Source organism: Pseudaestuariivita atlantica (assembly GCF_001205715.1).
Classification (GTDB): domain Bacteria; phylum Pseudomonadota; class Alphaproteobacteria; order Rhodobacterales; family Rhodobacteraceae; genus Pseudaestuariivita; species Pseudaestuariivita atlantica.
On the sequence record NZ_AQQZ01000003.1, the window covers coordinates 111,880 to 223,839 of the forward strand.

The following is a 111,960-nucleotide window of genomic DNA, read 5'->3' on the forward strand; positions in this document are numbered from 1 at the left end:
GCCGACGCGGTGGAGGCGCGGGAGGACCGGGTCGACACGATCCGCGCCAATGCCGCGCGGTACGGCGTGGCGCGGCACATGGCGGTGCATCATGCGATACTGGCCCCGCCCTACCCCTTGCCCGACCGTGCACCTGACGCGGTGTTCATCGGCGGCGGGGCGAGCGCGGCCTTGATCGACGAAGTGTGGGACGTGATGCCCAGGGGCACGCGGCTGGTCATCAACGCGGTCACGCTGGAGACGGAGACGCTGGTGATGGCGCAGCATGCGGCGCGCGGCGGCACGCTGACGCGGATCGAGATCGCGCAGACCGCGCCGCTTGGCGGGTTCCGGGGCTGGACGCCCGCCCGGCCCGTGGTGCAATGGAGCGTGGCGCGATGATCGTGGCGGGGTTCGGCATGCGGGCGCAAGCGCCGTGGACGAGCTTTGCCGAGCTGGCCGACGGTGTCGCGGCGACGCACCTGGCGGTTCTGGCCGAGAAGGCCGCTCTGCCGGGCTTTGTTGAGTTCGCGGCGCGGACGGGCCTGCCGGTTGTGGAGGTCGGCGCGGTGGCGGGGATCGACACGCCGACGCGGGCCGCGCGGATCGAAGAGCGGTTCGGCACCGGGTCGGTCTGCGAGGCGGTGGCCCTTGCGGCCAGCGGCGGCGGGCGGTTGATCGCGGCGCGGCGCGTGTCGCAGGACGGAATGGTGACCATGGCGGTTGCCGAAGGGAAGGCTGGAACATGACGGTGCATTTCATCGGTGCGGGACCGGGGGCTGCGGACCTCATCACGCTGCGCGGGCGCGACCTTATCGCCGCCTGCCCCGTCTGCCTTTATGCCGGGTCGCTGGTGCCCGAGGCGCTGCTGTCGCATTGCCCAGACGGCGCGCGAATCGTGAACACCGCGCCCCTGTCGCTGGACGAGATCATGGACGAGATCGGCGCGGCCCATACGGCAGGCCATGACGTGGCGCGGCTGCATTCGGGTGACCTGTCGGTCTGGTCGGCGATGGGTGAACAACTGCGCCGGTTGCGCGCCATGGGCATCCCGTTCGACGTGACGCCGGGGGTGCCGGCCTTTGCCGCCGCTTCGGCCCTTCTGGCGCAGGAACTGACGCTGCCGGGCGTGGCGCAATCGGTGGTGCTGACGCGGACCTCGGGCCGCGCGACGCAGATGCCCGAGGGAGAGACGCTCGACAATTTCGGGGCGACGGGGGCGACGCTCGCCATTCACCTGTCGATCCACGTCGCAGACAAGGTACGGGACGAGTTGGTGCCGCATTACGGGGCGGAGTGCCCGGTTGCCATCGTCTGGCGCGCGTCGTGGCCCGACGAACAGGTGGTGCGCACCACGCTTGGCGCATTGCCCGAAGCGGCGGCCGAGGGGCCGGGGCGTACGGCGCTGATCCTTGTGGGGCCTGCCATCGGTGCGGAAGGGTTCGACGAAAGCCGGCTCTACGCGGGCGATTACGACCGGCGCTATCGCCCGGTCGGCACGCATCCGCGCTTCCCGGAGGGGACGGAATGATCCCGCCGGGGCTTGTCATATCGGCCCCCGCCTCGGGCACCGGCAAGACGACGGTGACGCTGGGCCTGTTGCGCGCGCTGGCGCGGGCGGGCGTGGCGGTGCAGCCCTACAAATGCGGGCCGGATTACATCGACCCGGCCTTCCACACCGCCGCAAGCGGGCGGGCGTCGGTCAACCTCGATGCCTGGGCGATGGACGCGGCGACGCTGATGTCCCGCGCGGGCCGGGAGGCCGAAATCGTGCTGGCCGAAGGGGCGATGGGCCTCTTTGACGGGGTCGCCAAGCCCGGCGAGGCGGGCACGGGTGCCAGCGCCGACATCGCGGCGCTGATGGGCTGGCCCGTGGTGCTGGTGGTCGACGTCTCCGGCGCGGCGCAGACGGCGGCGATGGTCGCGCGCGGCGTGCAGGGGTTCCGCGAGGGCGTGACGCTGGCGGGCGTGATCCTGAACCGCGTCGCCTCTCCCCGGCACGAGGCGCTGGTGCGCGATGGGATGGACCGCGCGGTCGTGAGTGTGCTCGGTGCCTTGCCCCGCCGGTCGGAGATCGCGATGCCGGAACGGCATCTGGGGCTGGTGCAGGCGGGCGAACAGGCGGGGCTTCCGGCGTTGCTGGATGATCTGGCAGACCTGGTTGAAGAGCACGTGGACATTGCCGCCTTGCGCGCTGCCGCCGCAAGTAGCGCGCGAGCGGTCGAAGGCACTGCCGCCGTGGCTCCACCACCCGGCCAGCGGATCGCGCTGGCGCGGGATGCGGCGTTTTCCTTTGTGTATCCGCACCTGATCGATGGCTGGCGGGATGCGGGGGCAGAGGTGCTGCCGTTCTCTCCCCTCGCCGACGAAGCCCCGGACGGCCAAGCCGATTGTGTCTGGATGCCGGGGGGTTACCCCGAATTGCACGGCGCGACGCTGGCGGCGGCAGAGACGTGGCGCGCGGGTATGCAGGCCTTTGACGGGCCGATCCATGGCGAATGCGGAGGCTACATGGCGTTGGGCGAGGCGCTGGTCGACCGTGACGGCACCGCGCACCGAATGGCGGGACGGCTGGGGCTGGTGACCTCTTACGCCAAGCGCAAGATGCATCTGGGCTATCGGTCTGCCGCGCTCACCGCGACGTTGCCGGGATTTGCGCAAGGTGCGCGGCTGCGCGGGCACGAATTCCACTATTCCACCATCGTCGAACAGCCCGACGCGCCGCTGGCCGAGGTGACCGACGCCACCGGCGCGACCGTGCCCGAGACGGGCAGCGTGCGGGGCCGGGTCAGCGGCACGTTCTTCCACCTGATCGGGGAGGCGCGGGCGTGAGCGGGTTCGTCAGTTTCGTGTCGTCCGGGCCGGGGGATCCCGAGCTGTTGACGCTGAAGGCGGTGGACCGGCTGGGCCGCGCCGATGCCGTTCTGTACGACGATCTGTCGGCGGGGCCGATCCTTGACCACGCGCGCGAGGGCGCGGACCTCGTGGGCGTGGGCAAGCGCGCCGGGCGTCCCTCCCCCCGGCAGGACCACGTGAGCCGCCTGCTGGTCGATTATGCCAGGTCCGGCCAGCGGATCGTGCGGCTGAAATCGGGGGATGCGGGCGTCTTCGGGCGGCTGGAGGAAGAGATCGTGGCGCTGGTCGAGGCGGGCATCCCGTTCGAGGTGATCCCCGGCGTGACCTCGGCCAGCGCGGCGGCGGCGGCGGTGGGCATCCCGCTGACCCGGCGACTGACCGCGCGGCGGTTGCAATTCGTCACCGGGCACGACGTGGCGGGCAAGCTGCCGGAAGATCTGAACATGGCGGCACTTGCCGATCCGCTGGCAACCACGGTCGTCTACATGGGCAAACGCACCTTCCCGGCCTTCGCGCGCATGTTGCAGGAGGCGGGGCTGCCGCCCGACACGCCCGCGATGCTGGCAGAAAGCGTCTCGCACCCCGATGAAAGCTATACGCCTACGACGCTCACCGCGCTGGCCGAGGCGCTGGAGGATGGCGTGAGCAGCGCGCCCGCGCTGATCTTCTACGGCGCGCTGATGGACCCGCCCGAGGTGCCCGAACCGTGATCCGGCTGTCGCTGATCGGCATCGGGACGGGCAATCCCGAACACCTGACGCTGCAGGCGATCCGGGTGCTGCAAGAGGCCGACCGGGTGCTGATCCCCGAAAAGGGGCGCGGCAAAGAGGACCTTGCCGACCTGCGCCGCGCGATCTGTGCCGATCATGCGCCCGACGTGCCGCTGGCCGTGTTCGAGATGCCCCGCCGCGATCCGGCGATCACCGATTACGCCGAACGGGTGGAGGCGTGGCACGACGCAATCGCCCGGTTGTGGCAGGAGGCGCTGGCCCCGCTTGGACAGGAGGGGCACGCGGCGCTTCTGGTCTGGGGCGATCCGTCGCTTTACGATTCCACGCTGCGCATCGCCGGGCGCGTGGCGCGCGATCTGCCCATGTGGGTGGAAGTGGTGCCGGGCATCACCGCGATCCAGGCGATGACGGCGGCGCATGCGATCCCGCTCAACACGCTGGGCGGAACGGTCGCGATCCTGCCCGCCCGCCGCTTGCGCGATCACGGCTGGCCCGAGGGGGCGGAAACAATCGTCGTGATGCTGGACGAGGGCACGAGTTTCGAGACGCTGCCCGACGATACGCAGGTCTGGTGGACGGCCTATGCCGGGATGGCGGAAGAGATCAGCATCGCGGGCCGCTTGAAGGACGCCCTGCCCCGCATCCGTGCCGCACGGGTGGAGGCGCGCGCGGCGCATGGCTGGATCATGGACACGACGCTGTTGCGGCGTGGCGATGCTGGGGCGTGATGGCGGTGGTGCTGTCCGTCCTCGTCTGGATCGGGCTCGGCCTTCCTCCGGCCTGCGCGGCGCTGGCAGTCAGCCACGCGCGTGAGGGCGCAAGGGTCGCGGGACGGCGGCGCATGTGGCTGTGGCTGTGCCTTGCGGTTCTGTTCCTCAGCGCGCTGGTGATCGGGCTGGATGCCGCCGCGCGGGCCTTTGCCGCGACCGGTTGCTCCGCCGGTCCCGTCGTCAGCGGCTGTGCCGGGGATGTGGCGGCACGGGGCGAGACGCTCTTGCGGATCGAGTTGCGCATCCTGCGCTACCTGCCGCCCGTGGCGCTGTTCACCCTGCTGATCGGGGCGCTGGCGCTGGTGCGGGCGTGGCTGGCACGGCGGGACGCGGCCTAAAATCAGGTTTCACGTTCGCGGCGAAACCCGGTAAGAGGCGGCCAAAGGAGCGCGCGCCGATGCTGAAGACCCGGATCATTCCCTGCCTCGACGTGGCCGAGGGCCGCGTGGTCAAGGGCGTCAACTTCGTCGACCTGGTCGATGCCGGCGACCCGGTGGATGCCGCGCGCGCCTATGACGCGGCGGGCGCGGACGAGATCTGCTTCCTCGACATCACCGCAACGCATGAAAACCGCGGCACCATGTTCGACGTGGTCCGCCGCACGGCAGAGGAATGTTACATCCCGCTGACCGTGGGTGGCGGTGTGCGCGAGGCCGAAGACGTGCGCGCGCTTTTGCTGTCGGGGGCAGACAAGGTGTCGATCAACTCCGCCGCCGTGCGCGACCCCGACGTGGTCGCCCGCGCCGCGGACCAGTTCGGATCGCAATGCATCGTCGTCGCCATCGACGCCAAGACGGTGGAGCCGGGCCGGTGGGAGATCTTCACCCATGGCGGCCGCAAACCCACGGGCATCGACGCGGTCGAATTCGCGCGCACGGTGGCCGAAAAGGGGGCGGGAGAGATCCTGCTCACCTCGATGGACCGGGACGGGACACGGGACGGGTTCAACATCCCCCTGACCCGCGCCGTGGCCGACGCGGTGGACGTGCCGGTGATCGCATCCGGCGGCGTCGGCACGCTCGACCACCTTGTCGAAGGGGTGCGGGATGGTGGCGCGTCGGCGGTGCTGGCCGCGTCGATCTTTCACTTCGGGACCTACACGATCGGCGAGGCCAAGGCGCACATGGCGGCGGCGGGCCTGCCGGTGAGGTTGGCGGCATGAGCGGGATCAGGGACCTCGACGCGACCATCGCGGCCCGCGCGGGCGCGGACCCGGACGGCAGCTGGACGGCCAAGCTGCTGGCCAAGGGCCCCGAGAAATGCGCCGAGAAGTTCGGCGAAGAGGCGATAGAGGCCATCATCGAAGCGGTGAAAGGCGACCGGGAGCGGCTGACGTCAGAGGCGGCGGATGTCCTCTATCACCTGCTGGTCATGCTGCATGCGCGCGGCGTGACGCTGGCCGATGTCGAGGCGGAGCTTGACCGCCGCGCGGGCGTCTCGGGCCTGGCAGAGAAGGCGTCGCGCAGCGAGTAGCCCTCAGAGCGGCGGCAGCTTGGACGAGATGATGCCGGTGTTGAAGCCACCCATGCGCAACTCTCCGAACAGGCGCTGGTATTCGATCTTGGGGCAGCGGTCCTGGATCACGTCGATGCCGCGCGCCTCGGCCTTGGCGGCGGCCTCGGGGTGGGTGACGCCGATCTGCATCCAGATGGTGCGCAGGTTGGGGCAGACCTCCAGCGCCTCGTCGACGATCGCGGGCACGTGTTCGGGGCGGCGGAAGATATCGACCATGTCGACCTTGTCCCCCACCTCCACCAGCGAGGCGGCAACGGTTTCCCCGAAGAACGGCGTGCCCGCATGGCCGGGATTGATCGGCAGCACGCGGAAGCGTTTCAGCGACAGGTAGCGCGCCACGTAGTACGACGGGCGCACCGGGTTCATCGAGGCCCCGACAACGGCCACCACGCGGGTGCGCGTCAGCACGTCGCGCAGGAAGGAATCGGCATAGTCCATCCGCGCAGCTACGCACAAAAAAGCGCCCGAGGCGAGGCTCGGGCGCGGAGGTACGGAACGAGGGACAGTAAGTCAGGAGCGAGCGTTCCGATGCTCGCGTGACATCAGTGATGTAAGTACGTTTCGGTGAAAAACAGGGGGGGTTCACACAGGTGTGACAGGCATGTTTTTTGACATGTTCGCGCGGGTCCGCGTTCCTTGCCCGGACAGGTCGAAACGCGCTTTTTCCATTGAGGTCAGGGACTTGCGGTCGAGGTCCCGGCGATCAGAAGAACGAGATGTCGTCGACGATCTGCATCGGGTCGGTGATGCCGCGCAGGTCGATCTCCCACGGGCCGAGGTCGATCACCAGCCCGGTCGCCGTCAGCGTGGCGTGGTCGGCCAGAAGTTCGGCGGCGGTCGTCACCCCCGGCGGCAATTCGATGGACGCGATGCGCAGCCGGTCGAGGCCCGGTTCGAAATCGAGGACCACGTCGTTGCCGGGCGAGGCGTTGAACAGGAAGAGGTCGGCATCCGCGCCGCCCGACAGGGTATCGTTGCCGAACCCGCCATCGACCACGTCGCGGCCCGAGCCGCCGTAAAGCCGGTCGTTGCCCGCGGATCCGATCACCGTGTCGTCGCCCGCCTGACCCAGCACGATGTCGTCATGCCCGCCGCCGTTCATCAGGTCGTTGCCGTCGCCGCCGCGCAGCCGGTCATTGCCCGCGCCGCCCTGCATCGTGTCGTCGCCGTCATGGCCGAACAGGCTGTCATCGCCGTCGGCGCCGTTCAGGTCGTCATTGCCCTCGGCCCCCCAGACGATGTCGTTGCCTTCGTTGCCGAACATGAAATCGTCGCCGCGCCCGCCATGCATCCGGTCGTTGCCGTCGCCGCCGAACATGCTGTCGTCGCCGCCCGCGCCGCGCAGGCTGTCATCGCCGTCGCCCGAACTGACGAAGTCGTCGCCGGCGCGGGAAAACACGGTATCGGCGCCGCCGCCCGACGTGACGGTATCCGCGCCGTCGCCTGTGAGGATCGTGTCCGACCCGATGCCGCTCAGCACCGCGAACCGTTCGATGCCGGTAAAGACCAGCCCGAACCCCGCCGACCCCGGTGCCGCACCCACCGCCGCCGCCGTGAAGGACAGCGGGGCGGACGTCACGGTGAGGTCGAGCACGTCGTCGCCGCCCCCGCCCACGATCCGTTCAAGATCGAGCGTCGCGCCGCCCATGTCGGTCAGGAGAAACAGGTCGCTGCCGCCGAACCCGCGCAGCGTGTCGTTGCCCGCGCTGCCTTCGAACGTGTCGTTGCCAATGCTGCCGAGGGCGAGGTCATTGCCGGCGCCGGGGCGGAACAGATCACCGCCTCCGACCCCGTCCAGCGTGTCGTTGCCGGCGGTGCCGATCAGCGTTTCGGGATCCGTCGTGCCGGTAATGAGCATGGCACCATCCTTTCGAAATCACGCCATTCTAGCGCATTTCGCGGATCATGTCACAGGTTCGCGGTGGTGATGGCGGGACCGGCGACGCGGCAAGGCCACGTCTCCATGGCCTATTTCGCGATGCGGCGGCGCGGCAGGACCGGGCGCAGGAGCGACAGGAGCGTCGCCCCGCTGGCCAGAGGCGGCGCGGTTTCGTGCAGCCTTTCGGACGGGTCCGACCGGACCGCACGGGGGCGGCGGATCAGGAAAATCCGGCCAATGCCGCGCCACGTGCCGGTCGAGGGTGCCTCGGGGTCGGTGGGAAAGCGCAGGCGCCAGCCGGACGGCAGGTCGAGGCCCGCGGCCTCGGCCTCTTCCAGCAACCATGTCAGCGGGATGTTCGACAGGCCGCGCGCCGGGGCGAAGCCACCCAGTTGCCCGCCGATATCGCCGTGAGTGCCGCGGAACCAGACCTGTTCGACGCGGTCGGGATCCTCGTCCGGCGCGGTCGTCCACATGACAGGGGTATAAACCGCGCGGGTTTCGTCCAGCGCCAGCGCGTGGCGACCGCGCTTGACGCAATGGCCCAGTTGGGTGGAGTGAAAGGCGTGCCGGTTCTCGGTCAGCCGCCAGATCAGCGGCAGGCGGATGCCCAGCGCCTTTACCGTGTCCCAGGCCCCGACGAATTCGATGTCCACGTGCCGGTGGCAATAGGCCTCGGCAAACAACTGGCCGCGTTCGCCCTGCGGGTCACATTCGTAGAAGTTGTAAAGCGCGCGCACGTTGTCGACGGTGGCGCGCGAGGGGCGCAGCAGGCCCATCCGGTCGATCACGCCCGCCAGCGAGCGGACGGCAAAGCCGCCGCGCGAATAGCCCAAGAGGTAGATGCGGTCGCCGGGGTGATAGTTGCGCGCCAGCCAGCGATAGGCGCGGCGGATCTGGCGATTGAGCCCGCGCCCGATGGCCACGTCACGCAGCGAACGCCAGTTCTGCCACTGGATGCCCGGTTCGTAGAACAGGGAAACGTCGTCGCCGGCTTCCTGCATCAGGCGGTAGGCCAGCCCCGCATTGGTTTCGCAACCGGGGCTGAGGGACGACATCGTCCCGTCAAGGATGATGACAAGCGCGCGAGACTTGCGGGTGGGTGCGGGAACTGGATCGTCGCGGCGACGGCGCCACCGCGAGATGTTCAGAAGTCTATTCAGCCGCGATCCCTTGAGCATCCTGCAACATTTCCCATACCCTGAGGGGCGTGAACGGCATGTCTGCCTTGGCTACACCCCGCGCCCACAGCGCATCATGAACGGCATTCGCCGTCGCCGCCATGGACCCGACCGTTCCGGCCTCTCCACACCCCTTCATCCCCATGATGTTGGCGGTGGATGGCACGGGTTCGGTCGTAAACCCGATCATGGGCATAAGATCGGCCCTTGGCATGGCGTAATCCATGAAACTTGCCGTGAGCAGCTGTCCCTCTTCGTCGTAAATTACGTGTTCGGTAAGCGCCTGCCCGACACCCTGAACGACGCCGCCATGCACCTGACCCTCAACGAGCATCGGGTTGATCAGGTTCCCGAAATCGTCGACGACCGTGTATTTACAAAGAGTTACCACGCCGGTCGCCGGGTCGACCTCGACCTCGGCGACGTGGGCGCCGTTGGGGAAGGAGCGCGCGTCGAGCTTGGTGCGGGCCTCGTGCTGCAAGAGGTCGTCGCGGCCCGCCTCGCGTGCCTTTTCGGCCACATCGAGCATGGTCAGAACCACGTTTGACCCCTCTGCGCGGAAGGTTTCGTGATCGAATGAAACATTTTCCGCGTCCACCCCGGCCAATTCCGCCACAAAGGGGGTGAAGGCCGCCACAATCGTGTCGACCGCGGCCAGCGTGGCGGTGTTCTGCACGGTCACGGACCGCGACCCGCCGGTGCCGCCGCCCTGCTTGATCCGGTCGCTATCCCCCTGCACCACGCGGATTTTCTCGGGCGGGATGCCGGTCTGGTCATGCAGGAACATGGTGTAGACGGTTTCGTGCCCCTGCCCGTTCGACTGGGTGCCGACGAACAGGTCGACCATGCCGTCTTCGGCGAATTCGACCCGCGCGCTTTCCGACGGATCGCCGAGGATCGATTCGATGTAGTAACACAAACCCAGCCCGCGCAGGCGCCCGCGCGCCTCGCTCGCGGCGCGGCGCGCGGCGAAACCGGGGCGGTCGGCCTGCGCTTCGGCGGCGGCGAGGACGCGGTGGAAATCACCCACGTCATAGGTCTCCCCTACCAGCGTGTCATAGGGGAACTGGTCGGCGCGGATGAAATTCTTGCGGCGCAACTCCCAGGGATCGACGCCCAGTTCGCGCGCTGCCTGGTCCATCAGGCGCTCCATCAGATAGATCGCCTCGGGCCGGCCCGCGCCGCGATAGGCGTCGACCTGCGTGGTGTTGGTATAAACGCCTTCGACATGCAGCCAGGTGGCAGGGATGTCGTAGACGCTTGTCAGCACGCGGGAGAACAGCTGCGTCTGGATCGGTTGCGCGAATTGCGAGTTGTAGGCGCCGAGGTTGCAGATCGTGTGCACACGGTAGGCGGTGATGCGATTGTCGGCGTCGAAGGCCATCTCGGCGGTGTGGACCAGGTCGCGCCCGGCATTGTCCGACAGCATTCCTTCCGACCGGTCCGACATCCAGCGCACCGGATGGTCCAGTTGCATCGCGGCAAAGGCGATACACACGTTCTCGGGATGCTCCATCGCCTTCATGCCGAACCCGCCGCCTACGTCCGGGTTGGTGACGCGCACGTTGTCCGCCGCGAGGTCGAACTTGGCCGCCAGCTTGGACTTGGTGCCCCAGACACCCTGCCCGTTCACGCACAGGTGCAGGCGCGTGCCGTCCCATTCGGCCCAGACGCCGCGCCCTTCCATCGCGTTCACGATGACGCGGTTGTCGCCCACGTCCATCGACACGGTGCGCGCGGCCTTGGCAAAGGCGGCGTCAGTCGCGTCGGCATCGCCCATGCCCCAGTCGAAGGCGCGGTTGTCCGGGGCCTCGGGGTGGATGGTCGGCCCGTTGAAATCAAGCGACAGGCTGACCGGCAGCTCGTCGTACTCGAACACGATCAGTTCGGCGGCATCGCGCGCCTGCGCCAGCGTGTCGGCCACCACCACCGCCACCGGTTCGCCGACGAACCGCACACGGTCCCTGGCGAGTTCCGCCCGCAGGGGCGACGCACCGGTCGAGCCGTCGATGTTCTTGACCGTCGTGCCATCCATGCCCAGCGTGAGGCCCGCCGCCTCCATGTCGTCGGCGGAGAAGACCATGTGCACGCCCTCGGCCTCGCGCGCGTCGGACAGGTCCAGTTCGGTGATGGTGGCATGGGCCACGGGGCTGCGGAACACGAAGGCGTGGAAGGCGTGTGCGGGTGCGATGTCGTCCACGTAACGGCCATGTCCGGTGAGAAAGCGGACATCCTCGATCCGGGTGATGGGCTGCGATCTGCCAAACTTTTCCATGACGGCACCTGTGCGATGTTCGGGGGTTGCGGGGACGATAGCGGGCGGCGCGGCGGTGTCCAGCGCTGGTTTGTTTGCGGCGCGGACGTGTCGCGGACAAGCGCGCGCCCCCGTGCAGCCTGTCGGAGGCTGGAGGCGACGGGAAAATGCCGGGAGGAGAAGATGGCACTTGACCTCACCGCCGGGAAGCTGGGCGCGGCGCAGCAGGAGGCCTATTGGCGGGACGGATACCTGCACCCGATCCGCGTGATGGACGGGGCCGAGGCCGCGGGTTTCCGCACCCGGTTCGAGACGCTGGAACATGACTGGCTCGACAACGGGTTGCCCAAGGCGCTGAACGTCTACAAGCGCACCAACAGCCATGTCGTGATGCCCGACGCCGCCGCCCTGGCCCGCGACAGTCGCGTGCTGGACGTGGTCGAAGGCGTGCTGGGCCCCGACATCGCGATCTTCTCGGCCGAGTTCTTCGTGAAGGAGCCGCGCACCGATCACATCGTGTCGATGCACCAGGACCTGACCTATTGGGGTCTTGGCGCGATCGACGGGCTGGTGACGGCGTGGATCGCGATATCCCCCGCCACGCGCGCCTCGGGCTGCATGGATTTCGTGCAGGGCAGCCACAAGAACGCGATCCTCGAACATGAAGACACCTATGCCGCGAACAACCTGCTCAGCCGCGGGCAGGAGGTGAAGGTCGATATCGCGCCCGAAGACCGCGTCGCGATCGAGTTGCAGCCGGGCGAGATGTCGCTGCATCACGGGCTGACGATCCACGGGTCGGGGCCGAACACGTCCGCTGACCGGCGGATCGGCTTCGTCATCCGCTACATCCGGCCCGACATGGTCCCGCAGGGCGGGATCGACTATGCCATGGCCGCGCGCGGGCGACAGAACCCCGACAATTTCCGGAGCGTGCCTGTTCCGCAGGCCGATTTCGCCCCCGAAGCGGTGGCGCTGCACGAGGAAATCCGCCAGCATCAGGCGTCGGTGATGATGGCGGGCGCCAAGGGCGCGTCGGCCGAGGGCATGTACGAGTAGGACGACAGGAGGGGCGCGATGGCACAGGTCAAGTTCACGCAGATGAAGGACGGCGACAAGGCGGATTACGACCTGCTGCACCCGCTGGAGGTCGAATACGCGGCGGGCACCGTCGACCGGCTGTTGAAGGCGCTGGTATCGCTGGATGAATCGCTGTCGGGCTACCAGGTCACGCGGCTGGAACATTCGCTGCAATCGGCGACGCGGGCGGAACGGGACGGGGCCGATACCGACTGGATCGTGTCGGCGCTTCTGCACGATATCGGCGACATCTTCGCGCCCTACAACCACGACGAATACGCCGCCACCATCCTCAAACCCTTCGTGCGCGAGCAATGCACCTGGGTCGTGGAAAAGCACGGCGATTTCCAGATGATCTATTACGGCCATCACGTGGGCGGGAACCCCAACAAGCGCGACGCCTATGCCGGCCACGCCTATTTCGACGATTGCGCGGCGTTTTGCGAGCGGTGGGACCAGGCCTCGTTCGATCCCGATTACGACATGCTCCCGATCGCGCATTTCGAGGCGCGGGTGCACGAGGTCTTCGCGCGCACGCCCTATGACCCTGCCGTGATCCGCCCCGGCGCGCGGGAGCCGCTGTTCACGGCCTGACGCCGGTGACCCGGCCCCCGAGGTGACCGGGCCGCGCGGTGCCTGTTACTCCACCTTCCTCGGCGTGTCGTAGTACGAGGTGCAGGGATCGCCATGCGTGGCACCGGGATTGACGCAGGACGCGCCAAGGATGCCCCAGATGAAATCCATCTGCGTCGCGGTGATCGACGGGCCGCCGAAATTGTAGAACCACTGTCCATCCGGCGCGCCCATGGCCACCTGGCCATAGCCCAGGAGGTTCGGCCGCCACGTGGCGCCGACGCCCTGCACGCCGGAGAAGCCCTGCGAATCGACCGAGGACTGGCTGTGGCAGGTCGCGCAGGAGGCGGAGTTCACGAACCCGCCCTCGGTCAGCGTGGCCCCCGTGCCGGTGGGGATGCCCGCCGCCGTGGTGAAGGACGATTGCGTGCCCTTCAGGCGATAGTTCTTCCACTGCGGGTCGCCGGGGGTGATGACCTGCCAGTCACGGTCGACCTCGTCGACGCCGACCCCCATGCCTTCGAACAGCGCCGACAGCTGGTCGGACGGACGCTCACCCGTCATCTCGGGGTGATAGACCTCGCCGGTGACGAAGAGCGGATCGTTGTGCTTGGTCTTGTCGTCGTTCAGCACGATCATCGGCGGGATGTAGTGATCGCCGAAATCGGCGCCTTCCTGCATCTTGCCGTTCACCTTGTAGCCGAAGCTGTCGTTGCACCCGATGTAATCGCAGCGACCGGGGTTCATGACGTGCTCCATCGCGTACCAGTGCCAGACGGGGATGTCCTTGGACGCGTTGGTCATCGCCATCATGTAATAGACGCCGGGCACCTGCCCCTCGTCATAGTTCTCGATAAAGACGGTGAGGAAGGGATATTCGGGGTGGTTCGGCGGGCCGCCATCGCCGAGGTCCTGCACGAGGCCAAGGCTTTGCATGATTTCAAGGTGGATGAAATCGGCCTTCACCATCACCGCGTCGACGGGCAGGCGCACCGTCATGCGTTGCGCCGCGCCGATGTCGCCGTCCGACAGCGCCTTGTTCTGCGCGCGGTTGTGGGAGGCGAGGCCTTCGCGCGAATACATGTCGTTGCGGTAGATGTAGTCGAACATCGCGCGATTGCGGAAAACCAGCTCAAGCTCCAGGTCGCGCAAGAGCCGACCGGGATCGAGCCTGTCGGCGATGTTCAGCTGCGCCCCGTGGTCGTTCAGCACCTGTTCGGACGGCGTCCCGTTCGGCTCTGCCGGCAGGGTCGGGATTGGCGAGTAATCCGCCCGGAAGGTGGGGCAGTTGGGGTTCGGGTCCGACGGGTCAATCGGCGCGTTCGGATCGCAGCAATCCTTGGTCTCGCCGGCGGTGCACAGGCCCCAAGGCTCACCCACCCAGATCGTCTGGTCCATCGACCAGTTCCAGAACTCCTCGCGGATGGCGGTGGTGAATTGCGTCCATGCAAAGGCGTCCGGGCAGGTCGCCGCCGCCGCTCCGGCAACGCTTTCGTCGAACACGGGCACCCCGCCTTCGACCGTGACGCGGCAGGCGTCGCTGTCCTGCACCGCGCTGCGGAACAGCATCATCTGTTGCAGGGTGTTCGGATCCGCGGCGGCCGGGGCGGCGAGGCCCATCGAGGCAGCAGCGGCAAAAGACAATAAGACACGCATAAATCTACACTCCTCCAAATTGATTCGCCCTTAAGTAATAATTCCTTGCCCTCCGGTTTACCTAGGGGAAAGCGCCCGACCTGCGCACTTTTCCTTCCCCCCCGCCTTTGCTATCCCGCGCGTGACCAAAGCGCAGGACAGATCGATGCCGATAGCCAAGACCTTCGACGCCGCCACGGCGGAGCCGCGTATCACCGATGCGTGGGAACGCGCCGGTGCGTTCAAGGCCGGCAAGCACGTCCCGAACGCCGAGACGGCGATGTTCAGCGTGATGATCCCGCCGCCCAACGTGACCGGCGCGCTGCATATCGGGCACGCCTTCAACAACACGCTGCAGGACATCCTCGTGCGGTGGCACCGGATGCGCGGGTTCGACACGCTGTGGCAGCCGGGCACCGACCACGCGGGCATCGCCACGCAGATGGTGACCGAACGCGAGATGGCGGCGAACGGCGAACCCACCCGCGCCGAGATGGGGCGCGAGGCGTTCCTCGCCCGCGTCTGGCAGCAGAAGGTCAAGTCACGCGGCACGATCAAGGCGCAGCTCGACCGGCTGGGCGCGTCCTGCGACTGGTCGCGCGAAGCCTTCACCATGTCCGGCGGCCCCGGCGCGCCCGAGGGCGAAGACGGCAATTTCCACGACGCCGTCATCAAGGTCTTCGTGGACATGTACGGCAAGGGCCTGATCTACCGCGGCAAGCGGCTGGTGAACTGGGACCCGCATTTCGAAACCGCCATCTCGGATCTCGAGGTCGAGAATGTCGAGACACCGGGCCACATGTGGCACTTCAAGTACCCGCTCGCGGGCGGAGCGACCTATGAATATGTCGAGAAGGACGAGGACGGGAACGTCACGCTGCGGGAGACGCGGGATTACATCTCGATCGCGACGACGCGGCCCGAAACCATGCTGGGCGACGGCGCGGTTGCCGTGCATCCGGGCGACACGCGCTATGCGCCCATCGTCGGGCAATTGTGCGAGATCCCGGTGGGCCCGAAAGAGCACCGCCGCCTGATCCCGATCATCACCGACGACTACCCCGATCCCGATTTCGGCTCGGGCGCGGTGAAGATCACCGGCGCGCATGATTTCAACGACTACGCCGTCGCCAAGCGCGGGAACATCCCCTGCTACCGGCTGATGGACACCAAGGGCGCGATGCGCGCCGATGGAGCGCCCTATGCCGAGGCAGCCGGGGTCGCCATGGCCGTCGCCAAGGGCGAACGTACGCTGACCGAGGCAGAGACCGACACGATCAACCTCGTCCCCGACGACCTGCGCGGGCTTGACCGGTTCGAGGCGCGGGACCGCGTGGTCGAACAGATCACCTCCGAAGGGCTGGCGGTGATGACCACCGCCGACGATCCGCGTCTGGGGTCGGGCACCAAAAAACCCGCCCCGGCCCCCGAGCCGGGGCCTCTTGCCGAAGGTAATCAAGAGGTCCCGGGTCAAGCCCGGGACGCGGAGGACATGGTGCCGCTGGTCGAGGCGAAACCGATCATGCAGCCCTTCGGCGACCGCTCGAAGGTGGTGATCGAACCGATGCTGACGGACCAGTGGTTCGTGGACACCGACAAGATCGTCGGCCCCGCATTGGACGCGGTCAAGGACGGCACCGTGAGGATTTTGCCCGAATCCGGCGAACGGACCTATTACCACTGGCTGGAGAATATCGAGCCGTGGTGCATCTCCCGCCAGCTGTGGTGGGGGCACCAGATCCCGGTTTGGTACGGGTTGAACCTTGTCCGTGGCGGGTTCCGCGATGACGAAGGCGACGGGGCGCTGGACCTGGCCGAGATGGGCCGCTGGCTCCTCGCGCAGGAGGCCCCGACCGAGGCCGAGCCGCACCATTGCGCCAGCGATTTCGACGGCGTGGCCATGCGGTTCGCGGGCGACATCGCCGATCTGCCGACGCCGCTGAACCACGCGCGCATCGTCGAATGTGCCGACCGGTCCGAGGCGATGACGCGCCTCGCGGAGAGCCTTGCGGAGTACGAGATGACGCAGGATCCGACCCGGCTGGTCTACCCGGTCTGGCGCGATCCCGACGTGCTCGACACGTGGTTCTCGTCGGGCCTCTGGCCCATCGGCACGCTGGGCTGGCCGGACGACACGCCGGAACTGAAACGGTATTTCCCCACCTCGGTCCTCGTGACCGGGCAGGACATCCTGTTCTTCTGGGTCGCGCGGATGATGATGATGCAGCTGGCGGTCGTGGATCAGGTCCCGTTCCACGACGTCTACCTGCACGGCCTTGTCCGCGACGCCAAGGGCAAGAAGATGTCGAAATCGGTGGGCAACGTCGTCGACCCGCTGGAGGTGATCGACCAGTACGGCGCGGATGCGCTGCGCTTTTCCTCCGCCGCGATGGCGGCGTTGGGCGGCGTGCTGAAGCTCGACATGAAGCGGATCGAGGGCTACCGCAACTTCGGGACCAAGATCTGGAACACCGCCAAGCTGGCCGAGATGAACGGCGTGTTCGACGCCGCGCCCCATGCGCAGCCCGCGCCCACCCGCGCCGTGAACAAGTGGATCATCGGCGAATTGGGCCGCACGCGGGAGGCGGTCGATGCCGCCCTTGCGGCCTACCGGTTCAACGACGCCGCCAACGCGCTTTACGCCTTCTTCTGGGGCATGGTCTGCGACCGCTACAACGAGTTCGCCAAGCCGCTTTTCAACGACCCCGAGGCACGGGCCGAGACGCAGGCGACGATGGGCTGGGTGCTGGACCAGTCGCTGATCCTGATGCACCCGATCATGCCCTTCCTGACCGAGGAGCTATGGGGCGAGACCGCGACCCGCGACCGCATGTGCGCCCACGCCGAGTGGCCCACCTATGGCGCGGAACTGGTCGATGCGGCGGCCGATGCCGAGATCTCGTGGGTGATCGCCGCGATCGACGGCATCCGCTCGGTCCGGGCGCAGATGAACGTGCCGGCGGGCGCGGTGCTGGACGTGATGTCGGCCGATATCGGCGACGCCGCGCGCGGCTACTGGGAGCGCAACGCCGCCCTGATCGAACGCCTGGCGCGGGTCAATGCCCTGTCGTCGGTCGATGCCCTGCCCAAGGGCGCGGTCACGGTCGCGCTGCCGCAGGCAACGCTGGGCCTGCCCCTTGCCGACGTGATCGACGTGGCCGCCGAACGCGCGCGGCTGGAGAAGTCGCGCGGCAAGCTCGACAAGGAAATCAACGGTCTGGCCGGTCGGTTGAAGAACCCCAAATTCGCCGAAAGCGCGCCCGAGGAGGTCGTGGCGGAGACGCAGGCAAACCTCGACGCGCGGCAGGAAGAAGCCACCCGGATCGACGAGGCCCTGGCACGATTGGCCGAGATGGGGTGAGGACTGCGGTCGCAGACGGGCCGCGGCGGCCTGCAGTCTAGGTTCCGCGTCGGATCATCAATTTTCGCTACGGTCGAAGACGGGCCGCGGTGCGTCGATCCGACTGTGCAGCTGGGCGATTTATGTCGGCCAAGTCCGTACACCGCCCAAGTGAGGCGCCAAGACCAGCCAAATCGACGTGCCGGGGGGCGGCCCGTCCCCTCTCGTCTGTTTTTCTAGGAAAAACAGACTGACGGGCAGCGGATGCGCGGCGGGCTGAAGCCCTTGATTCCGCGCAGGGTTCTTAGCCTTTGCGAGTGTCAAAGACGGGCCGCGGCGCGTCGATCCTACCGTTCCGCTGCGCGATTTATGTCGGCCAAGTCCGCACACCGCACCAGCGATGCGCCAATCCCCACCAAATCGACGTGCCGTGGGGGCGGCCCGTCGATGCGCGGCGGGCTGAAGCCCTTGATTCCGCGCTTGATGTGAAGCGGCAACGATGGACACGGGCAGCGGATGCGCGGCGGCCTGCGGCCTTGATTCCGCGCAGGGTTCTCAGCGCGTGCGATGGTGAAGCGCCCTAGACCCCCTGCCGCCGCATCAGGCGGAACGGGAAGGCGATGACGGAAAACAGAAGCCACAGCGCGAAGAGGCCGCCGAAGAACCCGACACCCGCGAACACCGCGCCTTCGAAGGTGAAGGGAACGGCGGGCTTGTAATCCGCCCATGCGCGCGCGGCGATGTCGGTGTCGGTGAACCGGGTGGCCTGCGAGGCTCGGGTGAACGGACCGGCGGTTTTCAATGCTTCGAGATCGGCGCTCAACCGGGCGTGGCGGGTGATCGTCGCGGCCATGGTTTCCGCGCGCTCGGCCCCGATCGCGCCGCCTTGCGCCAATTGCACCAGCGCCTCCTCGCGGCTCGCGCCCACCGCGCTTGCATCCGCGTCGAACTCGGCCACCACGCGGCCAAGCTCGTCCACCGCACCCGCAAGGCGCTGCGCGTATTGCTGCGAAAACTCGGGGAATTGCGACAGGCCAGCAGCGCCTGCCAGCCCCCCGGCCAGGGTAAGCGTCCGGACGATCATGCCGCGAACCTGCGCCACGCGATCCCACGGGTCAACGGCGAATTCACCCCGCCCAGCCAACCGTGGCATGCGCGATTCAGTCGGCGGAAAAGAGCGCGCCCCGCATCGCGGCATCCAGCGCGCCCATCGCGTCCCAGTCGACGCAGGCGTCGTAGGCCGCGAACAGGCTGTATTCCGTGCCCCAGTTCACCGTGAAACTGCCGCCCGATCCGCCGCCGAACAGGAAACACAACAGCCCGAAATGCCAGCGATTGTGGCCCCCGCCTCGCGCAGGGCGTCCGATCATGCCAAGGCCATAGAACAGCGGATCGCCCATGCTGGCGCGCGGCGCGGTCTCGGCCGGGCGATCGGCGAAATAGGCGCGGTGAAAGCGCGCATAATCCCGCGCCGACATCTGCCACCCGCCCCACGGCCCGAAGGCGCCGGTCACCGGCGACAGGCGCGCGGTGGTCACGCCCACCGGCGCAAGCACGCGGTCAAGGCAGGTGGCGTCATAGGGCGCGTCCGTCAGTGCCTCGATCACCGAACCGAGGATGGCGTAGTTCTCGTTGTTATAGGCAAACGAGCCGCGCCCACCGCCATGGCCCGCGTCCAGCGCGCGGGCGGTCACCTCGTCCCAGCGGGGCGTCGGATCGTTGCGCCAGCGCGGCATTCGGCGCTGGGTGCGGTCGCGGGCGAGGCCGCTGGTATGCGTCGTCAGTTCGGCCAGCGTCAGGTCGGAACCGGTGTCGAGGATCACGGACAGGGGCGTGTCCCACTCCGCCTCTCCCTCGCCCACCAGCGACGCGACGCACAGCGCGGTGATCGCCTTGGAGGTGGATTGCAAGTCCACCGGCATATCGGGATCGATCCCCCGGTCCAGCGCCAGCAACTCGCGGTCCCTGTGCATCAGGACCAGCACCGCGTCGGGCTTGCCCACGCTCGCGCGCCAGTCGTCGAAGGCCGCCGCGACACGTGCGGCGGGATCGGCGGCCAGCGCCGAGGCCCAGAAGGCAAGAACAAGACACAGGATACGCATGACGGGCCTCTGCACGGGACCCGGCCAGTGTTCAATAGCCAAGCGTCCGGGGCAAGCCCGGAGCGGATCAGGCGCCGTAGATCTCGCGGATGCGGGCGATGGCGGCCTCGGGCGACATCTCCTCGCTCTCGCCGGTGCGGCGGGAGGTGACTTCGACCACGCCGTTCTTCAGCCCCCGCGGGCCGACGGTGATGCGCCACGGCAGGCCGATCAGGTCCATCGTGGCGAACTTGCCGCCCGCCCGTTCCTCGCGGTCGTCATAAAGCGGTTCGAGCCCGGCGGCGGTGAGTTGCGCATAAAGGTTCTCGCAGGCCGCGTCGGCATCGCCGTCACCCTGTTTCAGGTTCACGATCCCGCAATGGAAGGGCGTCACGCCTTCGGGCCAGATGATGCCCTTGTCGTCGTGGCTGGCTTCGATGATCGCGCCCATCAGGCGGCTGACGCCGATGCCGTGCGATCCCATGTGCACCGGTACGGGCTTGCCGTCGGGCCCCTGCACCGTCGCGCCCATCGGTTCGGAATACTTGGTTCCGAAGTAGAAGATCTGCCCCACCTCGATCCCGCGCGCGACGCGGCGGCGCTCTTCGGGGATCGCGTTGAACAGCGCCTCGTCGTGGGTTTCGTCCGTGCGGGCGTACTTGGTAGTAAACTCTTCCATGATCGCGGCGCATTGGTCGACGCTGTCATAGTCGATGTCGCGGTCGCCGAAGGTCAGGTCGGTGACGGCGCTGTCATAGAAGACCTCTGACTCGCCCGTCTCTGCCAGTACGAGGAATTCATGCGTGTCGTCGCCACCGATGGGGCCCGAGTCCGCGCGCATCGGGATCGCCTGCAGGCCCATCCGTTCATAGGTCCGCAGGTAGCTGACGAGGTGGCGGTTATAGGCGTGCAGCGCGTCTTCCTTGGTCAGGTCGAAATTGTAGCCGTCCTTCATCAGGAACTCGCGGCCCCGCATCACGCCGAAACGCGGGCGGATCTCGTCCCGGAATTTCCACTGGATGTGATACAGCGTCAGCGGCAGCGCCTTGTAGCTGGACACGTAGCTGCGGAAGATGTCGGTGATCATCTCCTCGTTGGTGGGGCCATAAAGCAGGTCGCGCCCGCCCCGGTCGGTGATGCGCAGCATCTCTTCGCCGTAATCGTCGTACCGCCCGCTTTCGCGCCACAGGTCCGCGCCCTGCAGGGTCGGCATCAAGAGCGGGATATGGCCCGCCCGGATCTGTTCTTCATGCACGATCTGCTCGATCCGCTTCAGAACCTTGTAGCCCAGCGGCAGCCACGAATAGATGCCGGCCGATGCCTGTTTGATCATCCCCGCCCGCAGCATGTAGCGGTGCGACACGATCTGCGCCTCGGCGGGCGTTTCTTTCAGGACGGGCAGGAAGTAGCGTGTCAGGCGCATGGGACGGAATCTCGGGTAGCTGTTCGCGTGGCCCTCTGGTTACGCAAACCCTTGTGCCTCTGCAATGACGACCTGTGCGGGGTGCGGGCCGGACAGCGGGATGAGTGCGACCGCCCCGGCCCTAGATGGCGTCAGGCAATTCGTAGCCGCGTGTGTAGACTTCACGAATTGAAGCCAGTGCCGCGTCCCTGTCCATGTCGGTTCCGAACCGGTCCGCATGGATCGCGTCAAGGCCTTTGGGGGGCTCGCCGGTCGTCATCCACCGCGCAAGGATTTCGGCTGAACCGCCGCCGGTTCCGATGCCCACGTTGAACCCCGTGGCAAGCCACAGCCCGGCCATGTCCGGGACCGGCCCGATCAGGGGCAGGCCATCCGGCGTCAAACACATCGGGCCGTTGTTGGCGACCTTGATGCCCGCGCTGGCAAACAGCGGCATGCGTTCCATCAACCGTTCGAGATGCGGCATCAGGGGGTCGAGGTTGGGCGGCAGCAAGTCTTCCTTGAAGTCGGGCGGGATCCCGTCCAGCGCCCAGAATTCGGGCTGTTTTTCGTAGATCCCGATCAGCAATCCATCCCGTTCCTGTCGCACGTTGCACGACACCCAGCTGTCACGCATGGCCGGCAATTCGGTGTCCCGCGCGGCGATGTCGGGCAGGCTTTCGGTGATGATCTCGTGATGCTGGGTCGGGTAGAGCGGCAGGTTCAGGCCAAGCGGGGCCAGCATCTCGCGCGCCCAGAACGATGTCGCGACCACGACGTGCCGCGCGGTGACCGTGCCTTTCGGCGTGGCCAGCGCCCAGCCGCCCGGAGCGCGCGTGACGGTTTCGACCGGGCAATACCTCTCGACCGACGCGCCGCGCTTGCGGGCGGTCTGGGCCAGCGCGTTCGTGGCCCCCGTCGGGTCCACGTGCCCGTCGGTGGGCGTATGCGCCGCGCCATGGATTGCGCGCGTGTCGATGAACGGGTGCAGTTCGGCGACCTCTTGCGGGCTGCGGATATGGAACGGGATGCCAAGGCTGGCATAGCGCGGCGCGTAGACGTGGAACAGGTCCAGTTCGCGCGGTGTCGCGGCAAGCCTCAGGCTGCCTGTCTGGTGAAAGCCGACCGATACCCCGCTGTCCTGTTCCGCCTGCAAATAGGTGCGGATGGACCCGGCAAACAGCGCCGTCATCTTCGGGTAGGGCCCGAAATACGTGGTGTTGCCCGCGGCATGCCATGTCGAACCCGACGTCAGTTCGCGGCGCTCCAGCAGCACGGCGTCGGTCCAGCCGAGCCGTGCAAGCCAATAAAGGACCGACGCGCCGACGATCCCTCCCCCGATCACGGCAACCTGCACATCCGATTTCATCTTGTCCCGCCCTTTCGACCACTCCAGACGTAGCCCCATTCCACAGGTTGGAAAAGCCGGATCGGAAGCAGCGAACCGACGCGCACCCACGGCGCGGCGCCCGCAACGGCGTGGTCGTTCAGGTCACGTCGACGTAATTGGCACCGGTATCGGCGGGAAGCTGGATGTTCAGCCGGTGGGTGATGCGGAAAGGCTCGGCCTCGCCCTCGACAAAGACGCGCGCCTCCACGTCGAACCGGCCCCAGGCCCAGAAGGTGATCGAGAAATCGTTGCGCCGGTTCTCGGACCGCCGCTCGCGGTTCGGGAAGGAGGGATGCAGCGTGTATTCGACGTGCGAGACCCGGTCCATCAGTTCGGGATCGTCGGATTCGATCCAGACGCCGATATGGTAATGGTCCGCGCCATCGGCCGACAGGCGCTTGAACTTCACCCGTCCCTTCGGGTCGCGGATGACCGAGTTCTGCATTCTGAAAGGTGGGGGCGTCATCCTTTTCTCAGCCTCTTCTCAGCGGTTCGAGATCCGCTTGTCCCTGTGCTTCGACGGCGACGGGTGCCGGACCCGGCGGACCGACCCAGTCGCGTTGAAGGTATGGTTTCCGCGCCGCGTGCTCGCGCGCCTTGTCGTGGAAGCTGTCCCGGTCATAGGCGTCCCTGCGCATCTGGTGATCGACCTTGGCCTCGAATATCGACACGGCCTCTTCATCGGCCGGTGTCAGTGTCTTGCAGGACAAGGCGTACAGCAATTCCCGCGCTTCGGTGTGAAATTCCAGCAGCCTGTGCTGCGCCTCGGTGTTGGCGACGATCTTGGTATCCAGCGACAACCCCTGCGAGATGACCGACAAAAGACCGGTGGCAAAGGCAAGCCCGGCGATGACGATTTCGCGGTTGGCCTTGATGAGGTCAGTGACTGGCAGGATCACGTCCAGCCCCGCGCCCCCCGCCAGCAGGCCCGAGATCGACACCGCCCATTTCAGCATGCTGGCCTGGCTTTTCTGGCGCTCGATCCGTTTTTCAAGGGCCAGCAGGCAGCTTTCGACATCCACCCACGTGCTCGCGATGCGGGCGCGGTATTCGGCAAATATCTCTTCGCTCATGTCGAAAGGTCGCGTCGGAAAAGGTCTGCGCCCACCATACCAGATTTCGCGCAGTCGTCACAGCCGCGCCTTTGCGGGGATGTTCTGGCCCGCGTGGCCGCCCCTAAACCGGAACCCACGCGGGCCTTTCGCGATGCGCGGATCAGGCGCCAAGAGGCGGGCCGGTGAAGGACAGGTGATGGCGCGCGGCGCTTTCGGTGATCGCCTCCATGTCCTCGGGGATGCGGAACTGGCCGCGGGCCATGTCCTCGAAAAAGCCTTCGAACCCGCCGGGGGTCAGCATGACGAGGTGGCGGCTGGGGCCGTCTGCGGTCACCCGGAACGTGTGATCGGTTCCGCGCGGGATGAACACGGCCTCACCCGCCTCGGCCCGGCCGGAACGGTCGCCGCAGACCCAGTCCATCGCCCCGGTCAGGACGAAGAACGTCTCGTCCGCGTCGTGGTGCATGTGCAGCGGCGGGCCGGACAGGGGCGGCGAGACGCTGTCGACAATCGACATCGCGCCATTCGTCGCGGATGCGGGCAGGACCACGCGGTACAGCGTGCCTGCCCATTCAAGCGTAGCGGGTCCAGGGACCAGGTCTTTCATGTCGGTATCCTTCCTGGAGCGGCCCGCGCCGGACATGGTGAAGCCAGCGCAGGCCATTGTTTTGTAATGATTTGTGCCGTCCCGATTGGAAATGGCGGATCAATGCTGGAAGACTAGCGCAAGCCGTGTCATACAGGAAATAGATTGATCGTATAGAAAGTATTTGTGCGGTGAATTTCTCGGCTTTCGACCTCAACCTGCTCCGCGTGTTCGACGCACTGTTGCGCGAACGCTCCACCACCCGTGCCGGGCAGCGCATCGGCCTGTCGCAACCCGCCGTGTCGGCGGCGCTGGGACGGTTGCGTACTGCGCTGGGTGACGAGGTCTTCGTTCGTCGGGGACAGGGGCTGGAACCCACCGCCTACGCGCTGGACGTGGCGGCGGACCTGCATTCGCTGATGGAACAGCTGGAGGCGCTGCTGCACGCGCCCGGTTTCGACGCGGCCAACGCCACTGACACGTTCCGCATGGCCGGGATCGATTTCTTCGCCGAGATGCTGATGCCCCGGCTGGCGCAACTGACCGCCGACCGCGCGCCCGGCGTCACCTTCCAACTGGTCGACCTCGTGCCGGGGAAATACGCCGGGATGATGGACAGCCACGCCATCGACCTCGTGCTGGTGCCCGACATGGAGATGCCCGACTGGGTCGACAGCGCGCCGCTCTTTCACAGCCCCTTCGTGGTGATCGCCCGCGCCGGGCACCCGCGGTTCACGGCCGAAGGTATCGGGCCGGACGATCCCATCCCGCTGGAATTGTTCTGCGAACTGGGGCACGTGCTGTGCTCTCCCGATGGCAAGCTGAAGGCACAGACCGACCGGGTGCTGGCCGAACGCGGCCTGTCGCGCCGCGTGGTGATGTCGATGCCCTACTTTTCGGGCGTGACGCGGGTGGTGGCCGACAGCGACCACCTTGCGATGGTGCCCGCGCAACTGGCCGACATCCTTGCCGACCGCCTGCGCCTGACCCGGCACCCAAGCCCCGTGCCAATGCCCGTCCCGCTGATCAGGATGTTCTGGCCAAGGCGCATGTCGGCCTCCCCGGCCCATGCGTGGCTTCGCGACACGGTGTCCGAAGTCCTCACCCCCCTCGACCCCGGATTGATCTGACGGGATCAACTCACGCCCTGTCCTGAAAGGCTAGAGGGTGCCGTCCTTTCGCGGATCGATCGGAACCGATCGCGCAACGTCGAACTGCTCCTCGATCCATTTTGCGGCGGCCAGAAGCGCGGCTTCGCCGCGCGGTTTTCCGACCAGCTGCAGGCCGACGGGCAATCCCGCCTTCGTGAAACCGCAAGGAATGCTCAGGATTGGACATGCCGTCAGGGTCAGGGCGAATGTGATCGCGAACCAGTCGATATAGGTCTGGCACGTCACGCCATCGATTTCGGTGACATAGGTTTGCTCGGCCGGGAACGGCTCGATGGACGCGCTAGGGCATATCAGAAGGTCATGGTGTTCGAAGAACTCCGCCATTTTCTGCGCAAGCTGCCATCGAACACGCTCGGCATCGAAGAGCTGTTCTATCGTAACCGAAAACCCTCTTTCGATATTGCCGATGATGTCGGGATTGATCTCTGCGCGGTGGATTTCAAGCAGCTCGCCCATCATGGTTCCCAGAAGTACCGCGCGCAGTGTCTGGAAGGCGTCAAGGGCGCCGGAAAAATCCGGGATGCCGGTCGTCACGTCGACGCCTTCCGTGCCAAGGCGATGGACCGCGCCGGTGGCGACATCCGCGATCTCGCGCGCCATCGGAACGATGCCGAGGTCACTGCTGAACCCGACTCTCGCCGGAGCCGAGGCGCTTTCGACGGCCGAAACAAATGGAGCCACGGGATCGAATGACAATGGGTCGATGTTGTCCTGACCGGCCGCCGCATCGAGCATCAGCGCGACATCGGACACGTTCCTCGCCATCGGGCCTTCCACCCAAAGCGTGTCAAAGGCCTGGAGCCTGCGCCCACGGGGGACCAGTCCGGGGCTGGGGCGCAGACCGACGATGCCGTTGAAGCCCGCCGGAGTGCGAAGCGATCCGCCCAGGTCATTGCCCGTCGCCAGCCACACCTGGCCGCTGGCAAGGGCTGCCGCCGAACCGCCGGATGACCCGCCGGCACTTCTTCCAAGGTTCCACGGATTGCGGGTCAACCCGTGGACCGGGTTGAACGTATGGCCGCCGGCCCATTCCGGCACGTTGGATTTCGCAACCGGGATCGCGCCGTTGCGTTCCAATCGGGCGATGGTTGCATCGGAGTCCGCCGGGACGTTGTCCGAGAAGATCGGTGACCCGTAAGTGGTGCGCACGCCACCAAGGTCGTTGTAGTCTTTCACCGCGATCGGCAGACCGGCAAGCGAAGGCGTTTGCTGTTCGCTTCCATCGGCTTCCAACTGATCTGCTTGTTCCAGGGCGCGTTCAAAACAGCGGATCGGAAGCGCATTCACCGCGCCGTCAACCTCTTCGATCCTTGCAATGGAAGCCTCGACCAGTTCCCTTGGCCGAACCTCGCGTTTGCGCAGTGCGGCAACTGCCTCCGTCGCGGTCATTCCAATCAATGCGTTGTCGGGCATGCGCCGTTCCCCTGCAGTTTTCTTCAACCCGGCCTGATTGTGGAGCGCGTGCCAGCCCATCCTTGCGGAGTTTTGTTCACAGGATTCCTATCGTCGAGGTGTCAATGCCGCAACCGTGGTGGCTTCGTCCGCGACCGGGACATGCGTGCTGCAAGATCGCTGCAGGTCCGGTTCGAACCTGCCGCAATTGAGTGGAGCCGTCTGCCTGAACGGCTGTTCCGCGCCGCTACTGACCCACGCGGTTTTGCCCGGATCGGCGCCAATGCTGGTGCTTTCCCCGAACGCCTGCGCGCATTTCGCCGCGCCTCGCGGGCCGATCTTGGCGCCCCGCATCACGGATGCGTGAGGCGCATCATCCAACTGGAGGAGGGCCGCGTAACCCAAGGCACACACGCCCGAAGGTGTGCTGGATACGTGCCTTGGGTGTGGGTTCGTTAAAACCAGATGGGAGATTAATCATCATGACTATCAATCTCAAGACCGCGGCGCTTGCGGCCGCCGTTGCAATGACCGCCACCGCGGGCGCGGCCAAGTCGATCGTGGACATCGCCGCGGGCGACGAGCGGTTCTCGACCCTCGTGGCCGCTGTCAGCGCGGCGGGCCTCGTCGACACGTTGTCGGGTCCCGGTCCCTTCACGGTCTACGCTCCCGTCAACGATGCCTTCGCCGCCCTGCCCGAGGGCACGGTCGAAGAGCTTCTGAAGCCCGAGAACCGCGACCAGCTGGTGGCCGTTCTGACCTATCACGTCGATGACCGTGAACTGGCGGCGTCGGACTTCGCCGAGGGCGCGAACTACTACAAACCCGTGAACACGGCCGAGCGTCTGTGCATCGACGCCTCCAGCGCGGGCGTGTCGATCACCGACTCCACGGGTGAGGCCGCCAACGTCATCATCGCCAATATCGAGGCCGACAACGGCATCATCCACGTGATCGACAAGGTGCTTCTGCCCGGCGCGCGCCCGGCCTGCCACTGATCCCCCTGTCGCGGCCATTTCGCCGCGACACCACTCACTCCACACTCGGCCCGTCCGCATCATGCAGGCGGGCCGAGATGTTTATGTCGCCCCACTCCGCCAGCGGCACGCGCGTGCCGTCCGCATCTTCCAGCCACCAGTCACCACCTTCGCACCACAACCGTGTCACCGCGATGCGGCGGGGTGAGGCGCTGCGGGCGCGCAAGGTGACCCACGTGCCGCGACGCACGGCCCCCGCGATGGCCGCGACGCGCGGGTCGGGCGCGTCGACGTCCGCAGGTTCGGGATCGGTGAACCGCGCGCGGGCCGAGGCGATGGTGGCGCGGACCCGGTCGGGGAAGCTTTCCACCAGCTTGGCGCGCGCCCGCTCTCCCGCCGCCGCCAATCCAAGCGGCGCAAGCTCCGGCGCAGCGCGGTAAAGCATCACCGCCAGCGCCTCCGCCTCGTCGGCGGCCATGCCAGTGAGGCGAGTGCGATAGTTGAAGCCCAACTCGATCCCGCCGCCGTGGCCGGGGAAGACGAGGATCGGCAAACCCGCCTCTGTCATGGCGTCCACGTCGCGCAGGATGGTGCGCGGGCTGACCTCCAGTTCCGCGGCCAGCGCCGGCGCGGTTTGCCGCCCCCGGTTCTGAAGGATCAGCAGGATATGCAACAATCGCGCAGCACGCATTCCGGAAACCTGACAGTAGATGTCATGTTCACCACTTTACGCCTCATGTCACCTGACACAACAAGGGGGAGCGCCCGCCATGCGCGCCTTTGCCACCAGCATCGACATCTCCGCGCCGCCGGACCGCGTCTGGCAGGTTCTGACCGACGCGCCGACACTTGCGGGCGGCGGGTTCGGCATCCTGCGGATCGACGGCAGCATTGCACAGGGGCAGACCTTTCGCCTCTGGTCCGAGGTCGCGCCGAAACGTGCCTTTGCCCTGACGGTGGTGACGATGGAGGCACCGCGCCTGATGGTCTGGACCAGCGGCATGCCGTTCGGCCTTTTTCGCGGCACGCGGCGGTTCAACCTGTCGGCGCATGGATCGCAGACGCGGTTCGACATGCGCGAAACCTTCACGGGGCCGCTCGCCCCCCTGTTCGGGCGGGCGATCCCGGACTTGCAGCCGTCGTTCGACACGTTCGCCGCCGCCCTGAAACGCCACGCCGAAGGAGCCCACGCATGAGCATGATCACCTATGGAAACGGAACCGCGGACGATCCGTGGATCCTGAAGACGCCGCCACTGTCGAGCAGTTTCCAGGCGTGGAAGGACGAGGCCCGCGACCCGCCCGCCGTGGTGGTGCAGGTCGGTACGACGCAATTGAGCTACCAGCTTCGCGCCCTCGACGACGCGGCAGAGATGTTGCGCACCCATGGCGACTGGATGCCGCTGGGCAACGCGGACGAGGGCAAGCCCGTCAAGGACGGCACGTTCGAGGCCTGGGCGCGCGATCCGGGCAACCCGGTGGGCGGCTATTACGGGCTGCGCAAGGGCTATCGCGGGCGGTTCGCCAATTACGTCGGCCCGATCCTTGAACATCTGGGCCTTGCCGAGCTGGAACACAACGCCCGCAACAACCGCATCCGCGCGCGGCAGGGTTGAGGCCGGTCAGACCGGCAGCGCCGGATCATCCTTGATCGCCTCCATCACGAAACTCGCGGACACGTCGGCCAGCGGGACCCGCGCGATCAGGGCCTTGTAGACCCGGTCGTAATCGCCCATGTCGCGCACCCGCAGGTGCAGCACGTAATCAAGGTCCCCGGCCATGCGGTGCGCGGTCTGGATCTCGGGGATGGCGCGGACCGCGCGCTGGAACCGGTCAAGCCAGTCGGGCGCATGCTGCCCCGCGCGCACCAGCACCATCGCCTGCAATCCGAATCCCACCGCCGCTGGATCGACCCGCGTGACGCGGTCGCGGATGATGCCGCGCGCCTCCATCTGCTTGACCCGGCGCCAGCAGGCGTTGCGCGACAGGCCCGCGGCCTCGGCCAGCGCATCCATGCTCAGCGTCGCGTCCCGTTGCAGGTGGCGCAGGATGCGCCTGTCAAACTCGTCGATGTCTTCGGTCATGTTTGGGATGATGTCCCAAATTTTCTACCAAATACAGTCAAAATTGGGATCAGACCTGGATCAGTTCGGATAGACACCGCAATACCACTTTGTCGGAGGACACCCATGCTTCGCGCGTTCACAAGCCATCCCGCCTCGGTCGGGGAAACCTATTTCGAACATATGCGCGTGGCCTTCGGCTTCGCGGGCGCGCTGGCGCTTGCCGCCGGAGCGGCGGCGATCCATGCGGTGATCCCGGCGCTTTGCGAAAAGACCGCCAGCCGCAGGATCGCGGCCCTGCATGCGCGGCTCAGCCGGCGCACCAGCTGATACCGGCGGTCCATCGCCCGGCAAGGCCGGTTCGGCGCTTGCAACCATTCCCGCCCACACGCGATAAGGAGGCAAGCCTACGGGGAGCGTGAAGATGGGTTTGCCGGTTACCGACCAACTGAAATACTGGGGCATCGCGGCGATCGTCTTCTGCGTGATCCTGTGGTTTCTCGGCGACGTGCTTCTGCCCTTCGTCTTGGGCGGCGCGATTGCCTATTGCCTCGACCCGGTCGCGGATCGGCTGGAGACGTGGGGCCTGTCGCGCGCCGCCGCCACTGCGATCATCACGCTGGGCGGCGTGCTGGTGTTCGTGGTGCTGTTCCTGCTGGTGGTGCCGTTGCTGGTCGAACAGGCGGTCCAGCTTTTCAACACCGCGCCGCAACTGTTCAACGACCTGCGCGATTTCCTGACGATGCGGTTCCCGGACCTGATGGTCGAGGGCAGCACCATCCGGCAGACCCTCGCCACCGTCGGCGAGACGATCAAGAGCCGGGGCGGCGAGTTGCTGAACTCTGTTCTGTCCTCGGCGGCGGGGCTTCTGAACATCGTGATGCTGTTCGTGATCGTGCCGGTCGTCGCCGTGTACCTGCTGCTGGACTGGGACCGCATGATCGCCAAGTTCGAGGACATGCTGCCGCGCGACCACGCGCCCGTCATCATCGACCTCGCCCACCAGATCGACGACACGCTTGCCTCGTTCATCCGGGGCATGGGGTCGGTCTGCGTGATTCTCGGGACCTATTACGCCGTGGCGCTGATGCTGGTCGGGCTGCAATTCGGGTTGGTCGTGGGCTTCGTCGCGGGACTTGTGACCTTCATCCCCTATGTCGGCGCGATCTTCGGCGGGGCGCTGGCCGTGGGGCTGGCGCTGTTCCAGTTCTGGGGTGACTGGGTGTCGATCGGGATCGTCGCGGCGATCTTCGTCATCGGCCAGATGGTCGAGGGCAACATCCTGACGCCCAAGCTGGTCGGCTCGTCCGTGGGGCTGCACCCGGTGTGGCTGCTGCTGGCGCTGTCGGTCTTCGGCACGCTGTTCGGGTTCGTGGGCCTGCTGGTCGCGGTCCCGCTGGCCGCCGCGCTGGGCGTGATCGCGCGCTTCGCCCTCGATCAATACAAGAGCAGTCGCCTCTATCGCGGCGTGACGCTCAACGACGAGGACTGAGCGCTGGACCGTCAACTGCATTTCGACCTGCCCCGGCGGGAGGCGCTTGGCCGCGCCGATTTCGTCGTGGCCGAGGCGAACGCGCTGGCGCTGGCGCTGATCGACCGTCCCGGCGACTGGCCGCAGGGGCGGCTGGTGCTGACCGGCCCGGAAGGCGCCGGCAAGAGCCACCTTGTACGGGTCTGGGCGGCCTCGGGCGGGGCGACGATCCTGCCCGCGACCGACCTGCCAGATGCCGACATCCCGCGCCTCGCCGCCGGTGACACGGCGGTGGAGGACCTCGACCGATCCGCCGGGCAGCGCGCAGTCGAAGAGGCGATGTTCCACCTTCTGAACCTCGCCGCGGCAGAGGGCGGGCGCGTGCTGGTGACCGCGCGCACGCCGCCGCGCGACTGGGGTCTCACCCTTCCCGACCTTCTCAGCCGGATCAGCGCGGCGCAGGTCGCCCGGATCGAGGCGCCCGACGACACGTTGTTGAGCGCCGTCCTGATGAAGCATTTCGCCGACCGCCAGCTTGCCCCGACGCCCGACGCGATGGCGTGGCTGCTGACCCGGCTCGCCCGGCGGTTCGACGCGGTGGCGGAGGCGGCGGAGCGGCTCGACCGGATGGCGCTGGCCTCGGGGCGGTCGATCAACCGCGCGTTGGTGCGCGACCTTGCCGCCACGGCGCCGCACCTGTTCGAGTGACACCCCTTCAGGTTTCCGCCAAGACGCGGTAATCTCGTCATGTTTCCGATACATCCATGACCGATAGACGCGCCATGACGCATTCCGATTTCCTGTCCGCCCCGTTCCCGCCAGCCGTGGACCTGCCGGATCTCGACCCGAAAGGGCCGGGTCGGTTCCACAACCGCGAACTCAGCTGGCTGGGGTTCAACTGGCGCGTGGTGGAGGAAGCGCAGAACCCGCGCGTGCCGCTGCTGGAACGGCTGCGGTTCCTGTCGATCTCGGCCTCGAACCTCGATGAATTCTACACCGTGCGCGTCGCGGGCCTGCGCGAACTGGCCCATGCGGGCAACACCACGCCCGCCGCCGACGGCCTGTCCCCCGCCGAGCAACTGGTGCTCATCAACGAGGACGCCCGCAACCTGCTGGCCCAGCAGCAGGTCGTGCTGGCCACCCTGACGGCCGAGATGTCGGCCGAGAACATCCATATTCTCGGGCGTCACGACCTGACGGACGAGGACCTGCCGCACCTTGAGGACGTGTTCCTTTCAGGCGTCTTCCCGGTCCTGTCGCCGCTGGCGATCGACCCCGCGCACCCCTTCCCGTTCATCCCCAACACCGGCTATTCGCTGGCGCTGCAACTGGAACGCAAGTCCGACAAGCGCCCCCTGCAGGCTCTGCTGCCGATCCCCGGCCAGATCGACCGCTTCGTCGCGCTGAAATCCGGATCGGGCCATTCCTTCCTGCCGCTTGAAGAGCTGCTGCTTCTGTTCATCGACCGGCTGTTTCCCGGCTACACGCTGAAATCGCATTTCGATTTCCGCGTCCTGCGCGACAGCGATCTGGAGGTCGAGGAAGAGGCCGAGGACCTTGTCCGCGAGTTCGAGGTCGCGCTGAAGCGCCGCCGCCGGGGCGAGGTCGTGCGCCTGACCGTCAGCAAGGGCGCGGGCGGGGACCTGAAACAGGTGGTGATGGACGAACTGGACGTGACCGAGGCCGAGGTTGTCGAACTGGACGGCATGATCGGCCTTGCCGACCTGAAGGAACTGGTGATCGACGCCCGGCCCGACCTGTTGTGGCCCACCTTCTCTCCGCGCGTGCCGGAACGGGTGCAGGATCACGACGGCGACATGTTCGCCGCGATCCGCCAGAAGGACATGCTGCTGCACCACCCGTACGAGACCTTCGACATGGTGATCCGCTTCCTGCAGCAGGCGGCGCGTGATCCGAACGTGGTGGCGATCAAGCAGACGCTCTACCGCACCTCGTCGGACAGCCCCGTCGTGCAGGCGCTGTGCGAGGCCGCCGAAGACGGCAAGTCGGTCACCGCGCTGGTAGAGTTGAAGGCGCGGTTCGACGAGGCCGCAAACATCCGCCAGTCCCGCAAGCTGGAACGCGCGGGCGCGACGGTGGTGTACGGGTTCCTCGACCTCAAGACGCATGCCAAGATTTCCACCGTGGTGCGGCGCGAGGGATCGAAACTGGTGACCTACACCCATTACGGCACCGGCAACTACCACCCGATCACCGCAAAGATCTACACCGACCTGTCGCTGTTCACCTGCGACCCGGCGCTGGGGCGGGACGCGACCAAGGTGTTCAACTACCTGTCCGGCTACGCCCAGCCCGAGGCACTGGAAAACCTCGCCATCTCGCCCACCTCGCTCAAACCGCGGCTGCTCGATTGCATCGCGGCGGAGTCCGAGGCCGCCCGCGCCGGCAAACCGGCGGCGATCTGGGCCAAGATGAACTCGCTGATCGACCCCGAGGTGATCGACGCGCTGTACGCCGCCAGCCAGGCCGGGGTCGAGATCAGCCTCGTGATCCGCGGCATCTGCGGCCTGCGGCCCGGCATCAAGGGGTTGAGCGAGACCATCCGCGTCAAGTCCATCGTGGGCCGGTTTCTCGAACATTCGCGCATCGTCTGCTTTGCCAACGGCTCCAAGCTGCCGTCGAAACGGGCGCGCGTCTTCATTTCCTCGGCGGACTGGATGGGCCGCAACCTCAACCGCCGGGTTGAAACGCTGGTCGAGATCACCAACGACACGGTGAAGGCGCAGATCGTCAGCCAGATCATGGCGGCGAACCTCGCCGACGTGGCGCAGTCGTGGATCATGGCGCCCGACGGCTCCTTTACCCGGCCCGAGATCGAGGAAGGCACCTTCGCCTTCAACTGTCACAAGTTCTTCATGGAAAACCCGTCCCTGTCGGGCCGCGGATCGGCGGGGGCCAGGGATGTGCCCAAACTGACCCATACCGACGAGTGACGCGCCGGGGCGCGCTCGGCGATTGACCGGCCCGCCCGGCTTGGGCATGGTCGGGCCGACCGGGACGAGGAGCGCATGGACGGCACGGCAGAGACCAGCGATGCGGATTGGGGCCCGTTCGGGCGTCCGCTGTTCAACGATCCGGCGTCGCGCAAGCTGTCGCGGGTGGGTGTCGTGGACGTGGGGTCGAACTCGGTCCGGCTGGTCGTCTTCGACGGCGCGGCGCGCAGCCCGGCCTATTTCTACAACGAAAAGATCATGTGTGCGCTGGGCGACGGCGTGTCCGAGACGGGGTACCTGAACCCGCAGGGCCGCGTGCGCGCGCTGGCCGCGATGCAGCGCTTCCGCAGGCTTGCCGACGGGATGGGGCTGGAACCGCTGACCGCCGTAGCGACCGCCGCGATGCGGGACGCCACCGACGGCGCCGAATTCGCCGCCGAGATCGAGCGTGAAACCGGCGTGAAGGTCTGGATCATCGACGGCGAGGAAGAGGCGCGGCTGTCGGCGCAGGGCGTGCTGCTGGGCTGGCCGGGATCCTACGGCCTTGTCTGCGACATCGGCGGGTCGTCGATGGAACTGGCAGAAATCAACGACGGGCAGGTCGGCAAGCGGGTGACGTCCGACCTTGGCCCGCTGAAACTGCGTGGCCTGAAGGGTGGCAAGCGCGGGCGCAAGGCCGCGATCAAGGAGCGCGTTGCCGCTCTCAGCACGTTCATGGGGCCGCAATCGAACCGGCTGTTCCTTGTCGGCGGGTCGTGGCGGGCGCTGGCGCGGATCGACATGTACCGCCGCGCCTACCCGCTGCACGTCCAGCACGAATACCGCATGTCGCGCCGCGACGTGATCGCGACCGCCAAGATGATCGACACCGCCGATCTGGAAGAATTGCGGCTGGCCTGCGGCATCTCCGCCGCCCGGATGGAGCTGGTGCCCTACGCCGCCGAGGTGCTGAAAGAGGTGCTCGCCACCTTCAAGCCGCACGACATCGCGCTGTCCTCCTACGGCATCCGCGAGGGCCTGCTGTACGAACAGATGCCCCAGCGCGTGCGCGACCGCGACCCGCTGATCGAGGCATGCCAGTTCGCCGAGGCCAAGGACGCGCGGCTGCCGGGCTTTGGCAAGACGCTTTACCATTTCGTGCGCCCGATCTTCAAAGCCACCAGCGACGAACGGCGGCGGATCATCAAGGCGGCCTGCCTGCTGCACGATGTCAGCTGGCGCGCGCATCCCGATTACCGGGCCGACATCTGTTTCGACAACGCCACCCGCGCCAACCTGGGCGGGTTGCGGCATTTCGAACGGGTCTACCTTGGCGTCGCGCTGATGTACCGCTACCGCAACAAGCCCGACGGCGCGCCCTTCACCACCTTCGTCGACCTCCTGTCCGAGGCCGACCGTCACGAGGCCGAGGTTCTGGGCAAGGCGATGCGGTTCGGCGCGATGCTGTGGATGTCGCGCGATACGCGCATGGGCGCCTTCAGCTGGGCACCCAAGAAGAAGGTGCTGAAGCTCGAACTCAGCCCCGACAGCTGGCCGCTTTTCGGCGAGGTCGCGCAGGCGCGGCTCAACTCGCTGGGCGACGCGCTGGGCGCGACGGTGAGCGTGCAGCTTGAACGCTGACTAGGCCTCGATCGGTTCGATCAGGTGCGGGCCGCTGGCGCGGTTCGAATTCACCGCCCGGTCCACCCGGTGGAACCGCAGCGCGCCTTCGGGCGCGGCCCGCATCAGCCGCGCGGCGCCCTTGCCTTCCTCTCCCAGCCACAGGCCCCAGTCGGCGGGGTCGAGGATCACGGGCATCCGGTGATGGATCGACCCGATCTGTTCGTTGGCGCCGGTGGTCACGATGGCACAACTGCGTACCGGGCTGTCGCCCCTGGTCCAGTCCTGCCAGACCCCGGCAAAGACCATCGGTTCGCCATCCGCGCGGGTGATGTACCACGGCAGGCGGTTGCCCTCGGCATCCTTGGTCCATTCGTAGAACCCCGTGGCCGGGATCAGGCAGCGCCGGTCCCGCGCCGCCGAGCGAAAGGCGGGTTTCTCGGCGATGGTCTCGGCGCGGGCATTGATCAGAAGCGGGCCGTCCGTCGGCGTCTTGTACCAGTGCGGCAGGAACCCCCAGCGCATCGACACCAGCCGCCGCCCGGTTTCGTCCGACATCGCGGCATGCACCTGCACCGTCGGGCACACGTTGTAATTCGGCACGTGCGGCAGGTCGTTGGAGGGCTGGGCGTCGAACAGCTGCGCCATGGCGTCGGGCGGCAGGGTGATCGCGAACCGTCCGCACATGGCTCAGCCCCCCGCCCGTGCGCGGCTGGTCAGTGTCTGGTTGGTACGGGTCGGCATCGGCGCATCCTTTCAACGCCAGCCTGAGCCAGCGCGCGGAGCGATGCAAGCGCGGGGCGCGCGGTGTTCAGCGGAAGGGCTGGCCCGCGCGCAGAAGCGTCTTGTGATAGGGCCGCAGGTCATCCAGCTGGCAGAACCCGGTCGCACGCGCCGCTTCCAGCGCCGGACCCATCTTGCGGCCTAGGTGTTCGTAGACCAGCCGCGACACGCGCAGGCCCGACACGCCCTCGCGCACGGTGCGCGCGGCATAGCCTTCCCAGTAATTGTTCTCGAACGACGGGACGCGGGCGAGGAAGTTGAACGAACAGGTCATCGCGTTGCGCCGCGATACCAGCGCCGCGATCCCGCCTTCCTGCGGCAGAAGGAACCCGCGATATTCGCGCGCCCGCACGTCCAGCGGCAGGCCCTGCTGTGCCATTGCCGCCTTGGGCTCCATCCCGCGCAGAAGCGCGTAATTGGCCGCGCGATAGACATAGATCATGCCCTGCACGTAGGACCCATCATCCACGAAACTCTGCCGCGAGAAGCGGTAGAAGCCCGACGGAAACTCGTCCTCGCTGAGCTTGGTGAAGCCCGAGCCCACGAATTCCTTGAGATCGGGGTGGTGCAGAACGTCGCTTTCGTCCTGACGCATATCCGCAACAGGTTCGAGCAATATCCGCGCGTCCACGTCGAAGAACTGGCAGATGCGGTGCAGCACGTCCGGCCGCGGGAAGCTTTCGCCCGAAAGGTAGCGGTTGAACTGCGTGCGGTTTATCCCCAGCTCCCGGCACAGGGCCGAGATCGAAGGCGCATCCTGACACAGAATCCGGAGATTTTCGCCCAGCATATTGCGCAATTCGGACGGATTGGGTGCCGTTTCGCGCGACTGGGACGTCGGCCGTGACAGATTCGCCATCACCAATGCGGGCTCCTTGCAATTTTCTTAGCGGTTGCACGGATGTGTACCAATCAAACTATACAAACGCATCTCTTTAGCGTCAACAATGACGCGATATCGCGTCACCCGGCATTTTTGCCTGACACAAACCGCCCAAGGCTGTCCGGGATGCTGTGTATCGAATTACGTCAAATTGTTTGAACATCCTCAGGGTCGAAGGGATGGGACTTATGGCACAGAACAGGATGATAGGTGTGGTGCTTTGGTGCGATGCTGCGCAATCCAAGGCCGTGATCTGGTGCGAGGATCATGGCAAGCTGGCCTATTACACGCCGGACCACGCGTCGATCCATGACGGGTCGCTCGTGGATACGGTGACCGGGCTCGATGCCGGTGATCTCATCCGTTTCGAGCTGAGCGAAAGCGAACAATTGCGGTTCGCCCACAATCCCGAGGTTCTCTCCGACCTTGCCTATCCCGCGCTGGCAAACACGCTGAAATCGGTTCGGGCCGATGAAGGCGCCAGCACGCCGCCGTTCGACGGCGGCGCCTATCCGGCCCCGGCCAACTCCGATTCGGTCATCGATTTTTCCAAAGCCCATTGCGCGCGAAACCGCGCGACCGCCTGAGCACCCCTATCAGGCGCCCCACTCACGGGGGTTTTGGCGGAGTTCCGGGGCCGGCCCCGGCCCGTTCGTGACAGTCCCGTCAGGACGCCCGTGACAACGCGGCCACGCCGGTGCGCGCGATATCGGTCATTCCCAGCGGGCGCATCAGGTCGGCAAACGCGTCGACCTTTTCCTGTGTCCCGGTGATCTGGAAGGTGAAGCTGTCGAGCGTCGAGTCGACCACGTTGGCGCGGAAGATGTCGGCGAGCCGCAGCGCCTCCACCCGTTTCTCGCCCGTGCCCTCGACCCGCATCAGCGCCAGTTCGCGCTCGACGGTCGCGCCTTCGACGGTCAGATCGTGCACGTCGTGCACCGGCACCAGCCGCCCCAGCTGCGCCTTGATCTGTTCAATCACCTGCGGCGTGCCGGTGGTGACGATGGTGATGCGGCTCAGGTGCCCTTCGTGGTCCACCTCGGCCACGGTGAGGCTGTCGATGTTGTAGCCCCGGCCCGAAAAGAGACCGATCACGCGCGCCAGCACGCCCGCCTCGTTATCGACCATCACTGTCAGGGTGTGCCGCTCCTGCACGTCCGAAAAGTTCGAACGCAGGTTGTACGCGGAATGCTTCGAAGAGCCCTTCTTGATCTTGAGCGGTGCCATCTTTCCTCCGTCAGCCGGTCGCGGCTGTAATATTCAGGCGGGCCCCGCGCGGCAAACGGGCCGCGACACGGGGGTTTCGTTTCAGAAAATCGCCCGGCGTCACGCGGGCTTGAGCGCGCGTGCGCGCCGGATCACAGGCGCGTGGCGGGCATGGACCGGTGCGGCGGCGTGCGTAGATTGCGGGCCAGTCACACATCACAGCCCTCTCCCGAAGGATACGCACATGACCATCGCAACCACCCAACTCGCCCCCGCCGATACCGACGGGCTGCTGTCGCAGGCCTTTACCGTTCTTCTGGCCGGTGCCGCGGCGCTTCTGGCCTTCGACATATTCGGACAGGTCCTGTCGCCCATGGCGGGTTTTGCCGCGCTGGCACCCGTGGGGCTGGCCAATTCCACCATCAAGGCCGTCTTCGGCGCGGGCTGGCGTCCGGGGGCCGAGGGGCTGCATTACCTTGCCGGCCTCGTCGCCTACCCGTTGGGCTGGGTCATCGTCGAACAGGTGCGCCGCCGCATCCTGCCCGCCCTGCCGTGGCTCGCCGTCGCCGTGGCCTATGGCGTGATCCTGTGGGTCTTCGCGCTTTACGTGATGGCGCATCTCGTGGCGGGGATGAAGCCTTTCCTCGGATGGGGCGGCATCACCTACGTGGCGCTGTGGGGTCACATCCTGTTCGCCGTCGTGGCCGCCGCGATCTATCGCTGGCGGCATCCAGCCTGAACGCCGCGCCAAGCAGACCGCAGGTCGGCTGAGACCAGCCGACCTGCGGTTACTCAAGACCCCGTAGTCGGTGCGTATCCCAAGCCTCAATGAGCAGAAGTTTGGCACTCGGTCGCCCGATATTCTAACTATCTCCGCCACATTTGGCCCATTTCTTCATCGAACCAGAGCTCAATGTCGTACTGAGCGCCCATAGTTGATCGAAACGATTCGGCTTGCGGATAATTCTCCCTTAACCATCCGAGATAGCTCGAAAAACCAGGGGAATCTTTTACTCGATCATATTGCACCATTCGGGCCCAATCATGCACAGTTGAACGAACTAGCGTTTCCGCCTCACCTTTTTTCATCACACCAGAACCGCGCCCTTCGTGCCGATCGCGTCCTTGGTGGACGCCTCGCCCAAGAGCATCTTGTTGTGCGGCTCGCCCGACGGGATCATGGGGAAGCAGTTCTCGTGCTTCTCCACCAGGCAGTCGAACACGACCGGGCCTTCGTAGTTGATCATTTCCATGATCGCGTCATCCAGATCAGCGGGATCGCTGCACTGGATGCCCTTGGCACCGAAGGCTTCGGCCAGTTTCACGAAATCGGGCAGGGCGTCAGACCACGAATGTGAATACCGCTCGCCATGCAGCAATTCCTGCCACTGGCGCACCATGCCGAGCCGTTCGTTGTTGAGGATGAACTGCTTGACCGGCAGTCGGTACTGCGCTGCCGTTCCCAGCTCCTGCATGTTCATCAGCCACGAAGCCTCGCCCGCCACGTTGATGACCAGCGCGTCCGGGTGCGCGATCTGCACGCCGATGGACGCCGGAAAGCCATAGCCCATCGTGCCCAGCCCGCCCGAGGTCATCCAGTGGTTGGGATCCTCGAAGCCCATGTATTGCGCCGCCCACATCTGGTGCTGGCCCACCTCGGTACAGATGAAGCGGTCCTTGCGGTCCTTGGTCAGCGCCTCCAGCCGCGCCAGCGCGTGCTGCGGTTTGATCGTGGGGCCCGTCTGCTTGAACTTCAGGCAATCGACGGCCTTCCATTCCTCGATCCGCGCCCACCATTTCTGCAGGCCCTCGCGGTTGACCTTGGACCCGCGCTGTTTCCAGAGCTTGAGCATCTCTTCCAGCACGTGGGTCACGTCGCCCACGATGGGCAGGTCGGTCTTGATCACCTTGTTGATCGAGGACGGGTCGATATCGATATGCGCCTTGGTCGACTTGGGGCTGAACGCATCGATGCGGCCGGTGATCCGGTCGTCAAACCGCGCGCCGATATTGATCATCAGGTCGCAGTCGTGCATCGCGAGGTTGGCCTCGTACAGGCCATGCATCCCCAGCATCCCCAGCCAGTGCTTGCCCGAGGCGGGGTAGGCCCCCAGCCCCATCAGGGTCGAGGTGATGGGCATGCCCGTCGCATCCACCAATTCGCGCAGCAGTTCCGACGCGCGGGTGCCGGAGTTGATGACGCCGCCGCCGGTATAGAAAATCGGGCGTTCGGCGGTCTCCAGCGCCTCGACCAGCGCGGCGATGGTTTCGGGGTCGCCCTTCACGCGGGGCTGGTAATGGCCAAGATCGGCTTTCGCGGGCGGCGTGTAGGTGCCGTTGGCGAATTGCACGTCCTTCGGGATGTCGATCAGCACCGGGCCGGGGCGGCCCTTGGTCGCGACGTGGAACGCCTCGTGGATGGTGCCGGACAGCTGGTCGGTCTCCTTCACCAGCCAGTTGTGCTTGGTGCAGGGGCGGGTGATGCCCACCGTGTCGGCCTCCTGGAAGGCGTCGGACCCGATCATGAACGTCGGCACCTGCCCCGTCAGCACCACCAGCGGGATCGAATCCATCAGCGCGTCGGTCAGGCCGGTCACGGCGTTCGTCGCGCCCGGCCCGGACGTCACCAGCACCACGCCGGGCTTGCCGGTCGACCGGGCATAGCCCTCGGCCATGTGCACCGCGCCCTGTTCGTGCCGCACGAGGATGTGGCGGATCGCGTTCTGCTGAAAGATCTCGTCATAGATGGGTAGGACAGCCCCGCCGGGATAGCCGAATACCGTGTCCACACCCTGATCCTTCAGGGCCTGAACCACCATTTTCGCTCCGGTCATCTGACGTGTCATGTCTCTCTCCATCATCCTGACGTCAGTCACAAAAAAACCCCCGAGGGTCAGTCGGGGGCGCATGGGGTGCCATTATGGCTGCCCGTCAGGGCTCCATGCGCCAATTTCCTACAAGTACGACAAGGTAGCTCATCCGACCCTCCGAAGTGTGCCGGACACTACGCATGGGAATCAGGGGCGTCAACAGCCAAAATCTTGGCGATTATGTCGCATGGCGCGGATATTGCGACATATTCTGTCTTCTGATGGCGTCGGCCTCGCACGTTTCGCAAATTCCGCGCGACGTCAGAGGCCCAGCCGCGACATCTGGAGGAGGCCCACGGGCGCAAGCCCGTCCTCGACCTTGCGCCAGAGGCCCTGGAACAGGAAGGGATCGGTCTTGGCGCCGCGCGCAATCTCGGCCAGCGTGCGGCGTCCGTTGACCTGTGCAAGCACCGTCGCCGCCTCGGGCGGGAGGGTCACGTCAAAGGTCACGCCCTGCGAGGTCACGGGCAGGGTCTTGCCCGCCGCCACCGCGCGGGCAAGCTTCACCGGGTCCGCCGACAGGTGCGGCACGGCCTGCATTCCCGCCCCCTTGCGCGGCGCGGCACCCGTGGGCCGGGCATAGCCCACATGCTTGCGGATCGTGCCCGACAGCCGTTCGGCCATCGCCATCCGCTGCAACTGGTCCATGTCCTCGGGCGGATCGGCATAGCGGCCAAGGTCATAGAGCGCGGGCGGGCACATGCCCGCGACCTCGAACCCGGCCTCGGCCAGCGCCGCACCCCATTCGTCAATGCGGAAGGCCCGGTCCTGGCTGTGGAGCAGCAGGTCATAGAACCCCGCATCGCTTTGCTTGTGGTCGACCACGTGGGGGTTCAGCTTGAACGGGTGCCCCTTGGGCAGGCTCTCCATCAGCGCCCGCGCCCGCGCCAGCCGCTCCTGCGGGGTCAGCCCCGCCAGCAACGCGCCGAACGCCTCCTGCAACGGATACACCCCGCCCCGGCCATAGGGCGCATAGACCATCCAGCCGAACCCGCCTTCGTCTTTCAGTGCCGCCCGCAGCGCCCGCAGCCCCGCCACCGGCTCTTCGAGGTGATGCAGCACGCCGCAGCAGTCGATGTAATCGAACTGCCCGTACTCCGCCGCGTCCAGCAGGCTGCCCGTTTGAAAGGTGATCGAGGTGAGGCCGCGCGCCTTTGCCCGCGCCTCGGCCACGCGGCGCGCTTCGGTCGACAGGTCGACATAGGTGATGCGGTGCGGCTTGCCCGCGCGGGTCAGCACGGTCGCCAGCTGGATCAGCGCGTCACCCGTGCCGCCGCCCGCCACCAGCACGTCGAAGGGCAGGGACCAGTCGCGGTTGCCGGCGTAAAGCACGTGGTCGATCTCGACCGGGTGCGAGGGCGATCCGGTGATCAGCCGCTTCGCTTCGTCCGCCGGGTCGCGTTCGGGATAGGGATAGGCGTTGTACTGGTCGAGGATATCGGACATGCGCCCGCCCTACCCCAGCGCGCGCCCGCCGTCAAAATCGGCCCGCGTGATCCGGTGGTGATGGTCGATGCAGGTCTCGCCGTCATACTCGGCCTCTTCCGCCCGCTCGAACCGCAGGCCCGCCTTCTCCAGCATCCGCAACGACCCCGTGTTGCGCGCATCTGCGATACCCACGACAGCGTCCACCCGCGGATCGGCGAAGACAAGCGACAGGGCCGCGCGATAAGCGCGCGAGCCAAGGCACCGCCCCCACGCTCCCCGCGCCAGCGTGATCCCCAACTCCACCACCCGTCCGTGAAGGTGCAGACCCATGTCGCCGATCAGCGCGTCATCGTCCCCCGCCACGGCGATCTGGCACCATTCCCCGTCCTGCAAAAGCGGCGCGTCCGCGACGGCGGCGATGAAGCCCAGCGCGCGGTCGCGGTCCATCGGCGCCCACGACTGGAAGCGCGCGACCTCCGGGTCCGCGCGGTAGGCAAGGAAGGCATCGACATCCCCTTCGCGCAACCGCCGCAAGGTGACCGGTCCTCGGGTCAGGGGCAGATCCACGGCCCGCGCCCCTGTCACACGTAGGTCGGCTGACTCAGCCGACCTACCCGCCATCGCACAGGCGTTGGCATGAAAGTAGGTCGGCTGCTCTGCAGCCGACCCGCCGTCTTATTTCCGCGTGATGCGGCCATCGGTATACGGCTGGTAGTCGCCCTGCGCGGCCATGTATTCGGCCACCACATCGGCAAGGTCCGGCCCGTAATCATAGGCGTTCTCGGCATCGGTGAACATCCTGTAGCCGTCACCGCCGCCCCGGACGTAGTTGTTCGACACAAGGCCATAGGTCTTGGCCGGATCGATCGGAACGAAGCTGTCGCCGTCCTTCACCATCACCTCGACGATGCGGCCCTCGTTCGGCGCGACCGACGGATCCCAGGTGAACTTCAGGCCCGCCACCGACGGGAACCGCCCTTTGACCTCTTCGACCTGGCTGACGCCGTTTTCCAGCGCGTCGATCACCGTCTGGCCCGACACCTGGAAGGTGGACAACGTGTTCTGGAACGGCAGCACCGTCAGGACCTCGCCCATGGTCACGTCACCCGCGTCGATCGAGGCGCGCACCCCGCCCGAGTTCTGGATGGCGATCTGGATGCCCTGGTTCTTCACGCGGGCGAGCATGGCATCGGCCACGAGGTTGCCCATCGCGCATTCCTGCACCCGGCAGACCGACCGGTCGCCCTCGATCGCGGCGGCGGCAGAGGCAACGACGCGCTGGCGGATCTCCTCCAGCGGCACGGCCAGTTCGCCGATGCGGGCCACGGTGGCCTCGTCCTCGGCCACGGCGGCGTCCATGATCAGCGGCTCGCCCACGGCCTCGGTGATTTCACCGGCATCGTTGAAGGTGACGTTCAACTCGCCCAGGAACTTGCCATAGGCATAGGCCTGCACGATCGCGGTCGACCCGACCATCGTGGGATAAGGCCCCTTGGCGCGGTCACTGGTATTGCTGAGATAGGTGTTCGAGTGGCCACCGACGATGATGTCGACACCGGTGGTTTCCGCCGCGACGCGCTTGTCGACCTCGTAGCCGGAATGCGACAGGACGATGATCTTGTTCACGCCCATTCCGGTCAGCTTGTCGACCTCGCCCTGCACCGCGGCGACCGGATCGGTGAAGATCACGTTCGGGCCGGGCGAGGCGAGTTCATCGGTATCCTCGGGTGTCAGGCCGATCAGGCCCAGCTTCTCGCCGCCGCGTTCGATCACGACGGATTTCTGCAGCTTGTCCTTCAGCAACTCCTCGCCCGAGAAGTCGGCATTCGACATCAGGACCGGGAAACCCACGGCATCCATGAAGCCGCGCAGCACCTCGGGGCCGTCGTCGAATTCGTGGTTGCCCACGGTCATCGCGTCGTAGCCCAGCTTGTTCATCATCTCGGCCGCGACCTTGCCCTTGTAATAGGTGTAGAACAGCGTGCCCTGGAACTGGTCACCACCATCCACGAGGATCGCGTTGTTCGAACGCTGCCGCGCGGCCTCGACCGCGGAGACAAGCCGCGCCGAGCCGCCGAAACACTTCCCTTCGGCGTTGTCCTCCGCCGAGCAGCCCGAATCGTACTTGGAAATCGGTTCGAACCGCGCGTGGAAGTCATTGGTGTGCAGGACGGTCAGCGAATAGTCGGCCTGCGCAACGCTGGCGGCAAGGGCCAGCGCGGCGGAGCCGGTCAGGAAACGGATCATGCGGAACACTCCCATTGAATGATATGGCACCAGCCTGCACCCCTCTCATCCGAGAGTCAAAAGGCGAGACACCAACTGCCCTGACGTCGCCCTGCGACAGGGGGGCAACAGGCACGTGACCGTCGGGCGACAGCTTGTTTGCCGGGCATCCCTCCCCCACATGGGACCGGATGACGCGGTTTGTCCTCAACGCGTGTGTCTTCGTCGTCCTCTGCGCCGGGGCCGCCTACATGCTTTTGCCCGGCTATCACCGGGCCGCGACGCCCACGTGGTTCGGCATGACCCGCGTCGCGCCCGGCCTATTCACTGACGCATCGGCCCGGCAGGAGGAACTCGCGGCCCTCGTGACCGACGCGCGCGACCGCTCGTCTGTCGCCTTCGGCACACCGTCCCGACCATCCCGCGTCCTCGTCTGCACCACCGAACGATGCGCCGCACGGTTCGGCATCCGCACGTCGGGCCTCGCCATCGGCGCCCGCACGATCCTGATCGCGCCGAAAGGCATCAACGCGACGATCCTGACCCATGAACAGGTGCATATCGACCTGCGCCGCCACATGAGCCTGCGCGACGTCCTCTACCCGCGCTTCCCTGCATGGTTCGACGAAGGCCTCGCCGCGCTCGTCTCGGACGACACCCGGCTGGACCGGATGGATGTGCCCGAGGCCCGCTTCATCCTCGACGCCCGACTGCGCCGCGACTGGTCGCGCATGACAACCGCCGATACATGGCCCCGGACATACGGCGCGGCGCGGACACTTGTTGCCGATCTCGTGCAGCGGCTCGGCCCCGACGGCCTGCGCGCCCTGATCGCCGAAGTCGGCACCACCGGCGATTTCGCCGCCGCCCTCGCCACCCGTCTGCCGCCCGACTGGCCTTGACCTCGCGGCGCATTGGCCCCATCCCGACGCCATGCTGATCTACAAGATTTTCCGCGCCGACGAATGGGCCGCCCTGCGCCACGACGGCACCACAAGGGGCGCCCCCATCGACGTGAGCGACGGCTTCGTCCACTTCTCCACCGCCGAACAGGCCGCCGAGACGGCTGCGAAACACTTCGCGGGCGAGGCCGACCTGATGCTCGTCGCCGTCGACACCGACCGCCTCGGCGACGCGCTGAAATGGGAGCCGTCCCGCGGCGGCGCGCTCTTCCCCCACCTCTACCGCGAGATGCGGATCGGCGACGTGACATGGGCCCAGCCCCTGCCGCTTGCGGGCGACGCCCACGCCTTCCCTCCGGGTTTTGCCGATGAAGCTTGAAACGATCGGCCTCGCCGCGCTGCGCCGGATCGACCCCGAGCGCGCGCACGCCCTCGCCCTCACCGCGATCCGCGCGGGCCTCGCCCCCCGCGCCGACGCGCACCGCTCTTCGCGCCTGGTGGCGCGCCTCGCGGGCCTCACGCTGCCCAACCCGCTGGGCCTTGCCGCCGGGTTCGACAAGAACGCCACCGCGTTGGCCGGGCTGTCGCGGGCAGGTTTCGGCTTCCTCGAAACCGGCGCCGCAACGCCACGCCCCCAGCCCGGCAACCCGCGCCCCCGCCTCTTCCGCCTGCGCGCCGACCGTGCCGCGATCAACCGCTTCGGCTTCAACAATGACGGGATGGAGGATATCGCCGCCCGCCTCGCCGCCCACCACGCCACCGTGCCCGTGGGCCTGAACCTCGGCGCCAACAAGGACAGCGCCGACCGCGCCGCCGATTTCGCCCGCGTCCTCGCCACCTGCGGCCCGCATGTCGATTTCGCGACGATCAATGTCTCCTCCCCCAACACCGAGGCCCTGCGCGACCTGCAGGGCAAGGCCGCCTTGACCGCCCTGATCGACGGCGTGCTGGCGGCCCGCGCCAAGCTCGACGCGTGGCTCCCGGTCTTCGTGAAGATCGCCCCCGACCTGTCGGACGGCGAACTGGACGACATCGCCGAGGTCGCCCTCGCCTCCGGCATCGACGGGCTGATCGCCACCAACACCACGCTCGACCGCACCGGCCTGCACAGCCCCCATGCGCAGGAAAAGGGCGGCCTGTCCGGCGCGCCGCTCTTCGAACGCTCCACCCGCGTCCTCGCCCACCTCTACCGCGCGACGGACGGCCGCCTTCCGCTGATCGGGGTCGGCGGCATCGCCTCGGGCGCCGACGCCTACGCCAAGATCTGCGCGGGCGCGTCGGCACTGCAACTCTACACCGCGCTCTCCTATGACGGCCTGTCGCTCGTCCCCCGCATCCTCGACGATCTCGACGCCCGCCTCGCCGCCAACGGCCAGACCGTCGAAACCGCCCGCGGCATCGGCGTGGCCGACTGGACCTGACACGACAGGTCTTCTTCTCTTTGATAAATATGTCCCCCGGAGGGCCGCTATCCGCCCGCGCCCCCGGCTCCCCGCTCAAGCGCGGGATATCGCAGGGCCAGCGTCACGCCCCGCGCGACGAAGGACACCAAGAGCGCCGCCCACAACCCGTGATTGCCGAAGGCGGGCATCAGGATCAGCACCGCGACGAGGTAGGCAAGGAAGGACAACACCATCATGTTGCGCATGTCGCGTGCCCGCGTCGCGCCGATGAAGATGCCGTCCAGCATCCACGCCGCCCAGCCAAGAACCGGGGCGGCGACCATGAAGGGCAGGAAGGCGCGCGCGGCGTCCCGCACGCCTGCATCCTTGGCCATCAGGTCGATGATCCACGGCCCCGCCAGCGCGAACCCCAGCGCCAGCGCCGCGCAGGTGCCCGCGCCCCAGGCGCTCGTGACCACCGCCGACCGCCGCACGCGCGCCGGGTCGCCCCGGCCATAGGCGCGCGCCACCAGCGCCTCGGCGGCAAAGGCGAAACCGTCCATCGCGTAGGCCGTGATGTGCAGGAACTGCATCAGCACCTCGTTCGCGGCGAGCGTCACGTCGCCGAACCGCGCCGACAGGAACACGAAGGAGGTGAAGGTCCCCATCAGCAGGACCGACCGGATCAGGATATCGCGGTTCACCAGCGCCATGCGCAGCATCAGCGCCCGGTCGAACACCCGCGGCCAGTCGCGCCAGTCGGGCCGCCGGAACGCCGCGCGGCAAAACCACAGCGCCAGCGCACAGCCCGTGACCTCGGCGATGACGGTGGCGATCGCCACGCCCTCCACGCCCCAGCCCAGCCCCAGCACGAACCACAAATCGAGCACGATGTTCAGCCCGTTCATCACCAGCTGCACCCAGAAGACGCCGCCCGTCTTCTCCATCGCCACCAGCCAGCCGGTGAGCGCGTAAAGCGCGATGGCGGCGGGGGCCGTCCAGATGCGGATGGCGAGGTAGGCGCGCGCAAGGCTCTCCACCTCTTCCGATGCCGGGGAGACGCGGAACGCCAGCGCGAATAGTCCCGCCTGCGCCGCGATCAGCACCACGCCCGCGCCGCCCGCAATCAGCAGCGCGCGGGTCAGAAGCGCCGACACCTCCGCCGCATCGCCCGCCCCCTCCGCCTGCCCGACCAGCCCCGCCGTGCCCATGCGCAGGAACCCGAAGAACCAGTAAAGCGTCGACAGGATGATCGCGCCGATGGCCACCGCCCCGATGGGCGCGGCCTCGCCCAGCTGGCCCACCACGCCGACATCCACCGCGCCGAGTATAGGCACCGTCGCGTTCGACAGCACGATCGGCCCCGCGATGCGAAAAACCCGGCCATAGGTGATCGGCTGCGGCGGTGTGTCGCGAGGCGGGCCCGTCAGGGCCGACGAGCCCGCCGTTTCAGGCATCGCGCGCGGGCATCAGGAAATGCCCGTTCGCCTGCGCGAAGGGCCGCGCGCGGTTGTCCTGCCACGCCTCGACCCGCACGCTGGCATAACGCCGCCCCGACCGGTTCACGAAGGCGCGCGCATAGGCGTCGCGCGGCAGGCCGGACCGCAGGTAATCCACGGTGAAGTCGATGGTCTTGGGCAGGCGCGGCATGTCGCCCGCCTCGATCCGCGCCACGTCCCACGCGCCCGACTCAAGATCCGCCCACAAGGTCGCCCAGCTGAGCGTGATGATCGACGTGATCTCGAGAAAGGCCGATGTCGCCCCGCCATGCAGCGCCGGCAGGATCGGGTTGCCGATCAGATCCTCGGAAAAGGGCATGATGCCCGTCAACTCGTCGCCGCGCCGCTCGAATCCGATCCCGAGGAACCGGATATAGGGGACCGAGGCGACCAGCGCGCGCAGGGCCGCGTCGCGCCGCTGCTTGACCACCTGCACGGGTTCGGGCCGCGCCTTCATTTCGCAACCGTGAAGGCGCCGGTGGCGGTGGCGACGGGGCGGTCCCGGTCGGCATCCATCGCCGTGGCGCGCACGAAGGCGACGGTGCGCGTGACGTGATAGCATTCGGCGACCGCGGTGATCCTCTCGCCCGGCGTCGCGGGGCGCATGTAGTCGATCCGCAGATCCAGCGTCGCGGTCGACACGCCCGCCTTCGGATGGCTGACGACAGCGGTCCCGGCGCAGGTATCCATAAGGGCCGACACCGCCCCGCCATGCACCACGCCGGTCTCCGGATCGCCCACGATCTTCTCGTCATAGGGCATGGACACTTCCGCCCATCCCTCCCGCACGGCCTCAAGGCGCATGCCCAGCGCGCGCGCATGCGGCAGCGCGCTCACGAATTTCTGCAACGGCCCGGTGATCGTCTCGCTCATACCGCCCTTAGACCGTGATCGCGCAGAACCCGCAAGGCGGTTGATCGCCCGCGCCCCTGCGCTTAACCTTGCACACGGGGAGGAGACCATGGCCGAGATACGCCTCAGCTTCAAGGAGATGTGCTCGAAGTTCGACGTGACGCCGCGCACGCTGCGATACTACGAGTATATCGAGCTTCTGTCCCCCGAACGGGACGGACGGGCCCGCTGGTACGGTCCGACGGAAATCGCCCGGATGACCCTGATCCTGCGCGGACGCAAATGGGGATTCCCGCTCGAAGATATCCGCCAGTGGCTGCTGATCTACGAGGAAGAGGGGACGGAGGCGCAAAACCGCGCATGGGTCGAACTCGCCACGCGGCAACTCGACGAACTGGCCCAGCAGCGCGCCCAGCTGGACGAGGCGATCAACGAGCTGCAATCGATGCGCGACAAGGTCGCGTCGGGACTGACCTGACGCGCCCCGCACGCCTCTCGCGGCTCGACATCCCCGCGCGCCCGCTACATCTTTGCCGACAGCCCCTGCGAAAGGACAAAGCCCCATGGCAACGCGCTACCTGCACACGATGGTCCGGGTGAAGGACCTCGACGCCTCCATCGCCTTCTACAAGCTGCTCGGCCTGCACGAGACGCGCCGCCGCGACAGCGAGGGCGGGCGCTTCACGCTGGTCTTCCTCGCCCCCGAGGGACAGGAGGAATGCCCGGTCGAGCTGACCTACAACTGGGACGGCGATGATGGCCTGCCGTCCGACAGCCGCCATTTCGGCCACCTCGCCTACAGCGTCGACAACATCTACGACATGTGCCAGCACCTGATGGACAACGGCGTGACCATCAACCGGCCGCCCCGCGACGGGCATATGGCGTTCGTGCGCTCGCCCGACAACATCTCGATCGAGCTGCTGCAGGCCGGCGACGCCCTGCCCCCGCAAGAACCGTGGGCGTCGATGGACAACACCGGCCATTGGTAGGACTGCGCGCCGCCTCCCTCGCACTGGCCTGCGCCGCCGCGATGTTCGGATCGGCGGGCAGCGCCGCGTCGGATGCCTGCCGCCAGGCGCTGGTGCTGGCACTCGACGTGTCGGGCAGCGTCGATGCGCGGGAATACCGGCTGCAACTGGATGGCCTCGCCGCCGCGCTGGAGCACCCGCAGGTGGTCGAGGCGGTCGAGCTTGGCCCGTCCGCGCCGATCCGGCTGCAGGTCTTCGAATGGTCCGGCCCCGGTTTCCAGCGCCTGCTGGTGCCTTGGACGGCGCTTGAAAACCGCGCCGACCTCGCACAGGTCGCAACCCGCCTGCGCGCGATCACCCGCACCGACGCACCCAAGGAAACCGCCATCGGCATGGCCCTGCGCCACGCCGCGCGGGCACTGCGCGAGATGCCCGGTTGCTGGAAACGGACGGCGGACATCTCGGGCGACGGGCAGTCGAATACCGGCCCCCGCCCCCGTGATGTCGTGCAGGCCGGGCTTGGGCAGATCACGGTGAACGCGCTGGTGATCGGGCACGACGATGCCCGCGACGGCGATGCGCGGCAGGTGGACGTGGGCGAGCTGAGTTCGTATTTCCGCGCCAACGTCCTCTATGGCCCCGACGCCTTCGTGCAGGTGGCGCTGGGGTTCGAGGATTACGAACGCGCGATGGTGGCCAAGCTGACGCGCGAGCTGGAACCCGGCCTCTTCGGCGCCCTTCCCTGAGGCGGGGCCGGCTGGCAAGCAGCCGACCTACATGCGGGCCAGAGCGCGCTCAGATTTGCGGTAGGTCGGCTGCTTGCCAGCCGACGCGCGCCCCCCCCGCCACCAAGCGTAGGTCGGCTGCTCGACAGCCGACGCGTCACCGGCGCCACCAAGCGTAGGTCGGCTGCTCGTCAGCCGACCCGACCGTCACTCCGCCGCGAGATCGGCGGTGAATTGCAGCCGTGCCAGGCGCGAATAGAGGCCCCCTTCGGCCACCAGCGACTCGTGCGTGCCCTGCGCGACAACGCGGCCCTGGTCCATCACCACGATCCGGTCGGCCTGTTTCACCGTCGCCAGCCGGTGCGCCACGACCAGCGTCGTGCGCCCTGCCGCAAGCCGCGTCACCGCCTCCTGCACCGCGCGCTCACTTTCGGCATCCAGCGCCGAGGTCGCCTCGTCCAGCAGCAGTACCGGCGCATCGCGCAGGATCGCGCGGGCGATGGCGATGCGCTGTTTCTGACCGCCCGACAGCATCACGCCGCGTTCGCCCACGTAACTGTCGTACCCGTCGGGCAACGCGCTGATGAACTCATGCGCGGCGGCGGCGCGCGCGGCCTCCTCGACCTCGGCATCCGACGCGCCGGGACGGCCGAACCGGATGTTGTCGCGGGCGGAGGCGGCAAAGATGACCGGGTCCTGCGGCACCAGCGCCAGCGCCGCGCGGTAGGCCGCCCGCTCCATCTGGTCGAGCGGCGTGCCGTCCAGCGTAATCGTGCCGCTGTCGGGGTCGTAGAAGCGCAGGAGCAACTGGATGATCGTGGTCTTGCCCGCGCCGGACGGGCCGACAAAGGCCACCGTCTCCCCCGGCTGGATGTCGAGCGTCACGCGATCCAGCGCCGGGATGTCCGGTCGGGCGGGATAGCGGAAGGTCACGTCCTCGAACCGGATCGCGCCCTTCGCGCGTTCGGCGAGTGTTGCGGGGGCCGCCGGGTCCGTCACGCTGTCCTCGGTCTCCAGCAATTCCACCAGCCGCTCGGTCGCGCCCGCGGCGCGTTGCAGTTCCGACCAGATCTCGGACAGCGCGGCGACCGATCCGGCGACCATCACCGCGTAGATCACGAATTGCACCAGTTCGCCCTGGCTCATCGCGCCGCCGCGCACGTCGCGCGCGCCGATCCACAGAACGCCCACGACACCGGCGAAGACAAGGAAGATCACGATCGCGGTCATCACCGCGCGCGTGTTGATCCGGGCATAGGCCGCGCCGATCGACTTCTCGGTCACCTCGTCGAACGCGCTGCGGCTCAGCGCCTCGTGCGTGTAGGCCTGCACCGTCTGCACCGCGCCCAGCGCCTCGGAGGCATTGGCCGACGAAGCCGCGATCCAGTCCTGGTTCTCGCGGCTCAGCCGCCGCACCTTGCGGCCCAGCGTCAGGATCGGCACCACCACCGCGGGCACGATCAGCAAAACCAGCCCCGTCAGCTTGGCCGAGGTGAACATCATCAGGATCAGCCCGCCGATGAAGATCAGCACGTTGCGCAAGGCCACCGATACCGACGACCCGATCACCGACAGGATCAGCGTCGTGTCCGTGGTGATCCGGCTGAGGACCTCGCCGGTCATCAGGCGTTCGTAGAAGGCGGGCGACAGGCCGATCACGCGGGCAAAGACCGCCTTGCGGATGTCGGCCACCACGCGCTCGCCCAGCCGGGTGACCAGCGCGTAACGCAGCGCCGTGCCAAGGGCCAGCACCGCCGCGATCCCCATCGCCGCGGCAAAGTAGCGGTCCAGCAGCGCCCCGTCCTCGGTGCCGAAATTATCGACCACGCGGCGCACCGCGATGGGCAGGATCAGCGACACCGCCGCCGTCAGCATCAGCGCGGCAATCGCTGCCAGCAAAAGCAGGCGATAGGGCGCCATGAACGGCCAAAGCGCCCTCAGCGCGCGCAAATCCTTGGATTTCGCGCGTTCGGCGTCCTTGATCGGTGCAGGTTCGGCCATGTTCACTCCCGTCTGCCGGCGTCAGGGCATTAAGCCCCGGTCGCGGACTGCGTCAACCCGACGAAGAGAGGATGGAGCGGGCAGCGGGAATCGAACCCGCACCTTAAGCTTGGAAGGCTCTTATGATACCATTTCACCATGCCCGCCCGGGGCGTCCGAGGGAGGTAATCCAAGCCGTTTTCAACGTCAAGGCGCAAGCCGCCCGGCCCTTCGCCTTTGCGCGTCCGAACCTGCCGGATCACCCGGTGCGCCGCCGGACGCCAGCGCCCGGTTCAACCGCCGGGCCTGCCGGGTGGCGGACGATCCGCGATGCGCACAGGCCACCGCTGGCGCGTGCACGGGACGGCCCGCGAAAGGCCGCCCCGATGGCCAGGATCAGGACGCGATGGCGTTCATGAAACGGTCGCGGATGACGACCGGGTCCTTGGTGATCACCGGGACCTTCACGTTGCCGCTGTCGCACTTGACGACAAGGATCGTCATCTTCTTCGACGCGATGGCCGCTTCCAGCGCCGCGCCGGTGTCCTTGTCCTGCACCTCGACCACGTTCTCGCAGCCACAGGCGCGGGCGACGTCGGTCAGGTTGGTCTTCTTGCCGGCATAGGTCGGCTGATCCCCGGTCGAGCCATAGGACCCGTTATCGATGATCATCAGGATGAAGTTGTCGGCGACGTTGTTGGCAATCGTCGGCAGCGTGCCGAGGTTCGTCAGAACCGACCCGTCCCCGTCGATCGAGATCACGGTCTTGTCCTGCGCCAGCGCCACGCCCAGCCCGATGGAGGACGCAAGGCCCATCGTGCCCAGCATGTAGAAGTTGGTCGGCTGGTCGTCGATCATGTGCATCTCCTGGCTGGGCAGGCCGATGTTACAGACGACGAGGTGCGGGCGGAGGATCGGCGCGATCTCTTTCAGGATTTCCGAACGGATCATGTCAGTACCCTCCCCAGAAGGTGGCATCGGTCAGGATGGCGACCGGCTTGTTGCACATGAAGGTGTATTTCAGGATGGCATCAAGTTCCTTGGCGTCGTCCTGATGGTGGAAGTGATAGGTCGGGATGTTCAGCTGCGCCAGCAGCGCCTTGGTGTGCACCGCCATCTCGACCTGGCAGGCGACCGGCTCCAGAAGCTCGCCCCGGTACGAAATCAGCATCGGCAGGGGCATGCGGTAGAACTGCGTCAGCGTGACCAGCGTGTTGATCGTCACGCCGATGGCGGTGTTCTGCATGATGATGCAGGGCCGCTTGCCGCCCATGAAGGCACCGGCGCACAGGCCCATGCCCTCGTCCTCCTTGTTGGAGGGGATGTGGTAGATTTCGGGGCGGGCCTCGACCTCGTCGATCACGCCACCCAGCTGCTTGCAGGGGACGGTGGTGACGAAGTTGATGCCGTTCGCCACCATGTCGTCAACGATCTGTGTGCTGATGCTCATGTCTGTCTCACGGTTTCAAAAGGAGTTTCGGGGCGGCGACGCGACCGGCGCGCAGGTCGGCAAAGGCGGCGGCGCCGTCCGCCAGCGCGCGGGTCTCGGTCCAGTCGAGGGGGCCGAGACGGCCGTCGAACATGGCCGCGCAGGTGTCGCGGAAATCCTGCGCGGTGTAGGTGTAGGTGCCGAGGAAGGTGATCTCCTGCAGCGTGATCCGGCGGATATCCAGCCCGCCGGTGGCGCTGCCAAGGCCCACATGCACGATGATCCCGCCCGGCTTGACGCGTTCGCAGGCGCTGGCGCGGGTGCCGTCGTAACCCACCGCGTCGATCACGATGTCGAACGCGCCCGCCACCGCGTCGGGGGTCATCGCGGCAAACGGCTGGTCGGCGAGAAACGCGAGGCGAGCCGGGTTCGGCTCGACGAGCGTCACCTGCGTGCTGCCCTGCGCGATCAGCGCCAGCGCCGCGCCGACGCCGATGGCGCCGCCGCCGATCACCAGCGCGGTCTTGCCCTCGGGCGCGGCAAGGCGCACGGCGTGCCAGCAGACGGCCAGCGGTTCGGCGAGCGCCGCCTTATCAAGCGGATAGGCGTCGGGCACCGTCACGAGGTTGCGTTCGGGCATCGCGATCGCCTCGGCAAACGCGCCCTCGCGCGGCGGCATCGAGATGATCTGCCGCGTCGTGCACAGGTTCTCCCGCCTCGACGCGCAGTATTCGCAGGTGCCGCAGGTCACCAGCGGGTTGACGGTGACGCGCCGCCCGTCGGCGGTCAGACCCGCCGCCTCGTGGCCGAGGATCAGGGGCGCGGGGCGGCGTTCGTCATGGCCCAGATAGGCATGCATGTCCGACCCGCAGATGCCCACGGTATCGACCCGGACCAGCACCTCGTCGGGCCCTTGCGGCCCCGCCTCGGCCACCTCCCGGTAGCCCAGCTGTTCCGGCCCGTCATAGACGAGCGCTTTCATTCGGCGGCCGACAGGTCGAAGTTTTCACCCGGAAAATACTTGGCCAGCCGGACATCTGCGGTGCGGGCATGGCCTTCCATGCCTTCCAGCCGCGAAATGCGGGCGGTCGCCTCGGCCACGCGCTTGGCGCCTTCGCGCGTCGCCCGCTGCCATGTCACGATCTTCATGTACTTGTGGACCGACAGGCCGCCCGTGTACTTGGCCGATTGCGAAGTCGGCAGCACGTGGTTCGTGCCCGACGCCTTGTCGCCATAGGCCACGGTCGTCTCTTCGCCAAGGAAGAGCGAGCCGTAGCATTGCAGCCGCGACAGCCACCAGTCGAGGTCCTCGGCCTGCACCGTCAGGTGCTCGGGCGCGTAATCGTCGCTGCACGCCGCCATCTCCTCGCGGTCGCCGCAGAGGATCACCTCGCCGTAATCGCGCCATGCCGCGCGGGCGTTGTCGCGGTTCAGCTCGGGCAGTTCCTCGATCAGTTCTGGCACGCGGGTCAGCGTCGCCTCGGCCAGCGCGCGGTCGTCGGTGACCAGCCACACGGGCGAGTTATATCCGTGCTCGGCCTGCCCCACCAAATCGACGGCCACGATCTCGGGATCGGCGGTCTTGTCGGCGAGGATCAGGCTGTCGGTCGGGCCCGCGATCATGTCGATGCCCACGCGGCCGAACAGGATGCGCTTGGCCTCGGCCACGAACTGGTTGCCGGGACCGACAAGGATGTCGGCCTTGGGCAGACCGAACAGGCCAAAGGTCATCGCGGCCACGCCCTGCACCCCGCCCATGGCGAGGATCTGGTCGGCACCGCAGAGGTTCGCGGCATAGACGATGGCGGGATGGACGCCCTCGCCCGGACGCGGCGGCGAGCAGGCGGTGATGTTGTTGACGCCCGCCACCTTGGCGGTGGTCACCGTCATGATGGCCGAAGCGACGTGGCTGTACCGCCCGCCGGGCACGTAGCAGCCCGCGGCGCGGCAGGGGATCGCCTTTTGCCCGGCGATCAGGCCCGGCACGACATCCAGCTGCACTTCGGACAGCGTCGATTTCTGGGTCTCGGCGAACCGGCGCACGTTGTCGTGGGCAAAGGCGATGTCGTCACGCAGCTTCTGCGGCACCTTTTCGGCGGCGGCGGCGATCTCGTCCGCGGTCAGCAGGACGTTGCCTTCGTACTTGTCGAACTTCTTCGCATAGTCGAGGGCCGCCTGGTCGCCGCCCGCCTCGATCGTGTCGAGGATGTCCATGACGATCTTGCGCGTCTCGCTTGCATCGGTGCGCGCAGTCTTGGGTGCCTTTTTCAGATAGTCACGTGCCATCCGGTCCTCTCATCAAAAAATGGTACCTGGGTTCTCAAAATACGCACCGAAGTGCAAAGTCAACCGGGCCGGGAGGCATTTCAACCTTCCCGAACCCGGCTTCCGGTTTCCCGAACTATCCGCCCATGACCTTGGGCAGCCACAGCACCAGCGCCGGGAAGATGAACAGCAGGATCAGGCCGAACAGCTGCACCAGCATGAACTGCATCATGCCAAGGTAGATGTCCTTCAGATCCCAGTTCGGCACGACGCCCTTCAGGAAGTAGGCCGATAGCGCCACGGGCGGACTGAGCCACGCCGTCTGCAGGTTCACCGCCACGAGGATGCCGAACCAGACCATCAGGTCGTACCGGTCGAGCCCGTGGACCGACAGCGCTTCCACCGTCGGCAACAGGATGGGCACCACGATCAGAACGATCGGCACCCATTCCAGCGGCCAGCCCAGCAGGAAGATCAGCGCCATCACCAGAAGCAGGATCAGGTACGGCGACATCTCAAGTCCCAGCAGCAACTCGGTCAGCATCTTGGGCGTGCCAAGGGCCGAGAACTGCGCGCCAAAGAAGTTGGACGCGGCCACGAGGAACATGATCAGCACCGTGATCTCCAGCGCCTTGATCAGGCTGTCGAAGAAGCTGGGGAGCGTGAACTTGCGGTACATGACCGACAGCAGGATCGCACCGAAGGCACCCATCGCCGCCGCCTCGGCCGGCGTGGCCAGACCCAGAAGGATCGACCCCAGCGCGAAGGAGATCAGGATCGTCGGCGGCATCAGGCCGGCAAAGAACTCGTCCCACAGCTGCGAGAAGTAGAAGCCCTCGTCGGCCTCCTTGCTGTAGATCGGACGCCCCAGCCACGCGAGCAGCACGGTGAACGCGCCGAACACGATGGACCACGTCGGCAGCCCCTCACCCATGTTCGCAACGATCATGTAGAGGTGGAACAGCACCGCGATCGGCACCACGATCCGCAACACGTTCAACCGGCGATAGGCGAGGTAGGCCACCGCCAGCGTGATCGCCAGGATGATCAGCCCGGCAAACGGGATCGTGCCCCCGAACGCGCCGGACAGGCCCAGGCCGAAGACCCGGCAGATGGTCAGGATACCCAGGCACATCAGCGCCACCTCGGCCCCGTAGAAGCGCGAGGTGTCGGGCTGGTCCTCTTCCGACAGGATCGGGCCCAGTTCCGGGTTCAGCCAGCACCGGCCCAGCGTGTACAGAAGGTACAGCGAGGCCAGCAAGGCACCGGGGATGAACGCACCGCGGAACAAGTCCAGCGTCGACACTTCCAGCACAGGCCCCATGACGATCAACATGATCGACGGCGGGATCAGGATGCCCAGCGTGCCGCCCGCGGTGATCGTGCCCGCGGCCAGCTTCACGTTGTATCCCGACCGGCTCATCGTCGCGCCCGCCATGATGCCCAAAAGCGTCACGGACGCGCCCACGATGCCCGTCGCCGCGGCAAAGATCGTCGACACGATCAGAACGGCGATGAACAGCGATCCGCGGATGCGCGCCATGATCATCTGGATCGAGGAGAACAGGCGTTCCATCAGGCCCGCCGCCTCCATCACGATGCCCATCAGCACGAACAGCGGCACCGCCATCAGCTGGTCGTTCAGCATGGTGGAGTTGGTGTTCAGCGTCATCAGCAGGGTGGTCAGCTTGAAGTTCGACCCCCAGATGCCGAAGACGAAGGCAAGGAAGATCAGCGTGAACGAGATCGGGAAACCGACGAAGATCACGAACAGCATCGCCGCCAGCATGATCAGGCCGATGGTCGGCTTGTCGAGGCCCGGACGCGCCTTCATCAGGTCGGTGAACCACTCGCCACCCGGCACCGTGTCAGGTGCGAAGATGGCCAGCGACAGCCACAGGACGGCAATCACGTAGATCGGCAGCGCGCGCACGAACCAGCGTTCACGCTCCTTGCCCATCTTGTGGAAGGCGCGGAAGATCTCGGGGATGCCCTGCAACAGCAGCAAGAGGCCACCAATCGGCATCGCCAGACGCGCGGGCCACAGGATCGGCTGCCACGCGCTGTCGAGCGCCATGCGCTCACCGGTCTCGTAGGCCAGCCACCAGAACTGCGCCGACACGACGGTGAAGAAGATCATCGAGGGGATGAAGAACAAGAGGTAAAGCAACGCATCGACCGTCGCCTGCGTCTTGTCGCTCCAGTTGCGATAGAGGAAGTCGGCGCGGATATGCACGCCGCGCATCAGGCCATAGCCCGCGCCCGCCATCCACAACACGCCCGCGATCATGCGGGACAGGTCATAGGCCTGCAGCGTCGGGCCAAGGCCCAGGCTGCGCGCGAAATCCTCGAACCCGGCATCCTGCAGGATGATGAAGGTGTTCCGCGAGAAGACCTCCCAGACGACGATGGCGATCAGCGGCACCATCATCAGCGCGATGATCTGGCCGGCGCGGTAGTTGATCACGTCGATGGCCGCCGTGATCGGCCGCTGCCACGGGGTCATGTCCTCCGGCGTCTCGCCCGGCGCCTCGGCGCGCCGCTCGGCGATCAGTTCGTCGGCAATTTCCAACTCGTCCGGATTCGGTTCGTCTGCCATGTGGCGTTCCCTCCCTGGGACGCGGATTTTGGTATCCACGTTCTTTTTTTCGAACCACCCGCGACCGGTGCTTGGAGAAAAAGAACGAACGGGCCCCCGGAAGGGCCCGTTCTGGAATTGCTTACTTCAGCGTGTCTGCAAACGCGCGGCCAAGGCCCGCGTTCGAGGTCTGCGCACCGGCCCAGAACGGAACGGCGATTTCAGCGAAGGCGCGCTGCGAGGCCCACACTTCGGCGAAGAACTCGTTCTCGTCCGCTGCGGCTTGCAGGGCTTTCGCCGCGGCTGCCGAATACTCGGTGAAGTAGTCGGCCGGCGTGTCTTCGAGGATGACGCCGTAGTTCTCGGTCAGGTCCTTCAGCGCCTTGCCGTTCTCGTAGATACGGTAGGACATGGACTTCGACAGCGACGCGTTGGCCGCCACTTCGAGAGCCTTCTTCTCGAGGTCGGACAGACCATCGTAGAAGTCGCCGTTCACGTACATGTCGGCGTTCACGACGACCTGGTGCAGACCCTGCAGGTAGTAGTGCTTCAGGACCTTCTGGAAGCCGAAGACCGAGTCAGGCTTCGGGCAGCACCATTCGGCCGCGTCGATGGTGCCTTTTTCCAGCGCCGGCAGGATGTCGCCGCCGCCCATTGCAACGGCGGGAACGCCGATGTCGGCATAGGCTGCGCCCACCATGCCCGGAGGCGCGCGGAAGCGCATCTGGCGGAAGTCATCCATGGACTTGATCGGTTTCGGGAACCAGCCGAGGGCCTCGGGGCCGACCGGCTGCAGCATGAAGCCTTTGACGTTCACGCCCATCTCGTCCCACAGGCGGTCGTACAGCTCTTTGCCGCCGCCGAACTGGAACCACGACAGGAACGCGATGTTGTCCATGCCGACACCCGCGCCGGCGACGGGTGCGCCGAACAGGTTGGCCGCGACGTGCTTGCCGCCCCAGTAGTGGGTCCAGGCAAAGCCGCCTTCGACGAGACCGGCATCGACCGCATCCATGATGTCGCGCGGGCCGACAACGGCACCGGCGGGCAGCACTTCGATGGTCAGCGAGCCGCCCGTCAGGGCCGCCACGTCGTCACCGAATGCTTTCAGCATCACGACTTCGTCCGCCGTGGTCGGCAGAACCGACTGGATACGCAGAACCTTGGCGTGGCCGTCGGCCAGGGCCGCGGTGGCCATCGCCGTCAGACCCACGGCCGCGGCGGCAATGCCGCTGGTCAGGGTTTTCAAGTTGAACACGTTAATTTCCTCCCGTGTTGTTGCCTTCGGTTTGTCTTGTCACCCGAACCGCGAAGGCGATCACCGGTCCGGTTGTCTTCGGAGAGCCCCACGCCGAACCGGCCGGGGCCCCCAAATTCAGTGCCCCTTGCCGAGTTCCATCCCCTCCACGAGTCCCAGCATAGGACCAATCCCGTGGTTGATGTCAAAGAAACCTCGGAACAGCATCTCGCTTGCCACGTACAAAAGCACGATCAGGCCCAGCCACGAGATCCACGGATACTTCGTCAGGATGCGCATGATGATCGTCGCGGCAAAGGCCATCAAGAGGATCGCAAGGCCCAGCCCCACGACCAGCTTGGTGCTGTCGCCATCGGCGATCGCCGCGACCGCCAGCACGTTGTCGAGGCTCATCGACACGTCTGCGATGGTGATCGACCACAGGGCCGAACGCAGCGTGCGGCGCGGCGGGCCGGTATAGCCCTCGTCCATCTTCTCGGCGATTTCCAGAGCGTCCCCGCCCTGGTCGTGGACATGACCCTCGCGAATTTCGAGGAACAGGCGCCAGCACACCCAGAAGAGCAGCAGCGCACCCACGAACAACAGGCCCGGAATGCCCAGCAGCTTGGTTGCGATGACGGCGAAGACAACCCGCAGGACGGCGGCGATGACCATGCCGTACAGGATCGCCCGCTTGCGCAACTCGGGGCTCAGCCCCGCGGCGGCCATGCCGATGATCAGCGCGTTGTCACCCGACAGGATGAGGTCGGCGATGATGATCTGGCCGTAATCAAGGACGTGTTCCATCATGCGACAGCATCCTCCAAAATCATGTCCGACACTTTCTCTCCAATCATGATGCAGGGTGCGTTTGTGTTGCCCGAGATGATCTGCGGCATGATCGAGGCGTCGGCGACCCGCAGCCCCCCGATGCCGCGCACGCGCAGGCGTTCGTCCACGACGGCCATCTCGTCACTGCCCATCTTGCAGGTGCCCGTCGGGTGATAGATCGTCACGGCGGTGTTGCGCGCCCAGTCGAGCGTGCCGTCGTAATCGTCGAAGGCGATCTCGCGGCCCGGCGCGTATTCCTCGGTCACGACGTCTTTCAGGGGGCTGTGCCCGGCGATCTTGCGCGCGACCTGGATGCCCTTGACGATGGTCTGCTGGTCCAGATCGGTCGCAAGGTAGTTGGGATGGATATCCGGATGCGCCATCGGATCGGCCGATTTCAGTTCGAGGTGCCCCGTGCTTTCGGGGCGCAACTGCAGGACCGACGCCGTGAAGGCCGAGAACTTGTGCGGCCCGTCGGCGGGTGCCGAGGCGCTGAAGGGCTGGATGTGGAACTGGATGTCGGGAGTCTCCAGCCGCTCGTCGGTCTTCAGGAACCCGGTGCCGAGGCTCGCGGCCATGGTCATAGGCCCGGTGCGTTTCGCCGCGTATTCCAGCGCGATCATCGCCTTCTTGAAGAGCGAATTGGTCTCGACATTGATGGTCGACAGCGTGGTCTTGTAGACCGGCCGCGCCTGCAGGTGGTCCTGCAGATTCCGGCCCACGCCCGGCACGTGGCTGACCGAGGTGATGCCGTGTTTCGCCAGCGCCTCGCCGTCGCCCACGCCCGACAGCATCAAAAGCTGCGGCGACCCGATCGCGCCCGCCGACAGGATGACCTCGCGCCGGGCGCGGATCGTCATGCTCTCGCCCTTCCTGCGGACAATCACACCGCGCGCGACCCGGTTCTCGATCAGCAGCTTCTCGGCCTGCGCGTCGGTGATGACTTCGAGGTTGTCGCGCTTGCCGCGCACCGGCGTGATGTACGCCTTGGCCGAGGAACAGCGCTGCCCCGCCTTCTGGGTCAGCTGGAAATACCCCACGCCCTCCTGGTCGGACCCGTTGTAATCGGGGTTGCGCTTGTAGCCCGCGTTCACCGCCGCCTCGACCCAGTGATCGACGATATCGCGGCTCAACCGCGTCGGGTTGACGGCCAGCGGACCCTTGTGGCCGCGCAGGTTCTCGGGATCGGGGGTGTCCCCGCCCCAGTTTTCGGCGCGCTTGAAATAGGGCAGCACGTCGTCCCACGCCCAGCCGGTATTGCCCAGCTGCCGCCAGTGGTCGTAATCCTGCGGCTGGCCCCGCACGTAAAGCAGGCCGTTGATCGACGACGACCCGCCCATCACCCGCCCCCGCGGCCACGGGATCGCCCGGCCATTGATGCCGGGATCGGGCTGGGTGTAGTACCGCCAGTCGCTCCGCGGGTTGTTCATCGTGCGGAAATAGCCGACGGGGATGTGGATCCACGGGTTCGTATCGCGCGGTCCGGCCTCGATCAGGCAGACCGAGTAGCGCCCGGCGTCACTCAGACGCCGCGCCACAGGACAGCCCGCCGAACCGGCGCCGACCACGACAAAGTCGAACTCCACGTTTGTCCTCCCCATGTCTCACCACAAAAGTGTAAAAAATGAGACTTTTTGTCTTGTTTTTATGGTTCATGACTGTATGGGTATGAGAACGATTCCGGCAAGCCCTTATTTCGGATGAATGTAGACAAACGCATACCGACCAACCTGCGCACGCTCCTCATCCTCGAAATCGTGGGGCGATCCGACAGCGCGATGTCCCCGACCGAAATCAACGCGGAACTGGGCCTGCCCAAGCAGACGGTGCACCGGCTGGTGGCGACGCTGGAACGCGAAGGCTTTTTGATCCGCGATGCCGACCGCAACAAGTTCCGCCCCGCCCGCCGGGCGCGGATGATGGCCTCGGGGCTGCTGTATGCGTCGCGCGCCTCCATCGCGCGGCACCAGATCCTCGAAGATGTCGCCGCCGAAGTGAAAGAGGCCGTCAACTTCGTCGTGCCCGAGGCGTCGGGCATGAATTACCTCGACCGGGTGGAAACCAACTGGCCGTTCCGCATCCAGCTGCCGCGCGGCACCAACGTGCCCTTCCACTGCACCGCCAGCGGCAAGACCTTCATGGCCAGCCTCAGCCCCGCCAAGCGGCGCACCTTCGTGCAAAGCCTCTCGCTCGACGGCAAGACGGCCAACACGCACACCACCCCCGACACGCTCCTTGACGAGTTGGCCCAGATCGCGCGGCAGGGCTATGCCATCGACAACGAGGAGTTCATGGACAACATGTTCGCCATCGCGGTGCCGGTCACCGATGACGATGGCCGTTTTTGCGCGGCGCTGGCGACGCACGGGCCGAAATCGCGGCTGAACGAAAGCCACGTGGCGGCCGGTGCGCAGGTCCTGAAAACCGCCGCGACGCGCCTGCGGGCGACCATGTTCGACGAGGAAACTGCCCCGTCCTGACGGCAAGCCTTACCAAAAAGTTAAGGAATTACAGACAATTGTAGTAACCCATGGGTTACCTCTGCCGTGGCACAGGCGTTCAGAAGAACGCCTGCAACCCGGTCTGCGCGCGGCCAAGGATCAGCGCGTGCACGTCATGCGTGCCCTCGTAGGTGTTGACCGCTTCCAGGTTCATGACGTGCCGGATGACGCCGTATTCGTCGCTCACCCCGTTGCCGCCATGCATGTCCCGCGACTCGCGCGCGATGGCCAGCGCCTTGCCGCAATTGTTGCGCTTCATCAGGCTGATGCCTTCGGCGGGGGCGGTGTGGTCGTCCATCATCCGGCCCAGCCGCAGCGCGCCCTGCAGGCCCAGCGTGATCTCGGTCTGCATGTCGGCCAGCTTCTTCTGGATCAGTTGCGTCTGCGCCAGCGGGCGGCCGAACTGCGTCCGGTCGAGCGTGTATTGCCGCGCCGCGTGCCAGCAGAACTCGGCCGCGCCCATCGCGCCCCACGCGATGCCGTACCGCGCACGGTTCAGGCAGCCGAAGGGCCCGGCAAGGCCCGACACGTTGGGCAGCAGGTTTTCCTCGGGCACGAACACCTCGTCCATCGAGATCATGCCGGTGATGGAGGCGCGCAGCGAGAACTTGCCCTCGATCTTCGGCGTCTCGAACCCGTTCATCCCGCGTTCGAGGATGAACCCCCGGATCTTGCCGTCATGCGCGTCCGACTTGGCCCAGACCACGGCGATGTCGGCGATGGGCGAGTTGGTGATCCAGTTCTTTGCACCCGACACGCTGTAGCCGCCATCGACCTTCTTTGCGCGGGTGACCATGCTGCCGGGGTCCGATCCGTGGTCGGGCTCGGTCAGGCCAAAACAGCCGACCAGTTCGCCGGTGGCAAGGCGCGGCAGGAAGCGCTGGCGCTGCTCTTCGGAGCCATAGGCGAAGATCGGGTGCATCACGAGCGAGGATTGCACCGACATGGCCGACCGGTAGCCGGAATCGACCCGCTCCACCTCGCGCGCGGCAAGGCCGTAGCTGACGTAATTCGCGCCGACCCCGCCATAGGCTTCGGGGATGGTCGATCCCAGAAGGCCCAGCGCGCCCATCTCGGTCATGATGTCGCGGTCGAAGGTTTCGTGCCGGTTGGCCATCAGGACGCGCGGGGCAAGCTTGTCGGCGCAATAGGCCGCCGCCGCGTCGCGGATCATGCGCTCTTCCTCGGTCAGCTGGGTGTCCAGCAGGAAGGGATCGGCCCAGTCGAACGCGGCGGGCTTGGCGCGCGCCTGCTCGGGCGTCATGGCGTGGGACATATCGTCTTTCATGGGGGCACCTCCGGTTAGGACGGGTTTAGCGCATGGCTTGACCCAGCGAAAGGCCAAGCGCCGCGGCGAAGGGTTGCAGGTGATGGCGCCGATAACGGTCGAAGACGGGCCGCGGCGCGTCGATCCGACTGTTCCGCTACTGTGCTTTATGTCTGCCAAATCCGCACTCCGCCCAAGCGAAGTGCGAAGACTAGCCAATTCGACGGGCCGTGGGGGCGGCCCGTCAAAGCGCGGCGGCCTGCGGCCTTGATTCCGCGCCGGGGACTAAGCGCCAGCGACGGAGCGCCGACATCAAACCGCTTCGGCAACCATCCAAGTCTCGACCACGCCCGCCTCGACCGACAGCGACACATCGAACGCCGCACCTTCGGCCAACCCGTCCGCCAAACTCTCCGTCAACACCAGCGTGACCCGATCCGGCCCCGCCGACACCACCCGCGCGGCGGCAAAGCCGAACATGCGGCCCACTTCGGGGTAAAGCGCCTTGAACAGCGTCTCCTTGGCAGAGAACCCGGCGGTTTCGGCCACGCCCTCGCCGCCCGGCACCGCCTCCAGCGCCGAGCGATCACCGGCGCTCAGCACCTCGGCGCGCAACGCGTCGAGCGAGCGACCCGCGGCCACCGGCTGACGGTCGAGCCCGATCCGCCGGGCCCCCGCCGCGACCAGCACCGCGACCTCGTCGCGGGTATGGGTGATCGCGCCACGCGCGCCTTCCGGCCAGACGGGCGCGCGGTCCGCGCCCCTTGCCAATTCTGGTGGAAACCCTAACGATATCAGCGTGCTACCAGCCAGCACGCGGCCCGCCGCGAACTCTGCCTGGCGTCCCTGCGCCCAACCGGGAAAGCCCTCGGGCATTCCGTCAGCCCCCGGCACGACGTCCCGATCATACCGGGCGCGCAGGTAGGCCGCGCCCGCGCGCTCCTCGACCACGAGCCCGGACAGCGACACGCCCTGCGCCACGGCCCGGCGCATCACCTCTGCCGCAAGCGCCTCCGGCGTCACCGGCAATAGGAGCCGCTGCGATAGCGCGCGGTATCGAAATGGAAGTGATCGCGGTGGAAGCGGTCGGCGTTCGGGCCCAGCACGGTCCCGAAGGGTCCGCAGGCGGCCTTGTGCATCTTCTTGAGCATCCGGCCCTCGCGCCCCTTGCCCCAGTCTTTCAGCACGCTCAACTCGGTCCCGTCGGCGGTGTAGAGCGCCGAGATGTCGATGGCCCGGCCCTTTCCGTGTTCGCTGATCTTGGCTCCGGGTTGGTTGTTGCGCGTCCGGCAGGCGTAATGCGCGGCGACCTTGATGCGGCTCAGCCCGCCGCCGTAATTGCCGATGGCCTTCTTCGCGCCGCCATCGACCCAGCGCTTGACGGCCTTGGCGGTCTTGCAATCCATGATCGCGGGCGTCGACAGCTTGATCCCGTTCACCGATTTCAGCTTCACCGCGTTCGGCACGCCGCAGCCATTCAGCCGTCCGGGTACCGTACCGATGACCTCTCCCTGCAACGCCGTATCGCCACAGATCGCGCCGCGTTGCAGGGCCTTCTTCGCCTTGCGCCGCTTTGCCATGACCTTCTCGACCAACGCCCTGGGCCGGGCCGAAGGACGGACGGACACCGTCTCTCCCATCACGAGGACCGCCGGTTCGGGATCGGGCAGGTTGGCGGCAAGGTCGTCCGAGGTGGGCGCGACGCCGATCGGCTGGATCGCGGGCGTCGAGGCCCAGGCCGGGCGCGACACCGGCCGCACGGGCGGCGTACCCGCGACAAGGACGCGGGCGTTGGCGGGCGTCACCAGGCCCGCGACCTGCACCTCCGGCGCGGGGCGCGCCACGGGCCGCATCGGCGCCTCGACAAGAGATGCGGGCCGCAGGTGCGGGCGCACCGACTGGTCGGGCGCGGCCGCCGCGCCACCCGCCTGCACTGCCAGTACCGCGATCAGAAGCACCTTGCGCATGGGATCAAGCCTTTCCGCGACCGAAATTCGGTTCGTTTGTATCCTGCCCCGCCTCGATGATGCCACGGCGGATCGCGCGGGTGCGGGTGAAATAGGCGTGAAGGTGCTCACCATCGCCCTGCCGGATGGCCCGTTGCAACGCGAACAGTTCCTCGGTGAAGCGGCCCAGCACTTCGAGCGTGGCCTCCTTGTTCGACAGGAACACGTCGCGCCACATGGTCGGATCGCTGGCGGCGATGCGGGTGAAGTCGCGGAAGCCCGCCGCCGAATACTTGATGACCTCGCTGTCGGTCACCCGGCGCAGGTCGTCCGCGACCCCCACCATCGTGTAGGCGATGAGGTGCGGCGCGTGGCTGGTCACGGCAAGGACAAGGTCGTGGTGGTCCGGTTCCATCCGGTCGGTCATCGATCCCAGCGCGCGCCAGAACTGCTCCATCCGCGCCACTTCGGCCTCGTCGGCACCCGGCGGCGGCACGATCAGGCACCAGCGGTTGTCGAACAGTTCGGCAAAGCCGCTGGTCGGGCCGGAATGCTCGGTTCCCGCGATGGGGTGGGTCGGGATGAAGTGCACGCCCTCGGGGATATGGGGGCCGACCGCCTCGATCACCTGGCGCTTGACCGATCCCACGTCGCTGACCACCGCGCCGGGTTTCAGATGCGGCGCGATCTGCTCGGCCACGGCACCCATCACGCCGACCGGCACGCAGAGCACGACGAGGTCGGCATCGCGCACCGCGTCGGCCAGCGTATCGCAGACCTCGTCGCAGAGCCCGATCTGGCGCGCGGTCTCCCGCGTCTCGGCCGACCGGGCATAGCCCGTGACCTCGCCTGCGAGCGTGCCCCGGCGGATGCCCCAGAACATCGAGGACGCGATCAGGCCCAGCCCGATCAGCGCGACGCGACCGTAAACCACGCTCATGCCGCGCCCCCCATGAAAGCGCCGATGGCGTCGGCCACGCGAATGCAGGCCTCCTCGTCGCCCACGGTGATGCGCAAGGCCGCGGGCAGGCCGTAGCCGCCCACCTGCCGCACGATCAGCCCGCGCTCCTGCAGAAAGGCATCGGCGGCCTGCGCCTGGTCTGCACTGGCAAACCGCGCGAGGATGAAGTTGGCGCAGGACGTGTCGGAGGGCACGCCGTGCTCGGCCAGTGCCCGCGCCAGCCACGTGCGCATCCGTGCGTTCTCCACCCGGCAACGCTCGGCATAGGCGCGGTCGCGGATCGCCGCCTCCGCCGCCGCCAGAGCCGGGGCCGACAGGTTGAACGGCCCGCGCACGCGGTTGAGGATGTCGATCACCTCCGCCTTGCCGTACCCCCAGCCGACCCGCAGGCCGCCAAGGCCGTAGAGCTTGGAAAATGTGCGCGTCATGAAGACGTTGTCGCGTGCGGTGACCAGCGCGGCACCGCCGTCATAGCCTTCGACATACTCGGCATAGGCCCCGTCGATGACGAGCAGCGCCTGATCCGGCAACCCCTCCGCCAGCCGCGCCAGTTCTCCTTCCCCGATCATCGTGCCAGTCGGGTTGGCGGGATTGGCAAGAAAGACAAGCCGGGTGCGCTCGGCACACGCCTCAAGCAGCGCATCCACATCCACCACGCGGTCCCGTTCAGGCGCAACAACGGGCGTCGCACCCGCCGCAAGCGCGCTGATCTTGTACATCAGGAAACCGTGCTCGGGATACAGCACCTCATCCCCCGGCCCGGCAAAGGCCTGGCACAGGAACGTGATGATCTCGTCCGACCCGACACCGCAGATCAGCCGCTCGGGATCGAGCCCGTGCACCTCGCCGATCGCCGCGCGCAGGCTGGCGTGATCGGTCGAGGGATAGCGGTGCATCTCGCCCGCCGCGGCCTGCAACGCCTCCACCGCGCTTGCGGGCGGACCGAGCGGGTTCTCGTTCGAACTCAGCTTGACCACGTTGGCGCCCCTGTCGCCGCCCGCCCCGCCAACGTAGGGCGCGATCTGCATGATCCCCGGCTGTGCTGTGATCCCGGCCATGTCCCCGCCTTTCTCCGTCCGCGCGGGTCTTAGCGCGCCGCATGCCCCAAGACCAGCACCCAAAAGCCCTGACGCCGGGCACGGGCGGAAAGGTCGCGACGCCTCCGGCGGACATATTTGGAAAGAGAAGAAGACCACACGGCCCGCACTAACCCGGCATTAACCTTAACGCGCCAGTCTGGTGAGGCGGTACAGGCGGACACGCCGATGACCGCAAGAGGAGAAGACGCCCCGCGCGCGACCGGACGCCGGTCAGGTGTAAGAGCCAACATGCGCGCGGGGCGCAATCTCCCACTTCTTCTCTTCGCAAATATGGGCCGGGGGTCCGGGGGTGGCAAACCCCCGGTCCTGCACCTGCAACCACGCGCCACGCACGAAAAAGCCGCGCGAGAGCGATCCCGCGCGGCGCATCCGTCAGGCTCTCGGCCCGATCAGTTCTGTGCGTAATATTCGATGACGAGGTTCGGTTCCATCATCACCGGGTAGGGCACGTCACCCAAACCGGGCGTCCGCACGAAAGTGGCGGTCAGCTTGGAATGGTCGGCGTCGATGTAATCCGGCACGTCACGCTCGGGCAGCTGCGTCGCTTCAAGGATCGCCGCCATCTGCTTGGACCGGTCGCGGACCTCGATCACGTCGCCTTCCTTCACGCGGTAGGAGGGGATGTTCACGATCTGGCCGTTCACGCGCACGTGCTTGTGGTTCACGAACTGGCGGGCCGCGAAGATGGTCGGCACGAACTTGGCGCGGTAGACGACGGCGTCGAGGCGACGCTCCAAGAGACCGATCAGGTTCTCGCCGGTGTCACCCTTGACCCGCGCGGCCTCGGCATAGATGCGCTTGAACTGCTTTTCGGTCAGGTCGCCGTAATAGCCTTTCAGCTTCTGCTTGGCGCGCAGCTGCAGACCGAAGTCCGACATCTTGCCCTTGCGGCGCTGGCCGTGCTGACCGGGTCCGTATTCGCGGCGGTTGACCGGGGATTTCGGACGACCCCAGATGTTTTCGCCCATCCGGCGGTCGATCTTGTACTTGGCAGAGGTGCGTTTGGTCACCGTCTGGTCTCCTTCGTTTGCGTGCCATTGCAACCCTCGCGGGCGGGTCCGGCGGATGAAGGGCGTTGTCCTCTGGCCCGAGGGCCCGACAGGCATCCCCTTGCGGGGGCCACCAACACCAATGAAGCCGGGCTGATAGACGGCCCCGCCTGCCAAGTCAAGCACCCGCCCGCCCTGCCGCGTCACGCATCAACTGGCGTGAAAATAGGCGCGCGGAAGCGCTCAATTCGGTCAGGTCCGGCCTGACCAAGGGAACCGGCGCAAAAGCGGCGAAAGACAAGCCGGGTTTACGGATTCTCAAGTCCCGCATGGGAGACCGGTCACACAGAAGATGGAGAGTCGGATGGTCCAGGCCAAATTCATTGACATGACCGAAGTGAACCCCCTCGCCTATGCCGTTGCCAAGCGCGATTCCGAAACGCTGACCCTCGTGAAGGACGCGATCAAGCACCGGCAGGTGCACCTTGCCTTCCAGCCGGTCGTGCAGACCAAGCGGCAGACGCGCGTCGCCTTCTACGAGGCGCTGATCCGGGTCGAGGACGCGATGGGGCGAATCATCGCCGCCGCCGATTTCATTCCCGCGATCGAAGCCCACGAGACCGGGCGCATCCTCGACTGCCTCGCGCTCGAAAACGCGTTGCTCATCCTCGGGGAAAATCCCGGCCTGCGCCTGTCGGTGAACATGTCGGCCCGCTCGATCGGGTACCGCAACTGGGTCAACATCCTCGACAGGGCGTTGACCCGCGACCCGTCGCTCGGTGCGCGCCTGATCCTCGAGATCACCGAAAGCTCCGCCATGACGGTTCCCGAGCTGGTGGTGGAATTCATGCGCGAATTCCAGGGCCGTGACGTCGCCTTCGCGCTCGACGATTTCGGCTCCGGCTACACCTCCTTCCGCTATTTCCGCGATTTCCAGTTCGACATCCTCAAGATCGACGGGGAGTTCGTGAACGGCATCGCCAAAAACCCCGACAACGAGGTGCTGACGCGCGCGCTGCATGGCGTGGGCCAGCATTTCGACATGTTCACCGTGGCAGAGAAGGTGGAGAACGCCGAGGACGTGAAGGTGCTGGAAGAAATCGGGATCGATTGCCTGCAGGGCTTCTTCTTCGGCGCGGCCACGATCCAGCCGCCGTGGATGCCGGAAGAGGACCAGCAATCGGCCTGATCCGCCATGCACCACGCGCATCGCGGACATGCCGCGACGCTGCGACACCCCGGCTTGTTGCACTGCAGCAATTCCGGTAAGGGGAGAGCCCAGAACCGGGCGCGCCCCTCGGTCTTCCTGGTGGCGCCTGCCCGCCACGCACCACCGGAGGAGACTTTCCATGACCAATGTCGTCATCGCATCCGCTGCCCGCACCGCCGTCGGCAGCTTCAACGGCTCTCTGTCAACCACGCCCGCCCACGACCTCGGCGCGGCCGTTCTGGAAGCGGTGGTCGACCGCGCAGGGATCGACAAGTCGGACGTGGATGAAACGATCCTCGGACAGGTGCTTACCGCGGCGCAGGGCCAGAACCCCGCACGCCAGGCGCATATCAACGCGGGCCTGCCCAAGGAATCCGCCGCATGGGGCATCAACCAGGTCTGCGGGTCGGGCCTGCGCGCCGTGGCGCTGGCCGCGCAGCACGTCCAGCTGGGTGACGCACGCATCGTCGCCGCGGGCGGACAGGAAAGCATGTCGCTGTCGACCCATGCCGCGCACCTGCGCACGGGCACCAAGATGGGCGACCTGAAATACATCGACACGATGATCCGTGACGGGTTGTGGGACGCGTTCAACGGCTACCACATGGGCCAGACGGCCGAGAACGTGGCCGACCAGTGGCAGATCACCCGCGACATGCAGGACGAATTCGCCGTCGCCTCGCAGAACAAGGCCGAGGCCGCCCAGAACGCCGGCAAGTTCGAGGACGAGATCGTTCCCTTCACCGTCAGCACCCGCAAGGGCGACATCGTGGTCGACAAGGACGAATACATCCGTCACGGCGCCACGATCGAGGCGATGCAGAAACTGCGCCCCGCCTTCACCAAGGACGGATCGGTCACCGCGGCCAACGCGTCGGGCATCAATGACGGTGCCGCCGCCGCGCTGGTGATGAGCGCCGAAGAGGCCGAGAAGCGCGGCATCGAGCCGCTGGCGCGTATCGCGTCCTACGCCACCGCCGGGCTCGACCCGTCGATCATGGGCGTCGGCCCGATCCACGCCTCGCGCAAGGCACTGGAAAAGGCGGGCTGGTCGGTCGGCGACCTTGACCTGGTCGAGGCGAACGAGGCCTTCGCCGCGCAGGCCTGCGCCGTGAACAAGGACATGGGCTGGGATCCGGCGATCGTGAACGTGAACGGCGGTGCCATCGCCATCGGTCACCCGATCGGGGCCTCGGGCGCACGCATCCTCAACACCCTGCTGTTCGAGATGAAGCGCCGCGGCGCCAAGAAGGGCCTCGCCACGCTGTGCATCGGCGGCGGCATGGGCGTGGCCATGTGCCTCGAACGCCCGTGAACTGACCCCGTGACGTGACGTTGGGCGGGTCCGGAACCCGCCCAAACCCGAATCTTCCCCGTAATTTTGTTGCGAATCAAAATCGCAACAGGCAATTAAATTTCGAACTGGCTTGAAGGAGACCATCATGGCTCGTGTGGCATTGGTGACCGGCGGATCGCGCGGCATCGGCGAGGCGATCTCGAAAGAACTGAAATCCAAGGGGTACGAGGTCGCAGCGACCTATGCCGGCAACGACGAGAAGGCCGCCGCCTTCACCGAGGCGACCGGCATCAAGACCTACAAGTGGAACGTGGCCGATTACGAGGCGTCGAAAGCCGGCATCGCGCAGGTCGAGGCCGACCTGGGCCCGATCGACGTGGTCGTCGCCAATGCGGGCATCACCCGCGACGCGCCGTTCCACAAGATGACGCCCGAAGCGTGGCACGAAGTGATCGACACCAACCTGACCGGCGTCTTCAACACCGTGCACCCGATCTGGCCCGGCATGCGCGAACGCAAGTTTGGCCGCGTCATCGTGATCTCGTCGATCAACGGCCAGAAGGGCCAGTTCGCGCAGGTGAACTATGCCGCGACCAAGGCGGGTGACCTCGGCATCGTGAAGTCGCTGGCGCAGGAAGGTGCGCGCGCGGGCATCACCGCCAACGCCATCTGCCCCGGCTACATCGCGACCGAAATGGTCATGGCCGTGCCGGAAAAGGTGCGCGAAGCGATCATCGGCCAGATCCCGGCCGGCCGCCTTGGCGAACCGGAAGAGATCGCGCGCTGCGTGGCCTTCCTTGCCTCGGACGATGCGGGCTTCATCAACGGCTCGACCATCTCGGCCAACGGCGCGCAGTTCTTCGTCTGAGTCGCGAGGCCGCCCACCAGGGCGGATGAGCGGACCGAAATGAAAAGGCCGGCCCCGCAAGGGACCGGCCTTCGCTATTCCGTAAGGCCCCTGCGCGCGGGGCCAGCGGAAACTCAGCGCGCGGCGTGCCGGGCAAGGCCGAACAGGGTGGCGAACATGCGTCCGCGTTCGGCATGGGCGGCACGGTAGGCATCGCGGATACGGGCGTTTGTCTGGGTCTCGATCATGGGAGGTCTCCTGAGACGTTGGTGTTTCTTGACTGACCTCAACATAGTGGGCACCTGCATCGCCAACAAACGAGACTTTCCAACGGTTCGGAAAAGTATTACTTAACTGAAATGAGCGAACGCCTGCCCCCGTTGACCGCCCTGCGCGCGTTTGACGCCGCCGCGCGGCACATGTCCTTTGCCAAGGCCGCGGACGAGTTGAACGTCACGCCCGCCGCGCTGTCCTTCCAGATCAAGTCGCTGGAGGAGCATTTCGGCGCACCGCTCTTCCGTCGTCTCAACCGGGCGGTGGAACTGACGGATGCGGGTCAGGTGCTGGCGCGGGGCACGGCCCCCGCCTTTGCCGATCTTGCGCAGGCCTGGCGGGCGGCGCAGCGGGTGCAGGACACCTCGGTCCTGAACGTCACCTCGGGTCCCGCCTTCGTCGCAAAATGGCTGGCGCCGCGCATGTACGCCTTTGCGCAGGCCCATCCCGAGATCGAGTTGCGGTTCGTCGCGAGCCTGCGGCTGATGGACCTTGCCCGCGACGGGGTCGACGTGGCGATCCGGTTCGGGCGCGGTACGGATGAGCGGCTGTATTCGCGGTCGCTGGGCGAGGAATGGCTGACGCCCTGCATGACGCCGGACCTCGCCAAGCGGTTCCCGACCCCCGCATCGCTGCTGGATGCGCCGCTGATCATCGATGGCAGCATCGACTTCCTGCGCCCGCGCAGCGACTGGGCGGCATGGTTCCGCGCCGCGGGCGTCGACGGGGATGTGCCGGGCGGGGTGCATTTCTCGCAGGCCGACCACGCAATCGATGCCGCCGTGTCGGGAGGGGGCGTGGTTCTGGCGAGGGGAACGCTTGCCGCGCATGATCTGAAAGCGGGGCGACTGGTCGCCCCGTTCAAACCAGCGATCACGACGGATGCGCATTTCAGGTTCCTGTGCCCCGAGGGGCAGCAGGACAGGCCGGCCATCGCGGCGTTTCACGCATGGACGACGGCGGAAAACAGCGCGCTGCAGGATCTCAAGCACGCGCATGACCTCATCCCCCTCAATCGGGGATAAGGATCGAAGGTATCAGCCCGTACTGAGCCGGGTGATCTGCTCCTTGAGGCGAAGCTTCTGCTTCTTCAGTTCTGCAATCTCGAAATCGCTCGCCCCCGGTGCACGAAGCGCGTCTTCAACGGCAGTGGACAGGGCGGAATGTTTCTTCTTCAGTTCTTCAAGATGCGAACTCAAGCTCATTGGGGTCCTCCTTCTGCATGCTGTATTCGGAATTTGAGCATAAATGTGGCGTTATGTCACGCCGCAGCCGCAGCATGTGGATAAAGACCGGTCTAGACGCCCGGTATTTGATCATCCCAGCCAAGCGGCGCCGCGTCGCGCAAAACGGCTTCCACCCTTGGCATATAAGTATCGTCCGCCGCATGAGAAGCACCCTGGTGCATCACGATCGGCGGCAAGAGCCGCAGCGGCGAACGTCCGCCTTTCCGTGCGCGGACAAGGATCAGCGTGGCGTCGCGATGCGCACGGGGCAGAACCGGCCGCACCCGGATCGAGCCCATGCGGTCATCAAGCGACGCCAGCACGTCACGCAGGCGATCCGCGCGGTGTACCAGCCAGAGCCAGCCGCCGGGTGCCAGCCGGCGCGTCGCGACATCCAGCCAGGTGTCGAGCGGCGTCTCCTCCGCCAGTGCGACCGCCCTCCCGCGATCTGCTGCCGCCGTGCCCGACTTTTCCAAGAAGTACGGCGGATTCGTTACCACATGGTTAAAACTTGTGCCCCTGACCGCATCGGGCAGCGCGGTCAGGTCGCTTTCGACCACGGTCAGGGCCGCACCTGCCTCTGCCGCGTTGCGGCGCGCCAGCGCGGCGTATTCCGCCTGCCGCTCCACCCCGGTGATCGACAGGCCCGGAACGCGCGCAGAAAGGCACAGGCTGATCGCCCCGGCCCCGCATCCAAGGTCCAGCACGGTGTCGCCTGCCTGCGCCTCGACACTGGCGGCAAGCAGCACCGGGTCGACCCCGGCGCGATACCCTTTCAGCGGCTGGAAGAGGTGCACACGCCCCCCGAGGAACGCGTCGCAGGTGACGCTCATCCGTCGATCTTCACGCCGCCATCCTGCATCAGGCGGCGCGCGCGGGGCAGGTCATCTTCGATCACCATGAGCCGACGCGGCAAAATGCCGATGGACCCTTCGAGGACGCTCATGTTTACGTCCAATTCAAAGCATTCTATATCGGCGTCCGCCAGCAGCGCACGCGCGAGGGCGATCACGGTGATGTCGTTGGTGCGCAGGAGTTCTACCATGGGTGTGTTGTACGATCAGGGCCCGGGGGCGTCGACCCCGGATCGGCGGGAGATGGCGAAAGCATGAGCGCGAAACCTCACGAAACGCTGGCCACGGTGCTGGCCGACGACCTGGCGGCCGTGAACGGCGTCATCCGCGCCCGGATGGCGAGCGAGCACGCGCCGCGCATTCCCGAGGTCACCGCGCATCTTGTCGAAGCGGGCGGCAAGCGCATCCGGCCCATGCTGACGCTCGCCGCCGCGCGGCTCTGCGGGTATGAGGGCGCGCATCACGTGAACCTCGCCGCGACGGTGGAGTTCATCCACACCGCGACGCTTTTGCATGACGACGTGGTGGATGAAAGCGCGCAGCGGCGCGGGCGGCCCACGGCGAACCTGCTCTGGGACAACCAGTCGTCGGTGCTGGTTGGTGATTACCTGTTCGCGCGCGCGTTCCAGTTGATGGTCGAGACGGGCTCGCTCCGCGTGCTCGACATCCTGTCGAACGCGGCGGCCACGATTGCCGAGGGCGAGGTGCTGCAACTGACCGTGGCGCGCAACATCGACACCAGTGCCGACACCTACCTGAAGGTGGTGCGCGGCAAGACGGCGGCGCTGTTTTCGGCGGCGACCGAGGTGGGCGGCGTGATCGCGGGCGCGGAGGACGCGGTCGTGCAGGGTCTGTTCGATTACGGCGACGCGCTGGGGATCGCGTTCCAGATGGCGGACGACCTGCTGGACTGGCAGGGCGACGCGGGCACGATCGGCAAGAACGTGGGCGACGATTTCCGGGAGGGAAAGCTGACGCTGCCGATTATCAAGGCGGTGTCCAAGGCCGATGCCGCGGAACGGGATTTCTGGGCGCGGACCATCGGCAAGGGCCGGGTCGAGGATGGCGACCTCGAAGAGGCGCACGGCCTGCTGACGAGGCACGGCGCGCTGGAAGAGACGCGGGCCGAGGCGCTGGATTGGGCGGCACGCGCGCGCAAGGCGCTGGAGGCCGCACCGGCGCACGAGTTGCGCGACACGCTGGGCGATCTGGCCTCTTACGTTGTGGCGCGGCTCAACTAGATCAGCGCGACAGGATCGGGGCGGAGGCGACCCACCAGGCGGGGTGCGCGCGGGTGATGTCCGATGCAAGCCGGGCGGCGGCGTTTTCGGTCATGCACAGCCCGAAACAGGTGGCCCCCGATCCCGACATGGCAGCAAACGGCGCGGGCGACAAAGCCGCCAGAACGTCCGAGATGACGGGCGCATGCTGCATGGCGGGGGCGGCGAGGTCGTTTCGCTGACGTTTCAGCCACGCGATGACCGGACCCGCCGTGGGGAAGCGCGGGATGTCGGGCGGCATCGGCGGATTTGTCTTTTCGGTCAGGGACTTGAAAACTGCCGGCGTCGAAACGGTGACGCGCGGGTTGACCAGCACGACCCACAAGGGCGGCAGGTTCGGCAGCGGGTCGATGACCTCTCCAACGCCACGCATGCGCACCGGGCCGGGACCGGCGAGGCAGACGGGGATATCCGCGCCAAGCGCCACCGCGCCCTGCCCGTCCCCGCCACAAAGCCGGATCGCGGCGGCGGCATCCGCCGACCCGCCCCCGATCCCGGCAGCGGCGGGCAGGTGTTTGTCGAGCGTGAAGGCGTGGGGCCGGTCGGTGGCCATGCGCGCGGCGCGCAGGACGAGGTTGTCGTCCCCCGTGGGTACGCCCGCGGCCATGGGGCCGGTGACGGACAGGCTCCAGTCAGCGGCGGGCGTGGCGGTCAGGGTGTCGCCGATCCCGGCGAAGACGACCAGCGAATCGAGCAGGTGATAGCCGTCGGCACGCTGGCCGGTGACATGCAGGGTCAGGTTGATCTTGGCCGGGGCAAAGGCCTCAGCCGTCGTCACGGGCGACCTGCAGGGGCGGCGCGCCCTCTTCTTCCAGCACCGCGTCGAGCCCGACCTCCAGCTTGCGGCGGATGCGGTCGGGCTTCACCTCTTCGAGGTTCGTGTCCTCGGTGATGAAGCTGAGCGCGCGGCGCCACTGGAATTCGGCTTCGAGCTTGCGGCCCACGGCCCAGTAGACGTCGCCCAAGTGGTCGTTGACGATGGGATCGACGGCTTCGAGTTCGACCGCGCGTTCCATGTGGCCCACCGCTTCGTCATAGCGGCCAAGTCGGTAGAGCACCCAGCCGAGGCTGTCGACGATGTAGCCGGAATTGGGCTGTTTCTCGACTGCGGTTTCGATCATGCCCAGCGCCTCGTCGAGCTTGATCTGTTTTTCCACCAGCGAATAGCCGAGGTAGTTCAGCACCTGCGGCTGGTCGGGGTTGAGGTCGAGCGCGCGGCGGAAATCGGCCTCTGCCGCTTCCCAGTTTCCGACCCGTTCCTGCACGATGCCGCGGGTGTAGAAGGCGAACCAGCGGGGTTCCCCGGCGGCTTCGTCCAGCGCGATGGCGCGGTCATAGGGGGCGATGGCGTCCTCGAACCGTTTCTCGCGGCGCAGGATGTCGCCCAGCGTGGAATGGACCTGCGACAATTGCCCGTGGGTTTCGGCCAGCTGGCGCAGGGTTTCGATCGAGGCCTCGACGCGACCGGCGGCATACAGCGCCTCGGCCCGGCCCAGTTCGGCGATGTGGAAGGCAAAGCTGTCGCGCGGGACGCGGTCATAGGCTTCGATGGCGAGGTCGTAGCGTTCCAGCTTGTCGAGCAGGTTGGCCGTCATCAGCGTCGCCTCGACATGGTCGGGGCGGATGTAGTCGGCGATGGTGGCGTAGATCAGGGTGTATTCGTCCTCGGCCTCGTTCTGGAGCGCGGTGGCGATGGAGAAATAGACCTCTGCCACGCCATCGCGCGCGGACGTGATGATGTCGAACGGCACGCGGTCCCCGGCGACGAGGCTGTCGCGCAGCGCGGCGAGGCCGGGATCGAGGTTCGCGCCAAAGGCCGCGTCGAGGAAGTTCAGCGCATCCTCGTTGCGGTCAAGCTGGCTCAGCACCTCGATCCGCGACAGCACGCCCCGGCGCGTCATCATCGCCGGGTTGCCTTCGGTGGCCTCGAAAATCTCCTGCGCGCCGCCGAAATTGCCGACCGAGGCGGTGGCGAGCGCCTTGTGATAGAGCGCGAACCCCTTCAGGCCGTCCTGCGCGGCAAGCGCGTCGAAAGCCTCGTTGGCGGCGTCGACATTGCCTTCGCCCAGCCGTGCCCAGGCGACAAGCAGGCCCGAGGTCAGCGGGCCCAGCGCCTGGTTTCCGTCGGCGCGTTCGGCGAGGGCGGCGAATTCTTCGGCCCGTGCGAGGGCGCCGGTGATCGACAGGTCGGCGACCTGGCTGTTGTGGCCCGCGTCTTCGAGCTGGGTGGCAAACTCGCTTGCCAGCCCGATATTGCCCAGCGACAGCTGCGCCAGCGCGGCCTGTTCCAGCAATTGCGGGTTGGTCGGGTCGCTGCGGAGCGCCTCGGCGTAATAGCGGGCGGCGGCGGTGAAATCGGCCTCGGCCGCGGCCTGGTTGGCGGCAAGATACGCGCCCGACAACGTGTCGGCATTCACGGCCGTTCCCAGCCCAAGCCCAATCGCCAGCACCCATGCCGGAAGACGTGTCATGTAACCCATGAACCTGTTCCCTTGATCTGCCCGTCCCTCGATTGCGGGAGCGTAGTCAAGCGCGGTCGGAGAGACAACCGCCGGAACGCGAAGGGCGGCACGATCATGCCGCCCCTGCCATCACGATGTCGGGAGACCGGGACGCGCGGCAAGGCGCGCGCCGCGCGGGTCACATGTTGGGATAGTTCGGCCCGTCGCCACCCTGCGGCGTGGTCCAGACGATGTTCTGCGCCGGGTCCTTGATGTCGCAGGTCTTGCAGTGGACGCAGTTCTGGAAGTTGATGACGAACCGCGGGTCCTTGCCCTCTTCCTGCACGAATTCGTAGACGCCCGCCGGGCAATAGCGCTGCGAAGGTCCGGCATAGGTCGGCAGGTTCTTGGCCACCGGGATCGACGGGTCCTTGAGTTTCAGGTGCGCGGGCTGGCTTTCCTCGTGATTGGTGAACGAGAACGCCACGTTGGTCAGCCGGTCGAAGGACAGTTTGCCATCGGGCTTGGGGTAGTCGATGGGCTTGTGCTTGGACGCGGGTTCGGTCGATTCCGCATCGGTCTTGCCATGCTTGAGCGTACCAAGCAGCGAGAAGCCCAGCGTGTTGGTCCACATGTCGAACCCGCCCAGCGTGAGCGAAGTCACCAGGCCATGCTTCGACCAGAGCGGTTTGACGTTGCGCACCTTCTTGAGGTCCTTGCCGATGGCGCCGGTGCGCACCTCGGTCTCGTAATCGTTCAGCTCGTCCGCCGAACGGCCATCCTGGATGGCGGCATAGGCGGCCTCGGCCGCGGCCTTGCCCGACAGCATCGCGTTGTGGTTGCCCTTGATGCGCGGCACGTTGATCATGCCGACCGAACACCCAAGCAGCGCCACGCCCGGCGCCACCATCTTGGGCATGGACTGGAATCCGCCCTCCGAGATCGCCCGCGCGCCGTAGGCGACACGCTTCCCGCCTTCGAGCAGCTCGGCCACCATCGGGTGATGCTTGAACCGCTGGAATTCCATGTAGGGGAAGAGGTGCGGATTCTTGTAATTCAGGTGCACCACGAAGCCGACATAGACCTGGTTGTTGTCGAGGTGGTAGATGAACGATCCACCGCCCGCATTGCCGCCAAGGGGCCAGCCCATCGTGTGGGTGACGGTGCCTTCGCGGTGCTTCTCCGGGTCGATCTCCCAGAGTTCCTTCATGCCCAGACCGTATTTCTGCGGCTCGCAATCGGCGTCGAGGTTGTATTTGGCGATCACTTCCTTGGACAGCGACCCGCGCACGCCTTCGCTGAGGAACACGTACTTACCGTGCAGTTCCATGCCCGGTTCGGTGTTCTCACCAATCGAGCCGTCCTCTTCGAGGCCGAAGACGCCGGCCACGACGCCCTTCACTTCGCCGTTGTCGCCATAGACCATTTCGGAACAGGCCATTCCGGGGAAGATTTCGACCCCCAGTTCCTCGGCCTGTTCAGCCATCCAGCGGCAGACATTGCCCATCGACACGATGTAGTTGCCGTGGTTGTTCATCAGCGGCGGCATGGGGAAGTTGGGAATGCGCAGCTTGCCCGCCTCGCCCAGCATGTAGAAGTTGTCTTCGGTGACCGGCACGTTCACCGGCGCGCCCTTGTCCCTCCAGTCGGGGATCAGCGCATCCAGACCGCAGGGGTCCAGCACCGCGCCCGACAGGATGTGCGCGCCCACTTCCGAGCCTTTTTCGAGGACGACGACCTGCAGGTCCGCATCCAGCTGTTTCAGACGGATGGCCGCGCTCAGGCCCGCGGGGCCCGCGCCGACGATCACCACGTCGTATTCCATCGCTTCGCGTTCAATCTCGGCCATAAGTCCTCCGCCCGTGATGCCTCACGCAATAATCGTTCGCGCCAGAGCTAACGTTGCCCATCTGCGGCGTCAATTGCGACACAGCGTTACGACGCGGCGTGCCGGGATGGTTGGCGTTTTGCGACGTGGCGGCAGGCGGATCGGTCGGGACCGGGCCGGACGTGCCGGTGGCGCGGTGGCGGCAGCGCCCCGCCGGCGCGGGACGCGCGGCCGGTTCATGCCCCTTGAACGGCAGGCTGGTTGCGGGCATGCTGCACCGACCGGACGTGACTGGCCCGACCGGGCCAACGGGAAAGGGATCCATGGACAAGATACCGATGACCCGCGCGGGTGCCACCGCGCTAGAAGCCGAATTGAAGCATCTGAAGTCGACAGAGCGCCCCGCCATCATCCAGGCGATTGCCGAGGCGCGCGAGCTGGGCGACCTGAAGGAGAACGCCGAATACCATTCGGCGCGCGAGAAGCAGGGCTTCATCGAGGGGCGCATCAAGGAGCTGGAAGGCGTGCTGGGGCTGGCGGAGGTGATCGATCCCGCGGGCCTGTCAGGGTCGATCAAGTTCGGTGCGACGGTCACGGTGGTGGACGAGGATACCGACGAGGAAAAGACCTGGCAGATCGTGGGCGAGCACGAGGCCGATATCGAGGCCGGGCTTCTGAACGTAAAATCGCCCATCGCGCGGGCGTTGATCGGCAAGGAAGAGGGCGACAGCGTCGAAGTGCGCACGCCGGGTGGCGACAAGGCCTATGAAGTGTTGAAAATCGCGTATATCTGACGCAGCAGCGTCGGTGCTATCGCCGGCGCCGTGCGTTTCGTGAGGAGCCATGTCCGACAGCCCTGCGCAATCCCAATCCCCGTCCCGCCCGACGCCTCCGGGCATCTACGACAAGCCCAAGGGCGCGCGGGTGTCGGCGATCGATGTCGTCGCGGTGATCCTGAGCGTGCTGTGGCTGATCGGGGCGGGCGCGTATTTCCTCGTGCTGAAGCCCGACGTGGCGGCGCCCGCATTCGGCGGGTTGGGCTTCATCCTCGTCATGCTGGCGATCTTCATGCCGGTCGCGATGATCTGGGTCGCGGCGCTGGCGGCGCGGGCGAGTCAGGTGATGCGGGAGGAGAGCGCGCGCCTGCAGGCGGCGATCGACGCGATGCGGCAATCCTACCTTGCCAACGTGCAGTCGGCGGGGCTGGGTGCCGGGCCGACCGTGTCCAAGAAGCTCGACGAGATCGCGGCGGCGCAGCGCAAGACGGAGAACACGCTGGCGACCTTCACGACCAAGCGCGACGAGCCCGCGGTGATGACGCCCGCGCCCGACGCGGCGGCGGCGGCAGCTGCGACGCCCGAGGACCAGACGGCGCTGGCGCTAGGCACGCAGGCCGAGGAGATCGTGCCGCCCCTGCCCCGCGAGGATTTCATCCGGGCGCTGCATTTTCCCGAAACGGTCGAGGATGAGCGCGGGTTCGCGGCGCTGCGGCGGGCCCTGAAGCACCGCGACGTGTCCAAGCTGGTGCAGGCAGCGCAGGACGTGCTGACGCTGTTGAGCCAGGACGGCATCTACATGGACGATCTGCGCCCCGATATGGCGCATCCCGACATCTGGCGCAAATTCGCCAATGGCGAGCGCGGGCGGCCCATCGCTGCGCTGGGAGGCGTGCGGGACCGGTCGTCGCTGGCGCTGACTGCCGGGCGCATGAAGCAGGACCCGATCTTCCGCGACGCGGCGCATCACTTCCTGCGGATGTTCGACATGAACGTCACGACCTTTGCCCGCGACGCGACGGATGCCGAGATCTCGGCCCTGTCGGAAACCCGCACCGCGCGTGCCTTCATGCTGATCGGCCGGGTGTCGGGCACCTTTTCCTGATCCTGATCCGGGTGGATTGATCCCAAGGAGCGCCTGCGGCGCGCTTTATCCTGGTGCCCTTTGGCCGGTGTTCGGCCAGGTGTGGAGAGGGTGCGGCCCGTGGCTGGCGGGCCCTCCGGGGGACATATTTTTCGAAGAGAAGAAGGGGCCTGTCACGACATGAGGTCGGCGAAAGGCAGGTAGGTGACCGGGGTGCCGGGGGTGATGGTGGCAGCGTCTGGTCCCAGTTCGACGAGGCCGGTGGCCCAGGAGAGGCCCGATATGCGGCCCGAGCCTTCGGAGGGGAAGGTTTCGACGCCGGCATCGGTCAGGCGGGCGCGGAGGTATTCGGTCCGGCCCGGTTTCTTGGATTTCGTGAAACTGGCGGGGAGCGTGAGGCGGGTGGGGTCGAGCCAAGGGCCGCCGGCCATGACCGAGAGGGCCGGGCGCGCGAAGACAAGGGTGCAGACGAGGGCCGCGACGGGATTGCCTGGAAGGCCGAAGACCGGAAGATGCCCCCATTGGCCGAGCGCAAGGGGCCGGCCGGGTTTGAGGGCGATGCGCCAGTGGTGGCGGGTGCCTTGCGCGCCGAGCAGCGCAGAGACGTGGTCTTCGTCCCCGGCAGAGGCACCACCGGAGGTGAGGATGGCGTCTGCTTCTGTCGTGGCGCGGTCGAGGGCGCGGGTGAGGGCCGCCGGGTCGTCGGGGACGCGGCCGAGGTCCACCGGTGTCATGCCCCAGCGCGCGATCAGGTCGAGGAGCATGGGGCGGTTGGCGTCGAAGGTGCGGGACGGGGGCGCGTCGGGCGCGGGGTCGGTGACTTCGTCGCCGGTGGAGAGGACCGCGACGCGCAGGGGTGCGTGCACGGGGAGCCGGGCGTGGCCGGTGGCGGCCGCGAGGGCGAGGTCCGGCGGGCGGAGACGCAGGCCCTGGGCGAGGATGGGCGCGCCGGAGGTGACGTCTTCGCCCGCCTTGCGGACATTGGCGCCGCGTTTGAGGGGGCCGCGGAAGGCGATCTCTCCACCCGAGACGGAGCTATCCTCGTCGAGGATGACGGTGTCGACGCCGTCGGGGACGAGGGCGCCGGTGAGGATGCGCAGGGCGTGGCCCGGCGGGACGGTGCCGCCGAAAGGAGCGCCGGCGGCGGCGCGTCCGGGCAGGAGAGGCAGGCGGTGGGGGCCGTCGGCGGCGGGGCCTGCGAAGCCGTAGCCGTCGACGGCGCTGTTGGCGGCGGGCGGGTTGGCGCGCAGGGCGGTGATGTCGGTGGCGAGGCGGCGACCGCCCGCTGTGGCGAGGGGTTCGTCCGTCACGGCGGTGACGGGGCGCATGGCGTTGCGGAGATGCGCAAGCGCATCGGCGACGGGCAGCCAGTCGACCCCGCGCGGCAGGGCGAAGCAGTCGTTGGTGAGGCGCGGGGCGCGGGGGCGGGCGGCGTCGGCCAGCACATCCTCGTGGCCGAGGCCGAAGATCCAGCCTTCCTCGGGCGCAGTGACGTCGAGGAGGCGGGAGAGGTCGGGCGCGGAGAGGCCGGCAAGTGCGCGGGCGACGGTGGTGACCTGCACCGCGTCCTTGACGCCGCCTTCGACCCTCATCGCGCGGCGCACCGCGTCGTTCAGGAGCGACGGCCAGATTTCGAGGAAGGTGACGGGGCGGTCGAGCGGGTCGAAGGGCCAGACGGCGATCCGGTCGGGGAAGCGCGCGCGCAGGCGGGCGAGGACGGGCAGGCCCATGAGGGCCTGGCTGCCGACGGCCCCCGCGCCCGCGAGTTGCCAGAGGGTGAAGGCGCCGCTGGTTTGCGCCTCGGCCACGCGGCGTTCGGGGAAGGCGATGGAGGCGGGTTTGAGGCGCGGCAGATGCGGGATGTCGCGTTTGAGGGCATTGGCCCAGAACGGCCCCTGCCCCGGCATGGAGGCATTGATGCTGGCGGCGACGTCGAAGCGGTTGTTGGCCTTGGGCGCATCCTCGATCCGGTCGGCGAGCCAGTGCCAGACGGCGAAGGGATCGGCGGTGCCGGTCAGGGCGGCGGCGAAGCCGGCGGGGTAGCCGAACGGGAAATCGAAGCCGAGGCAGAGGGTGTCGCCCGCGGTCAGGGCATCGTCGATCAGGCCCGCAAGGCGGTCTTCGGCCAGTTGACGGTTGCGCAGGTAGTCGGGCGGGCCTTCCGGCGTGCCGATCCAGATCGCGTCGGGGCGGGGGGTGGGGCCGGTATCGTTGCCGCCCGACCAGTCCACCATCGCGATCCGGTCGAACGTCATAGGGACAGCCCGGCGCGGATGAAGGCGGCGATGGCGGCAGTGTCGTCAAGCGGCAGGACGGGCACGGAGAGGCCCGTGGGCGCGGTGTCGGAGGCGACGGCGCGGATCGTGGCATCCCCCGGCGCGATCAGGGGCTGGCCGGTGGCGGCGCGGTGCGCCTCGATCTTGGGGTGGCGCGCCGTCTTGTAGCCTTCGATCAGGACAAGGTCGCAGGGACGCAGGCGCGCGATCAGGTCGTCGAGGCGGGGTTCGTCCGCGCCGCGCAACTCGGTCATCTGGGCGATGCGGTTGCGGGAGGCGAGGATGACCTCGGACGCGCCGGCATCGCGGTGGCGGTAACTGTCGCGGCCCGGATGGTCGACGTCGAAGGAATGGTGGGCGTGCTTGATCGTCGACACGGTCAGGCCCTCGGCCACGAAATGCGCGACGAGCCGTTCGACCAGACCGGTCTTGCCGGAGTTCTTCCAGCCGGTGATGCCCCAGGTTTTCATCGGACGTCTTGTAGAACGCCCGCAAGCGGGAGGGAAAGGTCCAGATCGCGGTTGCCGGCGATCAGATGTCGGTTTCGGTCTGCGCCTTCTGCTTGCGGCGGATGATGATATCGCCGTTCGGCAGCACCTCGGGCGCTTCGTAGAGCGACCAGTCCTCGACCTCGTCCAGCAGCGTTTGCAGCTTGGGGCCCATTTCACGCGCGAAGGAGCGCAGGGCGGGTTCCATTTCCGACAGCATGCCCTCGAATTCCTCCACCGCCGGTTCCATCTGGTCCATCAGGCCCCGCAGGAAAAGGCGCGCGCCTTCCTCCATCAGCGAGAAGCCTTCCTTTTCCTGCGCCACTTCGGCGTGGACCGGAAGGGCGACGGCAAGGGCAAGGGCGGGGGCAAGCAGCAGCTGTTTCATGCCTGCAATATAGGCGAACGGACGCGCGAGTTAAGGGTCAGATGTCGAGATCGAGCGTGACGGGGAAGTGATCGGAGGCGGTGAGCAGCGCGCCGCGCAATTCCGGGGTCTCCCAGCAGTTCGGGTCGTCGAACGGGTGCCAGATCTGCCAGCGGCGCGCGCGGGGGCGCAGATCGGGGCTGACCATGATGTAGTCGAGAAGCGCCTGAAGGTAGCGGTGTTCGTCCTTGAGATAGAAGCGCGCGGTGGTCGGTTGCGCGCCGAGGCGACGCACGAGCGCCTGCCGCGCATGCGGGTCGTAAAGGCCCGCCTCCCCCTCGTCGCCGAGGATGATTTCGACCGACGAGCGTCCGAACAGGTGTTCGTACTGGTCAAGGCCGGGACCGTCGTTCAGATCGCCCATCACCACGAGGGAGTTACCGTCGGCGAGGTGTTCCTCGATCCGGGCGCGCAACCAGATCGCCTGCGCCAGTTGCTTGCGGCGGTTGGCGATGGACAGGCGCATGATCGCGTCATGTCCGCGCGCACCGTGCGGGGCCTTGGATTTCAGGTGCGCGCCGATCAGGCGGAGTTCGTTGCCCGATTTGGTCGTGAGCGCGATTTCGAGCGGCGGCTTGGAAAAGACGACCTTGTCGGTGTGGCTGTCGATGTCGAGGTCGATGCGGAAATGGCCATCGAACCGGGGCGCGGCGGGCGTGTCCTTCGGATCGTGGCGCGCGGTCACGACGTCGGGATCGTAAAGCAGCGCGATTTCCTGCTGGGTGGTGTTGGTGTAGCCGATCAGCGCCTTGCGCGCGCGGAGCGAGAAGGCCGCGGCGAAGGTTTCCAGCGCGCGGACGCCGTCGCGGCCGGAATGACTGTCGGGGGCTTCGATCACCATGACCGCATCGGCGTCGACCGCGGTGAACACCATGCCCAGCGCCTCGATCTGCTGTGCGCGCGTCACGTCATGGCGGGCCGACCATTGGTCATCGACCAGCAACTGGCCCTGGTCATCGAAAAGCGCATCGAACCATTCGCAGTTGTAGGTCGCGAGCCGCATGGGTCAGACGGGCGCGCGGGCGGCGGTGGACGAGATCGTCTCCCACGCGCGATTGATGTCCTGCATCCGGCGCTCGGCGAGCTTGATCGCCTCGCGCGGGACGCCGCGGGCGATCATGCGGTCGGGGTGGCTGTCCTGCACCGCGCGGCGCCACGCGCGGCGGATCTCGTCCATCGGCGCGTCGGGCGAGACGCCGAGGACGGTGTAGGGATCCTTGGGCGCATCGGGCACGAACCGGGTGCGGATCGACTGGAACTGCGCGGTGGTCAGGCCGAAGATGTCGGCGACATGGGCAAGGAAGGTGTCTTCGCGCTCGTCATAATGCCCGTCGGCCACGGCGATGTGAAAGAGGCCCTCGACCAGTTCACAGAACGGGCCGTTGCGGGTGCCGAACATCGCCTTGATCTTGCGGGCATATTCGTCGAACCCCGCGACGTCCTGCCGGGCGAGGTTGAAGACGCGGGCGGCGTTCGCCTCGTCCTCGGGCGGGATGTGGAACACCTCGCGGAAGGCCACGACCTCGTTCCGGGTCACCTGCCCGTCCGCCTTGGCGATCTTGGCGCCCAGCGCGATCACGGCGATGGTGAAGGCGACCGACCGTTCCGGCGGCGTGCGCAATTTCTCGAACACCCGCGCCAGCGGTTCGCCATTGGCCAGAGCGGCGAGCGCTTCAGAGATGCGGGTCCAGATCGACATGGTGTCCTAGGTGGTTGTTAGCGCCCAAACTGGCGGATTGTCATGACAAATATTTGTGAAACAAAACGAGGTCGAGCGCCTTTCCGAATTTCCACCCGACGCGGGGCAAGGTGACCTCGATCTCGAAGCCGTGGCGGCGGTGGAAGGCCAGCGCGGCGGCGTTGTCGCCGCTGACGCCGCCGATCAGGACACGCGCGCCAAGGCCGGCGGCGCGGTCCTCTATCTCGGCCAGCAGGCGGCTGCCAAGTCCCACGCCCCGCGCCTCGGGCGCGAGGTAGAGCGTGTATTCCAGCGTCCGCGCATAGCCCGGCCCGTCCCGGAAGGGCGCGAGCCCCGCAAAACCCAGCACCGTGTCGGTTTCGGCGAGGATCCACGGGCGGCGCGCCTCGCTGCGCAAGTAGATGTCGGCGCGCAGGGCGCGGAGGGTCTTTTCCTCGGTCGTGAAGGTGATGGTGGTGTCGCGGATGATCGGGTTCCAGATCGCCGCCATCGCCTCGGCATCGTCGCGCGTGGCGGGGCGCAGGGTCACAGCCATCGCAGGCCTCCGGGCGTGCGGATCGCGGCATGCAGCGCGCGGCGGTCGCCGGGTTCGATCACGACGCGGGGGTCGGCGAGGAGCGGCGCGAGGGCGGGTTCCAGCGCGGGATCGGGCGTTTCGATCACCAGCCGGTCGAGCGTGCATCCGCGCGGGTCGAGCCGGGGCGCGGGATGCGCCGTGCCCTGCCACTGGATCAGCGCGGGAAAGAGATTGCCGTGCGGCAGGATGCCGTCATCCGGCACCGCCATCTGCCAGCGCAGATCGCCCCGTTCCAGCGCGACGGGTGTGCCGGTCCCCGGTGGCGAGGCCGCAAGCGCGGCTGCCATGTCATCTGTCCGGCAGATCCAGTTCGTGACGCGCGGCAGCCCGCGAAAGCGGTCGAGGTCGAACCACCGGGGCCGGTCCGGCGCGCGTGCGTCGGGGTCGATCGCGATGACTTCGAGGTACAGGTCGTTCAGCCCGAGCAGCAGGTTATGGGTGCCGAAGGCGGCGTGTTGCCCGCCGGTCTGGAGGGGCACGCCCAGCGCGGCCTCGACCGCCGCGCGGCCCTCGTCCAGCGTCGTGCAGGCGACGGCGAGGTGGTCGAGCGCGATCAAAGCCATGTCTCGACCGTGGCGACCAGCGCCCAGAGCGTGACGAGGATGGTGGGATAGAAGGTCGCGGCGAAACCGAAGGCACGCAGGGGTGGCGACAGGTGATACCCCACCCAGAACGCGACCCGCGCCAGTGCAAATGCCACGCCCAGAACAAGGATCGTGCCCGGCCCCTGGTTGCCCAGAAGGATCGCCGCCGCGGGCCAGAGGCAGAGCGCAAGCACCGCCTGTTCGACCGTGTTGGTCAGCACGCGCTGGTCGATGGCAGCGGCCCCGGTTAGGGGCTCGCCATCGATGATCGTGTCGTCGAAGAAGCGCCGCTGCGCCAGCCGCGCGACCATCAGGAGGCAGACGAGGCCGGGGCCCAGATAGGCCGTCAGGATCGTCGGGATCACGGCGAAGACGGGCAGTTGCACGACACCGCCGCCCACGTAGACCACGCCGAACGCCCATAGAAGGCCCGCCGCCATCCCCAGAAGGATCTGTCCCCGTTTGCCCATGTCCCGTCCTGCCCGGCCCCAAGTCGGACCACCCCGCCACGGCGCGGTGCAAAAATCAACCCGCCCTGCGACCCGGAGACGTCTTGCAACTGCCGCCCGCGAGGCACAAGGTGCGCGACGTGACTTACGTGATCGACAACCTGCAATACGCCAACTGGTCGCCCCGCATCTTCCGCCAGATGCGCGAGGGCGGGGTCGATGCCGTGCACGTGACCATCGCCTACCACGAAAGCTTCCGCGAGATGGTGCTGAACCTCGAAGCGTGGAACCGCTGGTTCGAGGCGCATCCGGACCTGATCTTCAAGGGCACCTGCGCCGAAGACGTGGCACGGGCGCGGGAAACGGGCCGCACGGCGATCTTCTTCGGCTTCCAGAACCCCTCCCCCATCGAGGACGATATCGGCCTGATCGAGATCTGCCACCAGCTGGGCGTGCGGTTCATGCAGCTGACCTACAACAACCAGTCGCTGCTGGCGACCGGCTGTTACGAGGATGACGATACCGGGCTGACGCGGTTCGGCCGCCAGGCGGTGGCCGAGATGAACCGCGTGGGCCTGGTGGTGGACATGTCGCACAGCGCCGACCGCTCGACGCTTGAGGCGATCGAGGCCTCGACCCGCCCCATCGCCATCACCCATGCCAACCCGTCATGGTGGCACCCGGCGCGGCGCAACAAGTCGGACGAGGTGCTGTCCGCCCTGACCGCGCGGGGCGGGATGCTGGGCTTCTCACTTTATCCCCATCACCTCAAGGACGGCAGTGCCTGCACCCTCGACAGCTTCTGCGCGATGGTGGTGGAGGCCTGCGAACGCTATGGCGCGCGGCATCTGGGGATCGGCACGGACCTGTGCCAGGATCAGCCCGACAGTATCGTGGAATGGATGCGCGTGGGCCGCTGGTCGAAGGAGATCGATTACGGCGAAGGATCCGCCGACGCGCCGGGTTTCCCGCCGATGCCCGACTGGTTCACCGACAACCGCGATTTCGGCAATATCCGCGAAGGCATGTCTCGCGCGGGCCTGTCTGATGCGGACGTGGACGGGATCATGGGCGATAACTGGCACCGGTTCTATGCAGAGAGCTTCGGCCCTGCCAAACATGGCGAGGCGGGCCATCAGGCCCGAAGAGCGGCGCCATGAAGGACTGGATCACCCCCGCCGAGGCCGAGTTGCGGCCGCCCTCCGACGTGATGCGCCTGTCGCGGCTGGGGGCGATGTTTCCCACGCGGCTGTCGTTCCTGCGCACGCTCATGCGGCGGCTGGATCGCGAAGGCGCCACGCTCAACCGGCCGGTCTGGCAGATGAACGCCGAAGGTCACGGGCATGCCGTCTACACGATCCGGCTGGGCGGGCATGACTACGCGCTGGTCGCGGTGTCGAACGAGCTGGACCCGAGCCAGCGCACAGACCGGGTGATCGCCACTGCTTGGGACGCGGCGTTCGTCCTTTATGATGGCGTGCCGGACGAGGCCGAGGTGGCGCGCATCCGGCGCGAGGCGCCGAAGCAGGAGGCCGGGCGGTTCGGGCCGCGCGACCTCGTCCTCAGCCGCGCCAACAAGTCGGTGCGCCTCTTCACCCACGTGGCAGAGGCCTTGCGCGCGGGGCGGCAGCCCGACGAGGACCCGATCCGCGAGATCGGCTACCTGATGCGCACGACGGCGGTTTACGGCAACGGCAAGTTCGGGATCGCCGACCGCACGCGGATCGCGGCCCGTCCCGGCCTCGACGGGCCGTTCATGGCCGAGATGCTGACCGTCTGGATGATCCGCAACTTCACCCACGACCTCGTGTCGCATGTGGGTGGGGCGCCGCTTGAACCGCGTCTCAGGCGGCATTTGGGGATCGGCAACGCGACGGGGCTTGGTATGGCGCCGTTCCTCGTCACCCACCCCGTCCTTCTGAACAACTGGATGCTGGCGCGAGAGACGGCGCTGGCGCGGGTGCGCGCGGTCGAGGTTCTGACGGAAGACCAGAAAACCTGCCTGCGCAATCTGGCCGATACCCGCGTGCCGCGTCACCTTGCGGAATGGCAGGTGCCCGACCCCGCACACCAGGCACGGATCGAGGCCTTGGCAAAGGATTTCGCGGCGTTCCGCACCCGGCACCTGACCGACGCGGCGCTGGCGCGGTCCAACCCGATTGACCGCGCGCTGCGGGCGGCGGCAGAGGTCGGGCAGGATCTGGAAGAACTGGTGGTCGCGCTGGTGCTGGAACCCTTCCCCGACCTGGTGGACGGGTTGGAAGAGTGCATGGCCGATCCGCTGGGATATGTCGGGCCGGGGCTGCACCGGACCGGAGCGTTGCGGGACGCGATCGAGGACCGGTTCGGCTGGGCCCTGAAGACCGATTACCAAGCGCCCGACGCCTGCCGGCGGTTCTGGTACGTGAGCGCCGAGAAGCTGGAGCCGCGCCTTGGCGACCGCCACGCCGAACCGGGTGCCGAGCGCGAAAGCCCGCTCGACGTCGCGCGGCGCGTGCGGGCGCTGTACGAGGCGCTGCCGGACGAGGATACCTGCCTGACGACCTTCCTCGCCACCGCGCCCGAACACATGATGGCGGTGGAGCGGGTGGAGATCGCGCTGTCGCATCCCTATTCCGAGATCCGCGACAACCTGATCGCCGAGACCTGCCTGCCCATCGACATGCTGCGTGCCAAGCTGAGCCTGTTCGGCGCCACGCGGTTCGATCCGAAATCCGACCTGTGGACGCGCATCACCCTGTGCCAGGGCGCGCCCCTGCCCGAGGAAATGGGCACCGGCACGGCGGATGACTGGTGGCTGCCCGCGCTGGCGCCATGAGCTTTTCACTGAACGAGGTCGCGGCGCTTGGCACCAAGGCCGCGCGCGGGGCCGGGGCCGATCCGGCGGTGGCGGCGGCCTTTGGCGCGGCGCTGGTCCGCCATCTGTGCGCGGGCCGCGCGGCAGAGGATATCGACGGCGCGCTGGACGCCCTGCCCCACGGCCCGGCGCTGCACGGCGCGCTGATCTGCCGGCTGATGCGGCGGTATCGCGAGACGCAGGGCACGGTCTCCGCCCCGGCGCATGTCCCGCAGGCGCTGGCGCGCAGTTACCTTGACACCCTGCCCGCCCCGCCCACCGCCACGTTCCGCGCGGTCGAGGAGGGCGAGGTACGCTACGAATTGCCTCCCTTGGACCCGGCCCCGCTGCCCGACCGGATCGAGGTGCCCACGGCGCTTTTGACGCGGCTCAACCGGCTCGCCAAGGAAACCTATGTGCCGAACAGCGATGCCTCCCGCGCGGCGGGCGCGGGTGCGGGGCTGACCGACAATGACTGAGAAAGCGAAACGCACGAACGACCCGACCCAGTGGCACGACCGCTGGCGCGACGGGCGGATCGGGTTCCACCAGCCGGAGGGCAATCCGCTCTTGCGCCGCCACCTGCCCGCCCTTGGCCTGCCAAGGGGCGCGCGGCTGTTCCTGCCCCTGTGTGGCAAGACGGGCGATATCGGCTGGCTGATGTCGCAAGGCTTTGCCGTGGCGGGCAGCGAATTGAGCCGGATCGCGGTGGACGCGCTGTTCGACGATCTGGGGATGGAGCCGGAGGTGGCCGACCACGGGCCGCTCACCCGCATGTCGGGGCCGGGGGTGGATATCTGGGTCGGCGACATGTTCGACCTGACGCCTGCGCTGCTGGGTCCGGTCGACGCGGTCTATGACCGGGCGGCGCTGGTGGCCCTGCCGGACGACATCCGCGCCGTCTATGCCCCGCATCTCGCCGCGATTACCGCCAACGCGCCGCACCTGCTGATCACGTTCGATTACGATGCCAGCACGGTCAGCGGCCCGCCCTTCCCGGTCTGGCAAGACGAGATCAGCGCGCTGTACGTGGAAACGCACGACGTCGCACTTCTGGAAGATGCCGAGGCGAAAGGCGGGATCAAGGGCGTGACGCCCGCGCGCGAACAGGTCTGGCACCTTATCCCGCGCTGAACGGGTCCTCGGGGTAACCGACACCGGTGAGGTAAAGCCCTTGCGGCGGGGCGACCGGCCCGCAGCGCGCGCGGTCGGCGGCGTCGAGCGCCGCGCGCACGTCCGCCGCGCGCCACTTGCCCGCGCCCACCCGTTCCAGCGTTCCGACGAAACTGCGCACCTGGTTGTGCAGGAAGGACCGGGCGCGGAAGGTGAGGTGGATTTCGGGGCCGAAATCCGTCTCTACCCGCGTGGCGGCGGCGTGATCCAGCGTTTTGACGGGCGAGGCCGACTGGCACATGACCGACCGGAACGTGGTGAAATCGTGATGCCCGACAAGGGTTTGCGCGGCCTCGTGCATGGCGTCTGCATCCAGCGCATGCTTGATCTGCCATGCCTGCCCGGCCGTGACGGTCAAGGGTGCCCGGCGCAGCGCGATGCGGTAGAGATAGCGGCGTTCGACCGCTGAAAAGCGCGCATGCCAGTCGTCATCGACCGCCGCCGCCGCGAGGATCGCCACGGGCTGCGGTTTGAGGTGGTAATTCAGCGCCTCGGACAGGCGGAACGGCTCCCACGCATCGGCCATGTCGCATTGCGCCACCTGCGCCAGCGCATGCACGCCCGCATCGGTGCGGCCTGCCGCCGCGATCCGGTGCGGGCCGGGGGCGATGCGGTCGAGCGCAGCCTCGATCGCGGCCTGGACCGAGGGCTGGTCGGCCTGCGCCTGCCACCCGGCAAAAGGCGCGCCATCATATTCGACTTTCAAGGCGTATCGCGGCATGGGCCCGCCTTACGCACCCCGCGCCGCCGCTGCAACATCCTCGTGCGGGGACATTCGGGCGCGGCCTCCCTCTGGCCAAGGGGCCGGGGCGTGCCTATCTTGCGACGAACGCGCAGAACGGAGGCCGTTTTGGTCATTTCTCGGATCGCCGACGGCCTGACCCGGCAGGTGGAAACGGTCGCCGACACGGTGTCGGAAACGCTGTTCGAGCCGGTGATCCGGCTGGGCGTGACCGGGCTGGCGCGGGCGGGAAAGACGGTGTTCATCACCTCGCTGGTCGCCAACCTGCTGGACCGGGGGCGGATGCCGCACCTCTTGGCGGCGAGCGAGGGGCGGATCGCCGCGTCCTTCCTGCAACCCCAGCCCGACGACACCGTGCCGCGGTTCGATTTCGAGACGCATCTGAACGCGATGACGGCGCGCGAGCCGCGCTGGCCCGACAGCACCCGCGCGATCAGCGAGTTGCGCCTGTCGCTCAGGGTGCGGCCCGCCGGTCTGCTGGGCGGGTTGCGGGGGCCGCGGACCATTCACCTCGACATCATCGACTATCCGGGCGAATGGCTTCTGGACCTGGGACTGCTGGACAAGACCTTTGCCCAGTGGAGTGCCGAAACGCTCGACCGGATCACGCCGCGCGCGGAGGCGGCGGAGTTTCTCGCCGCCGCGAACGGCGCCACGGGGCTTGCCAAGTGGGAAGAGCCACAGGCCCGCGCGCTGGCCGATGCCTATACCGCCTACCTGCGGGCGGCGCGGGGTGCGGGGTATTACGACGTCACGCCGGGGCGGTTCCTGTTGCCCGGTGACCTCGAAGGCTCTCCGGCGCTGACATTTGCCCCCCTGCCCGCCGAGGACGGCCCGCCGCGACGCGGGCTATGGCGCGAGATGGAGCGGCGGTTCGAGGCCTACAAGGCCCGCGTCGTCAAACCCTTCTTCCGCGATCATTTCGCGCGGATCGACCGGCAGGTGGTGCTGGTCGACGCACTTGGCGCGATCCATTCCGGCCCACAGGCGGTGGAGGACATGCGCCGCGCGATGGCCGATATCCTGACCGCCTTCCGCCCCGGATCGAACGCCTTCCTGACCTCGATCCTGTTCGGCAAGCGGGTGGAGAAGATCCTGTTCGCCGCATCCAAGGCCGATCACCTGCACCACCAGCAGCACCCGCAATTGCAGGCGATCATGGAGGCGCTGACGCGCGAGGCACGGGACCGCGCGCGGTTTGCCGGGGCCGAGACGGCGGCGATGGCGATTGCGGCGCTGCGCACCACGACCGAGGAGATGGTGACCCATGACGGGGCCGAGTTGCCCTGCGTGAGGGGCACGCTGCTGGATACCGGCAAACAGGCCGCGTTCTATCCCGGCGCGCTGCCCGAGGACCCCTCGCACCTGCTGACGCCCGCGCGGGACGGGGCCGAGGCATGGCTTGACGGGGATTTCCAGGTGATGCGCTTCGCGCCCGCGCCCGTGACGCTGAAACCCGGTGACGGGCCGCCGCATATCCGGCTCGACCGGGCGGCGCAGTTCCTGATCGGGGACAAGCTGTGAGCGGCGGGCCTGCCCTACGCGCGGCGACGCCGCTGGATGCCGGGCGGATCGGAGCGCTGTTTTCGGCCTTCGTGGACGACAACGACTGGATGCCGCGCCTGCACACGCGAGCCGAGGACGTGGCCCATGCCGGGACGCTGATTTCGCGCGGCTGGGTGACCGTGGCCGACGACGCGGCGGGGTTCCTTGCGCGGGATGGCGAGGTGATCCACGCGCTTTACGTCCACCGCGACCGGCGCGGGGAGGGGCTGGGCAGCGCCCTTCTCGCCGCGGCGAAGGAGCAGTCGGACAGGCTGCGGCTCTGGACCTTTCAGGCCAACGCGCGCGCGCAGGCCTTCTACCTTGCGCGGGGCTTTACCGAGTCTCTCAGGACCGACGGGCGTACCAATGACGAGCGTCTGCCCGACATCGAATACATCTGGAGGCGAGATCCATGAGCACGCCACCCAAGGGCCCCGTCCTGATCGACATGGAGCCGGGCAAGGAAGACGCCACCCCCTCCCCCGCCGAGGCACCGCCGGTGCCCGACCTCGCCGACGAGCCACCCACGGGCGCGGCGATGGGACAGGCGATTGCGCTGACCGCGCGGCGGCCCTCGATGCTGGCGCGCTGGTTCTGGGCGTTGCTGATGTCGATCCTCACGCTGGTCGTGTCGGTCTGGGCCTGGCGGTTCCTGACGGATCTTGTGGCCTCTGCCCCGATCCTCGGCTGGATCGCCACGGGGCTGGTGGGGCTGTTCCTTCTGGTGCTGCTGCTGATCGCGGCGAAGGAACTGGCGGCGTTTTCCCGGCTGGCCCGGATCGACCGTATCCACCGCGCCGCCGACGAAGCGCTGGAGGCCGCAGATGCCGGCGCAGCGCGCAAGATCGTGCGCCAGATGACGACGCTTTACGCGGGCCGGGACGACACGCGCTGGGGCCGTGACCGGCTGGCGCAGATGATGCCCGACCAGTTCGACGCCGACGGTATCCTCGCACTGGCCGAGAACGAGCTGCTGACCCCCCTCGACACCGCCGCGCGGGCCGAGGTTGAGGCGGCAGCGCGGCAGGTCGCAACCGTCACGGCGCTGGTTCCGCTGGCACTGGCGGACGTGATCACCGCGTTGACGGCGAACCTGCGCATGATCCGCCGCATCGCCGAGGTCTATGGCGGGCGGTCGGGGACGCTGGGAAGCTGGCGGCTGACGCGCGCGGTGATGACCCACCTTGTCGCCACTGGCGCGGTTGCGGTGGGCGACGACCTGATCGGGTCGGTCGGCGGCGGGCACCTTCTGGGCAAGGTATCGCGCCGGTTCGGCGAGGGCGTGGTGAACGGCGCGCTGACCGCGCGGGTGGGCGTCGCCGCGATGGAAGTCTGCCGCCCCCTGCCGTTCCGCGCCGCCTCGCGCCCCTCGGTCACCGCCATCGTGACGCGGTCGCTGACCGGGCTCTTTTCCCGCTAGGCGGGGGGCCCAAGCTCGCGCTTTACCCCTGCCCCGATTGGGCCTATAGCTCGCGCCCATGATGACAGGCCTTGCGATCATCATTCGAATTACATGCCCGGCGCTCTGACACGCGAGCTGCCGGGACAAGGCGTCTGGACACCCGCGCCGCCCTCCACACCGATCCGTACCCATTGCTGATGGACCGCCTTCATGTGCGCCGATACGCCTGACTACAAAGACACCCTGAACCTGCCGCAGACCGATTTCCCGATGCGCGCGGGCCTTCCCAAACGCGAACCCGACTGGCTGGCCCGCTGGGCCGAGATGGACGTCTACGCGATGAACCGCGCCAAGGAGGGTCGCGCGCCGTTCGTCCTGCATGACGGCCCTCCCTATGCCAACGGCCACCTGCATATCGGCCACGCGCTGAACAAGACGATCAAGGACATGATCGTCCGCTCGCACCAGATGCTCGGCTTCGACAGCCGGTATATCCCCGGCTGGGACTGCCACGGTTTGCCCATCGAGTGGAAGATCGAGGAGCAGTACCGCAAGAAGGGCAAGAACAAGGACGCGGTGCCGATCAACGAATTCCGCGCCGAATGCCGCAAGTTCGCGGAAGGCTGGGTCGACATCCAGCGCGAGGAATTCAAGCGCCTGGGCATCACCGGCAACTGGGACGACCCCTACCTCACGATGGATTTCCACGCCGAACGCGTGATCGCCGAGGAATTCATGAAGTTCCTGATGAACGGCACGCTTTATCAGGGGTCGAAACCCGTGATGTGGTCGCCCATGGAGCAGACCGCGCTGGCCGAGGCCGAGGTCGAGTACCACGACAAGGACAGCTTCACGATCTGGGTGAAGTTCCGCGCCGAAGGTGACAGCGATCTGGCAGGCGCATATGTCGTGATCTGGACCACGACGCCGTGGACCATGCCCTCGAACAAGGCGGTCGTGTACGGCGAAAACATCGCCTATGGCCTCTACGAGATCACCGGCACGCCGGACGAATGCTGGGCCAGCGTGGGCGACCGTTACATCCTTGCCAACAGCATGGCCGCTGACGTTCTGAAACGTGCGCGCCTGGACGAAAGCCAGTATACGCGCGTCCGGGACGTGAGCGCAGAAGACCTGTCTGCCCTGTCCCTTAAACACCCCCTCGCCGGGGCCGAAGGCAGCAACGGCGAATGGGACGATATCCGCGACTTCCGCGCCGCCGAGTTCGTGACCGACACCGAAGGCACCGGGTTCGTGCATTGCGCGCCCTCCCACGGGATGGAGGAGTACGAGCTTTACCGCGATCTCGGCATGCTCGATCAGGTCATCACCTACAACGTCAAGGATGACGGCGGCTTCCGCGATGACCTGCCGTTCTTTGGCGGCACCTACATCCTCAGCCGCAAGGGGGGCGAGGGCAACGCCAACACCGCCGTGATCGACAAGCTGGTCGAGGTCGGCGGGCTGCTGGCACGCGGCAAGATCAAGCACTCTTACCCCCATTCGTGGCGGTCGAAGGCCCCGGTCATCTACCGCAACACGCCGCAATGGTTCGCCGCGATCGACAAGCAGCTGACCATCGGGGACGACACGTTCACCATCCGCGCCCGCGCGCTCAGCGAGATCGACAAGGTCAAGTGGACGCCGCCCTCGGGTCGCAATCGCCTGCATTCGATGATGGAAAGCCGCCCCGACTGGGTCCTGTCGCGTCAACGCGCGTGGGGCGTACCGCTGACCTGTTTCACCAGGAAAGGCGCCCTGCCGACCGACCCGGACTTCCTGCTGCGCAACCCGGAGGTCAACCAGCGCATCGTCGACGCGTTCGAGGCCGAAGGCGCCGATGCGTGGTTCGAGGATGGCGCGAAAGAGCGCTTCCTGTCGGGCATCGTGAACCCCGACGACTACGACAAGGTCGATGACGTGCTGGACGTGTGGTTCGATTCAGGCTCCACCCACGCCTTCACCCTGCGCGACCGCGAAGATGGCTCGGACGACGGCATCGCCGACGTCTACATGGAAGGCACCGACCAGCACCGCGGGTGGTTCCACTCGTCATTGTTGCAATCGGTCGGCACCACGGGCCGCGCGCCCTACCGCAACGTCGTCACCCACGGCTTCACGCTGGACGAAAAGGGCATGAAGATGTCCAAGTCCATCGGCAACACCATCGTGCCGGACGAGGTCGTCCGGCAATACGGCGCGGACATCCTGCGCCTGTGGGTGGCGCAGACCGACTATACCAGCGACCAGCGCATCGGGCCGGAGATCCTGAAAGGCACCGCCGACAGCTACCGCCGCCTGCGCAACACCTTCCGCTTCCTCCTCGGCAACCTCAACGGCTGGTCCGAGGGTGAACGGATGGACGTGGCGGACATGCCCGAGCTGGAACGCTTCATGGCGCACCGGCTATCGGAACTCGACGCGCATGTGCGCGACGGTTACGCCAAGTTCGACTTCCAGGGCGTGTTCCAGGCGCTGTTCCAGTTCTGCACGGTCGATCTGTCGTCCTTCTACCTCGATATCCGCAAGGACGCGCTTTACTGCGACGCCGATGACAGCCCCACGCGCCGTGCCTCCCGCGCGATGCTGATGCTGCTCTTGGAACGCCTGAACGCGTGGCTCGCACCGATCCTCGTCTTCACGATGGAGGAGATCTGGCTGGAGCGGACGGGCGAAGGCTCGATCCACCTGCAGGACTTCCCCGACACGCCCGACTGGCAGGATGCCGCGCTGGCCGACAAGATGGCCCGCATCCGCACCGTGCGCCGCGCGGTCACGGGCGCGCTGGAGCTGAAGCGGACCGACAAGACCATCGGCGCCTCGCTGGAAGCGGCACCCGTCGTGCATGTCGATGCCGACACCGCCGCCGCCCTTCCCGATACCGAGACGCTTGCCGATCTCTGCATCACGTCGGCCATCACGGTCACAACCGATCCTGCCCAGGCAGACGCCTTCACCACGCCGGAAGCGCCCGGCGTGGCGGTGGTGTTTGCCGAGGCGGAGGGCGAGAAGTGCCAGCGCTGCTGGAAGATCCTGCCCGATGTCGGCACCCATGGGCACCCGGCGACCTGTGCGCGCTGTGACGCGGCATTAAGCTGAACGAAAGAGGTCGGCTGGAAACCAGCCGACCTACCCGTGTGGTCGAGATGTAGGTCGGGTGATACTCACCCGACCTCCTTGATCACGACGTCATGTCGTAGGCGCGTTCGCCATGCGCGGTGAGGTCGAGGCCCTGCACCTCGTCCTCGGGATCGACCCGCAGCGGCACGATCATCTTGCAGACCATCACGATGAGCGTGGTCATCACCAGCGTGAACGTGCCGACGACGATCAGGCCGCCGCCCTGTTCAACGATGCCCGCATGGCCGAAGACCACCAGCATCAGGATGCCGAACATGCCGCCCACGCCGTGCACGGCGAAGACGTCGAGCGTGTCGTCGATCTTCATCGCGTCCTTGATGACACCGCACATGACCTGGCACAGCACGCCCGCGATGGCGCCGATGATCAGCGCCTCGACCGGGCTGACCGAGCCCGAGGCCGGCGTGATGGAGGCGAGGCCCGCGATGGTGCCCGTGACCATGCCCACGAGCGACGCCTTGCCGTAGCGGATCCGCTCCCACAGCGCCCAGGTGATGGACGCGGTAGCGGCCGAGATGTGGGTGACCGTCAGCGCCATGGCGGCGCCGCCATCGGCGGCCAGTTGCGAGCCGCCGTTGAAGCCGAACCAGCCGACCCACAGCATCGCGGCACCGATCATGACCATGCCGGGGTTGTGCGGCGGTTTCGACTTGTCGGACCGCGGCCCGAGGAAGGCGGCGAGCACAAGCGCGGCGAGGCCCGCCGTCTGGTGCACGACGATGCCGCCGGCGAAGTCGTTCACCCCGTTCTCGAACAGCGACCATTCGGCACCGGCCAGAAGCCCGCCGCCCCAGATCCAGTGCGCGACCGGCGCGTAGACGACCAGCATCCAGACCGAGGAGAAGAGCATCACGAAGGCGAACCCGATGCGTTCGACATAGGCGCCGACGATCAGCGCGGGCGTGATGATGGCGAAGGTCATCTGGAAGGCGAAGAACAGCACTTCCGGGATCGTGTCCGACACCGTGTCGGCGTCGACGCCGTTGAGGAAGGACTTGCCCAGCCCGCCCCAGTAGGCATTTCCGTCACCGAAGGCGATCGAGTACCCCGCGACGAGCCACAGCACGCTCATCACGCTGGCAATCGCGAAGCAGTGCATGAACACGCTCAGCACGTTGCGCGACCGCACGAGGCCGCCGTAAAACAGCGCCAGCCCCGGCAATGTCATGAACAGGACCAGCGCCGTTGCGACGATGATCCACGCGGTATCCGCTCCTACCATTCCCCGTATCCCCTTTGTCGGATGTATGTTGCAGCGGCACAGAGCGGAATCGGGTCGCCTTGAAAACCGGCAACGGGACCGGGTCGCGCCGAATCTTTAGGCGGTTTTCACATTGCACAAATAAAAGGCACAAAATTCAGGCAATGACCAAAGAAGCATCAGATCACGAAGGCGCGCCGGATGCCGCGGAGATTCGCGTCCGGCTGATCGACCTTGCGGTGCGGCGTGGCGCGACCAAGACCTTCTGCCCGTCCGAGGTCGCGCGCTCTTTCGGTCCCGGCTGGCGGGACCTCATGCCGCGTGTTCGTGCGGAGGCCGCGGGCATGGCGGACCTGCGGGCAACGCAGAAAGGGGTCGAGGTCGACGCAATGACGGCGAAGGGACCGATCAGGTTGGGCCTGAGGGCGTGAACCTTGCGGCGCGCGGCGTGCTCTGCCACGGTCGGGCCATGCCGCAACTGACGCTCGACACGCCGACGGGGCCGTTCACGCTGACCGAAGAGGACGGCGCGATCACGGGCGCGACGTGGGGTGCGGGGCCCGTGCAGTGGACGCCGCTCCTGACCCGCGCCGCCGACCAGGTCGCCGCCTATTTCGCGGGCACGCGCCGGTCTTTCGACCTGCCAGTGCAAATCGCGGGATCGGAGTTCCAACGCGCGGTCTGCGCCCGGATGGCGGCGATCCCCTTCGGCGACACCGTCACCTACGGCGAGATCGCGGCGGCGCTGGACGCGCCGGCGCAGGCGGTCGGGCAGGCCTGCGGCGGCAACCCGATCCCGTTGATCGTGCCCTGCCACCGGGTGCTGGCGGCGCAGGGGCTGGGTGGCTTTTCCGGTGGTGCGGGGGTCGAGACGAAGGTCTGGCTGTTGCGCCACGAAGGCGCGGCGGGCCTTCTGATCTGAGGTGTAGGTCGGATGCGAGCATCCGACCTACCTTTACGTCAGTCCCGGCGCGGATCGCGGGGATAGGTGCCCAACACCTTGAGAAAGCTGGTGAAATAATCCAGCTCGTCCATCGCAAGTTGCACGCCGGGATCGTCCGGGTGACCTTCGATATCGGCGTAGAACTGCGTCGCGGTGAAGGATCCGCCGACCATGTAGCTTTCCAGCTTGGTCATGTTCACGCCGTTCGTCGCGAACCCGCCCATCGCCTTGTAAAGCGCGGCGGGGATGTTGCGGACCTGGAAGACGAAGGTGGTGATCATGCCGTGTTCGCCGCGCCGCGCCATCTGCGCCTCGGGCGCCATGATAAGGAAACGGGTGGTATTGGTGTCCTCGTCCTCGATCCCGTCGGCGAGGATGTCGAGGCCGTAGATTTCCGCCGCCAACGTGGAGGCGAGCGCGCTTTCGTCGTCGCGCCCGTGATCGGCAAGGTCGGCGGCGGCACCGGCATTGTCGGTCGCGGCCTCGGGCTTGATCCCGTGGCGGCGCAGGAAGGCCGCGCATTGCGGCAGAAGGACAAGGTGGGCGCGTGCGGTGCGCACGTTGTCGAGCGTCACGCCCGGCCGCGCCAGAAGCGCGATCTTCACCCGGACGAAGGCTTCGTCGACGATGTGCAGGCCCGATCCCGGCAACAGGCGGTGGATGTCGGCGACGCGACCGTAGATCGAGTTCTCGACCGGCAGCATCGCCTGGTCCGCGTGACCGTCGCGCACGGCCTCGATCACGTCCTCGAAGGTGGCGCAGGGCAGCACGTCCCAGCCCGGACGCGCGGAGCGGCAGGCCTCGTGGCTGTAGGCGCCAAGCGCCCCCTGGAATGCAATCGTGCCACCCATCGGTGCCTCCGTGACCCATTTGCCCAAAAAAGGGCGTTTCGTCGCGGGGTGTATCCCTTGCACCCGACCTAGGGAAGCGCGTAAGTAGCGCGCGAACTGCGAGACAAGGATTCCAGCCACATGTTCGACACGATGACCCTGACAAAGATCGTCGGTGCATTCTGCGGCGCATTTCTCATTTTCCTGCTGGGCAAATCGCTCGCCGAGGACCTGTACTACGTCGGTGCACACGGCTACGGCGAGGACAAGAAGGTGGGCTACAAGATCGAGGTCGCCGAAGCGGCGCCCGCGGCGGCGGAAGCCGAACCCGAAGTGCCCTTCGCCGAACTGCTGGCGGCCGCCGATCCGGCGGATGGCGAAGGCGTGTTCCGCGCCTGCCGCGCCTGTCACAAGCTTGAAGACGGTGCAAACGGCACCGGCCCGCACCTGTACGGCGTGGTTGGCCGGGACGTCGGATCGGTCGACGGTTACGGCTATTCCGGGGCGCTGGTGCAGGTTGCCGAAGTCTGGACGCCGGAAAACCTGAACGGTTTCCTCGAAAACCCCAAGGGTTGGGCACCCGGCACCAAGATGTCCTATTCCGGCCTGCGCAAGGCCGAGGACCGGGCCGACCTGATTGCCTATCTGGGCACCATCGGCAACTGATCCAGCCGAACGCGCGTTATGAGGCCGCGGTCACCTTGGTGATCGCGGTTTTTTCTTGTGCGTGCGCACCGTTCACAATCCGTTCACAAATTCTCACCTTGATTGTGGGCGGGGGCGCAAACTAGCTTACATGGCCAATAATAAGAACTTGAGCCGCGTTTCCCTATCTTCGCGCCACAGGAGGTCGCCCCAATGTCGAAAAACCTGATTCTCCCCCCCACCGGCTGGAACCTCAATCGCCGGTCCGCCCTTGGCCTGATGGGCGGTGCCGCGTTGGGCGCCGCGCTTCCCGTGCGCGTGATCGGCCAGACGGATGGCGGCGAAGACATGATCGTCAGCCACGGCTATTCCTTCTACGGCGATCTCAAGTACCCCGCGGATTACAAGCACTGGGATTACGTGAACCCGAACGCGCCCAAGGGCGGGCAGATCACGCTCTCCGAACGCGGCACGTTCGACGGGTTCAACCGCTGGGCGTCCAAGGGCAATCCCGAAGGCAACGCAGGCGTCGTCGCCGAGGCGATGTTCGCCGAGATGCCGTGGTCGGGCGCATCGACCGCCGACACGATCGGCGAGCAATACTGCCTGATCGCGCGCGAGGTCGAATACCCCAAGACCAAGACCTATTGCGTCTTCCACATGCGCGACGACGTCGTCTTTTCCGACGGCCGCCCGCTTCGCGCGCAGGATGCGGCGTTCACGCACAACCTGTTCCTCGAACAGGGCATCCGGTCTTACGCCCGCGCGGTCAGCAAGCGCATCACCGGGGTCGAGGTGATCGACGACCTGACCCTGCGCTACACCTTTGCCGATGAAATCTCCCGCCGGTCGCTGATCAGCCAGGTCGGCGGCACGCCGATCTTCTCCGAAGAATGGTTCGCCGAAACCGGCGAGCGGCTCGACAAGCCGTCGGTCGCCTCGCCGCTGGCCTCGGGCCCGTACGTCGTCGGCGATTACGAGATCAACCGCTACGTCGTCTACGAACGCAACCCGAACTACTGGGGCTGGGACCACCCGGCAAATATCGGGCGGCACAATTTCGACCGCGTGCGGTTCGAATACTTTGCCGACGCCACCGCCGAGTTCGAGGGCTTCAAGGCAGGCATCTACAACTTCCGTGCCGAAGGATCGACGAAACGCTGGGCCACCGGGTACGACTTCCCGGCGGTCGAGGAAGGCCACGTCATCAAGGAAGAGATCCCGGACGGCACCGCGCCGAACATCTCGGGGATGATCTTCAACACGCTCAGCAAGCCACTCGACAACCGCAACGTGCGCCATGCGCTGCAACTGGCGATGAACTTCGAATGGATCCGCGAATCGCTGCAATTCGGGCTGACGACGCAGACCACCTCTTTCGTGCAGTACCAGGAGTGGGAGGCGAAGGGCGTTCCGCAAGGCAAGGAGCTGGAACTGCTGCAAAGACTTGGCGACGTGGTTCCGGCAGAGATGCTGACCGAGGAGGCGGTGATGCCGCATACCTCGAACCCCGCCAACGCCAATGACCGCCGCAACAAGCGCCGCGCGCTGCGGATTCTGGAAGCCGAGGGCTGGGTGGTCAATGACGAGGGCAAGCTGGCGGATGCCGACGGCAACCTGATGTCGCTGACGATGCTGTCGATTTCCAGCTTCGACGACACGCGGCTGGCGATGATCGACCGCTACGTGAACACGCTTCAGGACTGGGGCGTCGACATCACGATCGACAAGGTCGACAGCGCGCAGGGCCAGCAGCGGTTCCTCGACAAAGATTACGACATGATCAACACCCGCATCCTGACCTTCGCGAGCGCGGGCACCGGGTTGCGGCAGTTGTTCGGGTCCGAAACCGCCGAGGTGTCGTCGTACAACCCGTCGGCGCTGCGGTCGCCCATGGTCGACGCGATCATCGACGCGGCGCTTGCGACCACGACGCGCGAGGACGAGATCGTCGCCCTGAAGGCGCTGGACCGTGCCTTGCGGTACGAACGGGTCATCGCGCCGGGCGGCCACGTGCCGGCCTACTGGGTTGCCTATTATGACACCTTCGGACGTCCCGAAACCCTGCCGCCCTTCGCGCTGGGTGTGCTTGATTTCTGGTGGTTCGACGAGGCCAAGTACGAGGCGCTGAAAGAGCAGGGCGTGCTGAAGTAAACCTATGGGCGCCTACATCCTCAGACGGCTGTTGCTGATCATCCCGACGCTGCTCGGGATCCTGGTCATCAACTTCACTCTTGTCCAGTTCGTGCCCGGCGGGCCGGTGGAACAGATCCTCGCCCAGATGCAGGGCGAAGGGGACGTGTTCTCCAGCTTCTCCGGGGGCGATCAGGACGTGGGGGAAGAGACCTTCGGGTCGGACAGCCAGTACGTGGGCGCCCGCGGGCTCGACAAGGAATTCATTGCCGAGCTTGAAAGGCAGTACGGGCTCGACAAGCCGCCGCTCGAACGCTTCATGAAGATGCTGTGGGATTACGCCCGCTTCGATTTCGGGGAGAGCTACTTCCGCTCCATCTCGGTCGTCGACCTGGTGCTCGAGAAGATGCCGGTGTCGATTTCGCTGGGCCTGTGGTCGACCCTTCTGGCCTACCTGATCTCGATCCCCTTGGGCATCCGCAAGGCCGTGCGCGATGGCGCGCCCTTCGACACGTGGACCAGCGGCATCCTGATCGCGGCCTACGCGATCCCGAACTTTCTCTTCGCGATCCTGCTTCTGGTGCTGTTCGCCGGCGGGTCCTATTTCCAGCTGTTCCCGCTCAGGGGGCTGGTGTCAGATAATTTCGAGGAGCTGTCGATCCTCGGCAAGGTGGCCGACTACTTCTGGCACCTCGCCCTGCCGCTTACCGCGTCGCTGATCAGCGCCTTCACCTTCTCGGCTCTGCTGACCAAGAACAGCTTCCTTGACGAATTGTCCAAGCAATACGTCATCACCGCCCGCGCCAAGGGGTTGAGCGAGACGCGCGTGCTGTATGGCCACGTCTTCCGCAACGCGATGCTGATCGTGATCGCGGGCATCCCCGGCGCCTTCATCGGCATCTTCTTCGGACAGTCGCTCCTGATCGAGACGATCTTCAGTCTCGATGGCCTTGGCCGGATGCTGTTCGAGGCGACGGTTGCCCGCGACTATCCGGTGATGTTCGGCACGCTCTACGTCTTTGGCCTGATCGGCCTTCTGGTCGCGATCATCAGTGACCTGATGTACGTCTTCGTCGATCCCCGGATCGATTTCGAGCGGCGGGAGGGCTGAGGCATGGTTGCCGAAACCGATATTCCCGCCACCACGCCCGACGACCTGCCGGAACCGCGCAAGGGGCTGTTCACCCTCTCGCCCCTGAATCAGCGGCGCTGGCGCAACTTCCGCCGCAACCGGCGTGCGTATTGGTCGCTGATCGTGTTCTCGATCCTGTTCGTGCTGTCGCTCTTTGCCGAGTTCCTTGCGAACGACAAACCGATCCTGATCCAGTATCGCGGCGCCTATTACACGCCGATCTTCAACTTCTACGCCGAGACCGAGTTCGGCGGCGATTTCCGGACCGAGGCCGCCTATCGCGATCCGGAGGTCAAATGCCTGATCCGGTCGGGCGGGCTGGAGGAGTGTTTCGACGACCCCGAAGGTATCCTCGAACAGATCGAGGAAGGCTCTTACGACGGCGACGGGTTCGAAAAGGGCTGGATGATCTGGCCGCCGATTCCCTATTCCTACGACACCACCGTCGACCGCCCCGGCGCGGCCCCCCTGCCCCCCGGCGACGGCAACCTGCTGGGCACCGATGACACCAAGCGCGACGTGCTGGCGCGGATCATCTACGGCTTCCGGTTGTCGATCCTGTTCACCATCATCGTGACCTCGGTGTCGTCGGTGATCGGCATCATCGCGGGCGCGATACAGGGGTATTTCGGTGGCCGGACGGACCTGATCTTCCAGCGCGTGATCGAGATCTGGGGATCAACCCCATCGCTTTACATCATCATCATCCTCTTCGCGATCTTGGGCCGAAGTTTCTGGCTGCTGGTCTTTTTGTCGATCCTGTTCGGGTGGACGGCGCTGGTGGGCGTGGTCCGGGCGGAATTCCTGCGGGCGCGTAACCTTGAATACGTGCGCGCGGCCAAGGCGCTGGGCGTGTCGAACTGGACGATCATGTTCCGCCACATGCTGCCCAACGCGATGGTGGCGACGCTGACCATGCTGCCCTTCATCGTCACGGGCGCGATCGGGTCGCTCGCCACGCTCGACTTCCTCGGCTTCGGCCTTCCCGCCTCGGCCCCGTCGCTGGGCGAGTTGACGCTTCAGGCAAAACAGAACCTGCAGGCGCCGTGGCTCGCCTTCACCTCGTTTTTGACCTTCGCCATCATGCTCTCGCTTCTGGTCTTCATCTTCGAAGGCGTGCGTGACGCGTTCGACCCGCGGAAGACGTTTACATGAGCCTTCTCGACGTCAAAGACCTGCGCGTATCCTTCCGCGCCGACGGCAAGGTGACCCACGCGGTCAAGGGCGTGTCCTTCACGCTCGACCGGGGGGAGACCGTGGCGCTGGTGGGCGAATCCGGCTCGGGCAAATCCGTGACCGCGCTGTCGACCGTGTCGCTTTTGGGTGAGAATGCCGAGGTGTCGGGCTCGGTCACCTATAACGGGCAGGAAATGGTCGGCGCGGCGGACAAGCTGCTGCGGCAGGTGCGCGGCAACGACATCTCCTTCATCTTCCAGGAGCCGATGACCTCGCTCAACCCCCTGCACACGCTGCAAAAGCAGCTGGGCGAAAGCCTTGAACTGCACCAGGGCATCACCGGGGAGGAGGCCAAGGCCCGCATCCTCGACCTGCTGCAGAAGGTGGGCATCCGCAATGCCGAGGAACGGCTGGGCGCCTATCCGCACCAGTTGTCGGGCGGGCAACGGCAGCGCGTGATGATCGCGATGGCGCTGGCGAACCGGCCCGACGTGCTGATCGCGGACGAACCGACCACCGCGCTCGACGTGACGATCCAGGCGCAGATCCTCGAGCTTTTGTCCGAGCTGAAGCAGACCGAGGACATGGGGATGCTGTTCATCACCCACGACCTTGGCATCGTGCGCCGGTTCGCCGACCGGGTCTGCGTGATGAAGGATGGCGAGATCGTGGAGACCGGCCCCACGGCCGAGATTTTCGACAACCCGCAACACCCCTATACCCGCATGCTGCTGGGCGCCGAATCCACCGGCAGCCCCGACCCGGTCCCTCCCGGCGCCGAAGAGGTCGCCGCCGCCAACGGGTTGCGCATCTGGTTCCCGATCCACCGCGGCCTGTTGAAACGCACGGTGGGCCACGTGAAGGCGGTAAACGACGCCACCCTGACCGTCCGGCGCGGGGAGACGGTGGGCATCGTCGGTGAAAGCGGCTCGGGCAAGACGACGCTGGCGCTGGCCATGATGCGCCTGATCGGGTCCGAAGGCGGGATCACGTTCGACGGCGAAGATGCGCGATCCTGGTCCACCCGCACCCTGCGGGCACGGCGGCGCGACATGCAGATCGTGTTCCAGGATCCCTACGGATCGCTCAGCCCGCGCATGACCTGCGAACAGATCATCGCCGAGGGTCTGGGCGTCCACAAGGTCGAGGGCGACGACAACCCCCGCGAACTGGTGGCGCAGGTGATGCACGAGGTGGGGCTCGACCCCGCGATGATGCACCGCTACCCGCACGAATTTTCCGGCGGCCAGCGACAGCGGATCGCCATCGCCCGCGCGATGATCCTGCGGCCCAAGCTGGTGGTGCTGGACGAACCGACCTCGGCACTCGACATGACCGTGCAGGTGCAGATCGTTGACCTGTTGCGCGAGTTGCAGCGCAAGTACGGGCTCGCCTACCTGTTCATCAGCCACGACCTGAAGGTCGTGCGCGCCATGTCGCACAAGGTCATGGTGATGCGGCAGGGAGACGTGGTGGAACAGGGCAGCGCCGAAGAGGTCTTCACCAACCCGCGCACCGACTACGCCCGCGAGCTTTTGTCCGCCGCCATGGCTTGACCGCGACTTCGCCGCCAAGTTGCCTTATCTTCGCCCAGATTAATCTGTTGGTTACGCTTGCGGGTCAAACTCGCCGCGGGAGGACCATGATGGCCATGATAACGATGATTTTGGGTGGAGTGCTCGGCTTTGTGGCGGGTCTTTCCGGATGGCTGGGCTTTGGCCTCAGCGCCGGCGCGGCCTTCGGGCTTTACCTTGGCATCTCGGTCGGGTTGCCGCTTCTGGTGATCGGCATCTCGCTTTTGCGCGCATCCGATGCGCCCGGTCGCGCGGAACTGCGCGCGCAGGGCTGACGCCCGTTTTCCTGTTCAGGACGGGCCGATCATGAAGCAGGTCACGCCGCGCCCCTGAAGGCGGCGGCAGGCCAGATCGGCGCTTTCCCGCGTCAATCCCATGAAATTGGCATCGAACCCGCCCTTGCGCTTGACCACCTTGCGCAGCGAACCATCCAGCACCGTCATCTCGGCCAGCGCGGTTTTCAGCAGCACCTTTTCCGCCTGGAAGCGGCTGCCGTAACGGCCCACGTTCACGCCCCAGTGCCGCCCGCCCGAGGCGGAGAGCCGGGTGACGACCTCCTGCACGGCCTCGGACGTGTCGGCGGATACCGACGGCGCGCGCGGCGCGGGCTTGGCCGATGCCAGCACCAGTTCTTTCGGGCGCATCACGGGCTTGATGCTTTTGGCCGGAGCTTCTTCGGCGGCCTTGATCGCCTGTTCGGCAGCGGCGGCCACCGTGTCGGGTGACGGCAGCGTCTGCGCTTCGGCCAGCGCGTCCTTCAGATCGTCCTGCGCGGCCACGACGACGGGCGCGGTTTCGGGGATCGGACGGCGCTTGGGCCGGAGCGATTTGGTCACAAGACCCGAGACGCGGATCGTCTTGCCCGCCGTGCCCGGCCCGGTCTTGCGGCCCGCGACGACCTTGGGTGCGGGGGCCGCGTGATAGGTGGGTTTGCGCGGCGCGCGGAAGGCCACGCGGGTGGGTGCGCGTTTGAACCCCATGTCCAGCAATTCGGCGATGCGCGCATTACGCGTGGTCGTGGACCGGCCGCCGAACACCGTGGCGATCACCCGCTCCCGCCCGCGTTCGGCGGAGGCAACGAGGTTGAAGCCCGCCGCGCGGGTATAGCCTGTCTTGATCCCGTCCG

111 protein-coding genes and 1 tRNA gene (2 of these 112 cut by a window edge) are annotated in these 111,960 nt (G+C 66.8%); 53 read left to right on the plus strand and 59 right to left on the minus strand.

Going from position 1 to position 111,960, the window contains the following annotated elements; all coding sequences use genetic code 11:
* The 9 genes in view from cbiT to ATO11_RS07175 are tightly spaced (at most 59 nt apart) and all read left to right on the plus strand, a layout consistent with a single transcriptional unit that may run on beyond the window.
* Window positions 1-381, plus strand: the end of a protein-coding gene (gene cbiT / locus ATO11_RS07135) for a precorrin-6Y C5,15-methyltransferase (decarboxylating) subunit CbiT (RefSeq protein ID WP_050530167.1). Its footprint begins 801 nt before the window's first position; the window shows 381 of its 1,182 coding nt (coding positions 802-1,182); its start codon lies beyond the left edge, outside the window; its stop codon occupies window positions 379-381.
* Complete coding sequence (locus tag ATO11_RS07140) at window positions 363-728, plus strand: cobalamin biosynthesis protein (RefSeq protein WP_110553604.1); 366 nt, start codon at window positions 363-365, stop codon at window positions 726-728. The genes cbiT and ATO11_RS07140 overlap by 19 nt, the downstream gene beginning before the upstream one ends.
* Window positions 725-1,510 carry a precorrin-4 C(11)-methyltransferase gene (gene cobM, locus ATO11_RS07145; RefSeq protein ID WP_050530168.1) on the plus strand — a complete coding sequence of 262 codons (786 nt, stop codon included), beginning with the start codon at window positions 725-727 and terminating at the stop codon, window positions 1,508-1,510. Before ATO11_RS07140 ends, cobM begins: the two co-directional genes overlap by 4 nt.
* On the plus strand, window positions 1,507-2,811 hold the full coding sequence (locus tag ATO11_RS07150; RefSeq protein WP_050530169.1) for a cobyrinic acid a,c-diamide synthase CobB: 1,305 nt from the start codon (window positions 1,507-1,509) through the stop codon (window positions 2,809-2,811). Before cobM ends, ATO11_RS07150 begins: the two co-directional genes overlap by 4 nt.
* Entirely contained in the window at window positions 2,808-3,545 is a 738-nt protein-coding gene (gene cobA, locus ATO11_RS07155) for a uroporphyrinogen-III C-methyltransferase (RefSeq protein ID WP_050530170.1), read from the plus strand. Before ATO11_RS07150 ends, cobA begins: the two co-directional genes overlap by 4 nt.
* Window positions 3,542-4,294 carry a precorrin-6A synthase (deacetylating) gene (gene cobF, locus ATO11_RS07160; RefSeq protein WP_050530171.1) on the plus strand — a complete coding sequence of 251 codons (753 nt, stop codon included), beginning with the start codon at window positions 3,542-3,544 and terminating at the stop codon, window positions 4,292-4,294. The genes cobA and cobF overlap by 4 nt, the downstream gene beginning before the upstream one ends.
* Complete coding sequence (locus tag ATO11_RS07165) at window positions 4,291-4,674, plus strand: hypothetical protein (RefSeq protein WP_134643084.1); 384 nt, start codon at window positions 4,291-4,293, stop codon at window positions 4,672-4,674. The genes cobF and ATO11_RS07165 overlap by 4 nt, the downstream gene beginning before the upstream one ends.
* Before the next feature lie 59 nt (window positions 4,675-4,733).
* On the plus strand, window positions 4,734-5,498 hold the full coding sequence (hisF, locus tag ATO11_RS07170) for an imidazole glycerol phosphate synthase subunit HisF (protein WP_050530173.1): 765 nt from the start codon (window positions 4,734-4,736) through the stop codon (window positions 5,496-5,498).
* Complete coding sequence (locus ATO11_RS07175) at window positions 5,495-5,809, plus strand: phosphoribosyl-ATP diphosphatase (protein ID WP_050530174.1); 315 nt, start codon at window positions 5,495-5,497, stop codon at window positions 5,807-5,809. Before hisF ends, ATO11_RS07175 begins: the two co-directional genes overlap by 4 nt.
* A 3-nt stretch (window positions 5,810-5,812) precedes the next feature.
* On the opposite strand, the gene ATO11_RS07180 is transcribed toward ATO11_RS07175, so the two are convergent.
* The 4 genes from ATO11_RS07180 to ATO11_RS07195 all read right to left on the minus strand — a co-directional run bounded on the left by ATO11_RS07180 (window position 5,813) and on the right by ATO11_RS07195 (window position 11,186).
* Complete coding sequence (locus tag ATO11_RS07180; RefSeq protein ID WP_050530175.1) at window positions 5,813-6,289, minus strand: CoA-binding protein; 477 nt, start codon at window positions 6,287-6,289, stop codon at window positions 5,813-5,815.
* Window positions 6,290-6,554: 265 nt separating this feature from the next.
* On the minus strand, window positions 6,555-7,709 hold the full coding sequence (locus ATO11_RS07185; protein ID WP_050530176.1) for a calcium-binding protein: 1,155 nt from the start codon (window positions 7,707-7,709) through the stop codon (window positions 6,555-6,557).
* Window positions 7,710-7,819: 110 nt separating this feature from the next.
* Window positions 7,820-8,911: a DUF2235 domain-containing protein gene (locus ATO11_RS07190; RefSeq protein WP_082176200.1), complete on the minus strand. Its 1,092-nt coding sequence runs from the start codon at window positions 8,909-8,911 to the stop codon at window positions 7,820-7,822.
* Window positions 8,886-11,186, minus strand: a complete 2,301-nt coding sequence (locus ATO11_RS07195; protein ID WP_050530178.1) for a xanthine dehydrogenase family protein molybdopterin-binding subunit — start codon at window positions 11,184-11,186, stop codon at window positions 8,886-8,888. The genes ATO11_RS07190 and ATO11_RS07195 overlap by 26 nt, the downstream gene beginning before the upstream one ends.
* A 162-nt stretch (window positions 11,187-11,348) precedes the next feature.
* Between ATO11_RS07195 and ATO11_RS07200 the strand changes: the two genes are divergently transcribed.
* A complete protein-coding gene (locus tag ATO11_RS07200; protein ID WP_050530179.1) occupies window positions 11,349-12,224 on the plus strand; it encodes a phytanoyl-CoA dioxygenase family protein in 876 nt (291 codons plus the stop codon).
* Between the two features lie 18 nt (window positions 12,225-12,242).
* Entirely contained in the window at window positions 12,243-12,839 is a 597-nt protein-coding gene (locus ATO11_RS07205; protein ID WP_050530180.1) for an HD domain-containing protein, read from the plus strand.
* A gap of 45 nt (window positions 12,840-12,884) precedes the next feature.
* Here ATO11_RS07205 and ATO11_RS07210 read toward each other — a convergent pair whose 3' ends face one another.
* Window positions 12,885-14,474 carry a hypothetical protein gene (locus tag ATO11_RS07210; protein ID WP_134643085.1) on the minus strand — a complete coding sequence of 530 codons (1,590 nt, stop codon included), beginning with the start codon at window positions 14,472-14,474 and terminating at the stop codon, window positions 12,885-12,887.
* 145 nt (window positions 14,475-14,619) lie between these two features.
* Between ATO11_RS07210 and ATO11_RS07215 the strand changes: the two genes are divergently transcribed.
* The gene (locus tag ATO11_RS07215; RefSeq protein WP_050530580.1) at window positions 14,620-17,814 is read left to right on the plus strand and encodes a valine--tRNA ligase; all 3,195 of its coding nucleotides are present in this window, start codon (window positions 14,620-14,622) and stop codon (window positions 17,812-17,814) included.
* A 559-nt stretch (window positions 17,815-18,373) separates the two neighbouring features.
* On the opposite strand, the gene ATO11_RS07220 is transcribed toward ATO11_RS07215, so the two are convergent.
* From ATO11_RS07220 to ATO11_RS07250, 7 genes are all read right to left on the minus strand, one after another.
* Window positions 18,374-18,946 carry a DUF2937 family protein gene (locus ATO11_RS07220; protein WP_242601377.1) on the minus strand — a complete coding sequence of 191 codons (573 nt, stop codon included), beginning with the start codon at window positions 18,944-18,946 and terminating at the stop codon, window positions 18,374-18,376.
* Window positions 18,947-18,953: 7 nt separating this feature from the next.
* The gene (locus tag ATO11_RS07225) at window positions 18,954-19,895 is read right to left on the minus strand and encodes a serine hydrolase domain-containing protein (protein ID WP_050530182.1); all 942 of its coding nucleotides are present in this window, start codon (window positions 19,893-19,895) and stop codon (window positions 18,954-18,956) included.
* A gap of 67 nt (window positions 19,896-19,962) precedes the next feature.
* Window positions 19,963-21,297 (minus strand): proline--tRNA ligase, encoded by a 1,335-nt coding sequence (gene proS / locus ATO11_RS07230; RefSeq protein WP_050530183.1) that lies wholly within the window; start codon window positions 21,295-21,297, stop codon window positions 19,963-19,965.
* 121 nt (window positions 21,298-21,418) lie between these two features.
* Entirely contained in the window at window positions 21,419-22,684 is a 1,266-nt protein-coding gene (locus tag ATO11_RS07235; RefSeq protein WP_050530184.1) for an NAD(P)/FAD-dependent oxidoreductase, read from the minus strand.
* Window positions 22,685-22,763: 79 nt separating this feature from the next.
* Window positions 22,764-23,111, minus strand: a complete 348-nt coding sequence (locus ATO11_RS07240) for a pYEATS domain-containing protein (protein WP_207382945.1) — start codon at window positions 23,109-23,111, stop codon at window positions 22,764-22,766.
* A 28-nt stretch (window positions 23,112-23,139) separates the two neighbouring features.
* Entirely contained in the window at window positions 23,140-23,739 is a 600-nt protein-coding gene (locus ATO11_RS07245; protein WP_050530186.1) for a hypothetical protein, read from the minus strand.
* A 142-nt stretch (window positions 23,740-23,881) separates the two neighbouring features.
* Entirely contained in the window at window positions 23,882-24,328 is a 447-nt protein-coding gene (locus ATO11_RS07250) for a cupin domain-containing protein (RefSeq protein ID WP_050530582.1), read from the minus strand.
* A gap of 170 nt (window positions 24,329-24,498) precedes the next feature.
* Between ATO11_RS07250 and ATO11_RS07255 the strand changes: the two genes are divergently transcribed.
* On the plus strand, window positions 24,499-25,437 hold the full coding sequence (locus tag ATO11_RS07255; protein WP_050530187.1) for a LysR family transcriptional regulator: 939 nt from the start codon (window positions 24,499-24,501) through the stop codon (window positions 25,435-25,437).
* A gap of 30 nt (window positions 25,438-25,467) precedes the next feature.
* On the opposite strand, the gene ATO11_RS07260 is transcribed toward ATO11_RS07255, so the two are convergent.
* The gene (locus ATO11_RS07260; protein ID WP_242601378.1) at window positions 25,468-26,952 is read right to left on the minus strand and encodes an amidase; all 1,485 of its coding nucleotides are present in this window, start codon (window positions 26,950-26,952) and stop codon (window positions 25,468-25,470) included.
* Between the two features lie 401 nt (window positions 26,953-27,353).
* On the opposite strand from ATO11_RS07260, the gene ATO11_RS07265 reads away from it, so the two are divergent.
* The gene (locus ATO11_RS07265) at window positions 27,354-27,869 is read left to right on the plus strand and encodes a fasciclin domain-containing protein (protein ID WP_050530188.1); all 516 of its coding nucleotides are present in this window, start codon (window positions 27,354-27,356) and stop codon (window positions 27,867-27,869) included.
* A gap of 34 nt (window positions 27,870-27,903) precedes the next feature.
* Here ATO11_RS07265 and ATO11_RS07270 read toward each other — a convergent pair whose 3' ends face one another.
* On the minus strand, window positions 27,904-28,539 hold the full coding sequence (locus tag ATO11_RS07270; protein WP_082176202.1) for a helix-turn-helix transcriptional regulator: 636 nt from the start codon (window positions 28,537-28,539) through the stop codon (window positions 27,904-27,906).
* A gap of 79 nt (window positions 28,540-28,618) precedes the next feature.
* On the opposite strand from ATO11_RS07270, the gene ATO11_RS07275 reads away from it, so the two are divergent.
* Window positions 28,619-29,044, plus strand: a complete 426-nt coding sequence (locus tag ATO11_RS07275) for an SRPBCC domain-containing protein (RefSeq protein ID WP_050530190.1) — start codon at window positions 28,619-28,621, stop codon at window positions 29,042-29,044.
* A complete protein-coding gene (locus ATO11_RS07280) occupies window positions 29,041-29,463 on the plus strand; it encodes a DUF6855 family protein (protein WP_050530191.1) in 423 nt (140 codons plus the stop codon). The genes ATO11_RS07275 and ATO11_RS07280 overlap by 4 nt, the downstream gene beginning before the upstream one ends.
* 6 nt (window positions 29,464-29,469) lie before the next feature.
* On the opposite strand, the gene ATO11_RS07285 is transcribed toward ATO11_RS07280, so the two are convergent.
* Entirely contained in the window at window positions 29,470-29,931 is a 462-nt protein-coding gene (locus tag ATO11_RS07285) for an Lrp/AsnC family transcriptional regulator (protein ID WP_050530192.1), read from the minus strand.
* A gap of 105 nt (window positions 29,932-30,036) precedes the next feature.
* Here ATO11_RS07285 and ATO11_RS07290 point away from each other — a divergent pair, with 105 nt between their 5' ends.
* From ATO11_RS07290 to ATO11_RS07310, 5 genes are all read left to right on the plus strand, one after another.
* Window positions 30,037-30,240: a DUF6356 family protein gene (locus ATO11_RS07290; RefSeq protein ID WP_050530193.1), complete on the plus strand. Its 204-nt coding sequence runs from the start codon at window positions 30,037-30,039 to the stop codon at window positions 30,238-30,240.
* Between the two features lie 94 nt (window positions 30,241-30,334).
* Window positions 30,335-31,402, plus strand: a complete 1,068-nt coding sequence (locus tag ATO11_RS07295) for an AI-2E family transporter (RefSeq protein ID WP_050530194.1) — start codon at window positions 30,335-30,337, stop codon at window positions 31,400-31,402.
* A gap of 66 nt (window positions 31,403-31,468) precedes the next feature.
* Complete coding sequence (locus tag ATO11_RS07300) at window positions 31,469-32,089, plus strand: P-loop NTPase family protein (protein ID WP_242601379.1); 621 nt, start codon at window positions 31,469-31,471, stop codon at window positions 32,087-32,089.
* Between the two features lie 74 nt (window positions 32,090-32,163).
* The gene (locus ATO11_RS07305; RefSeq protein ID WP_050530196.1) at window positions 32,164-34,335 is read left to right on the plus strand and encodes an RNA degradosome polyphosphate kinase; all 2,172 of its coding nucleotides are present in this window, start codon (window positions 32,164-32,166) and stop codon (window positions 34,333-34,335) included.
* 75 nt (window positions 34,336-34,410) lie between these two features.
* Window positions 34,411-35,955: a Ppx/GppA family phosphatase gene (locus tag ATO11_RS07310; RefSeq protein ID WP_050530197.1), complete on the plus strand. Its 1,545-nt coding sequence runs from the start codon at window positions 34,411-34,413 to the stop codon at window positions 35,953-35,955.
* Here the strand turns inward: ATO11_RS07310 and ATO11_RS07315 are convergent, their stop codons facing one another.
* Together ATO11_RS07315 and ATO11_RS07320 are read right to left on the minus strand one after the other, a co-directional pair.
* Entirely contained in the window at window positions 35,956-36,621 is a 666-nt protein-coding gene (locus ATO11_RS07315) for an SOS response-associated peptidase (RefSeq protein ID WP_050530198.1), read from the minus strand.
* 124 nt (window positions 36,622-36,745) lie between these two features.
* On the minus strand, window positions 36,746-37,576 hold the full coding sequence (locus ATO11_RS07320) for a helix-turn-helix domain-containing protein (RefSeq protein WP_050530199.1): 831 nt from the start codon (window positions 37,574-37,576) through the stop codon (window positions 36,746-36,748).
* Window positions 37,577-37,788: 212 nt separating this feature from the next.
* Here ATO11_RS07320 and ATO11_RS07325 point away from each other — a divergent pair, with 212 nt between their 5' ends.
* Window positions 37,789-38,187: a hypothetical protein gene (locus ATO11_RS07325; protein WP_050530200.1), complete on the plus strand. Its 399-nt coding sequence runs from the start codon at window positions 37,789-37,791 to the stop codon at window positions 38,185-38,187.
* Window positions 38,188-38,266: 79 nt separating this feature from the next.
* On the opposite strand, the gene ilvN is transcribed toward ATO11_RS07325, so the two are convergent.
* Window positions 38,267-38,827, minus strand: coding sequence for an acetolactate synthase small subunit (gene ilvN / locus ATO11_RS07330; RefSeq protein ID WP_050530201.1), 561 nt, complete (start codon window positions 38,825-38,827; stop codon window positions 38,267-38,269).
* Window positions 38,828-39,050: 223 nt separating this feature from the next.
* Between ilvN and ATO11_RS07335 the strand changes: the two genes are divergently transcribed.
* Window positions 39,051-39,545, plus strand: a complete 495-nt coding sequence (locus tag ATO11_RS07335; protein ID WP_050530202.1) for a hypothetical protein — start codon at window positions 39,051-39,053, stop codon at window positions 39,543-39,545.
* Window positions 39,546-39,894: 349 nt separating this feature from the next.
* Here ATO11_RS07335 and ATO11_RS07340 read toward each other — a convergent pair whose 3' ends face one another.
* From ATO11_RS07340 to ATO11_RS07355, 4 genes are all read right to left on the minus strand, one after another.
* Complete coding sequence (locus tag ATO11_RS07340; RefSeq protein WP_050530203.1) at window positions 39,895-41,652, minus strand: acetolactate synthase 3 large subunit; 1,758 nt, start codon at window positions 41,650-41,652, stop codon at window positions 39,895-39,897.
* A 285-nt stretch (window positions 41,653-41,937) separates the two neighbouring features.
* A complete protein-coding gene (locus ATO11_RS07345; RefSeq protein WP_050530204.1) occupies window positions 41,938-43,122 on the minus strand; it encodes a class I SAM-dependent methyltransferase in 1,185 nt (394 codons plus the stop codon).
* 9 nt (window positions 43,123-43,131) lie between these two features.
* Window positions 43,132-43,671: a GNAT family N-acetyltransferase gene (locus ATO11_RS07350; protein WP_165586939.1), complete on the minus strand. Its 540-nt coding sequence runs from the start codon at window positions 43,669-43,671 to the stop codon at window positions 43,132-43,134.
* Window positions 43,672-43,779: 108 nt separating this feature from the next.
* A complete protein-coding gene (locus tag ATO11_RS07355; protein WP_050530584.1) occupies window positions 43,780-45,351 on the minus strand; it encodes a bifunctional metallophosphatase/5'-nucleotidase in 1,572 nt (523 codons plus the stop codon).
* Window positions 45,352-45,521: 170 nt separating this feature from the next.
* Here ATO11_RS07355 and ATO11_RS07360 point away from each other — a divergent pair, with 170 nt between their 5' ends.
* From ATO11_RS07360 to ATO11_RS07370, 3 genes are read left to right on the plus strand one after another with little or no spacing between them, the layout of a single operon-like run.
* A complete protein-coding gene (locus tag ATO11_RS07360) occupies window positions 45,522-46,232 on the plus strand; it encodes a hypothetical protein (protein ID WP_050530206.1) in 711 nt (236 codons plus the stop codon).
* 31 nt (window positions 46,233-46,263) lie between these two features.
* Complete coding sequence (locus tag ATO11_RS07365; protein ID WP_050530207.1) at window positions 46,264-46,611, plus strand: DUF952 domain-containing protein; 348 nt, start codon at window positions 46,264-46,266, stop codon at window positions 46,609-46,611.
* Window positions 46,601-47,653 (plus strand): quinone-dependent dihydroorotate dehydrogenase, encoded by a 1,053-nt coding sequence (locus ATO11_RS07370; protein ID WP_050530208.1) that lies wholly within the window; start codon window positions 46,601-46,603, stop codon window positions 47,651-47,653. Before ATO11_RS07365 ends, ATO11_RS07370 begins: the two co-directional genes overlap by 11 nt.
* Before the next feature lie 47 nt (window positions 47,654-47,700).
* Here ATO11_RS07370 and ATO11_RS07375 read toward each other — a convergent pair whose 3' ends face one another.
* The 3 genes from ATO11_RS07375 to ATO11_RS07385 are packed head-to-tail and all read right to left on the minus strand — an operon-like array spanning window position 47,701 to window position 49,986.
* The gene (locus ATO11_RS07375; protein ID WP_050530209.1) at window positions 47,701-49,071 is read right to left on the minus strand and encodes an MATE family efflux transporter; all 1,371 of its coding nucleotides are present in this window, start codon (window positions 49,069-49,071) and stop codon (window positions 47,701-47,703) included.
* On the minus strand, window positions 49,064-49,570 hold the full coding sequence (locus tag ATO11_RS07380; protein ID WP_050530210.1) for a PaaI family thioesterase: 507 nt from the start codon (window positions 49,568-49,570) through the stop codon (window positions 49,064-49,066). Before ATO11_RS07380 ends, ATO11_RS07375 begins: the two co-directional genes overlap by 8 nt.
* Window positions 49,567-49,986 (minus strand): PaaI family thioesterase, encoded by a 420-nt coding sequence (locus ATO11_RS07385; protein WP_050530211.1) that lies wholly within the window; start codon window positions 49,984-49,986, stop codon window positions 49,567-49,569. Before ATO11_RS07385 ends, ATO11_RS07380 begins: the two co-directional genes overlap by 4 nt.
* 88 nt (window positions 49,987-50,074) lie before the next feature.
* Here ATO11_RS07385 and ATO11_RS07390 point away from each other — a divergent pair, with 88 nt between their 5' ends.
* From ATO11_RS07390 to ATO11_RS07400, 3 genes are all read left to right on the plus strand, one after another.
* On the plus strand, window positions 50,075-50,443 hold the full coding sequence (locus tag ATO11_RS07390) for a MerR family transcriptional regulator (protein ID WP_050530212.1): 369 nt from the start codon (window positions 50,075-50,077) through the stop codon (window positions 50,441-50,443).
* An 85-nt stretch (window positions 50,444-50,528) separates the two neighbouring features.
* On the plus strand, window positions 50,529-50,957 hold the full coding sequence (locus tag ATO11_RS07395; protein ID WP_050530213.1) for a VOC family protein: 429 nt from the start codon (window positions 50,529-50,531) through the stop codon (window positions 50,955-50,957).
* Window positions 50,951-51,682 carry a DUF1194 domain-containing protein gene (locus ATO11_RS07400; protein WP_242601380.1) on the plus strand — a complete coding sequence of 244 codons (732 nt, stop codon included), beginning with the start codon at window positions 50,951-50,953 and terminating at the stop codon, window positions 51,680-51,682. Before ATO11_RS07395 ends, ATO11_RS07400 begins: the two co-directional genes overlap by 7 nt.
* Window positions 51,683-51,868: 186 nt before the next feature.
* Here the strand turns inward: ATO11_RS07400 and ATO11_RS07405 are convergent, their stop codons facing one another.
* The 10 genes from ATO11_RS07405 to ATO11_RS07450 form a co-directional block, all read right to left on the minus strand.
* Window positions 51,869-53,662, minus strand: a complete 1,794-nt coding sequence (locus tag ATO11_RS07405) for an ABC transporter transmembrane domain-containing protein (protein ID WP_050530215.1) — start codon at window positions 53,660-53,662, stop codon at window positions 51,869-51,871.
* A 72-nt stretch (window positions 53,663-53,734) separates the two neighbouring features.
* A tRNA-Gly gene (locus ATO11_RS07410) sits at window positions 53,735-53,808 on the minus strand.
* Window positions 53,809-54,037: 229 nt separating this feature from the next.
* Window positions 54,038-54,592: a sulfopyruvate decarboxylase subunit beta gene (gene comE / locus ATO11_RS07415; RefSeq protein ID WP_050530216.1), complete on the minus strand. Its 555-nt coding sequence runs from the start codon at window positions 54,590-54,592 to the stop codon at window positions 54,038-54,040.
* A gap of 1 nt (window position 54,593) precedes the next feature.
* Window positions 54,594-55,091 (minus strand): sulfopyruvate decarboxylase subunit alpha, encoded by a 498-nt coding sequence (gene comD, locus ATO11_RS07420; RefSeq protein ID WP_050530217.1) that lies wholly within the window; start codon window positions 55,089-55,091, stop codon window positions 54,594-54,596.
* 7 nt (window positions 55,092-55,098) lie between these two features.
* On the minus strand, window positions 55,099-56,052 hold the full coding sequence (locus ATO11_RS07425) for a zinc-dependent alcohol dehydrogenase (RefSeq protein ID WP_050530218.1): 954 nt from the start codon (window positions 56,050-56,052) through the stop codon (window positions 55,099-55,101).
* The gene (hisD, locus tag ATO11_RS07430) at window positions 56,049-57,356 is read right to left on the minus strand and encodes a histidinol dehydrogenase (protein WP_050530219.1); all 1,308 of its coding nucleotides are present in this window, start codon (window positions 57,354-57,356) and stop codon (window positions 56,049-56,051) included. Before hisD ends, ATO11_RS07425 begins: the two co-directional genes overlap by 4 nt.
* Window positions 57,357-57,471: 115 nt before the next feature.
* Window positions 57,472-59,934 (minus strand): TRAP transporter large permease subunit, encoded by a 2,463-nt coding sequence (locus ATO11_RS07435; RefSeq protein ID WP_050530220.1) that lies wholly within the window; start codon window positions 59,932-59,934, stop codon window positions 57,472-57,474.
* A gap of 121 nt (window positions 59,935-60,055) precedes the next feature.
* Window positions 60,056-61,171, minus strand: a complete 1,116-nt coding sequence (locus ATO11_RS07440; RefSeq protein WP_082176205.1) for a TRAP transporter substrate-binding protein — start codon at window positions 61,169-61,171, stop codon at window positions 60,056-60,058.
* 117 nt (window positions 61,172-61,288) lie between these two features.
* Entirely contained in the window at window positions 61,289-61,960 is a 672-nt protein-coding gene (locus ATO11_RS07445; protein WP_050530221.1) for a TerC family protein, read from the minus strand.
* Window positions 61,957-63,567 carry a GMC family oxidoreductase gene (locus ATO11_RS07450; protein WP_050530222.1) on the minus strand — a complete coding sequence of 537 codons (1,611 nt, stop codon included), beginning with the start codon at window positions 63,565-63,567 and terminating at the stop codon, window positions 61,957-61,959. The genes ATO11_RS07445 and ATO11_RS07450 overlap by 4 nt, the downstream gene beginning before the upstream one ends.
* Window positions 63,568-63,681: 114 nt before the next feature.
* On the opposite strand from ATO11_RS07450, the gene ATO11_RS07455 reads away from it, so the two are divergent.
* A complete protein-coding gene (locus tag ATO11_RS07455; protein WP_050530223.1) occupies window positions 63,682-64,461 on the plus strand; it encodes an IclR family transcriptional regulator in 780 nt (259 codons plus the stop codon).
* 79 nt (window positions 64,462-64,540) lie between these two features.
* Here ATO11_RS07455 and ATO11_RS07460 read toward each other — a convergent pair whose 3' ends face one another.
* The 6 genes from ATO11_RS07460 to rpsD form a co-directional block, all read right to left on the minus strand.
* Complete coding sequence (locus tag ATO11_RS07460) at window positions 64,541-65,770, minus strand: acyl-CoA dehydrogenase (protein ID WP_207382946.1); 1,230 nt, start codon at window positions 65,768-65,770, stop codon at window positions 64,541-64,543.
* A gap of 291 nt (window positions 65,771-66,061) precedes the next feature.
* A complete protein-coding gene (locus ATO11_RS07465; protein ID WP_134643086.1) occupies window positions 66,062-66,772 on the minus strand; it encodes a 4'-phosphopantetheinyl transferase family protein in 711 nt (236 codons plus the stop codon).
* Entirely contained in the window at window positions 66,769-67,716 is a 948-nt protein-coding gene (locus ATO11_RS07470) for an extensin-like domain-containing protein (protein ID WP_050530225.1), read from the minus strand. The genes ATO11_RS07465 and ATO11_RS07470 overlap by 4 nt, the downstream gene beginning before the upstream one ends.
* A 4-nt stretch (window positions 67,717-67,720) precedes the next feature.
* Window positions 67,721-68,635, minus strand: coding sequence for a prephenate/arogenate dehydrogenase family protein (locus tag ATO11_RS07475; protein WP_050530226.1), 915 nt, complete (start codon window positions 68,633-68,635; stop codon window positions 67,721-67,723).
* Window positions 68,632-69,714, minus strand: a complete 1,083-nt coding sequence (hisC, locus tag ATO11_RS07480; protein WP_050530227.1) for a histidinol-phosphate transaminase — start codon at window positions 69,712-69,714, stop codon at window positions 68,632-68,634. Before hisC ends, ATO11_RS07475 begins: the two co-directional genes overlap by 4 nt.
* Before the next feature lie 431 nt (window positions 69,715-70,145).
* Window positions 70,146-70,766 carry a 30S ribosomal protein S4 gene (rpsD, locus tag ATO11_RS07485; RefSeq protein WP_050530587.1) on the minus strand — a complete coding sequence of 207 codons (621 nt, stop codon included), beginning with the start codon at window positions 70,764-70,766 and terminating at the stop codon, window positions 70,146-70,148.
* Window positions 70,767-71,133: 367 nt separating this feature from the next.
* Between rpsD and ATO11_RS07490 the strand changes: the two genes are divergently transcribed.
* The 4 genes from ATO11_RS07490 (at window position 71,134) to gcvA (ending at window position 75,397) form a co-directional block, all read left to right on the plus strand.
* The gene (locus ATO11_RS07490) at window positions 71,134-71,934 is read left to right on the plus strand and encodes an EAL domain-containing protein (RefSeq protein WP_050530588.1); all 801 of its coding nucleotides are present in this window, start codon (window positions 71,134-71,136) and stop codon (window positions 71,932-71,934) included.
* A gap of 160 nt (window positions 71,935-72,094) precedes the next feature.
* On the plus strand, window positions 72,095-73,270 hold the full coding sequence (locus tag ATO11_RS07495) for an acetyl-CoA C-acetyltransferase (protein WP_050530228.1): 1,176 nt from the start codon (window positions 72,095-72,097) through the stop codon (window positions 73,268-73,270).
* Window positions 73,271-73,397: 127 nt separating this feature from the next.
* Window positions 73,398-74,120, plus strand: a complete 723-nt coding sequence (gene phbB / locus ATO11_RS07500; RefSeq protein WP_050530589.1) for an acetoacetyl-CoA reductase — start codon at window positions 73,398-73,400, stop codon at window positions 74,118-74,120.
* Window positions 74,121-74,458: 338 nt separating this feature from the next.
* Window positions 74,459-75,397, plus strand: coding sequence for a transcriptional regulator GcvA (gcvA, locus tag ATO11_RS07505; protein WP_050530229.1), 939 nt, complete (start codon window positions 74,459-74,461; stop codon window positions 75,395-75,397).
* A 12-nt stretch (window positions 75,398-75,409) separates the two neighbouring features.
* Here the strand turns inward: gcvA and ATO11_RS21180 are convergent, their stop codons facing one another.
* The 3 genes from ATO11_RS21180 to ATO11_RS07515 form a co-directional block, all read right to left on the minus strand.
* Entirely contained in the window at window positions 75,410-75,577 is a 168-nt protein-coding gene (locus tag ATO11_RS21180) for a YdcH family protein (protein ID WP_082176206.1), read from the minus strand.
* Window positions 75,578-75,669: 92 nt separating this feature from the next.
* The gene (locus ATO11_RS07510; RefSeq protein ID WP_050530230.1) at window positions 75,670-76,431 is read right to left on the minus strand and encodes a tRNA1(Val) (adenine(37)-N6)-methyltransferase; all 762 of its coding nucleotides are present in this window, start codon (window positions 76,429-76,431) and stop codon (window positions 75,670-75,672) included.
* Window positions 76,428-76,643, minus strand: coding sequence for a putative signal transducing protein (locus tag ATO11_RS07515; protein ID WP_050530231.1), 216 nt, complete (start codon window positions 76,641-76,643; stop codon window positions 76,428-76,430). The genes ATO11_RS07510 and ATO11_RS07515 overlap by 4 nt, the downstream gene beginning before the upstream one ends.
* 63 nt (window positions 76,644-76,706) lie before the next feature.
* Here ATO11_RS07515 and ATO11_RS07520 point away from each other — a divergent pair, with 63 nt between their 5' ends.
* Window positions 76,707-77,693, plus strand: coding sequence for a polyprenyl synthetase family protein (locus ATO11_RS07520; RefSeq protein ID WP_050530232.1), 987 nt, complete (start codon window positions 76,707-76,709; stop codon window positions 77,691-77,693).
* Window position 77,694: 1 nt separating this feature from the next.
* Here ATO11_RS07520 and ATO11_RS07525 read toward each other — a convergent pair whose 3' ends face one another.
* From ATO11_RS07525 to ATO11_RS07535, 3 genes are all read right to left on the minus strand, one after another.
* Window positions 77,695-78,510: a 4-(cytidine 5'-diphospho)-2-C-methyl-D-erythritol kinase gene (locus tag ATO11_RS07525; RefSeq protein ID WP_050530233.1), complete on the minus strand. Its 816-nt coding sequence runs from the start codon at window positions 78,508-78,510 to the stop codon at window positions 77,695-77,697.
* A complete protein-coding gene (locus tag ATO11_RS07530) occupies window positions 78,497-80,212 on the minus strand; it encodes a tetratricopeptide repeat protein (RefSeq protein WP_050530234.1) in 1,716 nt (571 codons plus the stop codon). Before ATO11_RS07530 ends, ATO11_RS07525 begins: the two co-directional genes overlap by 14 nt.
* Before the next feature lie 160 nt (window positions 80,213-80,372).
* Complete coding sequence (locus ATO11_RS07535) at window positions 80,373-82,022, minus strand: electron transfer flavoprotein-ubiquinone oxidoreductase (RefSeq protein ID WP_050530235.1); 1,650 nt, start codon at window positions 82,020-82,022, stop codon at window positions 80,373-80,375.
* A gap of 302 nt (window positions 82,023-82,324) precedes the next feature.
* On the opposite strand from ATO11_RS07535, the gene greA reads away from it, so the two are divergent.
* Together greA and ATO11_RS07545 are read left to right on the plus strand one after the other, a co-directional pair.
* Window positions 82,325-82,795 carry a transcription elongation factor GreA gene (gene greA, locus ATO11_RS07540; RefSeq protein WP_050530236.1) on the plus strand — a complete coding sequence of 157 codons (471 nt, stop codon included), beginning with the start codon at window positions 82,325-82,327 and terminating at the stop codon, window positions 82,793-82,795.
* 49 nt (window positions 82,796-82,844) lie between these two features.
* Complete coding sequence (locus ATO11_RS07545) at window positions 82,845-83,882, plus strand: hypothetical protein (protein ID WP_050530237.1); 1,038 nt, start codon at window positions 82,845-82,847, stop codon at window positions 83,880-83,882.
* Between the two features lie 152 nt (window positions 83,883-84,034).
* On the opposite strand, the gene ATO11_RS07550 is transcribed toward ATO11_RS07545, so the two are convergent.
* From ATO11_RS07550 to ATO11_RS07585, 8 genes are all read right to left on the minus strand, one after another.
* Entirely contained in the window at window positions 84,035-86,116 is a 2,082-nt protein-coding gene (locus ATO11_RS07550; protein ID WP_050530238.1) for a molybdopterin-binding protein, read from the minus strand.
* On the minus strand, window positions 86,113-86,607 hold the full coding sequence (gene mobB, locus ATO11_RS07555; RefSeq protein WP_050530239.1) for a molybdopterin-guanine dinucleotide biosynthesis protein B: 495 nt from the start codon (window positions 86,605-86,607) through the stop codon (window positions 86,113-86,115). The genes ATO11_RS07550 and mobB overlap by 4 nt, the downstream gene beginning before the upstream one ends.
* A 61-nt stretch (window positions 86,608-86,668) precedes the next feature.
* The gene (locus ATO11_RS07560) at window positions 86,669-87,013 is read right to left on the minus strand and encodes a hypothetical protein (RefSeq protein ID WP_050530240.1); all 345 of its coding nucleotides are present in this window, start codon (window positions 87,011-87,013) and stop codon (window positions 86,669-86,671) included.
* Window positions 87,014-87,050: 37 nt separating this feature from the next.
* The gene (locus ATO11_RS07565; RefSeq protein ID WP_050530241.1) at window positions 87,051-88,055 is read right to left on the minus strand and encodes an endonuclease/exonuclease/phosphatase family protein; all 1,005 of its coding nucleotides are present in this window, start codon (window positions 88,053-88,055) and stop codon (window positions 87,051-87,053) included.
* Window positions 88,056-88,058: 3 nt separating this feature from the next.
* Window positions 88,059-88,751 carry a molecular chaperone DjiA gene (locus tag ATO11_RS07570; RefSeq protein WP_050530242.1) on the minus strand — a complete coding sequence of 231 codons (693 nt, stop codon included), beginning with the start codon at window positions 88,749-88,751 and terminating at the stop codon, window positions 88,059-88,061.
* A gap of 40 nt (window positions 88,752-88,791) precedes the next feature.
* Window positions 88,792-89,286 (minus strand): GNAT family N-acetyltransferase, encoded by a 495-nt coding sequence (locus ATO11_RS07575; protein WP_082176208.1) that lies wholly within the window; start codon window positions 89,284-89,286, stop codon window positions 88,792-88,794.
* The gene (locus tag ATO11_RS07580) at window positions 89,277-89,885 is read right to left on the minus strand and encodes a VOC family protein (protein ID WP_050530243.1); all 609 of its coding nucleotides are present in this window, start codon (window positions 89,883-89,885) and stop codon (window positions 89,277-89,279) included. Before ATO11_RS07580 ends, ATO11_RS07575 begins: the two co-directional genes overlap by 10 nt.
* Entirely contained in the window at window positions 89,882-90,382 is a 501-nt protein-coding gene (locus ATO11_RS07585; RefSeq protein WP_050530244.1) for an MAPEG family protein, read from the minus strand. The genes ATO11_RS07580 and ATO11_RS07585 overlap by 4 nt, the downstream gene beginning before the upstream one ends.
* 119 nt (window positions 90,383-90,501) lie before the next feature.
* Here ATO11_RS07585 and ATO11_RS07590 point away from each other — a divergent pair, with 119 nt between their 5' ends.
* The 4 genes from ATO11_RS07590 to tmpT are packed head-to-tail and all read left to right on the plus strand — an operon-like array spanning window position 90,502 to window position 94,331.
* Window positions 90,502-91,521 carry a membrane dipeptidase gene (locus ATO11_RS07590; RefSeq protein WP_050530591.1) on the plus strand — a complete coding sequence of 340 codons (1,020 nt, stop codon included), beginning with the start codon at window positions 90,502-90,504 and terminating at the stop codon, window positions 91,519-91,521.
* A complete protein-coding gene (locus tag ATO11_RS07595; RefSeq protein ID WP_050530245.1) occupies window positions 91,518-93,179 on the plus strand; it encodes a hypothetical protein in 1,662 nt (553 codons plus the stop codon). Before ATO11_RS07590 ends, ATO11_RS07595 begins: the two co-directional genes overlap by 4 nt.
* Complete coding sequence (locus ATO11_RS07600) at window positions 93,176-93,676, plus strand: hypothetical protein (RefSeq protein WP_050530246.1); 501 nt, start codon at window positions 93,176-93,178, stop codon at window positions 93,674-93,676. The genes ATO11_RS07595 and ATO11_RS07600 overlap by 4 nt, the downstream gene beginning before the upstream one ends.
* Window positions 93,669-94,331, plus strand: coding sequence for a thiopurine S-methyltransferase (gene tmpT / locus ATO11_RS07605; protein WP_050530247.1), 663 nt, complete (start codon window positions 93,669-93,671; stop codon window positions 94,329-94,331). Before ATO11_RS07600 ends, tmpT begins: the two co-directional genes overlap by 8 nt.
* Here tmpT and truA read toward each other — a convergent pair.
* The gene (gene truA / locus ATO11_RS07610; RefSeq protein WP_050530248.1) at window positions 94,318-95,091 is read right to left on the minus strand and encodes a tRNA pseudouridine(38-40) synthase TruA; all 774 of its coding nucleotides are present in this window, start codon (window positions 95,089-95,091) and stop codon (window positions 94,318-94,320) included. The two genes, tmpT and truA, sit on opposite strands and share 14 nt — an antisense overlap.
* 129 nt (window positions 95,092-95,220) lie before the next feature.
* Here truA and ATO11_RS07615 point away from each other — a divergent pair, with 129 nt between their 5' ends.
* The 4 genes from ATO11_RS07615 (at window position 95,221) to ileS (ending at window position 101,158) form a co-directional block, all read left to right on the plus strand.
* Window positions 95,221-96,636 (plus strand): YcjX family GTP-binding protein, encoded by a 1,416-nt coding sequence (locus tag ATO11_RS07615; RefSeq protein WP_050530249.1) that lies wholly within the window; start codon window positions 95,221-95,223, stop codon window positions 96,634-96,636.
* Window positions 96,633-97,073, plus strand: coding sequence for a GNAT family N-acetyltransferase (locus ATO11_RS07620; RefSeq protein WP_050530250.1), 441 nt, complete (start codon window positions 96,633-96,635; stop codon window positions 97,071-97,073). Before ATO11_RS07615 ends, ATO11_RS07620 begins: the two co-directional genes overlap by 4 nt.
* Window positions 97,070-98,077, plus strand: a complete 1,008-nt coding sequence (locus ATO11_RS07625; RefSeq protein WP_050530251.1) for a YcjF family protein — start codon at window positions 97,070-97,072, stop codon at window positions 98,075-98,077. Before ATO11_RS07620 ends, ATO11_RS07625 begins: the two co-directional genes overlap by 4 nt.
* Window positions 98,078-98,269: 192 nt before the next feature.
* Entirely contained in the window at window positions 98,270-101,158 is a 2,889-nt protein-coding gene (gene ileS / locus ATO11_RS07630; RefSeq protein WP_050530252.1) for an isoleucine--tRNA ligase, read from the plus strand.
* A gap of 82 nt (window positions 101,159-101,240) precedes the next feature.
* Here ileS and ATO11_RS07635 read toward each other — a convergent pair whose 3' ends face one another.
* Window positions 101,241-102,422, minus strand: a complete 1,182-nt coding sequence (locus tag ATO11_RS07635; RefSeq protein ID WP_050530253.1) for an ammonium transporter — start codon at window positions 102,420-102,422, stop codon at window positions 101,241-101,243.
* Between the two features lie 143 nt (window positions 102,423-102,565).
* Here ATO11_RS07635 and ATO11_RS07640 point away from each other — a divergent pair, with 143 nt between their 5' ends.
* A complete protein-coding gene (locus tag ATO11_RS07640) occupies window positions 102,566-102,832 on the plus strand; it encodes a DUF3253 domain-containing protein (RefSeq protein ID WP_050530254.1) in 267 nt (88 codons plus the stop codon).
* A gap of 38 nt (window positions 102,833-102,870) precedes the next feature.
* Window positions 102,871-103,323, plus strand: coding sequence for a methylated-DNA--[protein]-cysteine S-methyltransferase (locus ATO11_RS07645; protein ID WP_050530592.1), 453 nt, complete (start codon window positions 102,871-102,873; stop codon window positions 103,321-103,323).
* A gap of 38 nt (window positions 103,324-103,361) precedes the next feature.
* Here the strand turns inward: ATO11_RS07645 and ATO11_RS07650 are convergent, their stop codons facing one another.
* Entirely contained in the window at window positions 103,362-104,195 is an 834-nt protein-coding gene (locus tag ATO11_RS07650) for a prephenate dehydratase (protein WP_050530255.1), read from the minus strand.
* A gap of 120 nt (window positions 104,196-104,315) precedes the next feature.
* Here ATO11_RS07650 and ATO11_RS07655 point away from each other — a divergent pair, with 120 nt between their 5' ends.
* The 6 genes from ATO11_RS07655 to ATO11_RS07680 all read left to right on the plus strand — a co-directional run bounded on the left by ATO11_RS07655 (window position 104,316) and on the right by ATO11_RS07680 (window position 111,109).
* Window positions 104,316-104,840 carry a c-type cytochrome gene (locus ATO11_RS07655; protein ID WP_050530256.1) on the plus strand — a complete coding sequence of 175 codons (525 nt, stop codon included), beginning with the start codon at window positions 104,316-104,318 and terminating at the stop codon, window positions 104,838-104,840.
* A 192-nt stretch (window positions 104,841-105,032) separates the two neighbouring features.
* Window positions 105,033-106,973 (plus strand): extracellular solute-binding protein, encoded by a 1,941-nt coding sequence (locus ATO11_RS07660; protein ID WP_050530257.1) that lies wholly within the window; start codon window positions 105,033-105,035, stop codon window positions 106,971-106,973.
* A 4-nt stretch (window positions 106,974-106,977) separates the two neighbouring features.
* Window positions 106,978-108,063, plus strand: a complete 1,086-nt coding sequence (locus ATO11_RS07665; protein WP_050530258.1) for a microcin C ABC transporter permease YejB — start codon at window positions 106,978-106,980, stop codon at window positions 108,061-108,063.
* A gap of 3 nt (window positions 108,064-108,066) precedes the next feature.
* Window positions 108,067-109,239: an ABC transporter permease gene (locus tag ATO11_RS07670; protein ID WP_082176209.1), complete on the plus strand. Its 1,173-nt coding sequence runs from the start codon at window positions 108,067-108,069 to the stop codon at window positions 109,237-109,239.
* Window positions 109,236-110,816, plus strand: coding sequence for an ABC transporter ATP-binding protein (locus ATO11_RS07675; RefSeq protein ID WP_050530259.1), 1,581 nt, complete (start codon window positions 109,236-109,238; stop codon window positions 110,814-110,816). Before ATO11_RS07670 ends, ATO11_RS07675 begins: the two co-directional genes overlap by 4 nt.
* Window positions 110,817-110,911: 95 nt before the next feature.
* Window positions 110,912-111,109, plus strand: coding sequence for a hypothetical protein (locus tag ATO11_RS07680; RefSeq protein ID WP_134643087.1), 198 nt, complete (start codon window positions 110,912-110,914; stop codon window positions 111,107-111,109).
* Window positions 111,110-111,124: 15 nt separating this feature from the next.
* Here ATO11_RS07680 and ATO11_RS07685 read toward each other — a convergent pair whose 3' ends face one another.
* Window positions 111,125-111,960, minus strand: the 3' portion of a protein-coding gene (locus tag ATO11_RS07685) for a D-alanyl-D-alanine carboxypeptidase family protein (protein ID WP_082176210.1). 679 nt of this gene lie beyond the right edge of the window; 836 of the gene's 1,515 nt are visible here — the last part of the coding sequence; its start codon lies off the right edge, out of view; it ends in the stop codon at window positions 111,125-111,127.

Bases quoted from the DNA above. Each gene is read 5' to 3' on its own strand.
- ATO11_RS07140 (WP_110553604.1), top strand. From the start codon at position 363: ATGGAGCGTGGCGCGATGATCGTGGCGGGGTTCGGCATGCGGGCGCAA.
- cobM (WP_050530168.1), top strand. From the start codon at position 725: ATGACGGTGCATTTCATCGGTGCGGGACCGGGGGCTGCGGACCTCATC.
- ATO11_RS07150 (WP_050530169.1), top strand. From the start codon at position 1,507: ATGATCCCGCCGGGGCTTGTCATATCGGCCCCCGCCTCGGGCACCGGC.
- hisF (WP_050530173.1), top strand. From the start codon at position 4,734: ATGCTGAAGACCCGGATCATTCCCTGCCTCGACGTGGCCGAGGGCCGC.
- ATO11_RS07175 (WP_050530174.1), top strand. From the start codon at position 5,495: ATGAGCGGGATCAGGGACCTCGACGCGACCATCGCGGCCCGCGCGGGC.
- ATO11_RS07180 (WP_050530175.1), bottom strand. From the start codon at position 6,289: ATGGACTATGCCGATTCCTTCCTGCGCGACGTGCTGACGCGCACCCGC.
- ATO11_RS07185 (WP_050530176.1), bottom strand. From the start codon at position 7,709: ATGCTCATTACCGGCACGACGGATCCCGAAACGCTGATCGGCACCGCC.
- ATO11_RS07190 (WP_082176200.1), bottom strand. From the start codon at position 8,911: ATGCTCAAGGGATCGCGGCTGAATAGACTTCTGAACATCTCGCGGTGG.
- ATO11_RS07195 (WP_050530178.1), bottom strand. From the start codon at position 11,186: ATGGAAAAGTTTGGCAGATCGCAGCCCATCACCCGGATCGAGGATGTC.
- ATO11_RS07200 (WP_050530179.1), top strand. From the start codon at position 11,349: ATGGCACTTGACCTCACCGCCGGGAAGCTGGGCGCGGCGCAGCAGGAG.
- ATO11_RS07205 (WP_050530180.1), top strand. From the start codon at position 12,243: ATGGCACAGGTCAAGTTCACGCAGATGAAGGACGGCGACAAGGCGGAT.
- ATO11_RS07210 (WP_134643085.1), bottom strand. From the start codon at position 14,474: ATGCGTGTCTTATTGTCTTTTGCCGCTGCTGCCTCGATGGGCCTCGCC.
- ATO11_RS07215 (WP_050530580.1), top strand. From the start codon at position 14,620: ATGCCGATAGCCAAGACCTTCGACGCCGCCACGGCGGAGCCGCGTATC.
- ATO11_RS07220 (WP_242601377.1), bottom strand. From the start codon at position 18,946: ATGCCACGGTTGGCTGGGCGGGGTGAATTCGCCGTTGACCCGTGGGAT.
- ATO11_RS07225 (WP_050530182.1), bottom strand. From the start codon at position 19,895: ATGCGTATCCTGTGTCTTGTTCTTGCCTTCTGGGCCTCGGCGCTGGCC.
- proS (WP_050530183.1), bottom strand. From the start codon at position 21,297: ATGCGCCTGACACGCTACTTCCTGCCCGTCCTGAAAGAAACGCCCGCC.
- ATO11_RS07235 (WP_050530184.1), bottom strand. From the start codon at position 22,684: ATGGGGCTACGTCTGGAGTGGTCGAAAGGGCGGGACAAGATGAAATCG.
- ATO11_RS07240 (WP_207382945.1), bottom strand. From the start codon at position 23,111: ATGCAGAACTCGGTCATCCGCGACCCGAAGGGACGGGTGAAGTTCAAG.
- ATO11_RS07245 (WP_050530186.1), bottom strand. From the start codon at position 23,739: ATGAGCGAAGAGATATTTGCCGAATACCGCGCCCGCATCGCGAGCACG.
- ATO11_RS07250 (WP_050530582.1), bottom strand. From the start codon at position 24,328: ATGAAAGACCTGGTCCCTGGACCCGCTACGCTTGAATGGGCAGGCACG.
- ATO11_RS07260 (WP_242601378.1), bottom strand. From the start codon at position 26,952: ATGGGCTGGCACGCGCTCCACAATCAGGCCGGGTTGAAGAAAACTGCA.
- ATO11_RS07265 (WP_050530188.1), top strand. From the start codon at position 27,354: ATGACTATCAATCTCAAGACCGCGGCGCTTGCGGCCGCCGTTGCAATG.
- ATO11_RS07270 (WP_082176202.1), bottom strand. From the start codon at position 28,539: ATGCGTGCTGCGCGATTGTTGCATATCCTGCTGATCCTTCAGAACCGG.
- ATO11_RS07275 (WP_050530190.1), top strand. From the start codon at position 28,619: ATGCGCGCCTTTGCCACCAGCATCGACATCTCCGCGCCGCCGGACCGC.
- ATO11_RS07280 (WP_050530191.1), top strand. From the start codon at position 29,041: ATGAGCATGATCACCTATGGAAACGGAACCGCGGACGATCCGTGGATC.
- ATO11_RS07285 (WP_050530192.1), bottom strand. From the start codon at position 29,931: ATGACCGAAGACATCGACGAGTTTGACAGGCGCATCCTGCGCCACCTG.
- ATO11_RS07290 (WP_050530193.1), top strand. From the start codon at position 30,037: ATGCTTCGCGCGTTCACAAGCCATCCCGCCTCGGTCGGGGAAACCTAT.
- ATO11_RS07295 (WP_050530194.1), top strand. From the start codon at position 30,335: ATGGGTTTGCCGGTTACCGACCAACTGAAATACTGGGGCATCGCGGCG.
- ATO11_RS07305 (WP_050530196.1), top strand. From the start codon at position 32,164: ATGACGCATTCCGATTTCCTGTCCGCCCCGTTCCCGCCAGCCGTGGAC.
- ATO11_RS07310 (WP_050530197.1), top strand. From the start codon at position 34,411: ATGGACGGCACGGCAGAGACCAGCGATGCGGATTGGGGCCCGTTCGGG.
- ATO11_RS07315 (WP_050530198.1), bottom strand. From the start codon at position 36,621: ATGTGCGGACGGTTCGCGATCACCCTGCCGCCCGACGCCATGGCGCAG.
- ATO11_RS07320 (WP_050530199.1), bottom strand. From the start codon at position 37,576: ATGGCGAATCTGTCACGGCCGACGTCCCAGTCGCGCGAAACGGCACCC.
- ATO11_RS07325 (WP_050530200.1), top strand. From the start codon at position 37,789: ATGGCACAGAACAGGATGATAGGTGTGGTGCTTTGGTGCGATGCTGCG.
- ilvN (WP_050530201.1), bottom strand. From the start codon at position 38,827: ATGGCACCGCTCAAGATCAAGAAGGGCTCTTCGAAGCATTCCGCGTAC.
- ATO11_RS07335 (WP_050530202.1), top strand. From the start codon at position 39,051: ATGACCATCGCAACCACCCAACTCGCCCCCGCCGATACCGACGGGCTG.
- ATO11_RS07340 (WP_050530203.1), bottom strand. From the start codon at position 41,652: ATGACACGTCAGATGACCGGAGCGAAAATGGTGGTTCAGGCCCTGAAG.
- ATO11_RS07345 (WP_050530204.1), bottom strand. From the start codon at position 43,122: ATGTCCGATATCCTCGACCAGTACAACGCCTATCCCTATCCCGAACGC.
- ATO11_RS07355 (WP_050530584.1), bottom strand. From the start codon at position 45,351: ATGATCCGTTTCCTGACCGGCTCCGCCGCGCTGGCCCTTGCCGCCAGC.
- ATO11_RS07360 (WP_050530206.1), top strand. From the start codon at position 45,522: ATGACGCGGTTTGTCCTCAACGCGTGTGTCTTCGTCGTCCTCTGCGCC.
- ATO11_RS07365 (WP_050530207.1), top strand. From the start codon at position 46,264: ATGCTGATCTACAAGATTTTCCGCGCCGACGAATGGGCCGCCCTGCGC.
- ATO11_RS07370 (WP_050530208.1), top strand. From the start codon at position 46,601: ATGAAGCTTGAAACGATCGGCCTCGCCGCGCTGCGCCGGATCGACCCC.
- ATO11_RS07375 (WP_050530209.1), bottom strand. From the start codon at position 49,071: ATGCCTGAAACGGCGGGCTCGTCGGCCCTGACGGGCCCGCCTCGCGAC.
- ATO11_RS07380 (WP_050530210.1), bottom strand. From the start codon at position 49,570: ATGAAGGCGCGGCCCGAACCCGTGCAGGTGGTCAAGCAGCGGCGCGAC.
- ATO11_RS07385 (WP_050530211.1), bottom strand. From the start codon at position 49,986: ATGAGCGAGACGATCACCGGGCCGTTGCAGAAATTCGTGAGCGCGCTG.
- ATO11_RS07390 (WP_050530212.1), top strand. From the start codon at position 50,075: ATGGCCGAGATACGCCTCAGCTTCAAGGAGATGTGCTCGAAGTTCGAC.
- ATO11_RS07395 (WP_050530213.1), top strand. From the start codon at position 50,529: ATGGCAACGCGCTACCTGCACACGATGGTCCGGGTGAAGGACCTCGAC.
- ATO11_RS07405 (WP_050530215.1), bottom strand. From the start codon at position 53,662: ATGGCCGAACCTGCACCGATCAAGGACGCCGAACGCGCGAAATCCAAG.
- comE (WP_050530216.1), bottom strand. From the start codon at position 54,592: ATGATCCGTTCGGAAATCCTGAAAGAGATCGCGCCGATCCTCCGCCCG.
- comD (WP_050530217.1), bottom strand. From the start codon at position 55,091: ATGAGCATCAGCACACAGATCGTTGACGACATGGTGGCGAACGGCATC.
- ATO11_RS07425 (WP_050530218.1), bottom strand. From the start codon at position 56,052: ATGAAAGCGCTCGTCTATGACGGGCCGGAACAGCTGGGCTACCGGGAG.
- hisD (WP_050530219.1), bottom strand. From the start codon at position 57,356: ATGGCACGTGACTATCTGAAAAAGGCACCCAAGACTGCGCGCACCGAT.
- ATO11_RS07435 (WP_050530220.1), bottom strand. From the start codon at position 59,934: ATGGCAGACGAACCGAATCCGGACGAGTTGGAAATTGCCGACGAACTG.
- ATO11_RS07445 (WP_050530221.1), bottom strand. From the start codon at position 61,960: ATGATGGAACACGTCCTTGATTACGGCCAGATCATCATCGCCGACCTC.
- ATO11_RS07455 (WP_050530223.1), top strand. From the start codon at position 63,682: ATGAATGTAGACAAACGCATACCGACCAACCTGCGCACGCTCCTCATC.
- ATO11_RS07460 (WP_207382946.1), bottom strand. From the start codon at position 65,770: ATGAAAGACGATATGTCCCACGCCATGACGCCCGAGCAGGCGCGCGCC.
- ATO11_RS07470 (WP_050530225.1), bottom strand. From the start codon at position 67,716: ATGCGCAAGGTGCTTCTGATCGCGGTACTGGCAGTGCAGGCGGGTGGC.
- ATO11_RS07475 (WP_050530226.1), bottom strand. From the start codon at position 68,635: ATGAGCGTGGTTTACGGTCGCGTCGCGCTGATCGGGCTGGGCCTGATC.
- hisC (WP_050530227.1), bottom strand. From the start codon at position 69,714: ATGGCCGGGATCACAGCACAGCCGGGGATCATGCAGATCGCGCCCTAC.
- ATO11_RS07490 (WP_050530588.1), top strand. From the start codon at position 71,134: ATGACCGAAGTGAACCCCCTCGCCTATGCCGTTGCCAAGCGCGATTCC.
- ATO11_RS07495 (WP_050530228.1), top strand. From the start codon at position 72,095: ATGACCAATGTCGTCATCGCATCCGCTGCCCGCACCGCCGTCGGCAGC.
- phbB (WP_050530589.1), top strand. From the start codon at position 73,398: ATGGCTCGTGTGGCATTGGTGACCGGCGGATCGCGCGGCATCGGCGAG.
- gcvA (WP_050530229.1), top strand. From the start codon at position 74,459: ATGAGCGAACGCCTGCCCCCGTTGACCGCCCTGCGCGCGTTTGACGCC.
- ATO11_RS21180 (WP_082176206.1), bottom strand. From the start codon at position 75,577: ATGAGCTTGAGTTCGCATCTTGAAGAACTGAAGAAGAAACATTCCGCC.
- ATO11_RS07510 (WP_050530230.1), bottom strand. From the start codon at position 76,431: ATGAGCGTCACCTGCGACGCGTTCCTCGGGGGGCGTGTGCACCTCTTC.
- ATO11_RS07515 (WP_050530231.1), bottom strand. From the start codon at position 76,643: ATGGTAGAACTCCTGCGCACCAACGACATCACCGTGATCGCCCTCGCG.
- ATO11_RS07520 (WP_050530232.1), top strand. From the start codon at position 76,707: ATGAGCGCGAAACCTCACGAAACGCTGGCCACGGTGCTGGCCGACGAC.
- ATO11_RS07530 (WP_050530234.1), bottom strand. From the start codon at position 80,212: ATGGGTTACATGACACGTCTTCCGGCATGGGTGCTGGCGATTGGGCTT.
- ATO11_RS07535 (WP_050530235.1), bottom strand. From the start codon at position 82,022: ATGGCCGAGATTGAACGCGAAGCGATGGAATACGACGTGGTGATCGTC.
- greA (WP_050530236.1), top strand. From the start codon at position 82,325: ATGGACAAGATACCGATGACCCGCGCGGGTGCCACCGCGCTAGAAGCC.
- ATO11_RS07545 (WP_050530237.1), top strand. From the start codon at position 82,845: ATGTCCGACAGCCCTGCGCAATCCCAATCCCCGTCCCGCCCGACGCCT.
- ATO11_RS07550 (WP_050530238.1), bottom strand. From the start codon at position 86,116: ATGACGTTCGACCGGATCGCGATGGTGGACTGGTCGGGCGGCAACGAT.
- mobB (WP_050530239.1), bottom strand. From the start codon at position 86,607: ATGAAAACCTGGGGCATCACCGGCTGGAAGAACTCCGGCAAGACCGGT.
- ATO11_RS07560 (WP_050530240.1), bottom strand. From the start codon at position 87,013: ATGAAACAGCTGCTGCTTGCCCCCGCCCTTGCCCTTGCCGTCGCCCTT.
- ATO11_RS07565 (WP_050530241.1), bottom strand. From the start codon at position 88,055: ATGCGGCTCGCGACCTACAACTGCGAATGGTTCGATGCGCTTTTCGAT.
- ATO11_RS07570 (WP_050530242.1), bottom strand. From the start codon at position 88,751: ATGTCGATCTGGACCCGCATCTCTGAAGCGCTCGCCGCTCTGGCCAAT.
- ATO11_RS07575 (WP_082176208.1), bottom strand. From the start codon at position 89,286: ATGGCTGTGACCCTGCGCCCCGCCACGCGCGACGATGCCGAGGCGATG.
- ATO11_RS07585 (WP_050530244.1), bottom strand. From the start codon at position 90,382: ATGGGCAAACGGGGACAGATCCTTCTGGGGATGGCGGCGGGCCTTCTA.
- ATO11_RS07595 (WP_050530245.1), top strand. From the start codon at position 91,518: ATGAAGGACTGGATCACCCCCGCCGAGGCCGAGTTGCGGCCGCCCTCC.
- ATO11_RS07600 (WP_050530246.1), top strand. From the start codon at position 93,176: ATGAGCTTTTCACTGAACGAGGTCGCGGCGCTTGGCACCAAGGCCGCG.
- tmpT (WP_050530247.1), top strand. From the start codon at position 93,669: ATGACTGAGAAAGCGAAACGCACGAACGACCCGACCCAGTGGCACGAC.
- truA (WP_050530248.1), bottom strand. From the start codon at position 95,091: ATGCCGCGATACGCCTTGAAAGTCGAATATGATGGCGCGCCTTTTGCC.
- ATO11_RS07625 (WP_050530251.1), top strand. From the start codon at position 97,070: ATGAGCACGCCACCCAAGGGCCCCGTCCTGATCGACATGGAGCCGGGC.
- ileS (WP_050530252.1), top strand. From the start codon at position 98,270: ATGTGCGCCGATACGCCTGACTACAAAGACACCCTGAACCTGCCGCAG.
- ATO11_RS07635 (WP_050530253.1), bottom strand. From the start codon at position 102,422: ATGGTAGGAGCGGATACCGCGTGGATCATCGTCGCAACGGCGCTGGTC.
- ATO11_RS07640 (WP_050530254.1), top strand. From the start codon at position 102,566: ATGACCAAAGAAGCATCAGATCACGAAGGCGCGCCGGATGCCGCGGAG.
- ATO11_RS07645 (WP_050530592.1), top strand. From the start codon at position 102,871: ATGCCGCAACTGACGCTCGACACGCCGACGGGGCCGTTCACGCTGACC.
- ATO11_RS07650 (WP_050530255.1), bottom strand. From the start codon at position 104,195: ATGGGTGGCACGATTGCATTCCAGGGGGCGCTTGGCGCCTACAGCCAC.
- ATO11_RS07655 (WP_050530256.1), top strand. From the start codon at position 104,316: ATGTTCGACACGATGACCCTGACAAAGATCGTCGGTGCATTCTGCGGC.
- ATO11_RS07660 (WP_050530257.1), top strand. From the start codon at position 105,033: ATGTCGAAAAACCTGATTCTCCCCCCCACCGGCTGGAACCTCAATCGC.
- ATO11_RS07665 (WP_050530258.1), top strand. From the start codon at position 106,978: ATGGGCGCCTACATCCTCAGACGGCTGTTGCTGATCATCCCGACGCTG.
- ATO11_RS07670 (WP_082176209.1), top strand. From the start codon at position 108,067: ATGGTTGCCGAAACCGATATTCCCGCCACCACGCCCGACGACCTGCCG.
- ATO11_RS07675 (WP_050530259.1), top strand. From the start codon at position 109,236: ATGAGCCTTCTCGACGTCAAAGACCTGCGCGTATCCTTCCGCGCCGAC.
- ATO11_RS07680 (WP_134643087.1), top strand. From the start codon at position 110,912: ATGATAACGATGATTTTGGGTGGAGTGCTCGGCTTTGTGGCGGGTCTT.